Raw genomic sequence first — 115343 nt, forward strand, 5'->3', positions numbered from 1 at the left:
TAGATGCTGTGCTTTGAGATGCAGAGCGCGAGGTATTCGCCATATAAAATGTTATTCCTATACCAATAAATTTAAAAATCAGGCTTTAGCCAAGGCCAACAGATAAGCCTTCATCTCATCTAATTGTGTCGCTCTTAGGTCTGATTCCTCATCCCAATAAAGCCCTACACAGTTTGCCTGCATATCAATAGCATAAATCCCTTTTAATGCAATGGGAGAATCATTAAATTTCTCATCACCCTGAATTACTTTTAACTTGCCGTCTATAACACGAGCACGCATTAAAGATAAACGGGCATCAGGAATCAATACACTATAATAAGCAACCATGCTGGCACGTTTTTCAGTGGCCATTGGGACATGTGTCCATTCAGGTGCAACAATTACACGCGGATGTAACCCTATTTTACGGGCTTTATCTCGCATAATACCAAGTGCCTTTTCACGTGGGCTCACTCTTAAACCAAAAATGGAGCCTATTACGAAAAGAACAATGATAACGGTAACCCAAATTCCCATATTGTCCATAGCAAAACCTATTAATCTCTTTTATTAGAGTTGCATAAGCTGACCAGAAAACGCAAGTTACATCATAAAAATAATGCCCGATAAGATCACAAGACCCAAAATATCGGTATTTCACGGTGTAAATTGCCGTGAGATTATTTAAATATGTTTAAGGGTTTTGATCGCTCGCAACCAATGCCAATTTACCAAACCGATCAAGATGGGCATCTCCCCACAGTTTTAAAGCAAACAAGATTTGCTCTAGGCTTTGTCCTAAATCAGTTAGAGAGTACTCAACCTTAGGTGGGACTTGAGGATAAACTTCTCGATGAATAATCCCGTCTTGTTCTAACTCACGTAGCTGATTTGTCAGCATTCTTTGGGTAATGCTTGGAACACGCTTTCGGATTTCATTAAACCTTAAGGTGCCTTCATTAAACAAATGCCAAAGAATGACGCATTTCCACTTTCCGTCAATCAAACTAATAGCTGCCTCAACTGAACAACCTGGAGAGCAATCAAAACTTGAATGCCGTGCTTTTGCCATTTTACAGTATCCTTTTTGACACTATGAGCGTTATTTGTCAGTAGTCACTTATTTTAAGCTTACGTTATGATCAAACTCCCAACAAGAGGAATTATTATTATGAAAGCTGTGGCATATCAAAAAGCAGGTCCCATTACATCACCAGAGGCACTCGTTGACGTCGAACTAGATACACCTGTTACAGAGGGCCATGATCTACTTGTTCGTGTCCAAGCGGTCTCTGTGAACCCTGTAGACACAAAAATTCGTAAGAATGTAAGCGCAGATAATAATCAGTGGAAGACTCTTGGTTGGGATGCGGTAGGTGTCGTTGAAGCCATTGGAGACAAAGTCTCACAATTTAAAGTCGGAGATGTGGTTTGGTATGCGGGTGCACTCAATCGCCAAGGCAGTAATAGTGAATTACAGTTGGTTGATGAACGCATTGTGGGCCATAAACCAAAGACCTTAGAACCAAGAGAAGCAGCTGCCCTTCCTTTAACCGCTATCACGGCATGGGAAATGCTATTTGATCGGTTACAGGTCCCAAAAGTTGCCCCAGAAAATACATCCATATTAGTGATTGGTGGGGCTGGCGGTGTTGGTTCAATCACAATTCAACTACTCAAGCAACTGACTAACCTAACGATTATTACAACAGCCTCACGAGCAGAAACTAAAGAGTGGGTTAAGCAACTCGGTGCTGATTATGTACTAGATCATAGTCAACCTTTAACAACACAAATCAAGCAATTAGGTTTAAATGCACCTTTATATGTGTTCTCGACTACCCAAACAGATCAACATTTATCAGACATCGTAGAATTGATTGCACCACAAGGTCATTTTGGCTTAATTGATGATCCAGCACAGTTAGATATTAAACCTTTTAAATCTAAGTCTGTATCAGTGCACTGGGAATTTATGTTCACTCGTTCCATGTATCAAACCCAAGACATGGTTAAACAAAGTGAGTTACTCAATGAGGTTTCCGAACTTGTTGACGCAGGTAAAATCAAGACGACTCTTTCGCAAGTTTTAAGCCCAATTAATGCTCAAAACCTAAAACTGGCTCACCAACAAATTGAAAGTGGTACAACAAAAGGGAAAATCGTATTACATGGTTTTTAAGCAAAATTCATAAATATCCCCTAATAAAATGGCAAGTATTGAACTTGCCATTTTATTAATAGTGAGGAGGTTTATCGGTTAATGGGTCAAAAGCGGCAATACCTTCTGATAAATCCGATGATTCCATACGTTGATAAAGAAATTGCATTTGTTTTTTTAAATCAGCTATTTCTTGGGTCTGAATAGCGAGTTGTTGATTTAATTCTTCAACTAAATCATCCAAAAATGTAATTCGCACTTGCAAATCTTCAATGGGTGCGGACAATGACGCTTGATCATCATGATATGGTGGTTTAGTCATTTAAATCCTCATTTGAGATTCTGGAAAACATTATGGCCTATATTACCCTAAGGGATGTCCAACTTGCTTTTGGCGGACCTGCCTTGCTCGATGGCGCGAACTTTAATCTAGAGCGTGGCGAACGAGTCTGTTTAATTGGTCGTAATGGTGAAGGTAAGTCTACTTTACTTAAACTGATCGAGGGAAGCCTATTACCAGATTCTGGTGAAGTTTCCATTCAAAATGGTCTAACTGTTTCAATGTTAGCCCAAGACGTTCCAATGGACTCTGGCAAAGTAGCCGACATTGTGGCAGATGGTGCAGGAGAAGCAGCAGAAGTACTCAGAGCTTATCATGAAGCGACTGACGCTTGTATGCTAGGAGATATGGAAGCCTGTGACCGTATGGGTAACCTTCAGCATAAGCTAGACCAACTAGACGGCTGGGCACTCGAAAATAAAGTAAATGCTCTTTTAAGCAAAATGGGTCTCGATCCAAATGCCGACTTAGCAGACTTATCTGGTGGACGTAAACGCCGTGTTTTATTAGCTCGCGCTCTATTGACGCAACCAGATGTATTACTTCTAGACGAACCAACGAACCATTTAGACGTTGAAAGTATTGAATGGTTAGAAAAATTTTTACTAGATCAAAATAATTTAACGCTTCTGTTTATCTCGCATGACCGTTCTTTTGTGGATAGCATTGCAACTCGAATTGTAGAACTCGATCGAGGCGTTTTACGCACTTATGAAGGTAACTATTCACGTTATTTAGAGCTTAAAGCTCAGCAAATGGAAGCCGAAGAAAAACAGAATGCTTTATTTGATAAAAAGCTAGCTGAAGAAGAGGCTTGGATTCGCCAAGGTATTAAGGCACGTCGTACGCGTAATGAAGGCCGTGTTCGTGCCCTAAAAGCTTTACGAGAAGAATCTAAAGCACGCCGCTCACAACAAGGCAAAGTGAGTATGGCAACTCAAGATGCAAATCGTTCTGGTAAATTAGTATTCGATATCGAACATTTAAGCGTATCTTATGGTGACAATCTACTCATCAAAGATTTTTCTGCCCTTGTCATGCGCGGTGACCGTATTGGTTTAGTCGGCGATAACGGTGTTGGTAAAACAACCTTAATTAAAGCTATTTTAGGTACAATCGAACATGGCGGCTCAGTTAAAACAGGCACACAGTTAGAAGTTGCTTATTTTGACCAGTTGCGTAATGCCTTAGACCTCGAAAAAACAGTCATGGCCAACGTTTCAGAAGGCTCTGACTTCGTTGATGTGAATGGCAACCGTCGTCATATCTACAGCTACCTTCAAGACTTCTTATTTTCCCCTGAACGCGCACGTACTCCAGTAAAAGCACTTTCTGGTGGTGAACGAAATCGTATCTTACTGGCTAAATTACTACTCAAACCATCCAATCTAATTGTAATGGATGAGCCAACCAATGACTTGGATATGGTAACCCTTGAGCTACTTGAAGAAATGTTAGCTGAATACAAAGGCACTTTGCTTCTCATTAGCCATGACCGTGCGTTTATGGATAACGTAGTAACATCGACGTGGGTATTTGATGGTAAAGGTAACATTGCAGAGTACATCGGTGGATATCAAGACTATTTGCAACAGCGTCCAGATGATAAAGTTGTAGATCAGAAATCTGATGTAAAAAAAGCTCAGGCAAAAGCTGAAGCTGAAAAAGCCGCAGCTCAGAACAGTGCTAAAAAAGTCAAACTTAGTTATAAAGATCAGCGTGAACTTGAACAACTACCCGCTGAAATTGAAAACTTAGAAAAGGAGCAAGCAGAACTTTCTGAGAAACTTGCAGATGGTTCATGGTTTGTTAAAGATGCTGATGCAGCAACAAAAGCAAGCCAACGTCTTACAGAAATTGACGAGTTATTACTTGAAAAATTGGAACGTTGGGACGTGCTTGAACAAATGAGCAAAGGAAACTAATCAGCTTTACTTTGCTAAAAAGAACGTAAAAAAAGAGCCTCCTTAAATTAAGGGGGCTCTTTTTTATATTAAGAATATAAGCTTTTTTAAAATCAAAGCTTCTACATCACATTCCTATAATGGATTATATCTTCGCTATTTTTAGTATTTTAAAAATAGCCTTGTGCTTGAATATAAGACTTCTAAAAATAATTATGTTATACCTAACAACATAATAATATTGGAGTGTTTTCGCATGCTAGAGCTTTCTCAAATTTTGGCATTTGGACTAATTTGTTTGGCGATGGTACTCACTCCTGGTCCCAATATGATTTACCTTATTTCTCGTTCGATTTGCCAAGGGAAAACAGCAGGATTTATCTCTTTAGGTGGGGTAGCTGTAGGCTTTATCTTTTACATGCTTTGCGCATCTTTTGGTATTACGGCATTAATTGTCGCTGTTCCCTATGCCTATGACACTATTCGTATTGCGGGTGCAATTTATTTACTCTGGCTTGCATGGAAAGCATTACGCCCAAATGCCTCCCCTATTTTTAATGTAAAAGATTTATCAGTAGATTCTCCAGCTAAACTTTTTTTAATGGGTTTTGCTACAAATTTGCTTAATCCTAAAATTGCCATTATGTATTTATCTTTACTGCCACAGTTTATTCACCCACAACAAGGCAGTATTTTATGGCAATCAATCCAACTTGGTACGATTCAAATTTTTGTAAGCGTTTCAGTAAATGCTCTTATTGTACTTTCCGCAGGTAGCATTGCACTTTTTCTACAAGAAAAGCCTCTTTGGGCAAATATACAACGCTGGCTCATGGGAACTGTATTAGCTGGACTCGCTGTTAAAATTCTTTTAGAAAATCGCCGATAATCCAGCCTTCTTATTTCAAAATCTCTTAACACTCAATTGAACAGTGTATTACGACGATAAATTCAGTTCGTGATACACTTTTGCCAGTTTTAATTTTTTGAAATCTTTATATCGTTATGAGCCAAAAGCAGTCTTATACGCCCGGTGAATTTCAATGGTCCTTTTTATTGCCTAAATATTGGGGTGTTTGGATTGCTATTGTTTTTTTAATGCTTTTGGCTATTTTACCATGGGCCATACAATGGCGTCTGGCGCATAGCGTAGCTCATCTGGCTTGGAAATATCTAAAATCACGCCGTAAAACAACTATTCGTAATTTAGAAGTCTGCTTTCCAGAATGGTCTGCCGATAAAGTTCAGCAACAAGCTCAACAAGTTTTTGTCGATATGATGCTTGGCGTGTTTGAAACCTTAAATGCATGGTACAACCCACGCTGGTTTAAAAACCGAGTCACTATTGAGGGTTTAGAACACATTACCGATGCTCAAGCTCAAGGCAAAGGTGTTTTATTACTGGGGACTCATAGCACGCTTCTTGATGCAGGCGGCTATCTTTGTGCTCAATATTTTGAACCTGATGTTGTTTATCGTCCTCAAAATAATCCATTACTCGATATGCTTATTTATCGTTGCCGTGGCACCATCTATAAAGCACAAATCGATCATGATGATATGCGTGGTTTAATTCGTCATCTTAAAAATGGCGATGCAATTTGGTATAGCCCAGATCAAGACTTTGGACTCAAACAAGGTGTTATGGCACCTTTCTTTGGTGTACCGGCTGCCACAGTCACTGCACACCGCCGCTTATTAAAAATCTCAAAAGCAGTAGCTGTGCCTTTATATTTCTACCGTCATGGGGATATTAAGAACCCCAAATATCATGTTCTGATTGAACCCGCAGTCGACAATATGCCAAGTGATGACGAAGTTGATGATGCAACACGCGTCAATAAAATTATCGAAAATCAACTTCGAATCGCACCGACTCAATATATGTGGTTCCACCGTCGCTTTAAAACACGTCCTGAAGGATATGAAGAAATTTATTAAATAATCTTCCGTAATTACCGCATCATAGTTATAAACATCTAAATAATATCCAGTATGTACTATCGTGCGATAGGCGACAAGGATGTCGCCCGTTGGACTACGACATCATGGATGTGTCGTTAGTCCAACAAATGGTTTTGTTACTTTTGCCAAAACAAAAGTAAGGAGTAAACTCCAAATATTGAATGAATAAACTGCAAGACCTCGCTTTGCTACTACCTAAAGGCAAAAATAATGAAAGTGATGCAACTTCTCCCAGAACTCAACAGCGGTGGCGTAGAACGCGGCACACTTGAAATCGCACGTGCGCTTGTTGCACAAGGACATCAGTCATTAGTCGTATCCAACGGCGGGCGTTTAGTCTCACAGCTCGAAACTGAAGGTTCTACTCACTTAACACTACCGATTCATAAAAAGTCACTTTCAAGCTTGTGGCAGATTCGGCCTTTACGCCAGCTTATTGAACAGCATCAACCCGACATTGTTCATGTACGCTCTCGTGTACCTGCATGGTTAACTCATTTTGCTTTAAGAAAAATACCTAAAAATAAACGTCCTCACCTTATTAGCACGGTACATGGCTTCTACTCAGTCAATCGTTATAGCGCGATTATGACTCAGGCCGAGAAAGTCATTGCTGTTTCTGACAGCGTGGTTAAATACATTACTGACCATTATAAAAACTGCCCACCACAAGATATTGTTCGGATTTATCGAGGGATTGACCCAGCTGCTTTTCCGCATAACTATCACCCTCCAGCACAATGGTTTAATCAAGTTTTTAATGATTTTCCTGAGCTCGAAAATAAGTTTTTACTTTGCTTGCCTGGCCGTATTACGCGTTTAAAGGGCCATGAAAGTTTAATTCAACTGATGCAACAGCTTCAGTCGCAATATCCTCAACTACATGCGGTTGTTGTCGGCGGTGCTGATACAAAAAAACAGGCCTATTTAAGTGAGCTGAAAAGCACCATTCAAAGTAAAGGTCTCGCAGATAAAATTACCTTCGTAGGACATCGCTCAGATATACGTGAATGGCTCGCTTTTAGCGATATTGTGCTCTCTCTATCCAATCAGGCAGAAACATTTGGCAGAACAGCCTTAGAAGCGCTCTCTGTCGGTACACCTGTCATCGGATGGAACCGTGGAGGTGTTGCCGAGATTTTATCTAATGTGTATCCACAAGGTCTTGTTGAAGTGGGAAATGAAAAGGCTTTACTGGAAACAGTGGAAAAGCATATTGAACAGCCTCAAGTCGTTGCTCCAGTCACCATGTTTAGCTTGAAAGACATGTGTGATCAGACACTGGCACTATATGAATCTATACTGAAATAACCTCATAAAAAACCCGCGATCAACGCGGGTTTTTACTACAATAACAAGGCAGATTATTTATAAGTTGCCTCATAAGCTGCTGCTTTCTCGCTGTCGTATTGTTTTTCCCATTTACTAATCACAAGTACTGCAAGTGCATTACCTACAACGTTCAATGCGGTACGCGCCATATCCATGATACGGTCAACACCAGCAATAAATGCTAAGCCTTCAAGTGGAATACCAACTGTATGTAACGTAGCTAATAACACCACGAATGATACACCAGGAACACCAGCAATACCTTTAGAAGTAATCATTAAGGTTACAACTAAAAGAACTTGTTGACCAATTGACATGTCAATACCATAAAGCTGCGCAATAAAGATAGCTGCAATACTTTGGTAAAGTGTTGAACCGTCAAGGTTAAATGAATAACCCGTTGGAATTACAAAACTAGAAATTGCTTTTGGTGCACCGTAGTCTTCCATTTTTTGCATAATACGCGGTAGAACAGTTTCCGAGCTCGCTGTTGAGTAAGCTAAGATCAGTTCATCTTTCAATATTTTCATTAGAATAAGGATATTGATACCGAACATTTTTGCAGTGATTCCTAAAACCACAAAAGCAAAGAATAAGATAGCTACGTAAACTAATACCACTAATTTAGCTAATGGAATTAATGATGCGAAACCGAAGTTCGCAACAGTTACAGCGATCAAACCAAACACACCAAATGGTGCATATTTCATAATGATGTGTGTCACACGGAACATTGTTTCTGACACAGCATGAAATACGCTTAACAATGGATCTTTGGTCTTCTCTGGCAATGAAGATAAACCAATACCAAATAACACGGCGAAGAAAATCACTGGCAACATTTCGCCATGTGCCATCGAGTTAATAATATTGGTTGGAATCATTGACAAAACTGTCTGTACCAAACCATGCGATTGAGAACCAACTTCTTGAGCTGTACTCTTATATTGAGAAATATCGGTTTGAACCAGTTGAGACATATCAATGCCTGAACCAGGATGGAAGATATTTGCCGCAACCAAACCAACTAAAATGGCAATCGTGGTAATAATTTCAAAATAGAGAATGGTTTTAAAACCAAGACGCCCTAAACTTTTCGTACTGCCAACACCTGCAATACCTAAAATTAAGGTAGAGAAAACGATTGGAATAACAATCATTTTAATCAGGCTAATAAAGATCTTACCCATTGGCGTAAGAACATTATTCACAATACTATCTTTGATTTCAGGCTGGTTATGTAAAACAGCCCCTACAACTATCCCTAGGACTAAAGCAATTAAAATTTGCCAAGCAAGGCTAAATTTAAAATTCTTCATAAGACAATCCTTATGCACCGCAAAGTATCAAATATGAGAGGGAGAAGACCACTAACTAAGAGTGAAACCTCAATATGTACAGTAATTTCCAAACAGAAATTTAAATGCACAAACAAATCACAACTCGCCGATCCGGCGAAATAAACAACAATGCCTGTTGACGATCCAACATGTCAACGATCGGCACATTCTATTGAGATTTGCCAATTAAACAACCCCAATTTATATCTAAATAGATCAAAGCCTATATTTATTCATCAATAATCTATAAAAACAAAAACTTATCAAAAAAAAATTTTTATCTATTTTTCATTTAAAATTGCTCAGATATATAAAGAACTTATGAACTCTTACCTACAGTTAAATAGATTTTTAAATTAAGATTAACTTAACAATATTTCTTATATTCGCAATGAACTAAATAGGGTATATATAAAATATTAACCCGAGTTCTGCGTCCTGCAAAACTCGGGTAAATGAGGTTGTGCTTTCAGGTTAATCGTTATTTTTATCGTTTCCGTTCCAACATCTGATCCGTGATGCTATTCCATATCAGCTTAGTGTATCCTTACGTGGGATCGTCCATTCCCGTTTCCGTGTGCCGATGAATGTAGAATAAGGTTTTTGTAACCCTCTGCCTATTCGCCCTAGACTCAAATCTTTGTACGATATTGCTTACATTTAATCTTTATATACTTTTCTCTTTATAAGGCTGTACGATTTCATCAGTCACTATTTTTTCTTCTTTTTCAGCCTTTGCAATTCCTTCTTGTATAGCACTTTGGGCCTCTTCTTCATCGTTTTGAGTTTGTTCCAATTCTTCTTGAATTTGTTCAAATACCCGACCAGTCTGTAAAACAACATATACTGGAAAATGATCAGATCCAATATGAGGCAAACGTTGCATCTTCACCAGACCAAAATCGGTACTATGAAAAATATGATCTAAAGACCAACGTAGTAATGGATAATCTGCATGGAAGGTATTAATGAAATGTCGACCAACCCGGGGGTCAAGTAACCCGCTAATCCGCTGAAATAACCGAGTAGTACGTGACCATGCTACATCGTTTAAATCCCCCATCACAATACAGCTTTCATCTAAGTCCTTAATCTGATCTCCAACAATTAAAAGCTCTGCATCACGTAGCGTTGAATCTTTCGCCTCGGTTGGACTCGGTGGCTTAGGATGCAAACAATATAGCTGAACTGGCATGCCGGATCGTAAAGTCACAGTTGTATGAATTGAGGGAATTTCATCACTCAAAATAAATTTAACCTCTGTATTTGATAGAGGTAAGCGACTATATAAATGCATTCCATATAAGTTATCTAAAGGCACAGGAACACGATGAGGATAATCTTCTTCAATTTCTTTTAAAGCATTTTCCCATGTCTTGTCACTTTCCAAGGTAAGCAATAAATCAGGTTTTAATTGAGTGATCTGCTCAAGAAGTAAATGATATTTATCATTAGGGGTTAGAACATTCGATACAATCAATGAAATCTGCTTTTGAGGGTCTAATTGAGACCGCCTCACCTGCTTAACCTGTTTTTTCCAAAATAGGGTATAAGGTAAAACCATTTTAAGCTGATAGGCGATGGCAGCAATGAGCGCAGCAAGCAATATTTCACGCCATAGATTCCATTCGGTAGGCCAAAACAGCATACCCACAAAGGCCAATAAACCAATAAATAGAATCTGTAAACGTGGGAAGTCGGCTCCGCGAAACCACCACTCATCACGAGGAATAAGTGACCAGAAACTTAACCAAATCACCAGACTAGCTAGAACTTCGATATAAATCATTGAATTTTCTCTTTTAAGATGATTTGTTTTTTAAAGTTTTTGTCATCTTTATCAATTTTGTATGTAACATAAACAAGATATTCTACTCAATAAACATGGTGTTTTGTTTCTGTAACGCTTGCAGTTGTGGACACTTTTGATACACTCAACTCCCCCTAACAATTTTAACGCACCGAGGCAAAATGACATGAAAGTAGGTCTGGTCGGTTGGCGCGGGATGGTCGGTTCCGTCCTTATGCAACGTATGGTTGAAGAGAATGATTTTGCTCATATTGAGCCATTTTATTTCTCTACCAGTAATGCAGGTGGTGAAGCTCCTTCATTTGGTGGTAAGACTGCCCCAGCACTTATGGAAGCGACAGACATTAATAGTCTGAAGCAAATGGATGTCATTATTACCTGTCAAGGTGGTGACTATACGTCTGAAGTTTTCCCACAGTTAAAAGCAACTGGCTGGAATGGCTACTGGATTGATGCAGCCTCTACTTTACGTATGTCAGATGACGCAATCATCGTTCTTGACCCAGTAAACCTTAACGTTATCAAAGATGGTTTGGCTAACGGCACTAAAACTTTCGTAGGCGGTAACTGTACTGTATCGCTTATGTTGATGGGTTTAGGTTCACTTTTCCAAAACAATTTGGTGGAGTGGATGACTGCTATGACTTATCAAGCAGCATCAGGCGCTGGCGCACAAAACATGCGTGAGCTAATTACTGGTATGGGCTACTTATATAACAATACCAAAACGTTACTAGATGACCCTAAATCTGCAATTTTGGATATTGATCGTCAAGTTGCCGAGTTACAACGTGGCGAAGGTTTCCCATCTGCTAACTTTGGCGTGCCATTAGCTGGATCGTTGATTCCTTACATTGATAAGCAACTTGAAAGCGGTCAGTCAAAAGAAGAATGGAAAGGTCAGGTTGAAACCAACAAGATCTTGGGTAATTCACAAATTGTTCCTATCGATGGTCACTGTGTCCGTATTGGAGCGATGCGTTGTCATTCTCAAGCATTGACGATCAAGTTGAAAAAAGATGTCCCGCTTGATGAAATCGAAGATATGATTCGTACTTCAAACCAATGGGCGAAAGTTGTACCAAACACTCGTGAAGCGTCTATGACTGACCTTACACCTGTTGCTGTAACTGGTACCTTAACTGTACCTGTCGGCCGTTTGCGTAAACTTAACATGGGTAAAGAATATTTAGGTGCATTCACAGTAGGTGATCAGTTACTTTGGGGTGCTGCTGAACCTTTACGTCGTATGTTACGTATCTTAGTAGAATACAAAAGCTCATAATTTGGTCTGAATTATTCAGTCAAAACAAAAAGCCGATCACATTAGATCGGCTTTTTCGTAACTGGTTTGTGAAAAATTTACAATTTATTTACATTTCATTATTGTATAATTTTGAACGACTTTACGACTTATTAGGTCATGGATTGAGATGACTGTTTATAACAAATTAAAAATTGCCATTTTCACCATTATGTCTTCGCCATCTATTTATGCGATTACATTAGACCCTATACAAATTCAGTCCGCCCCCGGCGATTTGTTATATGCAGAAATGAACTTCCAGCAAGCTGATCCCAATTCCACTTTGCAAGTCAGTTTAGCAACCCCCGAAGATTTAAGTGCTTTGGGTGTGACTCATCAACCTCCGGTAAATCTTAATTTTTATACACGCCAAAATGGTCAAGGCTCTGGGGTTATTGTCATTACCTCATCCCGACCTGTTAATGATCCTGAACTTAATATTGTTGTGAAAATCAGTGAAGGTTCTGCAACGCGTTTACAGCATATTAAAACTGTAATTAAGCCTTCTGCTATGAAAAAGACCGAAAATAACGAAAGTACTTTATCGCCTCAGCTTATTGTGAATGAAAAAGATATTGCTTTAAATCTACCGGAAAGTACCCGATATACTTCATCTGCTCCTGCCCTAGCTACCACTAACTCGAATAGTGAACAAAACCTGAATATCAAGTCTGGGACTGTCCCAGCGATAAATACAAATTCATCTGCCCCACTTAGCGAAAACTCTTCGGCTGAACAAGTTGTAACAAGCACTATTCCTGATCAGGCAGCAACAAAAAATCAAATTACATCTGCTATTAATAAGTCAGATGCAAATAATTCGCCAAAAACACCAGTTAAAAAGTTAGCAGTACAAAAGAAATCTGTTCCATCCAAAAAGCTCAGTCAAAATGCTGCAAAGAAACAAACCCTAAGTCCGTCTAGAGGACCAGTAACTTCAGGTAAATATGTAGTACAACACAATGAGTCTCTATGGAGCATTGCTAATCGTATTGCAGCGAAAACCAAACAGCCAGTTGCGAAAGTCATGCACGATATCCAAAAACAAAACCAGCATGCTTTTATCCAAGGTGATGTAAACCGTTTACGTCAGGGAATCGCTCTAAAACTCGCCCATACTCCTGTCTCTAAAACTCAGCAAAATAAATCAAAAACAGAAATAACGCATACTGCAAAATCACCTTCTGGCAAAGCTAAATACCGTTTGCAACAAGCAGAAATGAGTATCGTGGCTGAAAACAGCCAAAATTCTACACATGGAAGTGCTAAAAAGAGCACACAACAAAGTCAAAACAATACTGAGTTAGCAGTAAAAGTTATGACAAAAAGAGAAAAAAACGTTACATTACAAAGGAATGTAACCAAATTAAATCAAACTTTAAGGTTAAAAGACCAACGTATTCAACTTTTGAATGCGCGTTTGGCAGAGTTACAACAGCAGTTACAAGCACAGCAAAACACTCACAAGCAAAAACATTAAGTTAAAACCAGAGTTAGCTCGCTTTATATTGCAAATATTTATTTTTTAAGGGGAAAGTAATGTTATATGTGATTCCATTCATCATATTGCTCGTGGTCGCTGTTATTTTTAAAAAACGCGAGAATAGCCAGAAGCAAGAGGCCACCTCCCCTAAAACGGTAAATAAAAAAACCAATAAAAAAGCAAACTCTAAATCGAGTAAAAACTCGCGTGAAAAAAGTAAAGTAAATGTGGTAGAAGAAACACTTCCACCTATTCCACAAAGCAGTCCTCTTCCAGAAGCTGTACGTCAAAAAATCAAACAGCTCATTCAAGAAAAGCAATATTCAGCCGCTGAAGCTCAAGTAAATCAGGCGCTAAAAAAAGATAATACTCAACATGAGCTTTATTTATTATTGCTTGAAGTTCATATTGCGCAGAAAGATGAATTTGCCATAACACAACTGATTAGTCATATTCGAAGTCTGGCATTACATGAAATAGTGACTCAAGCTGAAACTAGACAAAAAGAATATGAGTCATCAAGACAACCTGATGCTATCGATTTCCCTCAAGCTCAAACATACGAAGAGCCAAAAAATACACCAAACACAACAGCTCAGTTTGACCAGTTAACAACAAGTTCTTCTGAAGCTTCTTTTGATGACTTGCAGAAAGACTATACACCTGTAAAGCAAGAACCTGCTGTTGAAGTTGAGCCTCTGGAATTTAATTTCTCATTTGAGCAAAAAACAACAGAAGTCGATTCTGCTAAACCTGAAGATAAAATTAGCACTGAAACAGCCAGTGAAACAAATGACTTAAATACTTTAGAGTTTTCATTTGATTTAGAGTCTATCCCAAATAAAGCAGAAAAGTCTCTTGAGCCTAGCTCTGAATTGACTGTTGAAACAATCAAAGTTGATACAACCTCTACACCAGACATTGATCTTGATTTTAGTAATTTCTCAATAGACAAAGAGTCTGATTCACAAAGCAATAACTCTCAAGAAATCGTCCTAGAAGAAAATATTCAAACTCAGTCATTATCAGTTGAAACCCTTGAGTTTTCTTTAAATCCTATAGAGTCTGAAGATAATCAACCGAATTTAAATGAATCAGAACTTAGCCTTGAAAACAACGACCCACTTGTTCAGGCTTTTCCAGAATTAAAACAGTTAGATGAAAATGAACTTGACTTACAACTTGCAGAGCAATACATCAAGTTAGGTGCTTACCCAGCAGCGCACGCCTTGTTGGCAAGTAATGAGCAAAAATTCAACACAGAGCAACAACAACGCGCGAAAAATCTACTAAATCGCATAGCTTCTTAAGGCTGATCGTTTTACCATAAGCAGTCAAAGATGACTGCTTTTGTGCCTGAAAAAGATGAAAAAAATAGCCTTATTTTATATGGGTGGTACTTTTGGCTGTGTAGGTGAACCTTTAGCGCCTATGCCATATGACCAATTCTTACCTCAACTTGAAAAAGTTATACCACCTCACTTAACGGTCGACTGTTTTGCTGCCCCAAATATTGTAGATAGCAGTGCTTGTACAGCGCCCGACTGGCTGCGTCTTATTCAACGCATACAACAACTCCAACTTGAAGGCTATCAGCACTTCGTCGTTATTCATGGTACAGATACTCTCAGTTATGCTGCAGCGACTCTAGCTCGTTTTCTAGGCCAGAGTTGCCATGTGGTTATTACTGGCAGTCAATATCCTCTCCTGAATATTCAAGGAAATGATACCCGTGAGTTTACCGATGCAATTGATAATCTATATCTTGCATTAGAACAGGTGATTAGCTTACCTGTGGGTGCTTACCTTGCATTTCATCATCAAGTATTTCATGCTCAAACTGTGTTAAAGACACATACGACTGAACTTGACGCTTTTTCCGGTCTTAAAGCTGAGTCTGAATTTACACCTCAGCAAAACGGGTTAATTCTGCAAGATACGCAAATCGAACGTGCAGCATCTTTTCAAATCTTGAATTGGATGATGCAACCTATTGCAACCACTCAGCTCGTTCAACAATTACGAAATTTACTGCCAGCCCCACCTCAATTTTTAGTATTGCAAGGTTTTGGTACTGGAAACATAGCGGTTAATCAAGAGTTACTAGCAACATTAGATGAGCTCTATACACGTGGCTGTGTTCAGATTCTTACGACTCAGGTGACCTTTGGTGGCATTGATCAACGCTATGCAATTAGTGAGTGGACGAAAACTGCAAAAATTGTCATTAGTGATGCACATAGTCATGCAGATCTCTATGCAAAAGCACTTCAAATCTATTTAAAATACTCAACCCCAGAACAGTGGCTCAGCCATTGGAACGAAAATTTGCATTAAATAGAGGTAAAGCCATGCAACGTTATGCAGTCGGTATTGAATTTAGCGGAGTTCAATATCGAGGTTGGCAAACACAACAGCCAGGCGTTGCCAGCGTACAAGAAACTATTGAACGTGTGCTTAGCAAAGTCGCAAATGAGCCTATAGCACTTCATGGTGCTGGTCGTACTGATGCAGGAGTACATGCGACAAATATGGTGGCACATTTCGATACGCATGCCATTCGCCCAGAAACAGGGTGGTTAAGAGGGGCAAACAGCCAACTACCTAAAGATATTTCCATTCAGTGGATTAAACTGATGGATGAAAGTTTTCATGCCCGTTTTAAAGCGACTGCTCGACGTTACCGCTATATTATATATAACACGCCTCATCGCCCTGCACTATTGCATAAACAGGTTACTCACATTTACCAACAGTTAGATGTGAAAAAGATGATTGAAGCAGCTAGTAAATTTGAAGGTACTCATAACTTTGAAAGCTTCCGTGCGGCAGCGTGCCAATCAAATCAGCCTGTTCGACATGTAAAACATTGCCGTTTATTTGAACATGGACGCTATTTGGTTTTAGATATTCAGGCAGATGGTTTTTTACACCATATGGTGCGTAATATTGTTGGGTGTTTACTCGAAATTGGTCAAGGCATGTATGAAGTTGATCATATCGATGCAATGTTTGCTGCACAAGATCGCAAAGCAGCAGGAGTAACTGCCCCGCCAGATGGTCTTTATTTTATTCAGTGTAATTATCCTGAGCAGTTTGATTTGCCACAGCCACCACTTGGACCACATTGGCTAAACTTACCTGAGTAAGCTTAGCCAGCTCTACATATACTTATTTAGCGATGCTGTTTACGTTTCCGGTATTCAACAGGTGTCTCATTTGTCCAGCGTTTGAATGCGCGATAGAAAGTACTCGGTTCAGAGAAGCCTGTTAAATACACAATACGCTCAACACTCTCGTTGGTATTGGCCAAAAGTTTTTTAGCTAAACGGCAACGATAGTCAGAAAGTATTTGCTGAAAACTGGTATTCGCCTCACTTAGCTGAGTGCGTAAGCGGCGTGGGGTAATATTCAACTGAGCAGCAACCGTTTCCAAGGTTGTTTCTCCACTTTCCAGCGTTGAACCAATTGCTCTACGAACTTCACCCACTAGATCATAACGCGCTAATTCTTGTAGTTTTTCAATCGCAAGCTGCTCATGCAATTGCAATAACTCAGGCTCTGCTTGCCAAAGCTGAAAATCTAGAATAGCGGGATCAAAATATAAACGTGTTTCTTTTTGACCTAAACTAACTGGACAGCCGTATACGCGGAAATATTCATCCTCAGCTGCTCCTTCGCTGAAGTTAAAATCGATAAAGATCGGATGAAATTGCCCTTCGGTAATAAATTTAAAAAATCTAAGGATGCCCGAAATTGCACATTCAGAGAAATGCCGATTAACAAGATTATCAGCACCGATCTGCTCGCCATTGGTTAAATAACAGCGCCCTTCTTCAATCACTAGTTTTGCATCAAATGCGTCACTAATGAGGCGCTGATAAGCCAAAGCCCGCTTTAGGCCTTCACCAAAGGTATCACTACTAATAAATAGATGTTCAATGACCTGACCACGATATAAAGGCAAATGCTCGCCTAAATGCAGACCGATATCTGGATCTTTACTGACTTCCTGAGCGGCAGTCCAAAAGGCATACTGTGCACTTAACGGTGTACGTGCATTCGTATCAACCTGATTTAAAGCAACTCCCGCTTTGGTTAATATTTCTTCTGTTGGCAATCCCGCACGACGAATCGCTTGATAGCCAAAGCGTAATACAACTGATGCATCTGTTAGCTGACCCACGCAGTGCCCTTCCATGTAGATACTTCATTGATATTTAGGGCCGTTGACTTTTACGCAATTAACAGTCCCTAATAACTATGATTTTAGATTAGCGTTGATTGACCGAACTGACAACAGAATTAAACTTCTTTTGTGAAAAAAATTACATCTTTTTTTATTAGTCATACTTTAACCAGATGCTTGAGTAGAAGTATGTCTATCTTGTTTTTTTTAAATAAATTGACTATAATTTGCGCCTTTCCAATTTGATCATCAGGTAGGCTATGGCCAATAAAGAGGAACTCATTGAGTTCGAAGGCGTTGTCACCGAAACGCTTCCTAATACGATGTTCCGTGTACGTCTTGAAAACGGTCACGAAGTTATTGCACACATTTCTGGTAAAATGCGTAAACACTATATTCGTATTCTTACCGGCGACAGTGTAAAAGTCGAAATGACTCCATATGACCTCACTAAAGGTCGTATCACGTACCGTGCTCGCTAATTAGTGAATGCAAAAAAGCCACTTCATGATGTGGCTTTTTTATTGCGTTGTTTATTCACTTAAGCGACTGGTTTTACATCCCACCGTTTGGCATTCACGCAATCTTTCTTGCAGCCAATGGTTTCTTTCTTGCGTTGTCTGTAAACGACATTGCACGTCTACACTATTTCTATTTGAATCTGTACACTCAGCATCACGTTGACGTATCCATGCAAGCTGAGATTTCTTAAGAATATTTTTTTGCGCGGTATTTAACTTTACTCGCAATGCTTGATAATTCTTATTCAGATCTGCATCAGCACTCGCATAGATTTTATTTGTACAGTAAATATCATCATAAGTATTGCGGGCACTATCACAGTTATCTGCATAGACGACAGTCATTCCTAAACTGCATAAAAATGCAAAAGCAATTTTTCTCATCGTATTTTCCCTTCGTTTTCTACAAAATTATTATTAGAACGGTTTGAATGTAAGGATAAGTCTAAAGGTAAGTTCACCTTTCATTTATCATAATCTTCCTTTTTTACTTTACAAGTATTCAAATCCAACCTATTGTTCTTTAATAATAAATATAATTTTTTATTGAGATAAAAATGAATATAGATACCCGATGTAAAATTGGCCTATTTTGTTTGATCATAATGAATGTGAACGGTTGTACTAGCCATCCACGCCAATCTATAGATTTACAAGAGTATTTAAAGAGCTTTCTAGGTAAATCTTCTGCAACTATTCGACAGGACATCAATCTACGTAGTCTTGGTTTTCAAGTCGCTAATGCTCCACAGAAAACACCTAATCAACTCATTTATACGATTTTACGTCCATTAAACATCCCAATCCCGATGGTGACTAATGTCGATATGAGAGGTAATTCTGTCGCTATACAGTCAGGTAATCTGGGTGGCAATTCTTACGATGTGAATTTCAACTGCAAAGTTATTTTTCAGCTTAAAAATGATATTGCCGAATCTATTCAATATGTTCAATATGAAGGTAAAGCCTGCTAAAACATAGGCATAAAAAAACGCAGCGTTGAGCTGCGTTTTTTATAAGAAGCTTTTAAGCAAGAGCAGCTACAACTGCCTCACCCATCTCGGCTGTACCCACTTTTGTCATACCTTCAGACATAATATCTGCTGTACGTAAGCCTTGATCAAGTACTTGACCTACAGCATCTTCAATTGCTTTTGCAGCAACTTCTTCACGGAATGTATAACGAAGCATCATTGCAACAGAAAGAATTGTCGCTAATGGGTTCGCCACATTTTGGCCAGCAATGTCAGGTGCAGAACCATGACAAGGTTCATACATACCTTTGCCATTTTCATCTAAAGAAGCTGATGGCAACATGCCGATTGAGCCTGTAAGCATTGCAGCTTCATCAGATAAGATATCGCCAAACAAGTTACCTGTTACGATCACGTCAAACTGTTTTGGCGCACGTACAAGCTGCATTGCAGCATTATCTACATACATATGTGAAAGCTGAATGTTTGAATAACTCGCTTGCTGCAAATCAGTAACTGTTTGCTTCCAAAGTTCTGTTACTTCTAAAACGTTCGCTTTATCGACTGAACAGACTTTACCACCACGTAAACCTGCAAGTTCAAAAGCAACTTTTGCAATGCGCTTAATTTCACTTTCAGAATAAACGTCTGTGTTATAGCCTTGTTTTTCACCGTTTTCGAGTTCACGAATACCACGTGGCTGACCGAAATAGATACCGCCAGTAAGCTCACGAACAATCAGAATATCTAAACCAGCAACAATTTCAGGTTTTAAGCTAGAAGCATCTGCCAATTGCGGATATAAAATCGCTGGGCGTAAGTTAGCAAACAAGTTGAGTTCACTACGAATTTTTAAAAGACCGCGTTCAGGACGGATAGAACGCTCGATCGCATCCCATTTTGGTCCGCCTACTGCACCCAGTAAAATTGCATCAGCTTTTTTTGCCTGTTCGCTCGTTACAGCTGGATACGGTTCGCCATGTGCATCAATTGCCGCACCACCCAATAGGCCATGTTCCCAAGTCAACGATAAATTAAATTTTTCATTTACTGTATTTAATACTTTTTCTGCTGCCCCAACAATTTCAGGACCAATACCATCACCAGCTAAAATTAAAATCTGTTTAGACATGAACTTTTTCCATTTTCCAAAAAACAAGCAGTGTTATGACGACCGCGGTGTTAGTTTTTTCTGTTCAAGGAACTCGCCTAGCCCTGTTGTTACATCAAATGGTCGACAAAAACGGCGAATAACACGCTCATCTTGCTCTAAGTCGACACATAATGGATCTGGTACAGAAACATTCAGCAAACTACCCGAACGGTTAGTTTTGTCTCGGTACATTTTAAATGTATAGCGATGGTTGGCATTAAACTGGTGAATCACATGGATTGTTTCAGCCCGATCTGGAGAAATCGGATAAAAACGGATCACCACTTCATATTGTTTAGCAGGCACAGATAAATATAAACTGTTGGTTTGCCCGAGCACTGAACCGTGCAACCGTACAATTCCTTGATGAATTGCCTGATTACTAATTCGTCGTGTTTGCGCATCCACTACAGTAATATCATTTAGTCGTTCAAATTCACAACTCTTCGCACCCGAACAATATATTGCTGCATTCTGCCCCAAATTTTCTTGTTCAGCCTGCTTAATACGGACAGTATCCACTACATTGTACGTGCTCTGACAAGCACTGAGTGTTATTGCGCACAGGCTCAACAAAAAGCTATGAGTAACGTTCCTCTTCATTGTTCAAGCCCAATCCTCATCTAGTGCATAATTTTAAGGTGTTTTTATGCTTTAGCATGTTAGCAAGAGTTTGAACACTACGCCATGGCTATGTTTAAAATGTACCAAAAGGTTAATTTAACTCTTGGAATACCCAAGGACGAACCTGTTTAGTTTTTTCTTCATAAGCGCGAATTGCATCCGCATTTTGAAGCGTTAAACCAATATCATCCAAGCCATTTAACAAGCAATGCTTGCGAAATGGGTCAACTTCAAATTTAAAAGCTTCACCTGTTGGGGTACGCACTTCCTGAGCCGCTAAATCAATTGTTAATTGATACCCTTCATTAGCAGCGCATTCTTTAAATAACTGATCAACAATTTCCTCTGACAAAATGACAGGTAACATGCCATTTTTGAAACAGTTATTAAAGAAAATATCAGCAAAACTTGGCGCAATAACAGTACGGAAACCGTATTCATTCAATGCCCAAGGTGCATGCTCACGACTTGAACCACAACCGAAGTTAGTACGAGCAATTAAAACATTTGCGCCTTGATAACGTGGTTGATTCAAAACGAAATCCGGATTTTTTGGACGAACTGAATTATCTTGCCCCGGATAACCTTCATCTAAATAACGAAGTTCATCAAATAAGTTATCGCCAAAACCAGTACGTTTGATTGATTTCAAAAACTGTTTTGGAATAATTAAATCTGTATCAACATTGGCACGATCTAATGGTGCAACGATACCTTGTTCAACTGTATAAGCTTTCATGGTTTGCTCCAGACCGAATTAAAATGAACGAACATCAACAAAGTGACCTGCGATTGCAGCCGCTGCCGCCATTGCTGGGCTCACCAAGTGAGTGCGACCACCATTGCCTTGACGACCTTCAAAGTTACGGTTAGACGTCGATGCACAGTGTTCACCTGGTTGTAATTTATCTGCATTCATTGCTAAACACATTGAACAACCCGGTTCACGCCATTCAAAACCTGCTTCCAAGAAGATTTTATCCAAACCTTCTTTCTCTGCCTGTTGTTTAACTAAACCTGAACCCGGAACAATCATGGCTTGTTTAATGCTAGATGCCACTTTACGGCCTTTAACCACCTCAGCCGCGGCACGGATATCTTCAATACGAGAGTTAGTACAAGAACCAATAAAGACACGGTCAAGTTGAATATCAGCTAATGCCTGACCTGCATTTAAGCCCATATATTGATAAGCACGCGTCCAGTCATTACGTTGAACGTCATCTTTAGCTTGTTCTAAGGTTGGAACAGCTTCAGTTACCGGAATAACCATCTCAGGTGAAGTTCCCCAAGACACTTGTGGTTCAATCTCTGCGCCATTTAATTCAACTACAGCATCAAAGGCAGCATCTTCATCTGAATGCAAAGTGTCCCAGTAAGCAACTGCTTGTTCCCATTGCTCGCCTTTTGGTGCATAGCTACGGCCTTTCACGTATTCAACGGTTTTGTCATCAACAGCAACCATGCCGACACGAGCACCTGCTTCAATCGCCATGTTACATACCGTCATACGTCCTTCAATCGACATATCACGGAACACCTGACCACCAAATTCAATCGCGTAACCTGTACCACCTGCGGTACCAATTTTAGCAATAATTGCCAACACCACATCTTTTGGTGTCACACCTTTGCCTAATACGCCATCTACACGGATTAACATATTTTTAGATTTTTTCTGAATCAAACATTGTGTTGCTAACACATGTTCAACTTCTGATGTTCCAATACCATGTGCCAAACAACCAAAAGCACCGTGTGTTGCTGTATGTGAATCACCACACACTACGGTCATGCCGGGTAAAGTTAAGCCTTGTTCTGGGCCAACGACATGCACAATACCCTGACGGATATCATTAATATTAAATTCAACAATATTAAAGGCTTTACAATTGTCATCTAAGGTTTGAACCTGAATACGAGACGTATCATCTTCAATACCCGCGATGCCTTGCTCACGTTCCTTTTTAGATGTTGGAACGTTATGGTCTGGTGTAGCAACGTTTGCACTTAAACGCCATGGTTGACGACCCGCAAGTTGCAAACCTTCAAATGCTTGTGGACTAGTCACTTCATGCAATAAATGACGGTCAATATAAAGTAAACATGAGCCATCATCACGCTGTGAAACAACGTGGTCATCCCACAATTTGTCATATAAAGTTTTGCCTGCCATGTCGTCTTGCTCCATTGGACTGGGTAATTCTAATCTTTCTTCGATTATAGCCAGAGTTTCACATAAATCTAATTTATCATTTTTATAAATTAGAAAACTTTTTGGAATTAATCATAATCCCTTCTATACACATCAAATTTAATAAATCGTTTTTGTTAATGATTATCATTTGCATAATCAATTTTTAATCTTATACTCTCATCTCTATACTAAAAATATCTAAAGTGGCTAAAGAGAATGATCATGGCTAATATTCAAAAATTCGTTGTAAATAATCAACGTACCTTAAAGAAAACCTTCAGCTATTACATTATGCATATTAGCGTAGCGATGATAGTTGCATACTTTGTAACAGGTAATATCTGGATGGCTTTAACTTTAAGTATGCTTGAGCCAACCGTACAAGCATTTGCTTTTTTCTTTCATGAAAAAGTATGGGCAGCTAAAGACCGCCGCATTTCAGCCTTAGCTGAGAAAGAGACAACGGCTTAGGCTAAGATTAGTGCGGTAATTCATAACTTTCTAACTCGTTTTGCTGCAAGCATGATACGATTTTGGCTTGGCAACTTTAGCCCCTCGATTTTTCTATTCCAAGTTGAGTTGTATTATGAATCTTGCAGCCTTTGAAGCTTTTGTAAAAGTTATGGAAACAGGGTCTATCTCTGTGGCAGCAGATCAATTATTTATTACTCAACCTGCTGTAACCAAACGGATTCACAGCTTAGAAGAATATTTTGGTGTCAAACTATTTGAGTCCGCAGGCCGAGGCGTTCAAGCAACTCATGCTGCTCATTCATTATTACCCAAAGTTAAAAACTGGCTAAATGAGCTTGGAGACATCCATCACACCCTAAGCCATGAGCAAAATCAGGTACAAGGTCGTTTAAAAATTGGAACCAGTCACCACATTGGTTTGCATCATTTACCCGCGCCCCTTAAACACTTTGTTCAGCAATTTCCGCAAGTCACTTTAGATGTGCATTTTGTTGACTCAGAGCAAGCGCATGAAAAAGTGCTTGCTGGTGATTTAGAGTTAGCATTTTTAACACTTCCCCCTTCAGGTGATGAGCGCCTTAACTACATTACCATCTGGAATGATCCTTTAGTTTTTGTTGCTGCCCCTTTTCATCCACTCGCACAAAAAAAGAATCTGACCTTACAAGATTTAATTGAATATCCGAGCTTGTTACCCGCTGCACAAACTTACACTGCTCAAATCACTTTAGCCGAGTTTGAAAAACAAGGGCTTAAACCAAAAATCACCATGAGCAATAACCCGCTTGAGTCTATTCGTATGCTGGTGTCTATTGGTTTAGGTTGGTCAGTTTTACCAAAAACTCTGTTGAATCAGGATATGCAACAACTTGATTTAGATGTAAAAATGAATCGCCAATTAGGCATGGTATGGCATCCTGCGCGCACTCAATCCAGAGCTATGCAGGAACTGATTAAAATGATGCAAGAGTAGTTGAATTATTAGCGACTATATTTTTTAAAAAGGATATAAACCAGAACAGCAAAAGGTAATAGTAAAAATAATACGCCCCAACCAAAGAAAATAGCGGCAAAGATAATACCGAGTAAAGTACCTGAAAATAATAAAAAAATAATGTAAATGAAGAGCTCACCAATGAGTGTGATGAAACCGTCAATCAGTTGCCCACCAAATTCTTCAAGAAGATTACCTTTACGAGTCTTCTTTTCTTCGGTCTCATTCTGATTATCCATCATATCCTCCACACATCATCACGATCGCTTTAAATCGCCCTTACTCTCAATGCAGCAAAAGCGATTTAAATATAAAGCTCTTTTCAAGTTGATAAAAAAGCTCTCATTTGATGCGCATAATTTAATTTATCAAAGCTGCAATAGGCTTCGAATTTGTTGCACCATTTGGTTTTCATCAAGCATATGATGCGGAATGGTCATCGTTAAGAGTTGATCTGATCGAAAATGGCGGTCAACTTCAAGCATAACGTGCGTTTGATTAGGTTCAGCCACGAAAGAAACTTCAACCTCATTAAACCCACTAAACATATGTGAAGAGACAAATTCAAGTTCTTGGTAACAACCAATTGTTGATCTAAAATTTCGCGCAGTAAGTTGACCTTTTTCGACATCAACTGTTGATAAAATAAAGCTACATCGCTGCATGGCCTGTAAAAACATTTGCATAGCGGGAGTTGGCAGAACTTTTAAATAATCACGATCAGTTGCATCTAATCCCCAATCAACATCCATATGAGTTTGAATCCAAACACGTGTACCATTTCTTCGACAAGCGACTTCGGTAATCGGTGTCTCAAATGGTAATTGAATACTGAAAGGGAAAGAATGAGCTTGATGTGCTGGCAATAGAAAACGAGAATTTACCAACCACTCTTGTAAGACCAAAGGTTGATTAAATTCATGGTCACCAGATTCAACTTCTGCCATTGTCATCAACTTCAAATAAAGACCATTAATCTCTTTATCAGATGATCCCCCTTTGAAGCTAATTTCCCCATGCAGTGTCTCGCCTGCTTGCAAGTTTGGATTGTGTAAAACAGTTTCTACCGTTACGCCTTGAAGACCCAAACCAGACATAATTTTATTAAACATTTTTTCTCTAACCTTTCAAATTATTTCATGTCATCTGTAGCAGCATACTTATTCTTAAAGTGCATCATCTCCAGCGAGCGGAATCTTACCCTCTGCAACTTCATTCATAAATTGCTGATAGTCATTTAAATTGCGCTCTGCATACTCCTCTGCATACGCTTGCAATACTTCTACGATCGTACTGCCCTCTCCAAGATATCCCATAAGTACATCAGCATTTCCAGACTTAGCATGGGCATGAGCTAAAGCCAAACCACAACTTTCAGCATACTCATTGAAATACTCATCATCCATATCACTAAGATCAACCGAGATTTTCATATCACGTAACTGACGTACATGAAAATGCTGATTGGGGGTTGAAGAGAATCCAAGGAAGATGTCACTGGCAGCTTGCATAAGTTGCTGACCATGTACCACGCGCTCGCCTTCATGTTTTACTTTTTCTACAAATAACGGACTAAGAATCGATGGATTCGCTTCTTTCATTTGTAAAATTAACGGTTCCCGATCTGCATCTTGAAATAATGCAATCGCGGATCGTGTACCCACACTTCCGACACCAACCACTTTCAAAGCCACATCGGTCCGTTGATAACGATCAAAAAGTACTTGGCGATCATATTTCAAAGAATCACGATATTGCTGAAAGAATACATCAACATCTTTACTGAACGGTTCATCTGCCTTTGGATGCCATAATAACGGCGCATCATCCACAAAATGACGAAATCCTGTATCTTGATCTTGCTGTGTGAGCTTCGGTAAAACAGAATATGCATTTCTCTTCTGCGCTGAATCAAGATGCTTTGCGCGTTTCTTTCTCAGTTTCCGGCATTCAGTGTTTTCTAATAAGGTACTGGCATCAACTTTTTCATACCAAACTTGTAGAGGCGAAAGTTTCGTATTTTCTAATAAGTGCTGACGATAACTATTCAACATCGTTTTAATTGCTTTTAAACCCACTTTATCTGCAAGATCAATATCACGAGCAGCAATCACAAAACTGGTAGCTAAACGCTTTAAATCCCATTCAAATGGGGCAACCAAAGTCTCATCAAAATCATTGATTCCAAACAATAGATTACGCTCTGGACTAGCAAACCCACCAAAATTACTTAAATGACAATCGCCACAAATCTGTTGAAATAAACCTGAATTTACCTGCTCCCAAGCCTGATCAAATAGCATCAAAGAAGGCATACCACGATAAAATGTAAACGGTGAAACGCTCATTCGTTTTGCACGAATTGGTTTGAGCTGCTCTAAACGGCCTTGGTTACTCCAATCATAGATAGTTAAAGCAGTTATACCTTTTGGTCGCTCAGAAAGCTCTGACAGCTGTTCTCTTGGAACTTTTTTACGTTGAGCCTTACCTAATTTGAAGCCTTCGCTTTTATTAAGTAATTTCCCCTGATAGCTATGACGTGTTAAATCAATACTTTCATCATTCCAAAGTTGTTTTGGTAATTTAATTTGTGCTGTTTTTGGCATTATTCTCTCATTTTTAAATTAGAATTTTTTATCTTCTTAAACCTTTACCAAGATAAAATTTATTTTTTATTAGACATATTCATATCTACTTTTGGAACAAGATTTATAAAAAATATTCAAAAAATGATTTTTAAATATAATTAATTAAGAGTTGGAAGACCTCAAAGCTTTGCAAGCTACTCTTCCAACTCCACAATCTTAAATCGACCAGTCTTGAATTTCCCAGCGATTTTCTTGAGCCAGCTTTTCAAGGCGATCATCAGGATTTACAGCAATCGCATGAGTTGCATATTCAAGCAAAAAGCGATCGTTGATTGAGTCTGAATATGCCCAAGATTCAGATACGCTGCGTCCAGCCAACCAGTCGTCGAGACGCGCAAGTTTACCTTTTTGATAACACGCCAAGCCCGCAACTTTACCCGTATATTTTCCATCTGCAACTTCAGCATTGGTTGCCAAAATTTCGGTAATACCAAATTCACGGAAAATAGGCGCAGTAATAAAATCACTTGTTGCCGTAATACCCACAATTGTATGACCTAAATCTTGATGCTTTTTGATTGCATCAAAACCTTTTGGACGCATTTGTGGACGAATAACTTTTTGCATGAACAATTGGTGAAGCTCAGTTAAGTAGTTATTGTCGTGCTTTGTTAAAAATCCAAAGACAAATTCATTATAAGCATAGGGGTCAAGTTGCCCTGCTTTGTAATCTTCATAAAATTTATCATTCATCTGACGATGATGAACCGGATCAACCAAACCTTCATTGACTAAAAATTCACCCCACGAGTGGTCTGAATCGGTATTTAACAAGGTATGGTCTAAATCAAACAACGCCAGTTTCATGAAAATTCTCGTTTAAACTGAAATTTAAGAAAAAAAATGTAAATCTATCTCCGCTAGTCGATAGAAATTCGTTAAGATCGTAGCAATTTAAACATTTTACTTTGATCTTTTCGAGCTGGACATAAAAAAGTGTTTGTCCCCGCGATTAAAGTCAACGATATAGACAATATTTAGGTAGCCAAATGATCGATTCAGAAGGTTTCCGACCGAATGTCGGGATCATTTTGGCAAACGATGATGGACAGGTTTTATGGGCAAAGCGCATTGGTCACAATGCTTGGCAATTTCCACAAGGAGGCATTCAGTTTGGAGAAACCCCTGAACAGGCACTTTTTCGAGAACTGAGAGAAGAAATCGGCTTATTGCCCGAACATGTCCAGATTATTGCGCAAACCAAAGGATGGCTGCGTTATCGTTTGCCACATAGGTACATTCGGTCAGACTCTGACCCCGTATGTATCGGACAGAAACAAAAATGGTTTTTACTGAAATTGACTGCGCATGCAAGAAATATTCAGTTAGACCTCTCTGACCCACCCGAATTCGATGAATGGCAGTGGGTTAGCTATTGGTATCCTCTTGGACAAGTGGTGAACTTCAAGCGTGATGTTTATCGCAAAGCCATGGTGGAGTTGTGTACACAGTTGCCGATGCAACAATTACCCTAAAAATCATTTATCTAGCAAATGATTTTTATTGAAAGTGCTGTTATAAATACATTCATAGTCTAAAAAATACTGGAGTATACATCCATGTCAAACATGCAACTCGACACTCTACGGCGCATTGTCCAAGAAGTTAATGCGTCCGTCAGTTTGCATGAATCATTAGACACCATGGTCAATCAGGTTGCTGAGGCCATGAAAGTGGATGTTTGCTCTATTTATTTACTCGATGAACGCAATCAGCGCTATGTATTGATGGCCTCTAAAGGCTTAAATCCGGAATCTGTGGGCCATGTTTCACTGCAACTCGGTGAAGGCTTGGTCGGTCTGGTCGGGCAACGTGAAGAAATAGTTAACCTTGACAATGCACCAAAACATGAGCGTTTCATGTATTTACCTGAAACAGGTGAAGAAATTTACAACTCATTCCTCGGCGTACCTGTCATGTATCGCCGTAAGGTTATGGGTGTTTTGGTTGTACAAAACAAACTTCCACAAGATTTTAGCGAAGCAGCCGAGTCATTTTTAGTTACTTTGTGTGCCCAGCTTTCTGGTGTTATTGCCCATGCTCACGCGGTTGGAAATATTGACGTATTTCGGAAACCAAGTAATGGCCCTGCCTATAAAACCTTTCAAGGTGCTTCAGGTGCAGGCGGTGTTGCTTTAGGTCGCGCTATTATTTTATATCCACCTGCCGATTTGGGTTCAGTACCTGACCGTGAAGCAGAAGATATTAGTCATGAACTTCGACTTCTAGATCAAGCCATTTCATCAGTTCGTTCAGAGATTCGTTCTTTAGATGAAAAAATGCATGATTCATTAATGGCAGAAGAACGCGCTTTATTTAGTGTTTTCTTAAGAATGCTAGATGAAAATGCATTGCCGGCAGAAATTAAAGAACTCATTCGTGACGGGCATTGGGCACAAGGTGCTGTGCGCCGTGTCATTGAAAAGCACACTGCCCTATTTGCACAAATGGAAGATGACTATCTTCGTGAGCGAGTTTCTGATCTTAAAGATTTAGGCCGACGTATTTTAGCCTCGTTGCAAGAAGAAGATTCTAGCCACCGTGAGCTCAGTCCAGACAGTATTTTAATTGGTGAAGAAATTAGTACTGCGGCACTAGTCGAACTACCAGTTGATAATATTGCGGCGATCGTAACCTCCGAAGGTGCTGCCAACTCACACATGGTGATTGTAGCTCGAGCACTAGGAATTCCAACTGTGGTTGGCGTCACTGAGCTGCCAGTTAATACACTCGATGATGCAGAAATGATTGTGGACGCCTATCAAGGTCGTATTTTTGTAAATCCTCCACGTCGTTTACGCCAACGATATAAAGAAATTCAAAAAGAAGATGAGCAGATCGCAAAAGATCTCAAACAATACGAGACAAGAGAAGCGATTACTCCAGATGGTGTATCTGTTCCACTTTATGTAAACACAGGCCTTATGATTGATGTGGTTCGCGGTGTACAACGCGGAGCTCAAGGTGTGGGTCTATACCGAAGTGAAATTCCATTCATGTTAAGGGAACGTTTCCCGGGTGAAGAAGAACAGCGAGCAATCTATCGTCAACAATTGAGTCACTTTGCCAACAAACCTGTGGTGATGCGAACTCTGGATATTGGTGCCGATAAAGACTTGCCTTACTTCAGTATTGAAGAAGAAAACTCGGCATTAGGATGGCGTGGTATTCGTTTCACACTCGATCATCCCGAGATTTTTTCGTCACAAATTCGCGCAATGCTCAAAGCAAGTATTGGTTTAAATAATTTGCATATTTTATTGCCAATGGTGACTACAGTAAGTGAAGTCGAAGAAGTACTTTATTTACTTGAGCGTGACTGGATGGCGGTGCAAGAAGAAGAGCAAGTTAAAATTACCAAGCCAAAAATTGGAATTATGGTTGAGGTACCAAGCGTACTACTACAAATTGATGAGTTTGCTGAACTTGTCGATTTCTTCTCGGTCGGTTCAAATGACTTAACTCAGTATTTACTTGCAGTTGACCGTAATAATCCACATGTGGCAAACGTTTACTCGCACTTCCACCCATCCGTTCTACGTGCTTTAACTCGCTTAGTTAAAGAATGTCATGAATACAAAAAACCTATTAGTATTTGTGGTGAAATGGCAGGTGATCCATTATCGGCAATTCTGCTCATGGCGATGGGCTTTAACACCCTTTCAATGAGTTCGAGTAACATTTTGCGAGTACGAAAAGCAATTTGTCATGTACCTATGACAGATGCACAAAAACTACTTGATGATGTCATGAAAATGAATAATCCACTCATTGTGAAAAGCTGGCTTGAGTATTATTTTAAAACTCACGGTTTAGCAGATATGGTCAAATCAAATCGAATCGTAAATGTTTAATATATAAACAATAAAGGAGAGCAATGCTCTCCTTTATTTATTTTAGATAGCTTCTACGATTACTGAATATAAAAAGTTCTTTTCACTCTCAGTTCTACCCTACTTTTTTAATTAAACAAAAATACAATCGGTTTTTCAAATCAATACTGACAGTTTAATCCATTTGAAAAATAAGACTTCTACTTCTAGTATATTTAAAGAGCGTTATTAAAAGATCTTACGTTGTTCCAACAATTGAAGAGGTAATTTTATGCATCATTATTTACAGCCTTCAGCTTATTTTTCCTCTTGTTTTTTCACCTTCATACAGTAAATTGGAGGAATAACAATTAAAGGAATCTGATGCATTATTAAATAAAAAATAATGAGCTAACATCTCAGTGAAAAGAATTTTTAAACGGTTTCTCTCACCATTTGTTTACTCATTTCTTTATTTGATAAACATGAGTTTTTAACCCAGAAGTCCAGGAAAATGAGCCCTACTATTTTATCAAGAGCTCAATAATTATTACCCAGAGAGAATATAACCATGTCAGACGAATCAAAATGTCCTTTTTCAGGTCATAACTCAAAACCGGAAGCAACGGTCGGTGGTGGTACGCCTAGTTTACATTGGTGGCCAAAACAATTACGCGTTGACTTGCTCAACCAACATTCAGAACGTTCTAATCCACTTGGTAAGGATTTTGATTACCGCGAAGAATTTAAAAAAATTGACTACTACGCACTCAAAGCTGATATCAAAAATGTGTTAACCGATTCCCAAGATTGGTGGCCAGCCGATTGGGGAAATTATACAGGCTTATTTATTCGTTTAGCATGGCATGCTGCTGGTACATATCGTATGGGCGATGGCCGTGGTGGCGCTGGTCGCGGCCAACAACGTTTTGCACCATTAAATAGTTGGCCTGACAATGCGAGCTTAGATAAAGCACGCCGCTTGCTATGGCCAGTTAAACAAAAATATGGTCAAAAAATATCTTGGGCAGATTTATTTATTCTTGCAGGTAACATTGCGCTTGAATCTTCTGGCTTCCGCACCTTTGGTTTTGGTGCTGGTCGTGAAGATGTTTGGGAACCAGACAACGATGTAAACTGGGGCGATGAAAAAGAATGGTTAGCTCATCGAAACTCTGAAGCATTGGAAGGCAGCAATCTAGCTGCAACTGAAATGGGTCTAATTTATGTAAACCCTGAAGGTCCACAAGCCAGTGGTGACCCTAAATCGGCTGCACCATTTATTCGTGCGACTTTCGGCAACATGGCAATGGATGATGAAGAAATTGTTGCATTGATTGCTGGCGGTCATACCTTAGGTAAAACTCACGGTGCTGGCTCTGCTGACCATGTTCAGGCTGATCCTGAAGGAGCACCAATTGAACAAATGGGCTTTGGCTGGTCAAATAGCTTTGGCACAGGTGTTGGTAAAGATGCGATCACTTCTGGCTTAGAAGTTATTTGGTCACAAACTCCAACCCAATGGAGCAATTACTTCTTTGAAAACCTATTCAAATACGAGTGGGTACAAGAACGTTCACCTGCAGGCGCAATTCAATGGGTAGCAGCAGATGCTGAAGCGATCATTCCAGATCCATTCGACCCATCAATTAAACGTAAGCCAACAATGCTCACTACAGATTTGACCTTACGTTTTGATCCTGAGTTTGAAAAGATCTCTCGTCGCTTCCATAACGACCCACAAGCTTTCGCCAATGCTTTTGCCCGTGCATGGTTTAAATTAACTCACCGCGATATGGGTCCAAAAGCACGTTATTTAGGTCCAGAAATTCCTGCTGAGGATTTAATTTGGCAAGATCCATTACCGACTGCAAGCGCTATACCATCTTCTGCTAGCATTGCGGATGCTAAGGCAAAAATTGTTGCGCTGGGACTATCTGCTGGAGAGTTGGTTTCTCTTGGTTGGGCTTCAGCCTCAACTTTCCGTGGTGGAGACAAACGCGGTGGTGCAAACGGCGCCCGCATTGCTTTATCGCCACAACGTGATTGGGAAGTAAACCAAAAAGCGGTTGAGACTTTAACTAAAATTGAAGAAATCAAAGCATCAACTCAATTGTCATTAGCTGATTTAATTGTTCTCGCAGGTAACGTTGGTGTAGAGCAAGCTGCTCAAGCGGCAGGTTTCAATATTAGCATTCCATTTGCCCCTGGTCGTGTTGATGCTTTACAAAGTCAAACTGATGTCGAATCTTTCCAATTACTCCTCGGCCTTGCTGATGGTTTTAGAAATTGGAAAAAAGAGGGAGTTAATGCAGCAACTGAAGCATTATTAATTGATAAAGCACAGCAACTAACTTTGACTGCACCAGAGTTAACTGCATTGGTTGGTGGGTTACGCGTACTAGGTACCAACTGGGATGGTTCACAACACGGCGTATTCACTCAGCAAGTTGGTGTACTCAGCACAGACTTCTTCACGAACCTACTCGACATGTCTACGGTGTGGGCACCTGTTGACTCATCAAACGAAGTATTTGAAGGCAAAGACCGTAAAACAGGTGCAGTAAAATTTACTGCAACACGTAATGACTTAGTCTTTGGCTCAAACTCAATCTTGCGTGCCTTAGCAGAAGTTTATGCTCAGGCAGATGGTAAAGAAAAATTTGTTCAAGACTTTGTTGCGGCATGGACTAAAGTCATGAATCTTGACCGTTTTGACTTAGCTTAATTTAGGTCAAAATAATAAAAAGCCAGTTCAATTTGAACTGGCTTTTTAAATTTAAATATAAAATTATCTAGTAATTACACAGTTAATTTATGCCCTTCACGGATGCAATAAAAAGGATTCGCAAGCTTTGACGAAGCTTTAATTGCTTGTCCAAGAGCATGTTCTGGATCTTCCCGACCTTCATCAGTCAACTGGAAAGTCCGATAATGAATCGCAACAGAACGATGGGCCTGTAAATCAAAGTGTGCATGTAGTGCATCTTGTGGATTCATGTGGACATAGCTCATCAAGGCCCGTGGCTCATAAGCACCTATTGGAAGCAAAGCAACACGTGGCGCCCCATAACGTGCATGTATTTGTTTGAAATGCCCTGCATAACCAGTGTCCCCTGCAAAGAAACAATGACCTGTTTTAGCAACAACCGAAAAGCCTCCCCAGAGTGCTTTATTTTGGTCACGTAGACCACGGCCCGATCCATGCTGTGCAGGTGTATAGATTATTCTTAATTCGTGATAGGGAATTTCTTGCCACCAATCCATCTCAATCACATGAAATTCTTTTGGTAGATAAAAACCATTCCCCAATCCCGTGTAAATCGGCATTGCAAATTTTTTATGCAACCAATCGAGTGTAGCCAGATCCATATGGTCATAGTGATTATGGCTGAGTAAAACACCATGAATAGTCGGTAATTGCTCTAACGCAAAACCCGCAGGGCATACACGGCGTGGTCCACGACCATGTAAAGGGCTTGCATAATCACACCATACTGGGTCAGTAATAAAGTTATAAGGTCCGATCTGAATTAATACTGTAGCATGCCCAACAAACCAAACTTGCCAATCATCCAAATCTGCATGTGGTCGATTTTGAGGTAAAGCCACAGCTGTATTTATGCGGGTTTCATATTCACTTTGAATATCAACATTCCATGTATAAGACTCACGAGTAGCTAACCAACGTAACAGCTCTTTTGAGCCTCTAGCCGGTAATTTAGGTTGTTGGTTATAAAAACGTGTATCTGATTCATGCCCTGACTCGGGATGATAAAAAGGAGGTTTTATCCATGTATGCGTCCAACAGGACTGAGTCGGCAATTGATATGTTAATGTCGGCTTGTCTTTCATGGGCTTTTCTATGCTTTAGCATCGGCAGAATGGATGTGTTCAGGTTTCTATCTTAACAATTAAAACAAATTAAGCTATGGCACTTACACTTATTTATCATATAAATATCCCTTTTATTGTGGTCACAGCCAACATAAGTTGAATTAGCTTGCCATAAAAAATACATAGATGTGTTGGGTTTATGCGTCGATAATTACCATTCTTATTAAGAGCACTTGTATAACATAACAATCATAAGTCACGTGAAGTTGTCAGAGAATTGCCCTGTTTTGCCTTAGTAGGCCTTACTTTTCTAATTTAAAATGTTTTGACAACTTATAGAACAAAATATTTAGTAACACTTAAAGCTGATTCATTCTGACAGAATTCATATTTTATAATATTAATTTATTCCTCTTCATTTTTGCATAATATGAGAATTACTCATATTAATATTTAAAACATTTAAACATTTCTTTGATTAAGTAAAGATAATGCATTTAACATCTAACAATTAATATATTTTATGAATTATTAAAATCCAGCTTCCCATATTAAATACTTAATGAAAATTTAAATTCCATTTATTTTATAAATACCTAAAGTATCTTCACGCTATATCCCTTTATGCTTTATACTTCACATAAATCATAGTAAGACATTTTTTGGATTAGTCTTATGGAACTACGCCACCTCCGATATTTCATTACCGTTGCTGAAGAATTAAATTTTAGTAAAGCCGCTCTTAAACTTTTTACCGCACAACCCTCCCTTAGCCAACAGATTAAAGATTTAGAAGAAGATGTTGGTGTACGACTTTTAAATCGCACTAAACGTAAAGTTGAGTTAACCGAAGAAGGCGTAGTATTTTTAGAACATGCTCGCCTTACCCTTGCTCAAGCTGAAAAAGCAGTTGCTCTGGCAAGACAGGTTTCTAAAGCTAAACAGCAACTATTGCGTATCGGTTTTGTCCCCATTGCAGAAATGAAAATTTTCCCTTACGTTCTTCCTAATCTGCGACTACAACACCCCGATCTCATCATTGAATTATCTAACCTAAACAATACTGAACAAATTAAAGCCTTAAAAAAAGGCGAGTTGGACATTACCTTTACCCGAGAAAATACAGATAGTGATGATATCCAAAGCCAATTTGTTTTGACTGAACCCTTGATTTTTTTACTTCCTAAAAATCATCCACTTACTCAATATGACCGAATTCCTGTCCATGCCTTACAAGGCGTTGATTTTATTATTCCTGCTGCCGAGCAGTCACAAACATTACATAACACTATTCTAGACTTTGCCAAAACTCACAATATTGACCTCAATATTGTTCAAAAAGCAGATAGCATGTTGTTTAATATTAACTCTCTTGGTTCTGGATTAGGTTGTACAATTTTACCTGCTTACGTGGCACCTTTAGGAATCAAAAATACGGTAGTCCGCCCGCTTGATATCGAGTTACCAACACTGGATTTATTCGTAAATTACCGTAAAAACTCACAGTCTTTAGGCGTCCAAAAGTTCATTGATCAACTCACTAAAGTATTTCATCTGGATAAAAACTTAACTCACACTTAATCAGAAAAGCTATATTTTATTTTTAAGTAGATGATTAATAAGAACACCTTTATAAAAAGTATAAGTAAATATTATTTTTATTTATTTTATACTTTTTATAAACATTTTAGCCCATGGTTTTGTTCTATTTTACCTACTCAGCAAAAGTAGATACCTCTTAAATATAATTGAAAATCTTGGAATAAAATCTATATAAAACTGGATATTATTTTCACCATTTAATAAAAAATAATATATTTACCATGTGGTAAAAGGAGATTAGGGAAAATGGTTGCAGTATTTCAACATCTTGGACGTAGTGTACTAAACCGCCCTCACTTCTTTATTGCTTTATTTATGGGACTTATTACAGCAAGTATTCTGACATGGTTAACTTCATGGAAATGGTCAACTATTTTATTAGTCAGCTGGAATGCTTCTGTTAGCGTATATCTATTATATATTTTGCAACTTATGAAAAGTTGCGATCATTCAAAAATGCAACAGCAAGCAAAAAAACAAGATGAAAGCAAATGGGTCATTATGCTGATTGTTTTATTGGCCTTAGGCATGTGTTTAGTTGCTATTCTAATCCAACTCTCACAGCTTCCTTCTGAGAGTTCTGCAAAGCTAGGGCATGTAGCTTTAGCTTTACTAACAATTGTTTCTGCATGGCTGTTTATGCATAGCGTTTTTGCCCTACATTACGCACATGATTTCTATATGGCTTTGTCTAGAAATGAAGAAAATGGCGGTTTAGATTTCCCTGGAACAGAACATCCTACTTACCCTGATTTTTTATACTTTAGTTATATTATTGGCACTTCTGCCCAAACTGCCGATGTTTCAATTACCACAAAACATATGCGGCTTTTAAATTTATTTCACGCCGTGTTGTCATTTGGTTTTAACACCACAATTTTAGCGATTTGTATTAACGTTGCTGCTGGCTTTCTTACCAACTAAAACTTTTATTTCGAAAATAAAAAAGTCACCCAAATGGGTGACTCTTAATGGTATAGGTTTATACCAATGTACCCATACTGCTTTGCTTTAAGCCTTCGCGTTGTTTGATGGTCTCAACATAACGCGTAATGGCAGGATGGGATTCAATCGCCCCCATTTTTAATTGCCATAAGAGCATTGCTCCAACACTTACATCTGCCGCGGTAAATTGTTCACCACATACATACGGATTTGCTTCACTCAAGCCTTGCACTAAAGCTTGATAAGCATCGTTATAATCACCATAGCCAACAAACATTTTTTGCTCAGGCGATACCTCTATTCCGAGGGCTTTATCAACGCCTGCAGCTTCCCATGGACCTGCCATTACAAATAACCAGCGATAGTACAAACCACGTTTAGGATCATCTAATGCCGGAGCCAACCCCTTGTCGAAAAATTTATCAGCCAGATAAGCACAGATTGCGCCTAGCTCATAAATAACGACATCACCATCCACCAATGCTGGCACTTTTCCAAAAGGGTTAATTTTTAAATATTCTGGTGATTTCATTTCAGTCTTATATGCAACTTCAATGCGTTCACATTCAACACCTAATTCGACTAAAAGCCAGTCGATCACAACACCACGCGACTCTTTGTTAGTATAAAGTTTAAGGCTCATTTTTATGGCTCCTTGTTTATCGTGGGTCCTAGTCTACAAAATCTCTTTGTCAGTTTTTGTCAGTAGTCTGCGATTCTTGTGCCCACCACTGCTGAAATAGTTGTTGCTTAAATGATGGGTATAATTCTTGGCTTAAACTCAGCTGTTGAATACGATCGAGTCTAAAATGTCTAAAATCCTGCCTGAGTTCACACCATGCAGCCAACACAATTTTGTCATTAAAATATCCCAAGGCAAAAGGCCACAAGGTTCGAACACTACTTCGTTGCTGCTCATCATGATAATGCAGCGAAATTTTGACTTGCTGCCGAATAGCTAAACGCACCTGTTCGACTCGATTTTCATCTACAGGCAGCCACGTATTAAACGCTCTTAAAGTCGTTTGCTGTAATAAATATTGTCGATGCTCGGGCAAAACAGAATTCAATTTAGCTAATACTGATGTAGATGCCGATTGTAACGATTGATCTGGCACACTCTTCAACCAATACAATGCCAAAAAAATAGCTTCGACTTCATTTTCATTGAGCGTCATTGGTGGTAATACAATATCTTCTTTAAGCTGAAAACCGATACCTGCCGATGCCTCAATTTCTACGCCCTGCTCACGTAAGCTATCAATATCCCGATAGATACTTCGCACACTAATTCCCATACGCTCAGCGAGAACTTGTGCTGTGATTGGATAACGCGCTTCACGAAGTTGTTGTAAAAGGTTTAATAGGCGAATAGAACGGCTCATATCTCTCTTCTTATTGTTTTATTTAACTTTAGTTCAGGGGGAAATCAATTCCCCCTTTTTGTATTATTCTAAATTAAGCCACATCTATTGTAGGTAACTGAGCATAACCGTTTAGGAAGCGATGAAGCTCTTGAACATCCTTGGCAATCGTTAAAGGCTGGAATTGTTGCAGCACTTCAATCGAATGAACTCCATAACCAACACCAATTCGTGGCATGTCTAACCGCTGAGCCATCTCAAGGTCATAGCTACTATCACCAATCATTACCGCACGCTCAACACTCACCCCAGTGACTGTTAATATTTCTTGCAACATGAGCGGATCTGGCTTCGATCGAGTTTCATTGGCTGCTCGAGTCACATCAAAAAGATGAGTACTCTGTGTTTTTGCGATTACACGATCCAATCCACGACGGTTTTTACCCGTTGCGACTGCAAGTTTTAAACCTTGAGCTTTTAAGTCATGTAAGAGCTCAGCAACACCATCGAACCATGCATCATTTGTAGAATTCGCAATATAGTGATCGCCATACGCTTTTAAAATTGAATCATGCAACTCAGGTGCTTCTGGGAATAAGGTTTGCATGACTTCAGGCAAGCCTAAACCAATAATACTTTTTGCTGCTTCATCGGTTAAAGGTAATTCATGCTGCTCTGCGGCATGTTGCAAGCTCGCAACAATCTGTCCAACAGAGTTATATAAAGTCCCATCCCAGTCAAAAATAACTAATTCGGTTTTTAGACTCATTTTGCCACTCTCAAAGCCTTTAATAACTGGGTCATGTCTTCTGGTAACGGTGCTTCAATCGGTGGATAACCCGGAATATCTAAACGCATCGCATGTAAGCATAGACGACGTGCTTCAGGGCCAGTGTACACAGTAGTGTGCCCATATTTATCATCGCCAATCAGCGGGTGTCCAATACTTAAACCATGCACACGGATCTGATGAGTACGGCCTGACAAAGGTGATGCATGAATTAATGTTGCATTTTTAAAGCGCTCTGCTACAACCCATTCGGTTTTACTTGGTTTACCATCTTTAGTCACACGTACACGACGCTCACCATTTGCCAGTTCATATCGCAATAAAGGCGCATCAATCAGTTGTTTATCTAGGCTCACTTGACCTTTAACAATCGCAGCATAGGTCTTACGAATTTTGTGCTCACGCAACATATCTTGTAGTAGTTTTAAAGTGCTACGTTTTTTACTAATCATGACCAGACCTGAAGTATCACGGTCAATACGATGAATAAGTTCTAAATATTTTTTGCCGGTCGCTGCGCGTAATGCCTCAATCAAACCATATGCCATACCACTGCCACCATGGACAGCAATACCTGAAGGCTTATTAACAACTAATAGACCTTCATCTTCATAGACGATACGGCTTAACAAGCTTTGTGCTACATTGTCACTAACAGGAGCGGTTGTTTCATCTTTTTGTTCATAACGAATTGGAGCAACACGAATCTGATCACCAATCTCAAGTTTAGTCTCAGCTTTAACACGTTTTTTATTTACTCGAACCTGACTTTCACGAATCAAACGATAAATACGACTTTTAGGTACACCTTTTAAACGCGAGAACAGGAAATTATCAATTCGCTGTCCTGCTTGATGTTCATCCACCTCAAACCAAGTGACACTTTGCCATTGCTGTGTAGAATTCATACTAATATTTAAACCTGAAATTTTGCTAAATTTGATTAATAAATGACCGTTTAGCTTAGTTTTTTCACAAGAAATCTAAGCTTAGCCCATAGGCAGATGCTGCAAGGTTTGATATAGTCAGCGCACGGATACCGCCGTAAGTGAACATCTAATAGGGAATTTCCCTGATTGAAACCTCAATCAAAATGATGCTTTCACCATCAGCTCGGATAGGTCCTAAAGAATTATGCCGACGCCGAAGGCTTATTATATCGGCAAAATGACAAACTGTTGCGTTTAATTCAGTTTGTTCAAAAAAATATGTTACCAACTCTAGTTGGTTATGGAACGTAAACTGATACACATCAGACAAATCGCTCCTTAATGTTGCCTTCAGGCTAAAGCGTTGATGCATTGGAACTGCCGAAAGCACCGATACGATGAACATTCCGTATCAAACTTCTAAAAAGAAGTCACTTCGCGCACAATGACAGTGAAAGTCATTAACCAATGTACCGCTCACCCGCCAGTGAAGCACTAAGGAAGTCCGATTTAAAGGTTGAAGCAGTATTGCCTACATCACAGACGAGAATCGAAGTTCAGGCTAAATGTAGCCGGTAACAGATGACTCAGACCACAAATATTTTGAGATCTGGGAAATGATCCGTCATGTTCGATGTTCGTTCAGAACCTTTAAGTTTGTGCGATATGTTTGTGTGGGTCACTATTAGGTGTCACACCCATGAAACGTATGTTGATTAATGCAACTCACGCAGAAGAAGTCCGCGTTGCACTTATCACTGGTAATCGTCTTTACGATTTTGATTTAGAAAATCGTACCCGAGAACAGAAAAAATCCAATATCTATAAAGGCCATGTAACCCGCGTAGAACCTTCTTTAGAAGCTGTGTTTGTTGAATATGGCGCAGGTCGTCAAGGCTTCTTGTCTATGCGTGAAATTGCGAACAGCTATTTCCAAGCAGACCCGCGACAAACTTCAAACATTCGTGAACTCATCACTGAAGGTACTGAATTACTTGTTCAGGTTGAAAAAGAAGAACGTGGTAACAAAGGCGCAGCCCTCTCTACATTCATTTCACTTGCAGGACGTTATTTGGTTCTTATGCCAAACAACCCGAAAGGCGGTGGTATTAGCCGTCAAATTTCAGGTTCTGTACGTGAAGAATTAAAAGAAATTTTAGCTTCTTTAAATTTACCTCGCGGCATGAGTGTTATTGTGCGTACCGCAGGTATTGGCCGTACTCAAGAAGAATTACAGTTAGATTTACAGCATTTGCTTGACCTTTGGGCACAAATCCAAGGCACAGCAAGTTCTGGTCCGTCTCCAATGCTTGTTCACCAAGAAGCTGGTGTAGTAACTCGTGCTATCCGCGATTACTTACGTGATGACGTTGCAGAAATTTTAATTGATAGTGAACAAGCTTATAACGAAGCTTATAACTTTGTTAAAGCAGTAATGCCTCGTCAATTAGACAAACTTAAAACTTATACTTTAAACGAGCCATTGTTTGCTCATTTTGGTATTGAAAGCCAAATTCAAACTGCTTATGAGCGTGAAGTAAAACTTCCTTCTGGTGGTTCAATCGTAATTGACCAGACCGAAGCTTTAGTTTCAATCGACATTAACTCTGCGAAATCGACTCGTGGACATGATGTTGAAGAAACTGCGCTTAATACAAACCTAGAAGCAGCAGAAGAAATTGCTCGCCAACTTCGTCTTCGTGACATTGGCGGTTTAGTTGTGATCGACTTTATTGACATGACTAAAGAACGCAACCAACGCATGGTTGAAGCAAAACTTCGTGAAGCAACACAAAGCGACCGTGCACGTATCCAGTTTGGCCAATTATCTCGTTTTGGCTTAATGGAAATGAGCCGTCAACGCTTACGTCCATCACTTGAAGAAGCAACTGGATATGTTTGCCCACGCTGTCATGGCACAGGTATGGTCCGTGACCTACGCTCACTTTCGCTTTCAATTATGCGTAAAGTAGAAGAAATTGCACTTCGTGAACGTCACGGTGAAGTACAAGTAGAAGTTCCTGTTGAAATTGCAGCGTTCTTACTCAATGAAAAACGCCATAGCCTTGTTTATTTAGAACAAACTTCTAGTGTTCGTGTGACTATTTTACCTCACCCACACTTAGAAACACCTCATTATGAAATTCAGTACAATCCAGATGGATTTGCACCATCTAGCTATGAGCGTACTGAAGCAACTCGTTCAAGCGAGAAAGAGTTAGGTTATGAATCTTCTGAATGGCATTTAGAAGAAGCAGATCATGGCCATACTCATGCAGCTCCTGCTGCAAACAACACAGCCGGTCAAAAGAAAGTAAATCAACCAGCTCAACCTTCTGCTGCTCAACCAAGCACTCAAAAAGCAGCGAGCCCTTGTGCATGGTTAGAGAACCTTTTTGTTCAAAAACAAGCTAAAACTGTTGACCAATCTCGTTCGGCACAGAACGCTGCTGCGTCAATTGAACAAATGGTGAATACTGGCGCTGTAAGCCGTGGCCAGTTTGGACAAGTCGTAGTACCAGCAGTTGCTGAAGTTGTTTCGGCGCCATCTAACAATGCTTATATTTCGCAATCTCCTGCTAAACAGGAAGTTCGTGAGAATGTTGAAAAAGACGAGAAAGTACAACAACGTCCAAACAACAAAAAACGTAAGCACAAAGAGCAACGTGAACAACATCACCACACTCAAGAGCCACAACAACAGCAGCAACAACCACAACAGGTTCATGAAGAAGTTGTACAGTTATCACGTCAAGAACAACGTGAGTTAAAACGTCAACAAAAACGTCCGCACCCTGATCAGCCACATCCACAACATCAAAATGATGGACAACAAACTGAAAATGCCGTGCCGCGTCGTGACCGTAATAATCAACAACGTCCGAACCGTCCAAATCGCCACCGCGATCCAAGCGTATTAAATGAAAATCAAAATGCGCCGGCACCAGTAGTTGTTGATGAGAAACAAATTAAGGTTGATTTGATTGATGCTCCAAAGCATGAAGTCATGAATACAGCCTTAGTGATCAATGTTGATCAGGCACAAAGCGAAATTATCGCTTTAACTCCTGAGCAGCCTGTTAAACGTACTGAAACAGCACCTGTTGTTGAAGTCGTTCAAGAGCCAGCTCCAGCACCTGTTGCTGTTGTAGAAGAGGCAGTAACTGCTGAAGCAGAAGAAACTACTCCTCCTCCAGCACACAACAAAAATCAACCGCAAATTCAACGTGCGAGTAATGATCCTCGTATGCGTCGCCGTGAACAACGCAACGCAAAACGTGCCAAAGCTGCGGTACCGTCTATTGCCCCATCGCAAATTCCAACTTTGGCGCAATACACAATTGGTAGCTTGATTCGTCATGTTTATGGTGAAGACTGCACTGTATTGATTGAACAGTTTGGTTTAGTTCCAACGTTTAATCGTGCATTGCTAAAATTTGCAGAACAGTACGCAAGTACTCTAGTAACAGAAGTCGCGTCTGATGCTGAAGACAAGAAGCCTGTTACTCGTGATGCAGAGCTTCCAAGCAACAAACCATCACAAGAAGCAGAGCCTGCGCCTGTACTTGCATTGACGCCACAAAAAGAGTCGACACCACGTGTTGCTAATGATCCACGTGAACGTCGTCGTTTAGCAAAACTTGCTGCTGAACAAGCTTTTGAGCAAGTTAAACAACAACACTCTGCACCAGAAGAAGCTGCTCCTGTAGCTCCGGTTGTTGAAGAAACTGTTGTTGCTCCTGTTGCTGAAACGCAAGCACCTGTTGAGTCAAAACAACAACCGCTTGAGCTTGATCAGGTGACTGAAGTAGCGCAAAGCGAAACAAGTGCAGAAGAAGCACCAGCGACAACTGTGGTTGAAGCTCCGGCTGTGAAACAACCGAGAGCAAAAGCCAAAGCAGCCACTGAACAAGCTGTAGCACCAGTAGAAGCTAATGCAGAGGTTGAATCAGAAGATTCTAAGGCAGATCTGGACAAACCAAATCGCCCTCCTCGTCGTCCTCGTGGTCGTCCACCAAAGAAAGCAAATCCTGTAGCTGAGTAAATCATTTGCTCAATTGCAGCTAATTTAAACAAACCTAGTCATTTCGATGACTAGGTTTTTTTTGTTATTTTTAACCAATTAGGTTGATTGCACTAGAAGAAAAGTTTTAAAAGCATGGTGAACCATGAAAAATACTGTACTTTTGCCAACGCAACCTTTTTTGGATTGATCGAAAAATAAATAGGATTGATATGAGCCAGACAACACAGACCGATATCATTACGCTTGGTGATGTTGCAACAAGACTTCCTAGCTTCATCCCCAAAGTACCCCATATCCTGAATGGTCTTAAACAGGCTTACTTAAGAACAGCAAATACACCAACGGGATTAGGTGTAGCTTTTGAAAAAGCTGTTAAGCGAAATCCGCAAGGTATTGCATTATTATTTGAAGATCAAAGTTATTCTTATGAAGCTTTAAATGAATGGGCTAACCAGATTTCTCACTATTATCTATCTCTCGGGGCGCGTAAAGGTGACGTGATTGCCGTAATGGTTGAGAACCGTTCTGAGCTTATTGCCACGATTGTAGGTTTAGCTAAAATCGGAGTAACTATTGCGCTGGTTAACACTTCACAAGTCGGTAAAGTGCTCTCTCATAGCATTAACCTTGTAAAGCCAATTGCTTTAATTGCTGGGGAAGAAGTTCGAACTGCAATTGATGAAATCCGTAAGGACCTAAATGTTCCTAAAGATCGTTTCCATTGGTTTGCAGATCAAGCTACACGTCAAGATCAGGGAACAGCGCCTCAAGGTTATGCCAATCTTGCAAAAGAAATTGATCAGTTTCCAAAATTTAATCCATCAACCACAAATTCTGTTCATGGAAATGATGGTCTATTTTATATTTACACATCTGGCACAACAGGTTTACCAAAAGCTGTTGTTTTCAAACATAGTCGCTGGACGCTGGCATATGGCACCTATGGGCACATTTTGAACCTTGGTCCAGATGATGTGATGTATGTAACCTTACCGCTTTACCATGCAACAGGTGTGGTTGTGTGTTGGTGTGGGGTGATTGCAGGAAGTTCTACCCTTGCAATTCGACGAAAATATTCAACCAGTGCGTTCTGGAAAGATGTTCAGAAATTTAATGCCTCTGCAATTGGATATGTTGGAGAGCTTTGCCGCTATTTAATGGATGCCCCTACTACAGAAATTGACCGTGCTCACCGTGTAACCAAAATGATCGGCAATGGCATGCGTCCAAATATCTGGGATAAATTCAAACAACGCTTTGGTGTCCAAGAAGTTCTTGAGCTTTATGCATCAAGTGAGGGTAATGTCGGGTTTAGTAATATTTTTAACTTTGACAACACAGTCGGCTTCTCTCCTATGCCATACGCGGTCATTCAGTTTGATAAAGAAAAGAATGAGCCTGTACGCGATAAAAATGGCTGGTGTAAAAAAGTTAAAGCAGGTGAAGTTGGTTTGCTTGTAGGCAAAATTACCAGTCGCTTTCCTTTCGATGGCTATACCGATCCTGAAAAGAATAAATCTGTGATTATGCAAGATATCTTTAAAAAAGGTGATTCATATTTCAACACAGGTGACCTTGTTCGTAATATTGGTTTCCGTCATGCCCAGTTTGTTGACCGCTTAGGAGATACTTTCCGCTGGAAAGGCGAAAATGTATCTACGACTGAAGTTGAGAACATGGTTTGTGAATACGACAAGATCGCTGAAGCAGTGGTCTATGGTGTAGAAATTCCAAATACCAATGGTCGTGCTGGTATGGCAGCAATCACACTTGCTGATGGTGCTGAGTTAAATGAGTCTGATTTAACAGAAATGGTAACGATATTTAAAAAATGCCTACCGGCTTACGCAGTACCCGTGTTTTTACGTGTGCAAGCTAAAGTTGAAACAACAGGTACTTTTAAATATCAAAAGAATAAATTGAAGGAAGATTCGTTTAATCCAGGCAAAACTTCTGAACGTTTACTCGCTTTATTACCTGGTGCGAACAGTTATTGTGACATCACAACTGAAATTTTTGACAATATTCAGGCATATAAATACCGTTTTTAGTTCATTTTTTAGCTAAACAAGAGGAAATCGTGCTTTTTATAGGCAATCATGCAAATGTTTTTGAATTACCTCTTGTGTTAGTTGAATAACTTGCTAAAATACGCGACATCAAAACGATACGGGTCGTTAGCTCAGTTGGTAGAGCAGCGGACTTTTAATCCGTTGGTCCCGCGTTCGAGTCGCGGACGACCCACCACTTATCTGTTTTGACCTATTTGGGTCGTTAGCTCAGCTGGTAGAGCAGCGGACTTTTAATCCGTTGGTCCCGCGTTCGAATCGCGGACGACCCACCAAATTCTAAAAAGCCTCTCAGTTCGAGAGGCTTTTTTTATTGTTATCGTATTTTAGTTTCATGACTAAAAGATGACGATGCATTTCTTATATAAAACCTCTTTAACCCATTCCATAAAAATTTCTAACCGTTTAGGAATATAACTTCGGTTCGGATATAAAATATTAAGTGGCAATGACTGAGCAGTATAAGCACTTAGGACTTCAATCAGAGTTCCTTGCTCAATTTTATCCTGAACATCATAGTAAGGTAGTTGAATAATCCCTAAACCGGCACAAGCCGCAGCAATATAAGCTTCTGTATTATTCACACTCAAGGCACTGTCCATCATCACTGTTCCATCTTGATATAAAAATACACCCTGTTTTTCCCCTACCGCTCCTGCGTAGTTAATGAGTTTGTGTTGAGATAGATCTTCTAATTGTTCAGGAATACCATAATGTTCCAGATAATCGAGACTTGCACAGTTCACCATAATCAAGTTGCCAACGAACTTCGCGATCAAACTACTATTCTCTAGCTGCCCCACCCGAACAACACAATCAATCCCTTTCTCGATCAAGTCAGTGATGTCATCAGAGCTATTCAGTTGTAAATGGATATCTGGATAGCGGCTATAAAAATCGGGAAGTTCTGGAATAATGACTTGATGCACGATTCGGCTGGGCATTGAAATTTTTAGTGTGCCACGGTAATGCTGCTTTTGCGCCTGTATGAGTTGTTCTAATTGCTCATAATCAAATAATAGATTTTGACATTCGGGCAATATCCTTTGCCCATCTTGTGTAAGGCTTACTTTACGGGTGGTTCGATGAAATAACCGAACACCATAGTGAGTTTCAAGTTGTTGAATAGCACTGGTCACTGTCGAGCGGGGTAAATCGAGCTGATTTGCCACTTCACTAAAGCTTTGTCGTTTAGCAACTTCTGTAAAAATAAAAAACTGCTGCAACCGATCCATTTAATTGTTCGTATTTTCTGAATAGTAAAACCAAACTAGCATAATTGATCAAAAATTACCGCCAATCTAGACTAAAAAAACATTAGAACAAGTCATCATAGGAACAATCATCATGGCAACTCATACTCTTAAAGATAAAGTTGTACTGATTACAGGCGGTGCAAAAAACTTAGGTGGACTCATTAGCCGTAAATTTGCAGAACAAGGTGCAAAAATCGCAATTCACTACAATAGTTCGGAAACTCAAGCTGATGCAGAGCAGACGCTCGCAGATGTAACAGCTTTAGGCGTAGATGCCGTTTTAATTCAGGCAGACTTAACGCATATTGATAATATCGAAAAGCTCTTCTTAGACACCAAACAGCATTTTGGTGGAATTGATATTGCTATTAATACGGTTGGTAAGGTTTTGAAAAAATCCTTCTTGGAAACCACAGAACAAGAGTTTGATAGCATGAGCGATATCAACTCAAAAATTGCCTATTTCTTTATTCAATCCGCTGGTCGGCATTTAAATGACGGCGGAAAAATCTGCTCAATCGTTACTTCGCTTCTTGCAGCCTACACTGGGCTGTACTCAACCTATGAAGGCTTAAAAGCCCCTGTTGAGCATTACACCCGCGCTGCATCAAAAGAATTTGGAGACCGCCAAATTTCTGTGACTGCTGTTGCACCTGGACCTATGGATACACCGTTCTTTTATGGTCAGGAATCTGCCGAAGCAGTCGCTTACCATAAATCGGCTTCAGCTTTAGGTGGTCTTACCAAAATTGAAGATATTGAGCCATTAGTTCGCTTTTTGGTGACCGATGGTTGGTGGATTACGGGTCAAACTATTTTTGCAAATGGTGGTTATACCACTCGCTAAAATAAAAAAAGCCGCATCTGATGACGCGGCTTTTGCTTTGCTTAATTATAAAAATTCTTCAAGCACTGAGTTTAAGAAAATATGGCCTTGCTCAGTACAAGCTAAATGAGAAACATCATCTACCAGTAGTTTTCTAGCTCGTAGCGAAGTTAGCACATCATTTAGGCCATCCAAGCTTAAACCTGTACGCTGTTCATATAACTCAGCTTTGACACCATCATTTAAACGCAAAGCATTCATCATAAACTCAAATGGTAGCTCTTCTGCCTCAATCTTTTTCATTTGCAAATGTTCAGCTGGAACCTTGGCTAAATAGTCTTTTGGCAAACGAGTCTTTTGGAAACGGTACACACCATCTGGTCGTGTAACTTTGCCATGTGCACCTGCACCAATCGCAAGATAATCGCCAAATTCCCAATAATTTAAGTTGTGTGTTGAAGGCAACTCTTTACGCCATGCCGAAACTTCATAGTTTATAAAACCATTTGCCTTAAGGTATGCCTCACCCTGCTCTTGAATGTCTTCTAGCATTTCATCCTGCGGTAGAACAGGTTGGGTACGAAAGAAAACGGTATTCGGTTCAATGGTGAGTTGATACCAACTAATATGTGTTGCGCCACTTTCTACAGCTAACTGTAGATCGTAAAGCGCCTGTTCTAGCGTTTGTTCAGGTAAACCATGCATTAAGTCTACATTCACTCGCTTAAAGCCAGCCTGTTTTGCTTGTTGAATCGCTTCAATTGCATTATTTGCAGAATGAATACGTCCAAGCTTTTGCAAATGATTGGTATCAAAGCTCTGGACTCCAATAGACAAGCGGTTAATGCCTGCCTTTAAATATCCTGCAAACGGGTCATGCTCTACCGTTCCTGGATTTGCCTCTAAGGTAATTTCGCAGCCATCTTCAAACTTAAGCAATGACTTAAGCTCTGTAAATAACCATACATAACCTTGTGCCGAAATGAGTGAAGGTGTTCCACCGCCAATAAATACACTGTGAATCGAACGCCCCTGTGCCATCTCGAGTTGAGTTTCAAAGTCGGCTACCAACGCTTTTAAATAGGTTTGCTCGAGTTCTGAAGAAAGTGCACCGTCGGGTACGGCATGCGAGTTAAAATCACAATATGGGCATTTACGCACGCACCAAGGCATGTGGATATACAAAGATAGCGGAATAGAAGCAGGGTTTAAAACAGCCAAGGAACAGGTCCAATTTACACAATATTTCTATTTTAACATGACTGCATCAATGGGCTTATGAAAACATACCTTAATTGCTTTAGACTGTTTTTAAACATACTTAAATACTGATAAAAATGATGAAATTTTCTAGCCAATTTTTCCTATTTTTACCCTTAGCTCTGGGAATCGGCATTGCCATGGCTTTTCAAACTGCCATCAATACCCAACTCAGAGAACAGTTGCACACTCCCTTACAAGCAGCCCTCTTATCCTTTCTTGTAGGGACTATTGTTTTAGCAATTATGGTTTTCTTTCAAAGTGCCGAGAAGCCAACTTTAAGTGAAATATCAAATATTCCATGGATTCTATGGACTGGGGGATTCCTTGGGGTTTATGCAATTAGCATGAGCATTTATACTGCACCTAAACTTGGTTTTTTAACCTTTTCAGGTTTAGTCATTTTTGGGCAATTGCTCATTTCAATGTTGCTTGACCATTTTGGTTGGTTAGGTACAGAAAAGACACCTGTTACATGGCAACGGTTTCTTGGTGGAGTCATCATCTTCGTCGGTGTGCTACTCACTTTGCAGCGTTAGCTTCATTTTTATATTTATAAAGAGTACCTTTTGTGTCGAATGTCACATCTTTTCGGTCTGAACTAAAACAACTCTTCCACTTAATGCTACCGATTTTAATTACCCAATTTGCTCAAGCAGGCTTTGGATTAATTGACACTATTATGGCTGGGCATTTATCTGCAACCGATTTAGCAGCAATTGCTGTAGGGGTCGGTTTATGGGTTCCAATCATGCTCCTGTTCAGCGGCATTATGATTGCAACTACACCCTTGGTAGCCGAAGCAAAAGGCGCAAGAAATACAGAGCAGATCCCTGTCGTTGTTCGTCAGTCATTGTGGGTTGCCGTCATTTTAGGTGTACTGGCAATGCTCATTTTGCAGCTTATGCCGTTTTTCTTGCATGTGTTCGGTGTACCAGAGAGCTTACGACCTAAAGCAAGTCTATTCTTGCATGCAATTGGTTTGGGTATGCCAGCTGTAACCATGTACGCAGCGCTACGTGGCTATTCAGAAGCATTAGGCCATCCACGCCCTGTCACAGCTATTAGCATGTTAGCTTTAGTTGTATTGATCCCTCTTAACATGATTTTTATGCACGGATTAGGACCAATACCTGCATTAGGTAGCGCGGGCTGTGGTTTTGCAACATCCATTTTACAGTGGCTCATGTTGATTACATTAGCAGGCTATATTTATAAAGCTTCGGCTTATCAAAACACGTCTATTTTTGGCCGATTTGATAAAATTAATATGACTTTAGTTAAAAGAATTTTACAGCTTGGTCTACCAATCGGTTTAGCTGTGTTCTTTGAGATTAGTATTTTTAGTACAGGTGCATTGGTCCTTAGCCCACTTGGTGAAGTGTTTATTGCCGCACACCAAGTCGCAATTTCCGTTACCTCCGTGCTGTTTATGATTCCGCTTTCACTTGCGATTGCCTTAACCATCCGTGTCGGTACTTATTATGGTGAAAAGAACTGGGCTGCAATGTATCAGGTACAAAAGATTGGTCTGAGCACAGCAATATTTTTTGCCATATTAACCATGACTTTTATTGCTCTAGGCCGTGAACAAATTATCTCGATTTATACTCAAGACTTAAACGTAGCTCCTGTTGCGATGTATTTACTTTGGTTTGCAATGGCATATCAGTTGATGGATGCATTACAAGTAAGTGCCGCAGGCTGTTTAAGAGGTATGCAAGATACTCAAGCACCTATGTGGATTACGCTTATGGCATATTGGGTAATTGCTTTCCCTATAGGACTTTATTTGGCGCGTTATACCCATTGGGGCGTGGCTGGTGTGTGGCTGGGTTTGATTATTGGTTTAAGCATTGCTTGTGTTTTATTACTCTCACGGCTTTATTTAAATACCAAACGTTTAAGCCAAACCTAATAAAAAGAGCCGATAAAATATCGGCTCTTTTACACTATGCTGACTTTGCCCGTGGGCTTGCTCCAATTTGCCAGACAAAAGGCAAATCAGTACGGTTCACTTCCCAATCACCAATCACTTTTTCTTTATAGATAAGTGGATTATGTGAAGACACTGTTCGCGCATTACGCCAGAAACGGTCGAGTTGCTTGACCTGACTACTTGCTGAAGCGCCTAAAGCATTAAATAATTGGCTGGTTAAATCCAGTACCAAGTTAGAAATCACCACCTGCCCTTGTGCGGACTCAAGCTCAGCATCTACATTAAACTGATGTTCTTTCACCTCTAACTCACTAAAGTGACTTTCATAAGCCTTTTGTAATGCCTCCGCCGTTTTTAAGGTAATTGCCTGACTTGCGTAGGCTTGAGCAGAAGCTTTACCCACCACTTGTAAAACTTGTGGATCGTGACGAACCAGATCACCATTACCATGACTAAAAATACGTTTTCGCTCACGAATTTCTTGGCTAAAAGTTTCTACAGCTGCCTGCGCAATCCCGGTTAAGGTTGCAAGGTGTACGACCTGATAAAAAGCAGTCTGATATTTAAAACGCTGATCAAATGGAATGAGGTGCGAAGCTGGCAAATGAACCTGATGTACTTTTAAGGTGCCACTGCCCGTTGTCTTTTGACCAAAGCCATCCCAATCATCAATCACACTTACCCCTGTTTCATGGCGATAAATAGCAGCAATTACATGGCGGTCATTCACTTCATCATAAGCAAATAGGTCTATCCAGTCTGCAAAGATACTTCCAGTTGAATAATACTTTTCACCATTCACCACCAAGTTGCCCGAAGCATCTTTGGTTACTCGTGTAACGACGTCACCTATCTGTACATTTCCAACTTCGGTCCATGCGTTCCCGACCAAATCACCTTGTACAAAACGCTGAAACCAAACTTCCTGCGAATGCTCTTTATGGGCAACTAAACGGTCTTCAACAAAAGCGAAGTGTCCACGCAAAGCTTGCACAATATTCGAGTCTGCTTGTGCTAGCTCTGCTAAAAGCTGGAAAAGTTGCGGTAATGACACCCCATCTCCACCATACTTAACAGGTACACGTACCGCACCTAGTTTGAGTTCTTTTAACCACTGAATCGGTTCAAAAGGTAAGATTCGTTCTTTTTCTCGTTGAATTGCACCTTGAGCAATTTTTTCAAAAACTGGACGAAATCTGCTTGCTACCTTTTCATAATCAGCGCCTACGGACAGTTCTTCTAATTCAATTTGGGTAATTGTCATCTTTATTCTCCTAATCTTATTTTTTCTTCAATTTAACTCCATGCATGACGGGGCGGATGAACACCATTGAGGTAATAATTACCGACAATGTGATATTTCCAGCGCACCGGATCATGCAAGGTATGGGTACGTGCATTACGCCAATGGCGATCCAGATTAAGCTCAGATAAAGTGGAACGCGTTCCCGACAATTCAAAAAGCTTATTGGCAGCTAAAATTGCAACTTCTGTGGTGAGTACTTTTGCTTCGGCAACCAGTAAGGTGGCTTGGTTTACATGTTCTTCAGTCGTGTCGGCAATTGCCTGATCAATCGCATCTCCTGCCAAATCCAATACGGCTTCTGCTGCACGCAGTTTTATTTTTAAATCACCAATGTTCGCAATCGTATATGGATCATCACTGGCTTTTTCCAAACCTGAGTCGACCCATGCGCGGCTATGATTTTTGACATAGTGAATAGTTTCTTCAATTGCACCACGTGCAATACCTGCATCGACAGCAGCTTGAATAAACTGTGAAATTGCTCCCGCTGGTGTTGGTCGCTCGAAAGCTTGATAAATCGGAACTAAGTATTCTTCACGTACTGGAACCTGATTAAGTTCAACAGTGCCACTGGCTGTAGTTCGTTGCCCAAAACCAGACCAGTCATTAATAATATTCACCCCTGACGTTTCCCGAGGGACTAGTGCTGCATAAGGCTGCCCTTGTTCATTCACCGCGACAATCGGAATCCAATGTGCTAGTAAGGCACCAGTTGCAAAGAACTTCTTGCCATTAATTTCATAACCGTGCTCGGTCTTTCTCAATGTTGTAGTGAGATCTGCAACCGTTTTGCTATGTTTTTCCGAAAAGGCATTTCCAAAACGGATTCCTCTCAACACTAAATTAAAGAAGAACTGTTGTTGTTCTGGGCCTGCATCAAGACGTAAATGTTCAATAAAAGCCAAATGATTTTGAGGAAGCTGCGCAAGAGATGGGTCAACACTCGCAATTGTTTTGATGACCTCAGCCAAGGTTCGATATTTGACTTGTGCACCACCAAACTGCTTAGGAACTGTAATGGCCCATAAGCCACTTTGTGAGAACTGTTGAATTTCATCTAAGGGTAAACGGCGCTCTCTGTCTCGCTCTGATGCCTCTTGTGCAAACTCTTGGGCAAGTTGTTTTGCAACCTCAATTGCCTCTTCATCAGAACGAATAATATGCGCATCTTTCGACTGCTCAAATACAGATAAAGGAACCGCTTGAGATCGTCCATGGGCCGAATTTAAACTTGTCATCGCTTTTGTTATCTCTATATTTATTTAACCTGTCATTCACATTAGCACTAAAAAAATAGAGACCTTATAGATATTAAAGCTTTGTTTATGAAATGGATTTTCACAAGATTTTCATATTTTTTACTATAAAAATAACATTTTGTTTTTTGAAAATTTTCTTACATGAGATAAACAATTTCGTATAGGCTTTTTAAGCTTTGTCACCTATGATCAAAACTAGGCAATATTATGTTGTAGTCAATGAGGTATCGAAGATATGGCAAAGAATGCAAGTTCACCAGGCAAACGTTTTATGAAACTTGCAGGAATGACCGCGAGCATTGCAACGAAAACCGTTTCTAACTCGATTCGAAACTTGACAGCAGATGAAGAGCAAAAGCTGGCTTCAAAAACCAAATTATTTCAGGATATTGGTTTGCAAATTGCCGACACCTTAGGAGAAATGAAAGGTGCCGTCATGAAAGTCGGGCAAATTGCTTCGCAATATAAAGATATCTTCCCACCCGAAGTCGCTAAAGCAATTTCAAAGTTACAACGCCAAGCCCCAGCCATGCCTTTCGCCGCGATTCAACAGCAAATTGAACGAGAGCTTGGAAAACCGCTTAATGTGGCTTTTAAATCTTTTGATAGTGAACCTTTTGCTGCTGCATCGATTGGGCAAGTTCACAAAGCTACTCTGCCTAGTGGCGAACAAGTCGTGGTTAAAGTGCAATATCCGGGTGTTGATGAAGCCTGTGAAAGTGACTTAAAACAAGTACGTTTAGCCCTTCGCTTAATGGGTGTACTTAAAATTGATAAAAAGTTGCAGGATCAGCTTTTTGCAGAAATTCAGGATAGCCTTTCAGCAGAACTCAATTATGAAATTGAAGCTCAAAATCTTGAGGTCTTTAAAACATTCCATAGTCAGTTAGATGACAAAATTATCATTCCAACTGTTTATAAAGATTACTCTTCAAGACGTATTTTGACCCTAAGCCTCGAACAAGGTGACAGCATTGAAACTGCAAGTTCTTGGCCGCTCGAAATTCGAAATAAAATTGGAAACCGCCTAATACGTGCTTTAGGTCAGGAAATGTTCTTTTTAAAACGTTTTCACTGTGACCCTCACCCTGGAAATTTCGCTTTCCGCCAAGACGGTAGTGTAATTATTTATGACTATGGCAGTGTTAAAACACTTTCAAATAAAATCGTTCAGCACTTCAAGCGTTTAGTGAATGCAGCTCGCCATGAAAATATTGATCTGATTGAAACAGAGCTACTCGAACTACACTCCCTTGTTGAAAAAGGCAAGTTCCCAAGTGATCTGTATAAGCTATGGATTGAAGTGTTATTACGCCCGCTTAATACCACTTATGATTTTGCCGAGAACTCATCACATCATGATGGCATGTTGCTTGTGAAAAAATCTTTGAAGTATTGGGATGTCTTTAAACCTTCACCAGATACGCTGATGGTCAATAGAACCATTTCAGGACACTACTGGAACCTGATTCACTTAAAAGTACATGACAATCTCAGTGATTTATTTGAAGAACTGGTCCCGCCATCTAGCTAATTAAATTTTAAGTCAGTGTGACCTTTAGGGGTACATTGACTTTTTAATTGTTATGTTATAACATTTCTTTAATCAAAAATAATTTAGGACAATCTCTCATGCGTAAAGATATTCATCCTGCTTATCAACAAGTGTTATTTCATGATACCAATGCAGATGTGTACTTCTTAATTGGCAGTACTCTCCAGACGAAACAAACTAAAGAATATCAAGGTCAAGTCTATCCTTATGTCACCCTTGATATTTCAAGTGCATCACACCCTTTCTATACAGGTGAAGTACGTCAAGCAAGTAACGAAGGCCGTGTTGCAAGCTTTAATAAACGTTTCGCTCGCTTTAACCGTAAGAGTTAATCTTACGTTAAGGTTTGATCAATATACTTAAATCATTGGAAGCCTAAGACTATCTCCTCCACTTAGGCTTCTTTTTTTATGTCCGTTTTTTCGATCTTTTTATGTTGTGTATAAAAGAGAACTTATCCACAACTTATGTAAAAACTATTCTTATTTTTTTCCACAACTCATCAATTTTTTGTATTCGCCAAGCTTTCAAAGCTTCTATTCGATGCTATGCTTAAACTCTCTTTTGATAGGAAGTTTAAGATAATGGCACAAGAGTTACTTGCCCAATTACAAGCAGGCACAGCAAAATTTTCAGACGTTTTAGCTCATATTGAAGCACGCTACCAACATACTCCAACAGCTTTTCAAAATGGCGCACAGCATAACGCTGCTACTGAAAATCAAGGCAGTGCAAAAGTTTTCTCTTTTGCCAAATTACAAGATTTAGACCAAGCACAAACTTTAAGTTTATTTGCAGAACACTATGCATCTGTATTGGCTACACCAGAGGGAACTGACCACCAAAATATCCGTCAGTTTATGCAAAATGGTTGGGATGGTGTGAAGTTTGAAGGTCAGGCTTTAGCTGAAAAATAATAGATTAAAATAATAGAAGCGTCTTAATTTTTATTATTAGCACTGCCCTAGATGGAAGTGATATCCAAATAATGGATTGTATAGGCTAACCTTACTTTTCAAGGATGAAAAGTAACAAAAATCCTTTGTTACGCTGATGCTACATCCATGTAGCACAGCGAAACGACGGCATCCATGCCGTCTGTCACGATAGCAAATGGCTAATTATTAATTAAACTATTTGATTAATCTCTTATATTCGATACTCGACAACGTCATTCGCAGCCTGCGTGGTTTCAATAAAAGATAGTTTTTGCAAAGCATAAGATAAGTGCATACAGTGAACAGGTTCTGTGAATGACAGATGCCTTTGGTTACTTTGGGCGAAACCAAAGTAACATTATTAGCTACTTTCATTAGATAACTCAACGGTAGAACTCCGCCGCGAAAACCTAATAAATTATGACTATGGCTACATCCGAACAGTCAAAAATCAATGCCCTGCTACCCAATAATAAGTCGCTAACCCCAAACACGTAAAAATTAACGACCCAATTAAATGAATAGAAATCCCCAACATCGCCATTCCCAATTTACCACTTTGCAACAAAGTGACGATCTCAATCGAGAATGTTGAAAAGGTGGTTAAAGCACCACAAAAACCAGTAATCACAAAAAGTTTATAGTTTGGACTTAAATCACTATGAGCAAAGTAAGCAATCGCAAAACCAATAATAAACCCACCCACTAAATTAACGGTGACAGTACCCAATGGAATTTGCGGATAGATCGGATTGAGTTTTAAGCCTAAAAACCAACGTAACCACGCCCCTAGAACGGAGCCTAAAGCAATTGAAATTAGAGAGTAATACATAGGACCACCCCTTTAGATAGACGCTAAAAGAGTAAAAAAACATGAAGGTAAATGTGACATGGCGTACTCCAAAAATAAGCAAAGTACGCAATAACCTACGTACCCAGCGATATAAATACATGAGGGTAACGTAGGCATCATTAGCCAATACGGCGGTTTTTCAAGGGAAGAATGCCATCTCCCTATTTTGATTATATTAGTCCATCTAAAAGTTGATTGAAATATACTTTTTTAAATCATGGACGTTCAGCATACTGCGGCAAATCATCCAGAATACAATCCCACTCTGCTTTTGAAGCAGCAAAAAGATGTAATGTCGGTTTTTGATCTAATAGTGTATCAAGAGTACCAATTCTTAAACGATATAGTTCAGGCTGTCCATCACGCGAGCTAATCAAAGGTGAACCACATTCACTACAGAACCAACGATACACACCTTCCACAGCAAATTTTTTGACTAATTCTTCGCCTTGGGTAATTTTAAAATCTGCACTTTTAACAGGAGCATTCGTGGCAAATGCTGTTCCATTGGCTTTTCGGCATCGTTGGCAGTGGCACTGAATAATATCTCCGATATCGCCTTTAATTTCATAGCGAATACCTTGGCATAAACAACTTCCCTGATAGACTGGTGATGCTTGAGACATGTGATCGCAACTCCTATTATTATTGATCGCTCAAAAATAACACTTTTCACCTATCAAACATAGCGCCAAATGAAGCACTTATCGCTCCAAGAATGAACGCACACCGTCTCCCGCGGCTCGCCCTGTGGCAAAGCATGCTGTAAGCAAATAACCACCTGTAGGTGCATCCCAATCCAGCATTTCACCGCAGCAAAACACCCCTGATATTTCTTTGAGATTTAAACTTTCGGACAGTGCTTCTTGCTTAATGCCTCCTGCACAACTAATCGCTTCTTCGATAGGTCTAAAGCCCTCTAACTTAATTTGAAGCGCTTTGATTTGCTGAGCCATAGCGTCTGGTTGGTTCCATAGCGCTTTATCAACCACTTCTCTGATTAAGTTAATCTTGGCTGTGTCTAAGCCTGCTTTACGCCAGATATTAGTCAGAGATTGTTTCTTACCACCCTGTAATTTTTTAATTAACTGTGACAACTCTACATCAGGCAATAAATCTAAAAATAGATTTAAGCTTTGCCCTTGTTTTTGCTGTTCTCGTAAGGCACGCCCGAGTTTATAAATAACCCCACTTTCTAAACCATAGTGAGTAATTACAATATCGCCATGTGTAATTTGGCTAGGATCGACCCATGCATGGACGCGTTTTAAGGGCTCACCAAAACAACTTTCCATAAAAGTAGACCAAACATGCAACACCCCTGCATTGCTTGGCTGAAAAGGCTCAATACTAGATTGATGAATCCATTGCTGCCATGCACCATCACTACCTAACTGTGACCACGACACAGCCCCACATGCCAATACCACAGCATCATATTGCTGGGTAAAAGTTTCAGTGTTTTGATTATTCTGATTTTGCAAAGTCACTGTTGTACCTAGCAAATCAATACAACGGTGACGATAAAAGAATTTAACCTGCTGTTCTGCCAAGCGTTTTAGCCAAGCACGTAATAGAGGTGCAGCTTTCATTTCGACAGGAAAAATACGACCAGAGCTGCCCACATAAGACTCAACTCCAAGACTTTTCATCCAGTCTTGAATCCAGACGGCATCCCACTTTTCAATCCAAGGTTTTAGCCATTCTGAACGGTCGTAACGCTCAATAAACTGTGCTAATGGTTCAGCGTGTGAAATATTTAACCCAGTTTTACCCGCCATAAGAAACTTACGCGCAGCTGAAGGCTTTTGTTCATACACATCAATATCATAAGCATATTGGCTTAATACTTCAGCAGCCATAAGACCTGCTGGGCCTGCCCCAATAATGGCAACCCGCTTATTCGCCATGTGTTTGCCCTTGCAGCGGCGCAAAATCATCAAAACGTGTGCTGTAGCCTTCAGGCTTGGTCATAATGAGTTGCTGACAAAGCTCGCCACGCTCTAAATACTTAATTTCAAAATGAGTACGTGCAGAGGTTTGGGCAATTTTTTCTTTTTGATAAGGCAGCTTCCACACATCAATTAACTGCTGTTCTGCTTCTTCAATATATTCAGGGATATTACTTGCCAATGTAATGGTTCCACCTGTTTGCAAGCGTGAGATTAAGAACTCAAAAAATGGCATATTCAACCAGCGCTGTGCCGGATTATGTGGTTCTGGGTTTGGATAGAGTATAAAGAAATGTTCAACTTGAGCAGGGTGTAGAGCGTGTACAACCCAAGGTAAAGCATCTGCATGTACAGGTACCAAATTATCTCTTGGTTCCAAACTATGCTGTTTTTGCATTGCCAAGAATTTTTCTCGGGTTCGTTCAATTGCATATAACGTATGCTGTGGCTGTTGCCCGCTAAAGAGCAAAGCATGTTTACCCTTGCCAGCACCAATTTCAACACAAATCGGTGTATTTTCAATTGGGGTAAAATCACGAGGCGCTTGCATACGTTGTGCTTGAAATTGACGAATCGGCATAATCACATCAAACTAAATAAAAATCGGCATAAGTCTAACAACTCACCTGACTTTTGCCTAATCTATTTCTCTTCACTTTGAGGATATCGCTATATGCCACGTACATTTCCCTGCCCACGTTGTGGTGGACCAAGTGTTTGGGAAGGTAATGAGTTTCGTCCGTTTTGCTCAGAACGCTGTAAATTAATTGATTTAGGAGCTTGGGCAAACGATGAATATAAATTGCCTACCCAAGATGCTCCTCAGCAAAACAAGGGTAGTCAAAATGAAGATGATTATGAGGATTAACCTGCTTTACCAGCGACAAACGGGTTAAATTGTTTTTCATAGCCAATGGTACTCATCGGGCCATGTCCAGAAATAAACTGAGTATCATCTGGCAAACTAAAACATTCACGTTTAATCGATTCAATTAACTGATCATGATTGCCACGCGGGAAGTCTGTTCGCCCAATCGAACCTTTAAATAGAACATCGCCCGTCCAAAGTAAGCCATGATTTTTATTATAGAAAACAACATGTCCTGGTGTATGCCCCGGTGCAAAGCGCACCTCAAACTCATCTTCACCAAGTTTTAGCACTTCGCCACCTTCAAGCCATTGATCGACTTTAACAGGCTGCGGAATTGGGAAGCCATACCGTGCTGAAACTTCCTGAATCATGTCTAACCAGAATTGATCTTCTTTATGTGGACCAATAACTGGAACGCTCCATTCTTTAGCAAGCTCACCCACCGCTCCAGCATGATCTAAATGCCCATGAGTCAGCCACAGGGCCTTCACTTTTAAACCTAAAGCTTCAACTTCTTTTTTCAAAACAGCAGCGTCACCACCAGCATCAATCAAAACCGCTTCTTTCGTTTCACTATCCCAAACAAGGGAACAATTTTGGGCAAATGCAGTAACGGGAACAATTTTGACTTGCAGCATAAAAACCTCTGGCTAAAACACAATTAACGGTGGGCTAAGGTATGGGTAAGGGCATCAAGATTAGCCTGAACTAAACCGGCAAGCAAATCAATATGAGCCTGATCGCTATTTAAAGCCGGAATATAAGCATAGCTTCCACCGCCTGCCTGTTGAAATAGTTCAGCATTTTGAATCGCTAACTCTTCAAGCGTTTCTAGACAATCGGCAGAAAAAGCAGGACTTAACACCTGAATGGACTTAATACCTTGCTGCGCCCAATCTTGTAGCAGCTGATCGGTATAAGGTTTCACCCATTCTTGTTTTCCAAAACGTGACTGGAAGCTAATTGCCCATTCATCATCATTTAAATGCAAAGCTTCAGCGACTAGCTGTGCTGTGATGCGACAACGGTCTGCGTAAGGGTCACCTTTGTCTGCATATGGCTGTGGAATTCCATGAAATGACATCAATAGTTTTTCAGGTTTGCCATGCTGCTCTTGGTAGGCTAAAACACTCTCTGCCAATGCCTGAATAAACATGGGATGCTGATAATAGTCTTTAATAATCGTCAGCCCCGGCAAATTCCGCTGAGTTGGAATCCACTTGGCAAACGCGTCGTATAACGGTGCTGTAGACGTTGCGGAATACTGAGGAAACAAAGGCAATAAAATGACATGCTCTTGCGGATTAGTTGCTAGTTTTTCTAAAACTGCATCAATCCCCGGATTTCCATAAGTCATTGCAGGTAAAACAGTTAAATCAAACTGTTTATTTTCACGCTCTAAATAAGCCTGCACACGTTGAGTTTGCTCAAACACAATTTCACGCATTGGCGAATCTGCGGACCATACCGAAGCATAGGCATGCGCCACTCTTTTCGGGCGAAAAGGCAAAACAAACAGATTTAAAATTATCCACCAGATCAGTTTCGGTATTTCAATCACGCGTGAATCAGATAAAAACTGTTTTAAAAAACGGCGCACCGCAGGCACAGTCGCCTCATCTGGTGTGCCTAAATTCGCTAAAATGACAGTAACTTTCGGTTTTTGTTCAAACGACATGTGTAAATGCCTTTCAGTTCATCTTATGACACTAATGTAACAGTTTTCATTGTCATATATAAATTGAATCGCTCTAAGCTTTTAATCGAACGCCCCGATGATTCCATTTATAGCTCAGCAATATCTTTTGAGCTTTAGTGGTTAGTTTCCATAGGCCATATGATTGTTCAGTTTGAGTTGGAACAATCCAGCCTTGGGATTGCATTTGATTTTTAATTCGAAACAGTGCCTTGTGATTAATCTGTGCACAGGCCACCGCATGTGCTCGTGGTAATTCCTGACGAGCATCTTCTAAGCCAGCCTGATTTAAATATTCATTCAGACAAGCTGCAAAATTCTCTTCTGGCATCGCTGTTTCAAAGCGCTTTGCCAGCACGCTTAACAACTGAGACCACGTCATTTGCCGCTGTCGTTTAAGCTCCTTAAAGTTGCCATCCTGAAATGCTTGAATCTGATATTCAAATGCAAAAATATCTTGCGGTGCAACTTCGTTTAACTGTGTAGATGGCTCGGTTAGTCGCTGTTCTAACTGTAAAATTTTACTTCTTAATAGCTTAATTTCATCTTGTAACTGTTGAGCTTGATGTGCAGGAACCCAGCCTTGTCCCCCATATTGCTCAATCATTAAAGGGATATTTAAACGAACAGCCAATTCCAGTTCACGTGGAGTTTTAAAGTAAAAAATATGCTCTGCTTCGTGTAATAATTTTTTTCTAAATGCGAGAAATTTATCTTTAAGTTGTGGATGTGTTTCTTGTAAATCTATTTCACGATTTTCTGGCTGCTCATGCATGAACACAATAATAGGTTTCGCCTGACTTAACGCATATTCATATTCTAAAGACAGATAACTCACACCAGAAATCGCTTGTTCTCCATACTGGCTGCCTAAAAGTAGGATTACATAATCACATTCATCAATCTGTCGACGTGCAAGTGTAGTGGTTAAAGGTGTTCGATGCTCTAATCCCCAAGCAAAGAAACCCATCCCCACCAAAGTTTGAGACAAAACCATTCGCTCTGGCTGCATATCGCGGCCAGACGTTGAAATAAAAATCTGATAGCGTGTATCGAGCATAACAATACCCTTTCGCTCCATGACCTGTACTTGACTTAATATCAGCCAAGATCATGAACCGCCCCAAATAAAATAATAAATCTAAAAAACACTACTTTCTAAACGATGCCAAAAAACTAGTTCAGATTATGCAGTGTCCAAGTTAACTCTTGTGGAATCATATGTTGTAAAACAGGTTGCAGTGCCTCAGCATTATTTCCGCTGACATAACATTCAATACGTGCAACATTCTGACCTATTTGGTCACATAATAACGCATTTTTTATTAAAATACGGGCTGTTTGTCGGGCTACTGCTAATCCGGAATCAACCAGTGTGAATTGGTTATCAAAAAGATGATGAATTGCTTCATTTAAGAAAGGATAATGAGTACAACCGAGCACTAAATAATCTGCACCTTGCTCAGCGGCAGGCTGTAAAACCTCTTTTAATGCATTTAAACATACCTCCCCCATTTGCTGCCCTGCTTCCACACAAGGAACAAGTTCGAGATTGGTTAAAGTCATCACTTTAACACCTGCTGGAACAGCAAACTTTTCAACAACATCTTTAATGAGTTGTCCTCGAAAAGTAGCAGGTGTCGCCAATACAGCAACCACTTTAGAGCGTGTTTGCAATACGGCAGGTTTTAATGCTGGAACTAACCCAACAATTGGAAAGTGTTCACCATAATGCTCGCGTAAATGATCAAGACTAAATGCTGAAGCAGTATTGCATGCTACAACCGCAATTTTGCAACCCTGACGGTATAACCAATCGACAGCACGAGCAGTGAGTTCCCTAATTTCGTCATCGGAACGTGGGCCATAAGGAACATAGGCAGTATCGGCATAATACACAATACGTTCGTTTGGCAAATATCTGGCAATTTCTGCTGCAACTGACATTCCTCCAATTCCCGAATCAAAAATACCAATTGGAGCATCCGCAGATGCGTTAGGCATAGGTTCTAGATCGGTAAATAGAGGTTGTATGGCTGTCATGGCTGTACTGAAGTGTCGGAAATTTTCACTTCCTAAAGCTTAAACCTCAAGTGCCTAATTGCAAGAGCAAATTACCACTTTTTAACTCTAAAATGGTTTCACCATTATCATTTTCAATCAGTGTTCCATAGTTCACTAAATGATAAAAAGACTGGCGTTGAATAAGGGCATTAATTCCAAAACGCACATGCACATAAGGACGCAATTCTCCGTCATATTCACGCATAAAAATTGGATGTTCAGCATCGACCAAAATCACATCTTGATTCGTCGTAGTCAGTTGTAAAAACTGATCACCTGAAATTTCAACCTGATCTACCTGATTGACTAATAAAGGTTCATCTTCGACCTCAATTTCAATTTGTTCTACGGGGGTTTTCAGGTAGAATTTACCCTCTTCTTTCCATAGGACTTTGGTAAATAGATCTAATAGGGCTTGGCGCTTAATCAATTGACCTTCGTGCCACCATTCTCCATTGGCTTTAACCGTCAAATCCATTTTGCCGCAATGCTTTGGATGCCACTGCTCTAAAGGTGGAATTGACCTTTTGTGACTTTGCTGTACACCTTTTAAGTATTGTGCAATGTTCATTAAGTTTTTATCATCAGATAACGGTATTTTTCCCATATCCGATGGGGAATTATTTTGATTTACCATAGTTTATGCCTTGCTGACGAAAAAATATGACGACTCAGCCAATTGGCTAGATCATGGTTTAAAACTATACTAGCCAAAACGATAAAAGGCACAATAGCATATTTGCGCCTATGGATTAAAACACTCACGGCAGCACCGAATTTCTGAATATGACGGTTGCCACCTTTAAGTATTGAGGAGTCCTACATGGAACACATCGAACGTGAATCGATGGAGTTTGACGTTGTCATCGTAGGTGCAGGACCTGCAGGTCTATCTGCTGCGATTAAGATCCGTCAATTAGCGATTGAAAATAACTTACCCGATCTTTCTGTTTGTGTAGTTGAAAAAGGCTCTGAAGTAGGTGCGCATATCTTGTCTGGTGCTGTGCTTGAGCCACGTGCCATCAACGAACTTTTCCCGAACTGGAAGGAAGAAGGTGCGCCTTTAAACGTACCTGTAACTGAAGACAAGACTTTCTTCTTGTTATCAGACACCACATCTAAAGAAGTGCCTCACTGGATGGTTCCTAAAACCATGCATAACGATGGCAACTATGTTATCTCTTTAGGTAACGTGGTTCGCTGGTTAGGCCAAAAAGCTGAAGAATTAGAAGTATCTATCTTCCCTGGCTTTGCTGCATCTGAAGTGCTTTACCACGAAGACGGTACTGTAAAAGGTATTCAAACTGGTGACATGGGTATTGGTAAAGATGGTGAACCAACGCATAACTTTACACCAGGCTATGAACTTCACGCTAAATACACCCTCTTTGCTGAAGGTTGCCGTGGTCACTTAGGTAAGCGCCTGATTGCTAAATATAACCTCGATAAAAATGTTGATCCTCAGCACTACGGTATCGGGATTAAAGAGCTTTGGGAAATCGACCCTGCAAAACATAAACCGGGCTTAGTCATGCACGGTGCAGGCTGGCCATTGGCTGAAACAGCTTCTTCAGGTGGCTGGTGGTTATATCATGCTGAAAATAACCAAGTAACTTTGGGTATGATCGTAGACCTGTCTTATGAAAATCCACACATGTATCCATTTATGGAAATGCAGCGCTGGAAAACTCACCCACTGATTAAACAGTTTTTAGAAGGTGGGAAGCGTATTTCTTACGGCGCACGTGCTGTAGTGAAAGGCGGTTTCAACTCATTGCCTAAATTGACTTTCCCAGGCGGTTGCTTGATTGGTGATGATGCAGGTTTCTTAAACTTTGCAAAAATCAAAGGTTCACACACTGCCATGAAATCAGGCATGTTATGTGGTGAAGCTGTTTTTGAAGCCATTGCTGCCGGTGTAGAAAAAGGCGGTGACCTTGCCATTGCACGTGTTACCGAAGGCGAAGATTTATTCACTAAAGAATTAACGTCATACACTGACAAATTTAACAACAGCTGGTTAAAAGAAGAGCTTTACAACTCTCGTAACTTTGGTCCAGCAATGCATAAATTCGGTCAGTGGATTGGTGGTGCATTTAACTTTATCGACCAGAATGTCTTTAAAGTTCCATTTACTTTGCATGATTTGAAGCAAGACTTCGCTGCATTGAAAACGGCTGATGCAACCAGCTTCAAGCCAAACTATCCAAAACCAGATGGCAAGTTGACTTTTGACCGCTTATCTTCTGTGTTTATTTCAAACACGGTTCATGAAGAAAACCAGCCAGCTCACTTGAAGCTGACTGATGCTTCAATTCCAGTGAATGTGAACTTACCGAAATGGGATGAGCCTGCACAGCGCTACTGCCCAGCTGGTGTTTACGAAATCATGGAAGATAATGATGGCTCTAAACGCTTCCAGATTAACGCAGCGAACTGTGTTCACTGTAAGACCTGTGATATTAAAGACCCATCTCAAAACATCACATGGGTAACACCTGAAGGTGGTGGTGGTCCGAATTACCCTAATATGTAATTCCTTGCGACACGGCAAAGCGTTGCTTTGCTAGCCGTGTCTCATACCCGAACATGTAATACAAAAAGCCCCGATTATTCGGGGCTTTTTATTGGAATTCACTTATTGAAAAGGCGGTATTTTTGCTACGTTTAAATTAAGATTCTTTTTATAAAAAATAAATGTGCCTAATAAAAATAGGCCAAGAAAACCAAAGTTTCGAGCTAAATCGAAGTACCAAACCGATTTACCAAGTAATAAATCAAGAATTAACATGAACCCCATAAATCTTGTATGCAAAATCAGACTCATCTTTATTTTTGGTTCGGGAGCAAAATATGTATTTCTATAACCCAACAGAATTGAGCCAAAAATAATAATAGTAACTAAAATAATGGTGGCAAGAGTTTCAGATAACCAAGAAGTCTCTATATGTAATAAACCAGCAATAGAGAAAAACCAAAGACAAATAAATAAGCTTCGTTTCACAAAATAATCATTCATTTTTATACGTCATTTATATACATCATTTTATAAATTATATAACGATTCTTATTTGTGAAAAATTATCATTTCAAATTAAATTTGAATTATTAATGGCTTCTAACAGTCGTTATTAGAAGCCTTATTATTCTATTACCCTTTCTTCACTAAGTAATGAAATTCTTTATGACCATTTTCATCTAAGCGCTCTTCTTGCAAAAGCAACTCATGGCCTAAATGCATACAAAATTTAGGAATATCCCACGAGGTCGAGTTGTCTGTTGCGAAGACTTCAACCACATCACCAGATTTAGATTTGCGGATGGCTTGATGCAACATCATGACAGGTTCAGGACAACGTAAACCACGTGTATTAATTTGGACAGTAGGTGAAATGGATTGTTCCGACATAACAAACTCGAACAAATAGAATTTTCACATTTTAGCATAAACAAATTACTGACCTGTTAACTGTAACTGGCTTTTACATAACAATATACGTTTTGTCTTTTAGCTGGTTTTATAGATGCATATGCATCTTTTCTTCGGTATGATTCAAAGTATTCATTTGATAGATTGAGTCTTTAGGAAAGATCATGCAAGAGGAACCAAGTCCATCGTGGGGAATGCGAGGCTTACGTAAATGGTTAGGTACAGCACCAGAAACCCGTGATGAATTATTAAAATTAGTCCAAAATTCACGCCGCTTTTTAGAACCAGATACTGTTGCCATGCTTGAAGGTGTTCTTGACCTTCCTGCTACAAAAATTCGTGAAGTCATGACACCACGTACAGCAATGATCAGTTTGCAAGAAGATGATCAGTTACTTGATATTCTTGATGTACTGGTCGAGTCTGCTCACTCACGCTTTCCAGTCTTCTCTTCTGATCAGCCTGATAATGTTGTCGGGATTTTGCTCGCAAAAGATTTGTTGCCATTTCTAACTGAACCGAATACCAAAGTCGATATTCGAGTCCTTATGCGTCAACCTTTATTTGTTCCAGAAAGTGCGCGTTCCGATCAGGTACTACGCATGCTGAAACATACTCAGACTCACATTGCGATTGTGATTGATGAATATGGTTCAACGGCTGGTCTTGTTACGCTTGAAGATATTCTTGAAGAAATCGTTGGCGAAATCGAAGATGAACATGACACTGCTGATGAAGATGCTCAGTACATTGTTCCTGACAATGACCATACGGTAGCAAATGCATGGATGGTGCAAGCACTTACACCAATTGAACATTTCAATACTGTTTTAGATGCTGATTTTTCTGACGATGAAGTAGAAACTGTCGGCGGTTTATTGCTTCAAGAGATTGGTCTGGTAAGTGATTTACAAGGTCAAACTGTTGAGCTTGGAAATTGGTTATTTACAATTGTTGAAGCAGATGCCCGCACTATTCATCTGATTCGAGCTGTACGTCAATGAGAGCATACTTTGAAAAGCTGTTAGATTCTTCGCAACAACAAAAACAGCTTCCTTTAATTTTTCCTTTACTCATTGCTTTATTTTCAGGTGCCGTATTCAGTTTTTCACTGGCACCTTATTATTGGTGGTGGTTGGCAATATTATCTCCAGCCCTACTCTATGCATCATTACATAAACGCTCAGCCAAACAAGCTTTTGCTATTGGCTGGAGTTATGGCTTTGGTTTATGGTTTGTGGGAGCTTTCTGGCTCTACACATCCATCCATGTATATGGCGATACCAATGCGTTTCTAAGCGTTTGTATGATTGCCATTATGGCCCTTGTGATGGGTCTGTTTACCGCATTTCAGACTTGGGTTTACCGACGTTTCTTCCCTGAAACACCACTGACTTTCGCACCACTCTGGATTGTTTTTGAGTGGGCAAAAACTTGGGTATTTACAGGTTTTCCATGGCTGTTTGTAGGTTACGCGTTTACCGAACGTTTACTCGATGGGTATGCGCCTCTATTCGGTATTTATGCAATTTCCTTTGTCGTCATTGTATTAGCCTGTGCTTTAGTTGAAGTTCTACGTAAGCGTATTTTTTGGATTATCCCTTCTGCCCTGTTAGTTTTAGGCGCGTGGGGAGCATCATATATACAGTTTGTAAAACCTAAAGCTGCCAAGCCGCTTAGTGTTTCACTCATTCAAGGTAACATTCCACAAGATTTAAAATGGCTAACCGAATATCAAGTTAGAACATTAGAAATTTATGCAGGTTTGACTCAATCTGAATGGGGCCGTGACTTAATTGTATGGCCTGAATCTTCAATTCCACTCTTCCAAACCGATATCGAACCGTTTTTGGATGCAATGGATGCACAAGCTAAAAAGAACCACACTGCATGGGTAACCGGAATTCCTTACTGGGATGTTACCAAATCACATGAAGTTGGTAGTCCACTGTATTACAACAGTATTATGGCTTCTGGAAGCGATGCCAGTGGTCTATATAAAAAGCAACGTCTTGTGCCTTTTGGTGAATATATTCCACTCTCAGGTTTACTGTCTTGGGTACTACCAGCCATGCAAAATGATATTAGCATGAGCGGTTTTACACGCGGTGAGAGGAACCAAAAACCACTTATGATTAAAGGGCACGCGCTTGCTGCTGCGATTTGTTATGAAGTGGCTTATCCGAACCTTACCCGACGTAATGCGGAAAACAGCGACTTCTTAGTGACTGTATCTAATGACGCTTGGTTTACTGGCACTGCTGGACCATTGCAACATTTACAAATGGTACAAATGCGAGCTAAAGAAAATGGCCGCTGGTTTATCCGTGCAACCAATACGGGTGTAACTGCCTTTATTGATCAAAATGGTCATATCACTGAACAAGCACCGATCGACAAAGAGTTTGTCTTGAGAGGCGATTTACCAGCCATGCAAGGTCAAACCCTTTATAACCGTTTAGGTGATTATCCAATTTTAGGATTTGCAGTATTACTGCTGGTGTTAGGTTGGGTTTATCGTCCACGTAAAGTTGACGTTTCTTTTAAATCCCGCCGCTAACTTACAATAACTTTGTACCCAGAGGCACTTCAAACTCTGGGATACAAAGTGCTACATCACCGTCTGCATTGTGAAATCCTGTTACCAAACATTCGGACTGAATAGGTCCGATTTGTTTTTTAGGGAAATTCACTACAGCAACCACCAACTTACCAACTAAATCTTGTGGCTGATAGAGTTTAGTAATCTGAGCACTCGATTTACGTACACCTAACTCTTCACCAAAATCTACATGCAAAATATAAGCAGGTTTACGTGCCTTTTCGAAAACTTCAGCTTCAATAATTTTACCCACGCGAAGCTCTACTTTAAAAAAATCATTCCACTCGATTTGTTCCATTTACTTTTTCTCATGTTCTTAAACATCTGATTTAAAGCATATAATATGTACAAATAAAGAAACACCCTCTTTTTATTTCCAGTTTTCAAAATTCGTGCTAAATTAAATCTGCTCATCAAAAAGCCGTAAACGTTTACGTCAATCAACGTGCCAACATACCTCCAACAATGCTTGGAGCTATTTGTTCAAAATATTTTTATATTTTTGAATGGCACTGGCGTTTGTTGGTTTACGGAGTCAAAAATGCAAAACTCAAAATCTTTGTTTAGTTTTAAAAAGCTTCCAAATCGCTATACATCTATCGTTTTACCCTTTCTTCTATCGATCATTATGACGTTTGTGGTTTCAATGATTAGTACATTACGAAGTTTGGGATTAGAAGAATTTTCCATTTATGTATGGATGTCTGCATGGGCTATTTCTTGGTTAATTGCTTTCCCAACGCTACTTTTCATCCTGCCTATCGTTCGTAAAATTACAGCAATGCTAGTGCAACAGCCTGCTTAAATTAAAAAAATAAAACGTAGATATTCAGTCTACGTTTTATCTAAAAATTTGGTTTTAAAATATTATTAAAAAGCGATCGATAATTGCAGAGATAAATATGCAACTAGACTCGATAAAAAGACCATCGGCACATAACGATAGGCTTTAAAAAGCAATTGCTCATATTTAGTGGATATTTGTTTAGCTTGCCAGACACTCGCTTTTAATGCAGTAAAGAAGCTCACCATTAACCATGCACTCACAATACTTAATGCAAAGAAACCAATCATGATTTGGCTACTTCCCTCGGTATTAAGCCATAGCTTTAAAAAAACTTCGGCAATCGGCAATAAACCCAAAATCAACAGGACAGACTTCAGCATTACCCAATGAAACTGAGTCAGTTCATCTACGATGAGAAATGCTTTCATTTAATCTCTCCTTTTAATGTAATAAAGTGCTTTTTATTTATTATGCAAAGCTTTTATTTAAATATATAGCTTATTTTCCTCTACATTTTAACTTTCTTGTAACTATTAAATATGGGAATAATTCTTATTATAAGTCTCAAATATAACTATTAACTTTATTTTATATTTTTCAAAAACTTACTATATTTTTGTGATTAAGAAAGATTATCAATTCGTATTTACCAGTTTATCTTTTTAACCGAATTGATAATCTACATTATATTTTCAATTAAGGTTGGTAATAAATATCTGCATCATTACCTTCACCGCCCTCTTTGCCGTCTGCACCAAACGAGTACAAATCAAAAGCTCGGCTATCTGCACCTGGAATTACATATTGAACATCATTTTTCCAACTATCTTTAGGATAACCACCTTTAACATATCCACCCGGCATCCAGTTTTTTGCTGTAGCAGGCTGATTCACTAAAGCATCTAGTCCACCTTCTTGCATTGTTGGGAAATGACCGTTATCGAGCTTGTACTGATCTAAAGCACCAGCTACACCTTTTAATGTAATTTGGGTTGTATCAATTTTAGCTTTTTCACTACGCCCCATGACATTTGGTACGATGAGCGCTGCTAACACGCCTAAAATTACAATCACAACCATAACTTCAATGAGGGTAAAGCCTGAGTGAGGATTAGCAAAGCGAAGCTTTGCCCGAACGCAAGATGGAGAGCTATGCTCGGAATGGCACGATTGTGCAATTTTTAAAGCTACACTTGAGGTATGTTTATCAGAACACTGCTCAAACTGATTTGAAACTGCAGATTCACTGTGTTGTTCCATCGCTGTTTCGCTTTGAATATTTTTTACTTTCATCATTATCTCTAATATCAAAGTTATTAAATCATATTGTTCATATTTACGATTGGCAGCATAACCGCGATTACAATAACCAGTACAATGCTTGCCATTAAAACCAGCATAAGCGGTTCAAGTAATGCCAGTAAGGTTGAAATAAATGTTGTAACCTCACGGTCTTGCATGGTCGATGCTCGTTCTAACATGCGGTCGAGCTCACCTGATGCCTCACCACTTCGAATCATTTGTACCATCATTGGTGGGAAATAACCACTGCGCTCAAGCTGCGTACCCAAGTTACCACCTTCTGTAACACGCTCAGCCGCATGAGCAATTGAATCGCGGATGACCCAGTTATTGGTCACTGCTGCACCAATTTTTAATGCGTCAACCAACGGCACGCCTGAACGGGTCAAAATAGATAAGGTACTAGCAAATCGGGCAGAATTAATACCACGTGACAGTTTACCGAATAATGGCAATTTGAGTGTTAATCGATCAAAAGCATAATGCCCAGCCGTTGTTTTTAAAAACCGTACAAATGCAACAATTCCCACAACTGCAAAAATAATAATAAACACCCACGCATGACGAATAAAATCGCTCGCTTTCATTAAAGCGACCGTAATCCACGGCAGTGCATCTTTGTTCTGATCAAATGTTTTAACAATTTCTGGCACAACAAAAGTCATTAAGCCCATGACAATAGCAAATGACATCAGCATTAAAATGATCGGGTAAATCATGGCGCCCTGAACTTTCTTTTGCATGGCAAAACGGTTTTCGGTGTAATCCGAGAGCTGATCTAAAATCAGATCTAAATGTCCAGAACGCTCACCTGCAGCAACTGTTGCAATATAGAGGTCCGGAAAACGTCCAGATTGCTGCATACCTTGAGCCAATGAGTGTCCTTCCATGACTCGCGAACGAACAGACGATAAAAGATTTTGCACATGCGCTTTTTCACTTTGCTTGCTCACCGCACGTAAAGCTTCTTCTAAAGGAATTGCGGCTGCAACCAAAACAGAAAGTTGTCTGGTCATGAGTGCCAAATCATAGGCACTGAACTTTTTTTGAAATAATCCCTGACTCTGATGTTTATCTTTTTGTTCAACAGGGTCAACGCTAATTGGTGTCCATGCTTTATCGCGTAATTGTTGGCGAATCTGGCGTGCTGAGTCTCCCTCAAGCACTCCTTTTTGCTGCTTCCCTGAAGCATCAATGGCAGTAAATTGATATGCAGGCATGGTAATGTTCTAATTTTCCAAAAATAATAGTCGCTGCTGTTGCATCTATGCTACGCAATCATTCATATTCATTCTATAGCCTGTGTAGAATACCCAAGTCCTCTTCACGACGCTATGCCGTTTTTTAAAATTGACGAAATGAGCCTCTATGACCATAACGCCAAAGCCTGATTCAGTTGTTTATCGTGTGCGTGTTGCCGTACCTGTGCATCTGTACGACACTTTTGACTATACACTCACCGAAGCACAATATGAACGGGCTCAAGTAGGCTCACGCGTCGCTATTTCATTTGGGCGACAAAACCTAATTGGTATCATCACTGAAAAAGTGAATCCACATGAACCATTTACAGGCAACTTTCAGCTTAAAGCCATTTCTGAACTTTTAGATGAACAACCTATTTTAGATGAACAAGTTTTAAGTTTATTGACATGGTCCGCACAATATTACCAATTTCCAGTTGGCGAGGTCATGCAAACCGCCCTTCCGGCTATACTACGTCAGGGCAAACCGATGGACGTTTTGTTCCATCTCTGGAAAATTACTCCATGCGACAATGTTGAAGCACTGCTTAAACGCTCAGTGAAGCAACAAGATGCTTATCAGATTTTAAAGTTACATCCTGCGGGAACAACAGAGAACATTCTCAATTTAAGTGGTGTAGAAACTGCAACACTTAAAGCACTAGAAAAGAAAGGTTTGGTTGAATGTACGCTTGAACCACACGACTTTAGCCCTACACCTGTTCAATTGGCACAAATGCCGCTCACGCTAAATGAAGACCAAAAGCAAGCAACCCAACAGGTTATTAAAGCACAGCATCAATACCAAGCATTTTTGCTAGATGGCTTAACAGGTAGTGGCAAAACCGAAGTTTATCTACACATCATGCACGAGGTGCTAAAGCAAGGTAAACAAGTACTGGTTTTGGTACCTGAAATTGGTTTAACTCCTCAAACCATTTCTCGTTTTAAGTCTCGTTTTAATTGTGATATTGCTTTATTGCATTCTGGCCTCAACGACTCCAAACGCTTACAAGCATGGCAACAGGCACAGACCGGAAAAGCATCTATTATTTTAGGGACACGCTCAGCGATCTATACACCGCTGCCACGTTTGGGCTTAATCATTTTAGATGAAGAGCACGACCTGTCTTATAAACAGCAAGAAGGCTTCCGTTACCATGCGCGTGATGTCGCACTGTACCGAGGGCACTTACAAAGCTGCCCTGTGATTTTAGGTTCGGCAACACCAAGTATTGATAGTTATTATTTGGTTGAAACTGGCAAGTTAACTTCACTGCAACTCAACAAACGTGCTGGACATGCACTTTTGCCAAAAATGCATTTAATTGACCTTAAAATTGTCAAAAAACAGCATGGAATTAGCCAACCTCTTATTGAACAAATCAAACATACATTAGCTAGAAAAGAACAGGTTTTAATCTTTTTAAACCGTCGTGGCTATGCACCTGTACTGGTCTGTGAAAGCTGTGGATGGCAAGCCAATTGTCCACATTGTGATGCACATTTTACTTTGCATACCCAACCTTATTCTTATTTACATTGCCACCACTGTGGAACCATTCATCGCTTACCGGATCATTGCCCTGAATGTCAGCAAAAAAGCTTAAAAACTTTAGGTGCAGGAACAGCTAAGGTCGAAGAACACTTACAAGAATTATTTCCAGAGCATGACGTGATTCGGGTTGATCGTGATAGTACGAGTCGTGTCGGAAGCTGGCAAAAAATCTATGATCGTATTCATCAAAACAAGCCAACAATTTTGCTCGGTACGCAAATGTTGGCAAAAGGTCACCATTTTCCACATGTGACTTTGGTTGCCATTTTAGATATTGATGCAGGGTTACTCAGCGTAGACATCCGTGCACCAGAACGTACTGCGCAATTGATTGTTCAAGTGGCTGGCCGTGCAGGCCGTGGTGAGCATAAAGGCCATGTTTATTTGCAAACATTAAGACCCGATCACCCACTCCTAACCACACTCATCGAAAAAGACTATCGCGCGGTTGCCAAACAAACATTGGCTGAACGTAAAGTTGCTTTGCTACCGCCTTATCGCTATGCCGTACTCATACGTGCAGAATCCAAAGATCGTGACTATACCTTACAATTTTTAAATGAAGCTGCCGAGCAACTTCGTCAAGTCGCTGGTGAAATTGTTGATATTTGGGGACCTATTCCAGCCCCTATGGAACGTAAAGCGGGACGCTATCGTGCACACATGGTGATTTTATCTGCCGACCGCGCTCGTCTACATTTTTACTTAAGACAATGGTGGTCTCAATTGGTTCATGCACCAAGACAGCATCAACTCAGGCTATCAATTGATGTTGATCCGCAAGAATTTAATTAGATGATTTGAATATCATGGTGTGAAGACGTCTTTTTCGTTTTACACTTAAAAGAGACTAATACATTCGAGGCAATGGATGTCATTCCTACTGCAAGCAACTATCTTTCTTGGAGCTTCTCTGATTTTAGTCCCTCTTGGCAAACGCCTAGGGATTGCAACAGTTTTAGGTTATTTATTTACAGGAATACTTCTGGGTCCTAGTGTTTTAAATATTGCTCATGACCCTGAAGCAATTATGGAACTTGCCGAATTCGGTGTCATTTTATTGATGTTCCTGATTGGCTTAGAATTAAGGCCACAGCGTTTGTGGGAAATGCGTGACTCTATTTTTGTAATGGGAAGTCTGCAAGTTCTTATTAGCGGTGGCGTTCTTATGCTGATCGTACTCTTCCTATTTCAACAGCAACTTGCTATCAGCTTTGTGATTGGTTTTGCGCTGGCACTGTCTTCTACAGCCTTTGTATTACAGCTTCTGACTGAAAAACAGCAACTCAACACGACCTATGGTCAGCAGTCTTTCTCAATTTTATTATTTCAAGATATAGCTGCGATTCCACTACTTGCAATTATTCCATTACTCGCAGGAACAGAGTCAACCCATCATGGGATCGCTTATTTTGCGGCTATCATCGCAACATTCACTGGTCTATTTCTATTTAGTCGTTATGTGATGCGTCCATTTTTCCGTTTTGTTGCCAAAAGTGGAGCAACTGAACTCATTACGGCGGTAGGATTATTTATTATTCTTGCTGTCGTTTTGCTGATGGATACGTTAGGTATTAGCACGACATTAGGTGCTTTCCTCACAGGCGTATTATTAGCAGATTCCGAATTTCGTCACGAAGTTGAAGCCAGTATTGCGCCGTTTAAAGGCCTACTACTTGGCTTATTCTTTATGACCGTGGGTATGACTACACAACTGTCACTATTGATTGAAATGCCGTGGCTTATTATTGGTGGAGCAATCGGCTTACTGGTCATTAAAACACTGATATTGACCGCCATTGCACGCTATAAAAAATACAGTTGGAATAACAGCCTACTATTAGGAACTTGTTTAGCTCAAGGCGGTGAGTTTGCTTTCGTTATTTTAAGCTTAGCTAAAAGTGAAAAGATTTTAACTCAAGCTTTATTAGAGCCTGTGACTCTTATTGTGACTTTGTCGATGGTACTCACACCAGTGATTTACTGGTTGATGGCATACAAGGTCATTCCGCTTTTTAATAAAGAACGCCCGCCTGAGTACGATGAAATTCCTCAGCAAGAAAACCCGATTATCATTGCTGGTTTTGGTCGGTTTGGACAAATTATTGCGCGTATTGCCCGCCTGCAACATCTAGGGTTTACCGCAATTGATAACAATCTTCATCAAGTCGACTTTGTCAGACGATATGGTGGATCACTTTATTATGGTGATGTGACCCAACCAGATTTACTACGCTCTGCGGGCATTGAAAAAGCCAAAGTATTTATTCTAGCGATTGATGATGTCGAAGATTCTATGAATGTGGCACGACATCTCAGATTAAATTATCCAAACTTAAAGTTATTGGCTCGTGCTCGTGACCGCCACCATGTACATCTTTTAAGAGATTTAGGAGTTGAATACATTTGGCGTGAGACGTATTTATCTTCATTAGGTATGGCTTATCGTGCCTTGCGAGAACTCGGTATCTCTGATGAACAGGCCTATAACAATATCGAAATCTTTCGGGATTATGATGAGAAATTGCTCATACAACAGCAAAGTATTTATACTGATGAACAGAAGATCTTTGAAACACATCGTAATGCTTTAGCCGAACTTGAACATCTATTTGAAAGTGATGCTCAACAGCAAGCCACGTCGAAACACGATGTGAATTTAAAGCGTCATTTACAGCCAAATCGCATCGACATTACACGAGATCATCTAGAATAACTTGAGATTTCGAAGAATGGCTATATTAAGGACTTATTCACATTGCCTAAATAATTGGACAATGGACACCAAGCTGTCCTTTGTCCTACTTGCGGCTTCGCTGCATTCCCTAAGCTTGATTAAAAAGAAATTGTTATAATCTGCTTAGGGCCCTGGAGAATATTATGTCTGATTTACGCCAACGCTTTTATATAGAGAACTTTCCAGTCCGTGGGGAAGTCGTTCATATAGAAGAAGCACTACAAACTATCTTAGCTCAACGTGACTATATGCCTGCCGTTAAAATTCTGCTAGGTGAAATGTTGAGTGCGACTGCATTACTTGCAAGTACATTAAAAATCAAAGGCCGTATCAGCTTGCAAATCCAGGCTAGCGGCACCTTTAAATGGGCAATGGCTGAATGTAATCATTTAGGTGAAGTTCGTGCTTTAGCCGATTATGAAACCGATCCACGCTTCATTGAAGCAACAGACAGCAGCACAGTTCTCGGCGCTTTAGTTAATCCCGTTTTATTTATCAATATTGAACCGGAATTTGGCGAGCGTTACCAAGGCATTGTACCTCTTGATCAGGCAAATTTAGCGGGTTGCCTCATGCAGTATTACGACTTATCTGCACAAATTCCAACTCGAATTGTGCTAGCGAGTACTGCTAAGCGCTCTGGTGGTTTACTCATTCAGCTTTTACCACGTCATGATGACGAAGAGCAAAAGTTGGTTGATGAAGATTTATGGCCACGCTTGACCATGTTAACCGAAACATTAAAAGCTGAAGAGCTCACCAATTTAGATGCAACCGAGATCTTATATCGTTTATATAACGAAGAAGAGGTCCGTTTACCAGAAATTGAAGCACTCAAATTCGGCTGTACATGTTCAAAAGATCGCTGTGCTAATGCGCTGATTCAAATTGGTGTAGATGCTGTTCATGAAACATTAGAAGACCAGAACCCTATTCGTATGGATTGTCAGTTCTGTAACACGCAATATACCTTTACCGCTGAAGAAGCTTTAGCACTATTCGGTGAACACTTGAGTTAGTAGTTAAACTTTCTAAAAAGGCGGTTATTCCGCCTTTTTATTTATCCTTATTTTTTTTGATGATCGTTTTCAATATCTTATTTTAAATAAGATAATATAAGATTACTTTATAGCCCAATAAGTAAGATTCTTATATTCCATGAATTATTTTGATTATTTTCTATTTATTTTTAGCGTCATTATTATGATTGCTACCCCCGGCCCTGTCATGATTTTAGTTGCCAGCGCTGGACTTAAAGGTGGATATAGAAAAGCACTTGAAACGATTTTTGGGACAAATTTAGCCTCACTTATTTTAATTTTTATTTCAGTACTCGTTTTAAAGGGAGTACTGAGTGTTAACGATAGTTATCTCAATATTATCCGTATCTTAGGCTGTCTATATATTGGATATTTAGGTTTCACTATTCTTAAAGAAGTCATTCAGGCACCTCACCCTGAAGCGATACAAACAGTTTCGGCACAAAATGGTGGCTTCAAAAAGGGCTTTTTTGTCGGAATCTCCAATCCTAAAGATATTATTTTTTTCTCGGCTTTCTTTCCGCAATTTGTTTCTATTACACCACAGCTCAACCTAAGTTTAACCATACTCACCCTGACATGGATTGTTTTAGACTTCTTAACTTTATCTCTGGTTTATGTATTTTTCCGCCGTCTTTCTAATAGCCATTTATATCCAAAAATATTAGGGCTTTGCGGCCTATTACTTCTATTGATTGCTATTTACGGCTTGTACCAAACTTTTATCTAAGTACTTTTATCTAAATAATGAAAGGTATAGTCCTACTCCATCTATACCTCTTTCTCTCAATTTTATTTTGTAATAGAACAACTCTTATACAATCTAGCTTATTGAAAACTCTAAAAATCGTTTCATAATGAAATAAACCACACCATCCTGATAAAACATTATGGCTAAAAATTATTATGAAGAATTAGGGGTTACACGCAAAGCCTCTGCTGATGAAATTAAGAAAGCTTATCGAAAATTAGCTCGTAAATATCATCCTGACATCAGCAAAGAAAAAGATGCCGAAGAAAAGATGCAGGCAATTAATGTTGCCTACGACACGTTAAGCAATGCAGAAAAAAAAGCTGAATATGACCAGTTATTAGATCATCCACAAGGTTTTAATAACTTTGGCCAGGGTGCTGCGCAAGGTGGTTTTGATGGAGCACAGTTTTATCGCCAAGGCTTTACAGGTGGTGAGCAAGCAGACTTTAGCGGTTTTGAAGATTTATTTGGTCGCTTTGGTGCAGGATTTGGTGGTGGTCAACAGCAACATCAGAGACAACAGCGTAGTTATCGCGGTGAAGATCAACATGCCAGCATAGAGGTCGATCTTGATATTGCCTATCATGGATCAACGCAACAAATTACCCTGCAAATTCCGACCGTGAATGCGTATGGCGAACCTGAAGTTCAACGTAAAACCCTTCAAGTCAAAATACCAAAAGGTATGAAAGAAGGTCAGCAAATCCGATTAAGTGGACAAGGACAAAGTGGTATCAATGGCGGTGCTAACGGCGATCTCTATATTGAAATCCAGTATAAAGATACAGACCGCGTTCATGTCGAAGGCAGTGATGTATATTTGACTGTAGATGTCGCTCCGTGGGAAGCAGCGTTAGGTCAAGGTATTGAAGTAAAAACACCAGCTGGATCTTTGCATGTCAATTTACCTCACAATGCAAAACAAGGACAACAGCTACGTTTAAAAGACAAAGGGATACCTAATAAAACACCAGGGCATTTATACTTAATCTTAAATATTGTATTTCCACCTGCACATTCTGAAAAAGAAAAACAAGCCTATCAGCAACTGGCTGAAGCCTTTGCTTCATTCGAACCTCGTTCATCTCATTAGGGAGCAAGATTATGACAACCATTCATTATCGAGAAATTGTATATGACGGCCATACCTTTAGTGCTGAGGTCGTTGATGAACAATCCACATTTGATCTACAACAATTCGCTCAAGCTTGTGGTCAAAGTCCAGACTGGATTATTCAGTTAATTGAATATGATATTTTATCGGTCAATACCGCACCTGAAACCCATCAGTTTATGGGCGAAGATGTCTCTCGTGCTCGTAAAGCTTATCGTCTACAACGTGACTTTGACGCAAGTTTGGCGGCAGTTGCAGTGATGTTAGATTTGATTGATGAAGTACAACAACTTAGAAAACAGTTGAAGCATTTTCATTAAGATTTTTTCTTCTAAATAATCTTTCACACAGGTATGAGCTAACGTGATGGGCGGCATGGATGCCGCCTTTTGGACTGCGGTAACATGGATGTACCGTCAGTCCAAGGAAGGGGTTTTGTTACTTTTGCCCAGTCAAAAGTAAGGATATGCCTAGACAATAAGTATCAAATTAATCCCTAAATTTGAGGCAGTACTAACAAATCAACTTTACTGATCTTTGAAAATCCCTATTACTTCAACCGAGTAATCTTCTCCACTTCCTTCAAAGTCTGCTTAATCGGTTCATATTCCAAAAACCAAAATAAATTCATCCGATCTTGACGATGCTGTTGGGCCAATAAATCAATGACACTTCGTTCACCACGTCCAACTAAATGCTGTCGATAAAAATAGTACAACAGAAAAATCGTACTAAGCAGCATGACCCCGAGCATAATCCAGAAACCAACTGGCGATTTAAGACCTGGAATAAACTCAAAATTCATTCCATAAATACCAGTTAAAAGGGTAAGAGGTGCAAAAACGGCGGTGATAATTGCAAGAATCCGCATGTTTTCATTGGTCTGGTTCGCAATGGCTGAAAAATGCAGATCAATTGCAGACTGAATGGCGCTGCGCAACCGTAATGTATGTTTTTGAATACGTTCAACATGACTCATTAAATCATTTAAACGTACCAGTAAAATATCTTGTGAATTGTGGATATGCTTGCCAATCACGTGGTGGTAATTTTCTACGATTTCATCTCTAAACTCTTGCAAGCTTTCAATTTGCTCCTCGCATAGATTTTCCACTTGCTGAAATGCCATATTCTCATGAAATAGTTGATGCCATTGCTTAAAACGACGATTACCCTGAAGCAATTGCTGTTGCCAATGCTCGACTCTTCTCGTCAATGGCGAGCGGATATCAAGATAGCCATCAATCATACTGTTTAACAACCGTAATGATAAATCGATCGGTGAATTTGGCAATTTACGGGTTTTATTTTGCTCTTCTAAAGTTCTACATAAAATGTTATCAAGACGTTGAATATAATTTTCAATCGACTTGTTTCCCGGCTCACGCACACTAATCAGCACATCTGGTGTCAAAATAAAGCTAATTGGTGTAGTCGCCAAACCAAAAACACTGTCTTGGGATTCAGCAGGTTTAATTTCATCATCAGGCGTAACCAGCTTTTTAAAAATCAGTAAGTCATATTCTTCAAGCGTGTCAAAGGCGCAAGGATGTTCAATATTCGAGATATCCCGCATATGAAACTCATTAATAACTACGCCTGAAAGCTTTTGAATCTCTTGTTGCCATTCTTCATTATGATTGACCACATCCGTTCTGAGACTATCAATCCAGAAAAACTCTAGAACATGTTCACTATGCTGTTCACGGCTTAAAAAGACATAGCCGTCACTTTGATGGCGATAAAAGTAATAAACCTGCATACCACAACGATCTGTTTTTGTATTACTTGCATCATGCCATAAAAAAAGTCCGCATCAAGCGGACTTTTTCATGTCACTAGAGCAATTATGCTTGTTCAATGTCTTTCATAGTCAATTTAATACGACCACGATTATCAACATCAGCAACTTGTACTTTCACTTCCTGACCTTCTTTAAGAACATCAGTTACGTTCGCAATACGTTCATTTGAAATTTGCGAAATGTGAAGAAGACCATCAGTACCCGGCATGATGTTTACAAACGCACCGAATTCTACAATACGGATTACTTTACCGTCATAGATCTTACCTGGTTCAACTTCAGCAGTAAGTGCTTGAATTTTTGCAATCGCAGCACGAGCAGCAGCTTTAGTTTCACCAAATACACGAACTGTACCATTGTCTTCAATATCAATTGCAGCTTTAGTTTCTTCAGTAATGGCACGAATCGTTGCACCGCCTTTACCAATAACATCACGGATCTTGTCTGGATTGATGTTAATGACTTCAAATGTCGGTGCATGAGCGCTGATTTCAGGACGAGCACGTGAAATGACTTTATTCATTTCGTTAAGGATGTGCATACGACCAGCAAATGCTTGGTTTAATGCAACTTCCATAATTTCTTCAGTAATACCTTCAATCTTGATGTCCATTTGAAGTGCAGTAATACCGTTTGCAGAACCTGCTACTTTAAAGTCCATATCACCTAAGTGATCTTCGTCACCCAAGATGTCAGAAAGTACTGCAAAACGCTCACCTTCTTTCACTAAGCCCATTGCGATACCAGCAACTGGTGCTTTAAGTGGAACACCCGCATCCATAAGTGATAATGATGCACCACATACAGAAGCCATTGAAGATGAACCGTTAGATTCAGTAATGTCAGATACAATACGAATCACATACGGGAAGCGGTCAGCAGCAGGAAGAACTGCTTGAACACCACGACGTGCTAAACGGCCATGACCAATTTCACGACGTTTAGGACCAGATTCACGACCTGTTTCACCTACAGAATATGCAGGGAAGTTGTAGTGCAACATGAAGTTGTCAGTTTTCGTACCTGACAATGTATCAACCATTAATGCATCACGAGTATTACCCAAAGTTGTTGTTACCAACGCCTGAGTTTCACCACGTGTAAACAATGCAGAACCGTGAGCGCGATCTAATACGCCAACTTGAACGTCGATACCACGAACAGTTTTAGTATCACGACCATCAATACGTGGCTTACCTGACAAGATGTTGTCACGTACTGTACGGTATTTAAGGTCTTCAAATAATTCATTTACTTCGTCAGCAATACCAGTTTCGTCATTTTCAGGAACGAACTGTGCTACAGCTTCTGCATAAAGTGCATCAAGTGCTGCATAACGATCTTGCTTAACTGCAATCGTATATGCTTCAGAAATTTTAGCTTCGAAAGCTGCTTTTAATTGCTCAAGAAGTGCTTCATTTTTGCTTGGAGCAACCCAAGTTGATTCAACTGCACCAGCAGCAGCAGCAAATTCTTTAATTGCTTGAATAGCGATTTGCATTTCGTCATGACCGAAAAGCACAGCACCAAGCATTTGGTCTTCTGAAAGCTCTTTAGCTTCAGATTCAACCATCAACACAGCAGATTCTGTACCAGCAACCACAAGGTCAAGATCACTTTCTTTCAACTGTTCAAAGTTCGGGTTAAGAACATATTCACCGTTGATCAAACCAACACGTGCGCCACCGATTGGACCACGGAAAGGAGTACCAGCAATAGACAATGCTGCTGATGTACCAAGCATTGCTGCAATATCAGCATCCATAGTTTTGTCAGAAGAAACAACTGTTGCTGTTACTTGGATTTCGTTGAAGTAACCTTCTGGGAACAATGGACGAATTGGACGGTCAATAAGACGTGAAATTAAAGTTTCAGCTTCAGAAGCACGGCCTTCACGCTTACCGTAACCACCAGGGATACGACCAGCTGCATATTGTTTTTCTTGATAGTTAACTGTTAACGGGAAGAAGTCCTGACCCGCTTTTGCTTTAGGTTGAGCAACTACTGCAACTAAAACAGTTACGCCACCCATTGTAACTAAAACTGTATTTGCTTGACGTGCAACGCGGCCCGTTTCTAAAACGACTTGATGTTGACCGAATTGGAATTCTTTACGAACAATATTAAACATTGACATGTATTGTATTTTCCTAATTTTATTCTAGTGAGACCCCTAAGGTTTGGCATTCAGACTACACCGATTGGTAGATAAATGACAAAGCTTAGAAGCCATCACACTAGACCAAAAATTTTAAATAATGTTAAAAGTTAAACGCAAAGAAGGAGCGCACAAGCGCCCCTTCTAAAAATCACTTAATCTAAAATTAAGTGAAACTCTCTTTTCAGCGATCAAGCATTGCGACATGCGAAATAGCGAAAACAAAGTGAAAATCGAATTAACGACGTAAACCTAAAGCACCGATCAAAGCAGTGTAACGACCGTGGTCTTTACCATTTAAATAGTCAAGCAATTTACGACGTTGGTTAACCATACGAATCAAACCACGACGGCTATGATGGTCGTGTTTGTGAGCTTTAAAGTGACCTTGTAAATCATTGATTTGAGCAGTCAATAAAGCTACTTGTACTTCTGGTGAACCAGTGTCATTTTCAGCGCGAGCAAATTTAGCAATGATCTCTGCGCGGTCTGCATTAGTTAAAGCCATTCGATTTCTCCGAGATGCTTAAAAAAGTAAACGATATGAATCAGTTGAGGCAACTGACTGCCGTGCATCACTACAGCAAGTCGCCTATTTTAAGGTATCTATGGGTGGATTGCAAAATAGTTTTCAGTAACTTGTCATTTTAGACACTGACATGAGCATATTAACCCTGCACACTACCCTTGAATAAAAAGAAAGAAGCGCGAGGGACGTGTGAAAATTTTTTCAACCAACACTTGTCCAGTACCGGACAATATTGAGCAAGTTATTCGTCGTAAAGATGAAGTTGCTGCTGAACAGGGTGGAATGACTGAGCGCCAGATTCAAAAAATCTGGAACAGTGTAGAAGCATTATATAAAACCGGAAATTATCCACTCATTACTTTTTGTCTACGTCGACAAGGTAAAATTTTGCTGAACCGGAGCATTGGATATGCTCAGGGGAACTCTCCAGCAGGACTACAAGAGAATGCCTTGATTGCGACTCCAGATACACCTGTTTGCCTGTTTTCAGCATCAAAGATGATCACCGCCATGTTAATTCATCTATTAGATGAAAAAGGTGAAATCAATTTGCTTGATCCTGTGAGCTACTATATTCCGGAATATGGCGTAAATGGTAAACGCCGTGCGACTATCTTTCATTTATTAGCACATCGTGGTGGCATTCCCTATATAGACGGCGATGTCACACCAGAATTACTCTTCGATAAAGATCAAATTTTAAAACGTTTATATGCTGCCAAACCTGTGTCTCCTGCTGGTAACCACCTTGCCTATCATGCTGTTACAGCGGGTTATATTTTAGGAGAAGTAATTGAGCGGGTGACTGGGCAAGATTTACGTGAATTTGTGCATCAAACTATCGAAAAACCGATGGGAATGCCTTATTTCAACTATGGTTTAAAACCAGAGTACCGCTCAGAGGTTGCTTTAAATTGTGCAACGGGCCTACACCCTCGCCTTGGTACAGACCACTACCTGAACCATGTGTTAGGTGGAGGGTTGCAACTTGCAGTTGATGTCACTAACGACAACCGTTTTATGGACACAATTTGCCCAGCCGGAAATATCTACACCAGCGCAGAACAAGCTGGACGTTTCTTTGAAATGCTTTTAAGTGGAGGAAGCTATGGCGGTCAGCAAATCTTCAGTGAGAAAACGATTTTTAGGGCCACACTGCCGACCACAGGCGTTAACATTGATCGTACTTTATTAATTCCAATGCGCTATGCCTTAGGACCAATGTTAGGTAGTAACCCTGTAGGTCTTTTTGGTCCAATGACAGGACAAGCTTTTGGTCATTTAGGGTTCTCTAATATTTTATGTTGGGCCGACCCTGAAAGAGATATTAGTGTGTCTCTGTTAACAACGGGCAAATCTGTAGTGGGAACACACCTTCCTGCTTTAGCCAACGTGCTTTATCAGATTTCAACGCAATGTCCCCGCATCCCTAGAGATCAACGCCGATCTTTGTTTGGTAGTGATTCACACGAAACTAACTTAGTGTAAAAGCAAATAAAAAACCCAAGCATTTCTGCTTGGGTTTTTTGCGCTGTAGTTTTTGTTTATCGTGTTATTTCTGTTTTTATTATCGTTGGTGAGATGCTAGTCACATCCTTCTTGTTGTTTTAACTCACTTCCAGTGTCTTTGTTTCTATTTCCTTATGTGATGTATTGTGACACATCCAATTATGAAGAAAAGTAGTATTTTTCTTATCATCATGTAAGTAAAAACGTACAGGTCTGTATAATATTTAGTAAATAACCATTTTTAACATTTAACGTACAGTTCTGTATAACATATAACTTAACAATTCACAGGAAAAATGGCTGTTTAAAAATCATATTACAGATAAATATATTGATATTATTGATATAAATTTTCAAAAGAAAACATACTAAATAGAGGTCTAAAAACAGATCTTTTTGATAATTTTTTAGAAGTAAATTAAAACGAGAATATAAAAAAGCCCTGTAGTCTCTCCCAAAACTACAAGGCTTAGCGGCTGTAAGTTTCCTCTTTATACACCTACGTCATTGTAAGTTCGCAGTCTCTCGACTTAAGCTATTATTATTGTGCGATTTTGCCCGACATTCCTTGCCAAGCTCGTTGTGTGTTTATAATCTCAAAAACGTGGAGTGTACTCTAGCAGCAAATATCTCGAATCTATGTAAGCTTTTTCTTACAAGGGTAAAAATATTAAGTTTGTCTTAACGAACTAACCGATTAACTTTCTGAACTAAACCACTTTTTCGTATAGTACGAACTGTAAATGCCTGAACTAAAGCTTCTGGATGAACCAAAAGACTCACTACTTTCTTGGCTCGTGTAATCGCAGTGTAAATAAGCTCCTGGCTTAATAAATTCTTTGCGGCTTGATCAAGAACCACAGCAGTATGTGTAAATTCAGACCCTTGCGACTTATGAATTGTTAAAGCGAATGCACTTTGGATACTTTTAGGTAATCGGTTTGCCGCCACCCATTTATTTAAACTTGGAAAATATACTTCAAATTGCTGTGGCTGGGTTCTATGCTCAAAACACAGGCCAATATCTCCATTTGAAATACCGAGCTGATAATCGTTATAAGTCATCATCACCGGACGGCCTACATACCATCCACCCACTGTAACTATTGATAACTGTTGTTGTAGCCAGCGCTGCGCATACTGGTTTAACTGTTGTAAGCCAAATGGGCCATGACGGACCGCCGTTAAAATACGGTAGTCATCGAATGCTCTTACTACGTTTTGAACCTGTTCAATCGAGCGTTCTTCTTTTAAATAATTTTTTAGGCTCTTTACATAGCCTTGGAAACCTAACATGAGTTTCTGATAATAAATTTCGACTTCTGTGTGATTCCCTTCCGGTAAATACTCAAGCTGAACCACATCTGGCATGTCATTTTGTAAAACTATAGGCTTTAATTCAGAAACCTCAACAATATCAATCTCAAATTGCTGCAAAACCACTTCATGATTTTGTTGATAGGTTTGTGCCTGAATAAATTTAGCAACTTGCCCAATCAACGCCCCTTCAGCAAAACGACGACTTGTTTGTAATTGTACTCTGTTGTCGGCTAGTGCCTGTATTTGTTGCAAGTCAGCAAGTACTGCACCTACATCAACGGAAGCGAGCTGATTTGCATCTCCTAATAAAATAATTCGACAAGACTCTGGCACAGCCTCAAATAGAAGAGTAGCCAGATTTAAATCCAGCATGGAGGCCTCATCCACCACAATCACATCGTAAGGAAGCGGTTGTTTTTGATTAAACCGTGGTGTTTGGCTATGCCCCATCCCTAATAATCGATGAATCGTTTGTGTTCCCTGATTTCTGAGCTCTTCACTCATTAATCCAGACTCAAGCAATTTAGGGTCATTAAACGAGTGCTGTAAGGCCTCTTGCATGCGCTGTGCTGCTTTACCTGTTGGAGCAGCCATCGCCACACGAATATGTGGAATTGCTTGGCTAAGCACAGCAATAATACGTGCAAGTGTATAGGTCTTACCTGTACCCGGCCCACCCGTAATAATACTCAGGCTCTGCCGAGCAACCATTTGTAAAGCTGCTTGCTGATGAGGGTCTGTGAGTAAGCTGATATAGTCATCACAAGATACAGGCTGAATTAATTGTTGCTTTAATCGACAAATTTGTTCTGCAAGGCGTTGCTCTAGGCGCCAATATCGGTATAATGCCAACCCCTGCTCATCGTAGACGCATGGTGCAACTTTTGAAGTCGCTTGATCGGCTGATATAGCCAGTTGACCAAGTGCTGCAATTTGCTCTGGACTGACATCGATACAGCTATCACCTTGCAAGCTAGCTTCAATAAGCTGCTGTAAATAAGAAGCGGTATCTGGCACTTGTGATTGCTCAGTAAATGGAGCCTGATTTAAGAAGTTACTCCACGTTGTTAACCAGCTTAAATCGGCTTGTTCAGGGCTATTTAGATTGTCCACACACTTATCCACCTAGTTTTCCACACGCTTGTCCACATGGTTATAGACAGGCTTATCCACATGTCAAGTATTTGTTAATCTTAAAATTACCTAACTTATCAGCATTTTTCATGCGATTTTATCCTCAGCAAAATACCCCAAAATGGCATCAAGACGCAGAATAAACTCAATACTAGGTTGCCAGTAATAATACCCCTGCTCTGCTTCACCATTCATGCCACGCAAATAAAGATAAGTCGCCCCACCTAAATGTTGCTCAATTTGGTAATCCTGCATTTTGACTTGCAAATAGCGATGTAATGCCACCAAGTATAGACCTGCCTGTAGCCAGTAACTTGCCAAAGACATGCTTTGCGCAATGTTATCGCTACGATAATCTACAAGATCTTCTCCTAAATAATTACTTTTATAATCGGCAATGTGATAGCGCTGCCCATCAAAATAAACCAAGTCAATAGAACCATTGAGATAACGGGCCGAACGTGCTTCAAGTAACTCCGGCATATTCAGGCCATATTCAGCAAAGAGTTGCTGAACACGAGTCATGGCTAAAACCCGATCTGACAATGCCAAATAAAAAGGAAACTCCGACAAATGCTGCTCTGGTTGAAGTTGGTTCAATCGGAAGCCCTGATAAAGTGGCGTTCGTAAAACATCTTGCAACCACTGTGCAACTGACTGATAAAGCAGATTCTCGGCGTCTTCTTCCTCTGGAAAGCTCTCGTTATATTTATTAAGTAAATCTTGCCAAAGGCCACTATAGTCATTTTTAAAACGACGACGTATTTCTATGATCCAGTCATCTGAACATTGAAAATCGATATGCTCAAAAATTTCATGCAGGAAGTTACCAGCAAGCGTTCCTCGCGGAAAATTATTCTTTATCCAGTCAATCGGCTGAGCACTGATTGTTTCAACAGTGTTGACCAAGTCCAGCTCATCTTCTGCTAATACAGCATCATTGCTCTGACTCGCCAATAAATCTGTGCCAACCTTATGTTTTAAATGCTGCGCCAAGTAACTGAAACTGGTTTTACCACGAGAATAAAAACGTTGTTCAGGAAACCGTTGTGCTTGTAGTTCAATAATACTGGTTTGTTTAGCTAAATGAATTGCTTGAGGCATCTGTTCCAAAACCATTTCATCTGTACAGCAATGGTGCTGAAAGGGCTCACTCCTATTTTTCCAGAAAGCTAAGCCTGAAACTGATTTACCATCAGCATCTTGTAAAAGTGCATAGACGCGATGGCTTGCTCGCGTTAGAGCCACATACCAAAGGCGATTCTGTTCAGCGAGCGCTCTTTCTTCGTGCTGCTTAAGTTCAACTTCATTCAAATAAGTCTTATCAGCAATCGCAACTACACGTTGAGTTAACGTCTGGCTTGAGTCTGGCTGGACTACATCTTGGGTCGAAAAATTCAGAGTTTTATTATTTTCTCGAAACGGCTTGTCTGCACCTAATAAGAAAACAATCTTAAATTCCAGTCCTTTTGACTGGTGAATTGTCATGAGCTGAACACCAGCTTCACTCGACAATTTACGTTCTAGCTCCCAATCACGGTCAAGAGGAGAACGCAACTGTTTGAGATACCAATGATAGAGGTTTTGCGCGCCTGAGTATTTCTCACTGTGCTGACTCAAAATTTCAGTTAAATGACGCAAGTTCACCACAACCCGTTCATTATCTTTACTTTGAGCAGCCACCAAATTTTGCCAGATATCAAACTGGCTTAAACATTGTTGCCATGCAACTAAAAAACCCTGACTAGACCACAGCTCTCTAATACCATCAAAACCAGTCATGAACTGGCTTAAGCCTTCTGCTGTCTGCTCAAGTTGCAACAGTTGCTTCAAGTCCATGGCAAACAAACGGCTAATTAAAGCCCGCTTCACTTTTGCCTCATCGTAAGGATGAAGTATGGCTGTCAATAAAGCACCGACGTCTTGAGCAATTGTGCAATCAAAAACACTTCGTTTCGATGGACGATTAACCCGAATTCCTAAACGCTCTAGCTCAAATTGAACTTTATCAAGCCCATCATGATTACGAGACAATACCGCAATATCATCTTCGTTTAAGGCTTGAGTCTGAGAGTCTTTTTGAAAATATAAATGACCCTCATGAGAACGATTGAGTAGATCCCGAATCTTCCATGCAACTTGCTGAGCCTCTGTTTCTTTATCTTTAAGCATCAGCCAGCGCAAAGGATGAGAATTATGATTGTTGTGCTCAATCAGTACAGGATGAGGTCGAGTACCTGCCCGAATTGGGTCATATTGAACCTGTTCACCAAAATCGATTTGCCGTTGAAATAACGCATCAACAACTTCAACCAGATCGGCTACCGAACGGTGGTTATGAATTAACTTATATTCGCGCCCATGTTTGGCTTGAATATCTTTATAGGCATTTAGGAAGGTGAGCATATCCCCACCACGGAAACCGTAAATTGCCTGTTTTCGGTCACCCACCATAATCATGCAGCCTTTCTGGTAACGCTGCGGATGACGCCAAATACTAGCCAGCATATCGTCTTGATCTTGGTTAGTGTCCTGAAATTCATCGACCAAAATTAAGGGATAACGCGCCTGAACAAATACTGCAAAACGTTGCCCCTGCTCACCCTTTAAAGCATCAGACAGTGTGCGAATTTGCTGAGAAAAAGTCGTTTCGCCTTTATTTTGTAAAACCTGCGGTAGTCGTTTTTTAACTTCGACACACAAATAGGCCTTCAAATAAATATGAAGCTGGTCGAACTGCTCAGCATAGTTTTTCAGTACACCAAAGAGTTGCTGTATTTGCTGAACTGTAGGGTGTTGATAGAATCCATCTGAAATTTCGGCCGGACATTTTTTAAAAACTTTCTGATCGGCAAGTTGACCTAAAAACTTAAAAACAAGCTCACGCTGTGCTGATAGCGACCCATCAAAAACTAAAATACTGTCGCTTTGCGTTAAAACTTGCAGTAGCTGCGGTAAACATTCACTAAATAATTTATTAAAAGCGCCGTTTCGAAATACCGTACCGCTCACATGCTTATAATGTTCGCCATCGAGCTGGTAATAGTGCTCTAAAAGGCTTAAGTCAATTTCTATAGCTAACTGTTTGAGCTGTGCAAGTTGTTCAAATTGAATAGTGGGTTTTGCGGGAAGTTTAAAATGTGCAGAACTAAAATTAAGCGAGTCTTCTACTAATTTGACAAAACTATCTACACTCTTGAGCTCACCTGCCAGATATAAGGCATCAATTACAGTTTGAGGTTGAGACTGTATCCATTCACGTAGTACATCATGAATAAGTTGTCGGCTATAAGTTTTAGCATCATCGGTAATTTGAGCGCGTTCAATTTTGCCACTCTCAAAAGCAAACTCACGCAAGAGTTTTTGGCTAAAGCTATCGAGTGTCCCGACAAATAACTCGTCTAACTGATCGATGACCAATTTTAAACGTTCACACGCATAGGCAATACGCGTCGCAAAGCCTTTTAAAATGTGTTGGAGTAATAAGTCAGGCTCTTGCTCGGCCTGCGTAAGTAATTCATGTTCTGTAAAACTGCGCTTGGTCTCTAAATAACGATACGTTTCAATCAAGCGGGCACGAATACGACTTTTTAATTCGGCAGCAGCAGCACGGGTAAACGTGGTCGCAATGACTTGTCGAGGCAAGTACTTTTCAAGAAAAATACGGACCATCAGGCTCGATAAAGTATAAGTTTTCCCTGTACCTGCCGAAGCTTCGATTAAGTGCAATCCATTAAATTCAATATCAATAATAGGTTGATAAGACACCTGTACTCTTGAGTTCATGTCTTACTCCGAATGTTGAAATTGAAAAACTGGATGGTACAGATCATACGCAAATTCATCACAAGCATGTTGAAGCAAAGCTTGTGCATCTTGTTCTTGTAAAATAAAGCTCCAGTCTTTATGCAGCTTGCAAGCTTCATTTTGAGTCATATCCATCGTGGTAAATGACCCTGTTTCATTCCAGTATTTTAACAGCTCAGCATAGCTCTTCTCATCCAGTTTTGCTTTTCCTGCCTGATCTGCTGTTTCCCACTGATATGCTTTGGCTTTTTCTAGTGGCTTTAATAATAAGGCAGCTGGTAGAACCAATGGTTGTTGTTGTGCATAACGCCAGATTTTAAACCATGGCTGTAAATATTGCCGAGCCTGTTCAGAACTCACTCCACTACAAATCACGGTTTGATCGCTAAAAACCACAATACGGCGTTTTTCAGCTCCGGCACTTCCCTCATTCAAATAAGCTAACCAAAGTAAGTGTTCCAACCAGACTTTCGCGCGTCTTTTTGCCCGAGCGCTTGAAGGTTCCATACTGACCCAATCCTGAGTTTCAGACTTTGGAACAGTAATATTCATATGAAGCTGTTTGGCAATTCGCCAAACTCGCTGAGTCGTTTGTGTGACTGCTGGCGCGTATTGATGGAGGCGTTCAAGCAGGCACTCTTGTTCAAAAACACCTTGCTGCCACGCGCTATATTTGACTTTGCCTACAGGTAATTGATCAAGTAATACCTCAGGTTGTGCTTGTTGATCAGATTGCTGTAAAAAATGTCGAATTGCATAACGCCCTAAACCATCTAGTAACAAGGGTTCATTTTGGTCGAGCAGTCCGACACTTCCTAAGTTTTCCACCCCTAAGGTTTTCAAATATAATCGTGCAGGGAATGTCACATCCTGTATCCACTGCTGGCTATCTAAAACCAGCATATCAGGGGCTTGCAGCGGATAGGTCGTATTCGCCCAAGGTTGACGGTTTCCTGAGACTTGCTGAATTTGTGAAGCAACCTTAAACCAATGATCTTGGTAACGAACACCACTTTTTTCTACAGTAAAACCTTTCGGATCAAAGGGCTGTAAATGATGGAGGTGATACAGTTGTTTTAACTGGGATGGAATCTCAATCCCTTCAACAACAACATTTTCAGGTACATCGTCTTCGGCTTTTACAATCAAGGCAAGGTGTTCACGGAACTCTTGAAGAATACTAGAAGGTTCTCTCACCTCGCCATCATTCACATCAAACCCGTTATAAAACAACCATAAATTTTCTTGGGCTAATAATAATGCATCTAAAAAAGCGCCCTGATCATCTTCAAGACGAGAGCGGTCTCCTAACTGTTGGCGTAATGCATCCATTAAATCAAATGGAACGTGTGTATCACGGTTTGGGAATTGCCCTGCATCAAGATTTAACATCACTATTAAGCGATAAGGGAGCGGCCGAATATGTCCAATTTGGGCAAAGGTAATCTGCCCAGTCGGTTCCGCTTGTGCACTTTGGCTTTCTAAGGTCCGTTGAATTTCTTCAATAATATAAGGTAGAGGCAACGTAATTTTGCGCAAAGTTCCTGTTTCTGTCTCTGCGTAATAACTTGCGAGCGTCAACATTCGCTCTTGTTTTTTGACAATTTCCCGAACAGCTTTTAAAGCAGCAACACCCACCTGCTCAAATTCGACAATATCTTTACCCAGTACTTGGAGCCAATATTCAACCGTATAGACTTGCCCCTGTTCATGTAGGGTTAACCAATCACGGCGCTCATTCAAATCTTGATAAATCTGAATGAGTGTACCAATCAACTCAAAATCACCTGGTTGAACTTTGGCATAACTCAGCACCTGATTAAATGTTTCATGTACAGGCACAGCAATGCCTAGAGCCAATCGCTCTAAAGCAAATTTAAAACTATATCGATAATCGTCATCACCCTCACACAAACTGCGCTTGAGATGCGCTGCATCCAATCCTCGTTTAAACCCTGCATCGGCAAGTAAATTTAAAATTCGCTCAACCTGAACATATTCAAGTTCGTATCGTTGCTGAGTCGCATGCAAGCTTAACCAGTCAGCAAAATCATCAAAGCTAAAACGCCCTTGCATCAGCTGAATACGCCCAATCACGGCACGCCAAGCATTTAATGCATCGAGTGAGGCAACTCCTGCAATTTTCACTGGTAAATGCACACCCTGCTCAGTGGCAGTTGCAGGAAATACACTCCGAATTAAAGGCTCTATGTCTGTCAAATTAGGAACTAAAACCAAAATATCATTTGGACGACGCGGCTGCTCATGTGTTTGGGACAACCAACCAATCAATTGCTCTTTTAGTACTTCAAGCTGACGTAAAGTAGAATGGCAAACATGGATCTGAATAGAGTCATCGTCTGGAGCAAGCTCATATTGCTTAGCTTGGGGTTCCACCAAATGCAAAATATCGGACTGAACTTTACCGAGTAAACTTTCAGGGAAATCATCCACAAAAGCATCAACCCATTTACCCTCTTCACCCGTAGATAAATTTGATAATAGTGAAAAGTGGTCGCGGGCTTGTTTACCCAATCTTGTTAAAAGTGGATGTCTGGACTCACGTGCTTCAGCATTAAAGTTGAGTGTAAATTTATTAAAGAAATCGCTAATTTCAGCATCCGTTGCCTTAGGGTTTTTCGCAATAAAGCGCTCTTTCACCCCTAAGTCATAACGCTGTTTCCACAGTGGATCGACGCTATCTGCCCAATATTCTTGCGAAGGGTTATAGTGCAAAATTAGCACATCAATATATTGCCCTAAACGGCGCAAGAACTGTAACTGACTTGGCGGTAGATCCAATAATGTAAAGATCACCACCTGATGAGGTAATCTTGAAATAGCCCATTTACTGCGATCTGGATGTTCGATCTCTTGCCAAAACAACGCATCAATTTGCTGCATCTGCAAAAAGTCATCATGAAAATGTTGCTGCCACAACCAGCGCTGCCAACGTTCTAACTCTTGAGTTTGATGCAATGCAAAAGCAGTAACCTCTTCGTCTTTTTGCACAATATATTTTTCAATATCGAGCGCTCGCCCTTGCCCCCAAGCAGCCAACCAGTTCTCTGGACACGTACAGCTATTTTCACAACCACGCTGACACTGTCCACGATAAATCATGTAGTTACTAAATAGATCGGCAACCTGCTCAGCGACCCAGTACAGCATTTTTTGTTTTTTTAGTTGTTTATCTATGCCTTGCTCAAGCCGGTCTGCGCTGTCATAAATGCGCTGAACAATAGAATGGAGAGGATGTGAGGTATCTATGCTAACTGCATCAGGTTGTATAAATTCATACAAAGCCTGATGAACCCGCCATTTAAAAATTAAACGTGGAATGTTCGCTTTACGGACCTGTTCTTTATGGGCAGTTAAAACTTGCTGGTAGGCATACCACTGGAAACCTCGTACCCGTTGATGAAACTGGTAATTGGCACTCATGCCTTGCTGTTCTGCAAGTTTCTGTATTAGCCACTGCTCAACCGCAGGACTTGGAACAACAAAATGCTGTGTTTTCAAAACCTGTAAAGGATGCGTTGAAGTTTGCGATGTAGACGCTAATACACCTTGCAACAACACATCAATACGTTGGCTTTGAATAACATGAATCCCCATTTATTTCATATCCTGCTTGCATAATTTATGCACAAAATCATAAACATTCATTACTATACAACTGAATCTGACTATGTCACGTTGGTTTAAACACAGCATAATTTAACTTTAGGTGTCACTTACACTTGGTTTGAATGACGCCATCAAGAAACTTACACAGGTAGACATTATGAAAATTGATAACATTCCTGACTATATTGATCCTAGCCTAAATCTGGAACAAATTCGCGATGAGTGTCGTGACCTCATCAAAAAAAGAGCTTACGTCTCAGCAGGAGCGGCAATTGTACCGATTCCGTTTTTAGACGTGGTGATAGATTTGGGAATTTTGTCGCACCTTATTCCAGATATCAATTCCCGTTTTGGCTTAGCACCTGAGCACGTGAGTGTTTACGACCCAAAAACTAAAACAATTCATTGGGATGAATTACGTAAACGCGGTTTTGAATTTTCAGGTTTTGTAGTGGCGCGTACTACTGTTAAAAAAACATTTAATGGTTTTTTGGGCAAAATCGTAACGAAACAGGTGACTAAATTTATACCGCTAGGCGGACAAATTGTAGCAGCAAGTTTAGGCTATTTCATGATGAAAAAAATAGCAGAAACTCACCTGAATGACAGTTACAATCTTGCAAAACGTATTCAGCAAAAAAGCCGTACCACTATTGTAAATGAGTAGATACCTTATGGCTGAGAGCTTAATCTGCTCTCAGCTGTTTTAAAACTGCCTTTAATACTTCTAGACGTGCAGTATATTTATCATCAGTTGCAACAATATACCAAGGTGCGTATTCAGTACTGGTTCGCTCAAACATATCTGTTGCCGCTTTTAAATAATCGTCCCACTTATCACGATTACGCCAATCTTCTGCGGTAATTTTAAAGCGTTTATGCGGTGTCTCTTCTCTGGCTTTAAAACGTTGCTCTTGTTCATCTTTACTAATTGCCAGCCAAATTTTTACTACAATCGTTTGACTATCAAATAAATCTTTTTCAAAACGATTAATTTCGTCATAAGCACGCTGCCACTCTAAAGGCGAAGCAAAACCTTCGACACGTTCAACGAGTACTCGCCCATACCACGTCCGATCAAAGATCGTGATTTTCTCAGCCTCATTAATACGGTTCCAGAAACGCCATAAATAAGGATGTCGTGCCTCGTACCGTTCAGGTGCTCCAATACAATGAATATCATATTCACGCGGATCTAGGTTTTTAACAATTCGCTTAATTGCACCACCTTTACCAGCGGCATCCATCCCCTCAAAAGCAATCACGACATTGCGTTTATCGAAACGCATTGCATCAGCAATTTTTTTGCTGAGTTTATCGAGCTCTTTTTTATATTCAGCTTTTTCAAGTGGCTCATTAGAAGGTTTTAATAAACTCTCTGGAATTTTAGCTTGTTGCCATTTTCCTTTAACTTCAGTTTCATGGTCAGGAAGTTGACGCATGTGCTGCAAAAGGTATTGAGCAAAAAACTGATCGCGTTGTGTTTCATCTTCGCCATCAATAATGTACCAATCGTCGGTAAAACGGCGGCGTAACTTTTGCAAAGTGTCATATTGTTTTTTATTACGCCAGTCTAGGCCGTGGAGCTTATGCCAGTGTTGCTCTGACGGGTCAATTTTGTCTAAACGTTTTTGCAGCGATTTCCATGAAAGGTCGAACCAGACTTTGACCACATCCACATAATTATTTTTCAAATCTTGTTCGAATGCCCGCATACTTTCAACGTAAGCATCAAATCGCGCCTCATCTAAAGGTTCAGACACATGCGTTGCCGTAACAAGCAAATCGCTATACCAATTGCCAAACATCACCACAATTTGACCTTCGGTAGGAATAAACTCCGAATAAGATTGCCAAAATGCTTCTGTATCTGTCAGCACACGCGGCGCATCTGCTTTTACTCGTAAATATCTTGGGTCTAACCACTCGCGAAGCTGCTTAACCGCTTCCCCTTTTCCAGCCAGTTCAATACCACTCATTAAAATGAGTGTACTTTTAGCATTCGGCTTCCCTCGACTTTCTTTTAGAGCATATTGTGCTTCAATCAAATCGACTGAAAGTTGTTCTTCATCTCGAATTTCAAATTTTGGTTGTTGTTCACTCATAGTCCACGGCTCTAATCATTTATTGTTTAATTTCGTTGATATTTAACTTATGCGGTTAAATGATGAATTGCTATACAAATTATGTCATTGCGACCAAATTCCATCTAAAAATTGACGCATGAATCATTTTTTTTACATCTTCTCGCCATAGTACAAGGTTACAATGCCTCTTATGATTTTTTGTAAATAGCCCAATATTAGAGTCTTACATGTCTAAACTCGCTGCTTTTGATGAACTTTTACAACAATATAAAACATTTAATTATCACGATAATCCAGTGCTTGCCCAACGTTTGCAAGATGTACAAACATGGCTAAAAGAGCGGATGAAAGATACACATCATGAATTTTTCAACTTGCCTGAACATAAACTCATGGCACAGTATTTTTTAAATCGTTTATATGGTGGTCCAGAGTTTGATGCCCTTGCAGCACAAATTGAACGTCTATTGAAATATGCACATAAAGCCGAAAAAGTATTGCCTGAGAATGCGATTAAAACTGGAACTAAATCGGTAAGTTTGGCTGTGCTTGCCACTCAGCTTGATGAACAAGTGGCGATACAGCTTCTTGAGGATTATCCAGCTGATACGGTATTAACCGATGAAATCATGCGCTTAACCCTAACCAAACTTGATCAGTCAGAAGCTCGTTATCAGCAACTTGCTCTTCTTGATGATTTAGGTACAGCACTCGATAAATATATGCGCTCATTTATGATGTTTACGGCTTTTAAAATGTGTAAAGGCATTGCCCAAAAATATCACTTCGAGTTGATGTATGATTTTATCCAAGATGGTTTTACTGCGATGAAACCATTAAAATCAGCCGAGACGTTTATCAAGACTTTTACTGAAAAAGAACGCCAGATTATTGAAAATGTACATTCAGGGCATCCGAATCCGTTTAGAGTGTGATAAGGTCGGCACAGAGAAAAAATCAACCTTACGAAGTTGAGATTTTATTCATTATATTTGCATGATGATGCCTGTAAAAATAGACAAAATCTGTCATCATGCAGAACTTATTCCGTTTCACTTGAGTTTGAGTCTAGGAGAGACAATATGTCTAACGAAAACCAAAAGCCAACATCTCCAACTGAGCAGGCACAAAGTTCAGACAAAGTTAGCCCATTCCTAAGCTCACCTTTACCGCAAGGTACCCCTCAAGGGCAACAACAAACTTTACAACAAACCTTAACTGATACACCGGTTAACGGTTCTGTACCAAAATACAATTTACCGCGTGGTGCTGGCAATACTGGCAACGTGGGAGAAACCACACACTTTGGTTTCTCGACTGTTAAAACTGAAGATAAAGCTCAAAAAGTTGCAGAAGTTTTCCATTCGGTTGCAAGCAAATATGACTTGATGAATGACTTGATGTCATTTGGTATTCACCGCCTTTGGAAACGCTTTGCAATTAACATGTCAGGTGTACGCCGTGGTCAACATGTGTTGGACATTGCTGGTGGTACAGGCGATTTAGCGAAAGTATTCAGCCGCGAAGTTGGTCCTCAAGGCCATGTCGTTCTTTCAGACATTAACGAATCTATGCTCAATGTAGGCCGTGACCGTTTAATTGATGCAGGCTGTACCAATGTTGACTTCGTACTTGCCAATGCAGAAACTTTAGAGCCTTTTGCAGATAACAGCTTTGATCTACTCACCATTAGTTTTGGCTTACGTAACGTGACTGATAAAGATGCAGCACTTGCTTCTATGTTCCGTGTATTGAAGCCAGGCGGTCGTTTGCTTATTCTTGAATTTTCTAAGCCTGTATTTGAGCCATTCTCAAAACTTTATGACCTCTACTCATTCACTGCTTTACCAATTATGGGTAAATTAGTTGCCAATGATTCAGAAAGTTATAAGTATTTGGCTGAATCAATTCGTATGCATCCAGACCAACGCACCTTAAAAGGTATGATGGAAAATGCTGGCTTCCAGAACTGTGACTATCACAACCTTACTGCTGGTATCGTTGCCGTTCACCGTGGCTTCAAACTGTAAGGGTTAACGATATGTGGTCGATTCTGGCACTCGGTGCAGTCGAACGTATCATTCATCATCTGATCGATCTGGATGCGGTTACACGCATTCAGCTTAATCAGTTACAGGGCAAAATGTTGCGTGTCGTAATCGACAGTCCGCAACTTTCTGTCGATGTCTTCTTTGACCAAGAAAAAGTACGTCTTGAACCTACTGCAACAGGGCATAGTGAAAAGCCTTCTATTTTTGAACAACGCCCTTTTGATGAGCAGTTCAAAATTTCTGAAGCTACAGCAACTTTGCATGTTAAAGATGTCATTGAGTTGATCAAACTATTGGTCAGCGATCCAGATCAGATTGGCAATATCCCATTGCAAGGTGATTATCACCTGTTACAGGATATTCAAAAAATCATGCAACAAGCTGAACCAGATTTAGCTGTGCACTTATCAAGATGGGTTGGTCCTCAACTTGCCCACGAAATTGGCAAGATTCAACTTGCACCAAAACATTTAAAACGCTCTCTCCAAAGCCATCTGTTTTTTGCTGAAGATGCATTAAAAGAAGATAGCGGTCTATTTGCCCCTCGCTGGGAAATGGATGATTTAACTCAAGTAACTCGCAAGCTTAATCAAGACATTGACCGTCTAGAAGCAAGATTGCAGCAACTCAACGCACAACTACAACCCTCTCAAGACTAGGTAAGACTGTATATGATTCCGCACGTTTCACGTTTACTCGAACTTTGGCGTATTGCAGCGCACTATAGACTCGATACGTTGTTCCCTGCGGATGAATTACCAGTTAAAGCTCAACGTGCATTAAGTGTTATTAAAATGCACCCAGCCGCATGGTCTAGTCGTGAACGTAAAAATCCTTTAAAGCTCAAAGAAGCTTTGGAAGAGATGGGGCCGCTTGCAATTAAGCTTGGGCAATTACTGTCAACCCGACGTGATTTGATTCCACCTGAAATACTCGCTCAATTGGTCTTACTTCAAGATCAGGTAAAACCTTTTGATAGCAATGTTGCCAAGCAACGTATTCAGGACTCATTAAAGGCAGATGTAAATACCTTGTTTGCTCGCTTTGATGACCAGCCATTAGCTGCTGCGTCAATTGCGCAAGTTCATACTGCTGCTTTGCACGATGGTCGTGAAGTCGTTATTAAAGTGACTCGCCCTGACATTCGCAACCAAATTTTGCAAGACTTTGAAATTTTGGCGTGGTTAGGCAATACGCTAGAAAGCCGCCTTGAAGCTGCTCGTGCGTTACATTTAAGCGAAATTATTCAAGACTACCGCCAGATCATTTTAAATGAATTAGACTTGAGTATTGAGGCGGATAATACCCGTCGTATGCGCCATTATTTTACTGGCTCAACCATGATGTATGTGCCTGAAGTCTACATGGACACCAAAGATGTCATGGTGGCAGAGCGGATTACAGGTGTACCTATTTCAGATACGGCGACTTTTGACCGTCTAGGCATGGACCGTGCACAACTTGCAGAAAAAGGATTAACCATTTTCTTCACGCAAGTATTCCGTGATAACTTTTTCCATGCCGATATGCACCCCGGCAATGTCTTTGTAGAAACAATTAACCCAAGCAATCCACGCTTTATTGCATTGGACTGTGCGATTATGGGTGAGTTATCTAAGCATGACCAGATGACGATTGCCCGCATGTTGCTTGCTGTAATGAACAGCAACTTTATGCAGCTCATTCAAATTGTGCACCAAGCTGGCTGGATTCCACCGGGTACAGACCAAGATGCGTTATCACGTGAAATGCGTCGTACCGTTGGACCAATGGTGTCTAAACCAATGGATCAACTTGATTTTGCTGGCATCTTAATTCAAGTGATGGATATTGCCCGTCGCTTCCATTTAGAGATTCCACCGCAACTCATGTTGTTGCTAAAGACTTTAGTGCATGTCGAAGGCCTAGGGACCGATCTTTATCCGCAGCTCGACATCTGGAAATTGGCAAAACCAATTTTGACTGAATGGGTCAAAGCGAACATGAACCCAGTCAAAAATATAAAAGAGTTAGGACAACAACTACCTGACCTGCTTTTAGGTGCTCAAGATTTCCCAAGCTTAATTGTTGATAGTTTAAATGGTTTAAAAAATCAGTCTGCTTGGCAAGACCGTCAGTTACGTGAAATGCAGCAACTTCGTTTGCAAATGGAACATCAACAACGCCGCAGCTGGATGTTCGGCAGTACTATGCTGATTTTACTAACCATCGCGATTATTAGCCCGTGGTTTGTTTCGGTTATTTTGATTGTGCTGAGTAGCTTATTAGCGCTTTGGCGTATATTGAAATAAATTCTAAATCCCTTGCAATCGCAAGGGATTTTTCTATGACAATAATTTAATTTTAAAAAAATTTTCTAGATCACTGATAAGTTCATTGTTAAATTGAACCTATAAACACTTCAAAAGAATAAACAATGAAAACACCTCATTTTGCCATTATCGGTGCTGGTACAGCAGGTTTAGCAACTGCGATTTTGCTCGCCCGCGAAGGCAATAATGTGACTATTTTTGAACAAGTTGATGAATTATCTCCGGTAGGTGCAGGTCTTTTACTACAGCCTGCTGGGTTAGCCGTATTTGAGCATCTTGGTGTACTTGATGAAGCCTTAACACTAGGTGCAAAAGTCACAGGTCTAGAAGGGCAACTTCCTGATAAACGCCTTTTAGTAAATAGTCACTATCATGAAGCTTCAACAAATCTTTATGGTTTAGGTATTCACCGTTCTACTTTATGTCACGTTCTTACTCAAAAACTTTCTCAATATTCAAGTCACATTACTTGGCGTATGAGCCACACAATTGAAAGACTTGAAGAACACCCTAATGAAATTCGGGTCTTTGGCTTTAATCACAACCAAAAGTTTGATGATTGCTTTGATGCGGTCTTAATTGCTAATGGCGCTCGTAGTCAATTGCGACCAAAAGCATGGGTAAAGGTCGATCAAGCTTATCCATGGGGTGCTGCTTGGAGTATCGTGCCTGAATGTTTAGCACTGAATCCCCAAATTCTGCATCAATTTTATGATCGCTCCAAAATCATGATGGGGATTTTACCTACAGGGGCAATCCCTTCTGCACCCGAGCAACGACTTGCGAGTGTATTTTGGAGCCTACCTACTGCACAATTACCTACATTTTTGAAAGATGAGCAGTCAAAACAGACTTGGTTAAACCAAGTTTCAGAGCGCTGGCCTGATGTAGCAGAATGGTTAAAACAGATTTTGTACAACAATCAAATTCAACCTAAATGGCTATCTGCCCAATACCGTGATGTGGTGATGACTCAATTTGGGCAAGGCCGAATTGGTGTTATTGGTGATGCTGCTCATGCTATGAGCCCTCAACTGGGACAAGGTGCAAATATGGCTTTACTGGATGCTTGGGCTTTTTCTCAATCATTGCAACTTGCCCAAAAGAACCAAAATATTGATTGGTCACTCCTCTGGCAGCACTATCATCAACATCGCCGCTCTTCCACCCAGTTTTATCAATTCCTCAGTCGCTTATTAACACCACTTTATCAATCTGACCATTGGTGGGCGGGAGGTTTAAGAGATCTCGTTTTCCCTTGGATGTATCAGATCCCTTATTTGCGAAAAGAAATGGCAATCACAGTTTCTGGCTTAAAAACAGCTCCATTTCAACAACTTGATTATCAGAAAATTGCTCAATATTGCGAAAAAGAAAATGCACTTAATTCAAAAAGTGAATCTCTTCCCGACTATTAACCTCACAGAAGAATAGCGAGTTATATATGAAAATCAGCCACCTTGATCATCTCGTTTTAACCGTTGCAGATATTGAAAACACCTGTAATTTCTATCAAACAGTATTAGGGTTTGAAGTCATTACGTTTAAAGGTGATAGAAAAGCCTTAAAGTTTGGGCATCAAAAAATTAATTTGCATCAACTAGGCAAAGAATTTGAACCTAAGGCATTACAACCGACTCCTGGATCTGCCGATCTGTGTTTTATTTCAGATACTCCCATTTCAGAAGTAGTTGGACACCTTAATCAGTTAAATATTCAAATTGAAGAAGGCCCCGTTGAACGTACTGGTGCAATGCACCCTATTCTCTCAGTTTATATACGTGATCCAGATCAAAATTTGATTGAGATTTCCAATATTCTCACTTCAGAAATATCTAAATAACGTACTGACAAGTAATGAATATAAGCTGTTTGTTAGTCTTGCACAGAGAAAAAGCGTAAAGAATTTTTCCGCAAAGTGACGTTCATGCCGTACACTATACAAGCTATTTTTTAGCATCTGACTTAAATCAATTTATAGTTCATATTTCTTTGGTGATTCCTCATGAATAACACGCAATGGCTCGATGAAGTAAAATTTAACGAACAAGGTCTTATCCCTGCCATTGCTCAACATCATCAAACCGGACGCATTTTGATGGTGGCTTGGATGAACCGTGAAGCACTCGCGCTAACAGCGGAAAAAAATCAGGCCGTTTACTTCTCTCGCTCTCGCCAAAAACTCTGGCACAAGGGTGAAGAATCAGGCCATTTCCAAACAGTTTATGAAATTCGTCTGGACTGCGATGCCGATGTCATTGTGTTACAAATTGAACAGCACGGCGGTATTGCATGTCATACAGGTCGTGAGTCTTGTTTCTACCGTAAACTTACCCCACAAGGTTGGGAAATTGTCGATGCACAGTTAAAAGACCCTACTGCAATTTACGGTGAAAATGCTAAAACAGAAGCTCACGATCACACCCACACCACTGAACAAGTTGATGTACTTGCTCATTTAGGTCAATTGATGCAAGAGCGTAAGCAAGCTGAAGCAGATACCTCTTATGTTGCCAGCCTCTATAAAAAAGGCATCAATAAAATTTTAGAAAAAGTCGGCGAAGAAAGTGTAGAAACCATTATTGCCGCTAAAGATTTTGCAGTTCAAGATTCAGAAGCTCACTTAAACGATCTCGTTTATGAAACAGCTGATTTGTGGTTCCATACTATTGTCATGTTGGGTTATTTCGATCTTAATCCACAACTTATTATTGACGAATTAGCTCGTCGTCAGGGTTTATCTGGTTTAGTTGAAAAAGCTAACCGCAACAAGGTATAAAATCACTCAGTGTCGAATATTGAAAAACCTAAAGCTACCTATGAGCAAGCAATTGCCATAGACAACGCACGTCTTGGGCAATCATTTAAAGTGATTGCCTATGCGGGTACAGGTAAAACCACTACTTTACAAATGATTAGCGATGCCATGCCTGAGCGGCGCGGTATGTATTTGGCCTTTAACAAAGCGATTGCTGGTGAAGCCCAAAACAAATTTCATCGCAATGTCGACTGCCGTACTTTTCACTCACTTGCCTTTCGTAGTGTGCCCCGTGGTGTAACTGACAAATTACGTCTACCGCGCTTAAGTCCAAGTTTTATTGCTAAAGAATATCGACTAGAACCGATTACTTTACGACGCATGATGGGTGGGCGTTACGAGAAATATGTCTTAATGCCAAGCCGACTAGCAAGTCTTGTCGCAAATGCGGTGGGTTACTTCTGTTCAACGAGTTCTCAATACCCTGCACCTCGCCATATTCAAGCACCGAATTGGTTACATCCAGATGATATTATCGAATTACAAAAGCATCTTTATCCTGCTGTGGAACGTCGTTGGCTAGAGTCGATTGACCCGAATCATCAAGCCGGAATTGGCCATGATATTTACCTTAAACTTTGGGCATTATCTGAACCGAACATTCCTAGTGATTATGTGTTATTTGATGAAGCACAAGATGCCGACCCTTTAATGCTGGGTATTTTGCTTCGACAAAAAAATACGCAGGTCATTTATGTGGGCGATGCTCATCAGCAAATTTATGCATGGCGTGGCGCAATTAATGCTATGCAGCAATTACCATTACCTGAATCTCGTCTAACCACGTCTTTTCGTTTTGGTGAAACGATTGCTGACGTTGCCAATGCGTTGCTGGGCGGCTTAAATGAGACTGTTCCTCTACTTGGCAATCCGAACCAGAAATCAAGTGTAGTTAATAAACCTCACACTAAAATGCGTGACGCAATTTTATGCCGCACTAATGCCCGTGCAATGGAACTTTTGTTGGCAGGTTTAGTTCATGGCGATAAGGTGAGTTTGCAAGCAGACCATCAAAAACTAAACCGTTTTGTAGATGCTGCAAGCCTCTTGAAACAAGGCAAACGTGTCACCGATGTTCCTGAGTTAGCATGGTTCAATTCATGGCATGATGTTCATGAATACTGTGAAACCAATGAAGGTAGTGACATTAAACCTTTGGTTAAATTGGTTGATGATCACGGGACTGACCCATTAAAGAAAGCACTTGCAAAGATTACACCCATTGAGCAAGCTGATTATGTCATCTCTACAGCCCACAAAGCGAAAGGGTTAGAATGGAACCGTGTTCATATTGAAGATGACTATCAATTTAAAATTAATGGCTTAGAACACAAGATTACAGATGAAGAGTTAAGATTACTTTACGTTGCCTGTACTCGTGCTAAAGTAAGTCTAAATATCCATCATCTTTATGATCTGATACAACAATTAAAACTAAGGGCGCCTTTAAGTCTTCGTCAATCGGTTGGTTGAAGCGCTCATACTTAGGTGAGCCTATGAAACTTGAATCGATCCAATTTAAACATATTGCTTTATTTCACGATCTTAAAATACAGTTTCAATATGAAAAACAGCCTATTACCTTAATTTTAGGTGAACAAGCAACTGGTAAAAGTATGTTACTCAAACATACTTACCATGCTTTAACTTGGTTCCCTGCCCGTCTTAAAGATTTACGTAGCCCTGGTATTGTCATGCCTGATCAAGACATTACTCAGTCGCGCCTACAATCAAGAATCGAAGTGACCATTCAAGTTCCACCAGAAATTGGCCATTTACCTGAAAGTACCTCTGCCCAACAGGTGGATTCTTCACTATGTAGCTGGAAACTTTTTAAAACTCTAAATTCAAGTGGCATTGGGATAAGCCAAGTTGAAACGCAGCAACTTGATCAAACTATGGCCCTTTACCAGCAAGTCACAAAAAAAGATCCACTACAAGGACTGCCCTTAGTCGCTTACTACCCAGCCGAGCGATTTGTAAATGATATTAATCTGCTGAATAAAAATTTACCCGGCATTACCCAATCCATTTCAGCCTATGACATTAGCCCGCTACCATTTACAACGTTTACCCGTTTTTTTGAATGGCTACGCGAAATTAGTGATATCGAAAATGCCCAAGCTGCACATCTCGTACAACGTATTATTTCTAGACAATCAGAACAGCAAGACCAGACAGAACTATTAAATGAGCTTCAAAAAGAGTTATCAGGGCAACCTAAACAGCTCACCTCCCCGAATCTTTATGCACTGAAAAATGCATTAAATATTGTTCTACCTGAACTTAAAGACCTATATTTGCAATATCAACCTCGGCTCCAGCTCATGGTTGACTATGAAGGTCAAACCCTACCGTTTCAGCAGCTTTCCAACACCACAAAAACTTGGATTGCGTTAGTAGGCGATGTAGCCCGTAGACTCTGTTTACTTAATCCCTTAAGTTTAAATCCTTGCCTCGAAGGTGACGGGGTTTTATTAATAGATCAAATTGATGCACAGCTCGACTCCACACATTGCACAGAAATCTTGAATCGGCTTCATCAGGCATTCCCACGCTTACAAATTATTGCAACAGGAAGTCGTGAGGAATTACTTGAACATGCTTCCAACTATCAATGTTTAAAATTAGAAAATGGTAAAATTAGCCACCTTGATTTAAATACAACTAAGCAACAGCTTGAAAACATCTATACATTGCTGCAAAGAAGCGAACCATTAATGCAGTCTATAGAGGCACAACCTCTTAGCTTAATTGATCCAACACCATCTCCAGCACAAATTGGTGTTTTATTTCAGCAAATCCAAAATCTAAATGAGCAACAAAAAAATGAATTGCTCCGCATGATTCATGCTGGAGACACACCAGAAGAAAGCCCTTCTGCTTAAATTTTATGACCCATTTACTCTATTTTTATAGTGAAATTCGGCCTCACACAATATAGAGTTTAAGCAGGATTTTTAAGCTCTAAAATCACTAGATGTTGTTACTACATGTAATAACTTCAGATTTTTACTGCTTTTTTAGTGTACAATAAATTTCATTTTGCGTTTTTATTCCTCAGGTTGCGCAATACAACTTGTTTCTCGCTTTATTTTTCTAATTTGGTTGGGCTTTTCAGAATACAAGCCTTGGAAATCTCTTTGAATTCCTATCTGTTCTGAAATTAAAATTTCACTTTTAGGTCTCGGCCTAAATCACATATGGATACGAGTGTGCTACCGATAATTATCTTATTACCGTTAATATTAGGCACCACCCTTGTTTCATTGCTTCAACGGTTCTCGCGTGGAGTAACGGCTTTAGGGGCAATCGGAGTCAGTTTAACCAGTTTTGGTTTATTACTGGCTCAAGCAAAAACTGTGCTTGGTGGTGCAAGCATTCAACAGAGCTGGGATTGGTTACCTCAATTAGGAATTAATCTAAGCTTCAGACTCGATGCTCTTGGTTTACTATTTTCTCTACTTATTACCGGTATCGGTACACTCATTTATATATACGCCTACTACTATCTTGGCCCTAAAAATTCTTTAAGCAAACTATATGCTTTACTCATGCTGTTTATGGCAGCAATGCTGGGTATTTCGCTCTCTAATAATCTTATTATTTTATTAGTCTTTTGGGAGCTCACCAGTATTTCATCTTTTTTATTAGTGGGTTACTGGAGTCATTATGAAGCTGCTCAACGCGGCTCTCGAATGGCACTCACCATTACAGGGATGGGCGGTTTGGCGTTATTGGGTGGATTTGTTCTATTAGGACAAATCACTGGAACCTATGAAATTAATGACATCATGGGCATGAAAGATGCCATTCAAGCCCATTCCCTATTTATTCCAATGTTATTGCTTATTTTGCTTGGTGCATTTACGAAGAGTGCTCAGTTTCCATTTCATTTTTGGTTACCCAACGCAATGGCTGCGCCCACTCCGGTGTCTGCCTACCTGCACTCTGCAACCATGGTAAAAGCTGGGATCTTTCTGCTTGCCCGCTTACTGCCAATTTTTGTAGGCGCTGCGATCTATCACAATATCGTGACGTTTGTCGGCCTATTTACACTTTGTATGGCCGCATGTTTTGCCATTTTCAAAGAAGACTTAAAAGGTTTGCTCGCCTATTCAACAATTAGCCATTTAGGTCTTATTGTCTGTTTACTAGGTATCGGTTCGCCTTTAGCAGTTGCTGCTGCCATTTTTCATATTATTAACCATGCGACATTTAAAGCAGCCCTGTTTATGCTTGCAGGGATTATTGACCATGAAACTGGTACACGTGATCTTCGAAAACTCAGTGGTATTTGGCAATTACTTCCTTTCACGGCCACATTAACCATGATCACCGCTGCTTCTATGGCAGGGGTACCACTCACCAATGGCTTTATTTCTAAAGAGATGTTCTTTACCGAGCTATTGGCGAATCTTTCAGGTTCAACGGTTATCTTTGCCAGCATTATTGCAACTCTGGCTGGTATCTTTGCAGTAAGTTATTCAATTCGCTTAGTGCATGGCGTGTTTTTTGACGGTCCAATTGGTAAACAAGTTCCAAATAAAGATGCACATGAACCACCTATCGGTATGCGTGCGCCTGCCATTCTTCTTGCTGTGCTATGTATCTTGGTTGGAATTCTACCTTCTTTATTGGTAGAACCACTGGTCAATAGCGTAACGAGAGCAAGCTTGATGCAACCAGAATTTGCAGGAACTCATCTTGCAATCTGGCACGGATTCAATGCTCCTCTCATTATGAGTATTATTGCTTTAGTGGGCGGCTCACTCTTCTATTTTGCTTTGGCAAAAGATGGCATGATTCGTAAAATTGACCTTGACCCACGTCTTGGTAGATTACAAGGCCGTATTTTATTTGATTTATTTTTAAAACATCTGTTACTCACCAGCCGAAAAATCAAACAAAAAACTGAAAATGGCTCATTGCAAAGTTACTTGTTCTTGATCATTGCTTTTAGCATCATCATGGTAACCATGCCGCTACTTAATCAAGGGCTCACCACAGGCACACGTGAACTCACTCATGCCCCATGGATTGCCGTCGTTCTCTGGCTAACCTTATTCTCGGGTTGCTGGATGATGCTATGGTTCCACCATGAACGTATTAAAGCAGTCCTCATTAGTGGGGCAATTGGTCTGGTTGTAACGATGGTATTTGTCACCATGTCAGCTCCAGATTTGGCATTGACTCAAATTACTGTGGATGTTGTAACCACTGTTCTTTTATTAATGAGTTTATCTTTACTTCCACAACTAACGCCTTATGAATCTCTGCGCTCAAGACGTTTAAGAGATGCCGCTTTAGCCATTGTTGGAGGCTTAGGGATAGGCTGGATTACGTGGCTGATTTTAACCCGTGATCATAATTCGATTTCATGGTTCTTTGCCCAACAATCTTTACCACTCGGTGGTGGTTCAAATATTGTAAATGTCATTTTAGTTGACTTCCGTGGTTTCGATACCTTTGGTGAAATTACGGTACTAGGAATTGCGGCTATTGGTTCACTTTGCCTCATGGATGGCATGCGTGTACATGGTACAACCATGACCCAAGGTCTCACCTACCGTTTTAATCCATCTCCGCTCATGTTCCGTATTACAGCCTCTTGGGTATTGCCATTAGCGCTTGTCGTGAGTGTTTATATCTTCATGCGCGGCCATAACTATCCAGGCGGTGGCTTCATTGCAGGTCTAATCACCTCAATGGCGTTAATCATCCAATATATTGCGCTAGGTCAAGACCAAACTGAACAATTACTCAAAGCAAAATCAGGGCGTCTTTACGAAGTCTGGATTGGTTCAGGTTTAACAATTGCTGGGCTTACTGGTGTAGCTGCATGGTTCTGGTTACGCCCATTCCTCACCAGCGCGCACGTGTATGTTGAATTACCAATTTTAGGAAAACTACATTTGGCTTCAGCTGCAAGTTTTGACTTAGGCGTTTATATCACCGTTGTTGGTGCAACGATGTTGCTCATCTCTGTATTGGGAGACTCTCGCCACTCAAGTATGTCTGGTCCTGTAGTACCACATCGGGAGGAATCATCATGATCAGTTTAGAATTCTTATTGGCTTCTGCTATTGGTTTACTTGTTGCCACAGGTATTTATCTGATTTTACGTGCTCGTACTTTCCCTGTCGTGCTTGGATTAGCGGTAATTGGCTATGCTGTAAACCTATTTTTATTTGCTATGGGCCGATTACAAATCAGCTCACCAGCAATTTTAACTGAGACAACAAAAATAACCGATCCACTTCCTCAAGCGCTGGTGTTAACAGCCATTGTGATCGGTTTTGCAACCACCGCTTTTATTGTACAACTGGCGCTGCGTAGCCGTTATGAGTCAGGTAGTGATCATGTTGATGCTAAAGAAGACATCTCTCCAACATACGACCCACGCGAGGATGAGCCGTAATGTTTGATTTTTTATCTTTCTGGCAAGAACATGCGCCTATTTTTAGCATTCTCATCCCGGCATTTACTGCTTTTATATTATTACTGCTCGGCAACCCTGGAGCCGGTGCTTTAAAAGACGACTGGCGACAACCATGGCGTCGCGGCATTAGTCTTATTTCCGCAATTGCTGGATTAATTACCGCAATTGTATATTTGAGCTTTGCAAGCACGGGGCAGATTACCATTTACCAACTGAGTGAATGGTCAGCACCATTTGGCATTGTACTCGTATTAGATCGTCTTTCTGCTTTTATGCTGGTACTGACCTATGCATTAGTCGTCCCAGTGTTATGGTATGCAAGCGACAATTGGGATACCCGTGGTCGCTACTTTCATGCCATGGTTCATTTCTTATTAATGGGATTATGTGGTGCATTTCTAACAGGCGACTTATTCAACCTTTTCGTCTTTTTTGAAATCTTGTTGATGGCTTCGTATGTTTTGCTTTTACATGGACAAGGTAAGCCACGTTTTCAGCTGGGTGTTCACTACGTCATTATCAATCTTTTAGCCTCTGCCCTATTCTTAATTGGCCTTGGTATGATTTATGGTAGTGTGGGTAGCCTCAACATGGCGGATGTTTCACGTCTTATTCCGACACTCGAAGCAGATCAACATAAATTAGCCGTAGCAGGTGCCTTACTTTTATTTGTCGTGTTTGGCATTAAAGCAGCTATGCTTCCTGTAGGTTTTTGGCTACCAAAAACTTATGCTGTTGCAAGTACACCTGTGGCTGCAATTTTCACCATTATGACCAAGGTCGGTATATATTCGATTTTGCGTGTGAATGGAACAGTATTTGATGATGCGCTTAGTCAAGAAATCTTGAAAAGCTGGTTGCTTCCTATTGGTTTGATTACTTCACTCTATGGAGTGATTGCAGCAATTGGAGCAGATCGGTTACGTCGCTTTGTCGGGTTTATGGTGCTTTCTTCAATTGGCACCTTGCTCATAGCTATTGCAATGTCGAATACACAAGCATGGTCTGGCGCATTATATTACTTAGTGCACAGTACGCTGATTGGAGCAGCTTTTTATCTATTTTGTGGATGGATAACCTCACAACGTGGAGATTTTAAAGATCATTTAAAAGTTGCCCCAAGAATCAAACAAGAAAAAGCTGCTGCATTTACTTATTTCATCATTGCGATGGTGATGGCTGGCTTACCACCTTTTAGTGGTTTTCTCGGAAAAGTATTCATTTTACAAGCGACAGTTGAAACCAGCTATCAAGCATGGATCATTGGGGTGGTACTTGTTGTAAGCCTATTAAGTATTATTGCTCTCACACGTGTTGGTTTTATCTTGTTCTGGCGAGCAACACCTCCTGAACAAGATCCAATTCATCCCGCTTATATTCTTTATCAGGCTTTACCAGAACGAGCACCACCACGTAATGATAAAGTCATCTATGTGTTACTTGCTGGTTTAATGGCTTATGTGGTATTTGCTGCACCTATTCAACATTACACATTAAGTACTGCCCAGCAAATTCAAGACCATACGCTTTACCAACGCACGATTCTTAAAGTGGATCAAAATGGTGAATTTATCAGCGTGCAACCCTTTGATCCCGCTTACCTACCAGAAACTAAATATGGTGGTGAAGTTGAAGATCATAATGCCTACCTCATTCCTGATATTATTTCGAAAGATACCTTTAATGGTGAACATATTTCTGAATATAAACATCGACAAATTCAACAACAGGACAAACTACAAACGCCTACCATTGTTGATGAAAGTCAATTGAAACCTATGGAGCCATAACAATGCAGTTATCTCATTTGCTTGAACGCTGGTTTCCACATCCATTTGTTTCAGTTCTTATTGTTTTGTTTTGGCTCATGCTGGCACATAGTCTTGATGCCAGTGACCTTCTGACAGCTGCACTTCTGGGTTTGATTATTCCTCGTTTAGTCAAACCATTTATTGCCCGAACGCCACATATTCACTGGAAACCCGCAGTTAAACTATGCTTTGTAGTTCTTTGGGATATTATTATTTCTAACTTTAGAATAGCAAAGCTTGTTTTAGGGCCTACAAAAAAATTGCACCCTAAATGGTATCGTGTGCCACTAGAAACTGAACATGAGCAAGTCAATACATTACTGGCGATGATCATTACGACAACGCCTGGTACTGTTTCTGCTGGTATTGATCAGGAACGTGGAGATATTTTGGTTCACGCCTTGAGCACGGATGATACCGAATCTGACATTCAAGACATCAAACAACGCTATGAAATTCCACTTATGGAAATTTTTGATGTAAAAAGCGAAACGGAGACAAGTGTATGACAATCCTACCCTATGCTCTAGGTATTAGCTTAATTGCCATTACAATCTCTATGCTACTTTGCCTTTTCCGAATGGTAATCGGTCCATCAATTGTAGACCGTCTTTTAGCACTCGATACTCTCTTCTTAAATGCGATTTGCCTCATTGTTGTTTTAGGCATTTACTGGATGACAACTTCTTTATTTGAAGGAGCTTTACTGGTTGCTATGCTAGGCTTTGTGTCTACAGCAGCTTTAGCTCGTTACTTCACAACCGGTCATGTTGTCGATTAAGGAGAGATCAAAATGCAGTTTGTAATGGAAATTAT

At 40.1% G+C, this 115343-nt stretch carries 102 protein-coding genes, 2 tRNA genes, 1 pseudogene and 1 riboswitch (2 of these 106 cut by a window edge); of the genes and pseudogenes, 57 read left to right on the top strand and 48 right to left on the bottom strand.

Going from position 1 to position 115343, the window contains the following annotated elements:
* The 3 genes from topA to MKL38_RS08870 form a co-directional block, all read right to left on the bottom strand.
* A protein-coding gene (topA, locus tag MKL38_RS08860; RefSeq protein WP_270903078.1) for a type I DNA topoisomerase crosses the window boundary here: on the bottom strand, positions 1-43 show its beginning. 2594 nt of this gene lie to the left of the window's left edge; only the first 43 of its 2637 coding nucleotides appear in the window; it begins with the start codon at positions 41-43; its stop codon lies off the left edge, out of view.
* A 35-nt stretch (positions 44-78) separates the two neighbouring features.
* On the bottom strand, positions 79-528 hold the full coding sequence (locus MKL38_RS08865; RefSeq protein ID WP_017391320.1) for a hypothetical protein: 450 nt from the start codon (positions 526-528) through the stop codon (positions 79-81).
* A gap of 148 nt (positions 529-676) precedes the next feature.
* Positions 677-1054 (bottom strand): winged helix-turn-helix transcriptional regulator, encoded by a 378-nt coding sequence (locus tag MKL38_RS08870; RefSeq protein WP_017391321.1) that lies wholly within the window; start codon positions 1052-1054, stop codon positions 677-679.
* 99 nt (positions 1055-1153) lie between these two features.
* Between MKL38_RS08870 and MKL38_RS08875 the strand changes: the two genes are divergently transcribed.
* Complete coding sequence (locus tag MKL38_RS08875; RefSeq protein WP_270903079.1) at positions 1154-2164, top strand: zinc-binding alcohol dehydrogenase family protein; 1011 nt, start codon at positions 1154-1156, stop codon at positions 2162-2164.
* Between the two features lie 55 nt (positions 2165-2219).
* Here the strand turns inward: MKL38_RS08875 and MKL38_RS08880 are convergent, their stop codons facing one another.
* A complete protein-coding gene (locus tag MKL38_RS08880) occupies positions 2220-2465 on the bottom strand; it encodes a SlyX family protein (RefSeq protein ID WP_151743523.1) in 246 nt (81 codons plus the stop codon).
* Positions 2466-2497: 32 nt separating this feature from the next.
* Here MKL38_RS08880 and MKL38_RS08885 point away from each other — a divergent pair, with 32 nt between their 5' ends.
* The 4 genes from MKL38_RS08885 (at position 2498) to MKL38_RS08900 (ending at position 7663) form a co-directional block, all read left to right on the top strand.
* Complete coding sequence (locus MKL38_RS08885; protein ID WP_005037014.1) at positions 2498-4408, top strand: ATP-binding cassette domain-containing protein; 1911 nt, start codon at positions 2498-2500, stop codon at positions 4406-4408.
* Positions 4409-4643: 235 nt separating this feature from the next.
* Complete coding sequence (locus tag MKL38_RS08890; protein ID WP_017388434.1) at positions 4644-5276, top strand: LysE family translocator; 633 nt, start codon at positions 4644-4646, stop codon at positions 5274-5276.
* 116 nt (positions 5277-5392) lie between these two features.
* Positions 5393-6328 (top strand): LpxL/LpxP family Kdo(2)-lipid IV(A) lauroyl/palmitoleoyl acyltransferase, encoded by a 936-nt coding sequence (gene lpxL / locus MKL38_RS08895; protein WP_270903080.1) that lies wholly within the window; start codon positions 5393-5395, stop codon positions 6326-6328.
* Positions 6329-6562: 234 nt separating this feature from the next.
* A complete protein-coding gene (locus tag MKL38_RS08900) occupies positions 6563-7663 on the top strand; it encodes a glycosyltransferase family 4 protein (RefSeq protein WP_270903081.1) in 1101 nt (366 codons plus the stop codon).
* Between the two features lie 53 nt (positions 7664-7716).
* Here the strand turns inward: MKL38_RS08900 and gltP are convergent, their stop codons facing one another.
* Positions 7717-9003 (bottom strand): glutamate/aspartate:proton symporter GltP, encoded by a 1287-nt coding sequence (gene gltP, locus MKL38_RS08905; protein WP_003654734.1) that lies wholly within the window; start codon positions 9001-9003, stop codon positions 7717-7719.
* A gap of 688 nt (positions 9004-9691) precedes the next feature.
* Entirely contained in the window at positions 9692-10813 is a 1122-nt protein-coding gene (locus tag MKL38_RS08910) for an endonuclease/exonuclease/phosphatase family protein (RefSeq protein WP_270903082.1), read from the bottom strand.
* Between the two features lie 187 nt (positions 10814-11000).
* Between MKL38_RS08910 and asd the strand changes: the two genes are divergently transcribed.
* The 5 genes from asd to truA all read left to right on the top strand — a co-directional run bounded on the left by asd (position 11001) and on the right by truA (position 16772).
* Positions 11001-12119 (top strand): aspartate-semialdehyde dehydrogenase, encoded by a 1119-nt coding sequence (asd, locus tag MKL38_RS08915; protein ID WP_003654731.1) that lies wholly within the window; start codon positions 11001-11003, stop codon positions 12117-12119.
* A 148-nt stretch (positions 12120-12267) separates the two neighbouring features.
* The gene (locus MKL38_RS08920) at positions 12268-13620 is read left to right on the top strand and encodes a type IV pilus assembly protein FimV (protein WP_270903083.1); all 1353 of its coding nucleotides are present in this window, start codon (positions 12268-12270) and stop codon (positions 13618-13620) included.
* A gap of 59 nt (positions 13621-13679) precedes the next feature.
* Complete coding sequence (locus tag MKL38_RS08925) at positions 13680-14933, top strand: hypothetical protein (RefSeq protein WP_270903084.1); 1254 nt, start codon at positions 13680-13682, stop codon at positions 14931-14933.
* A 55-nt stretch (positions 14934-14988) separates the two neighbouring features.
* Entirely contained in the window at positions 14989-15960 is a 972-nt protein-coding gene (locus tag MKL38_RS08930) for an asparaginase (RefSeq protein ID WP_270903085.1), read from the top strand.
* Positions 15961-15974: 14 nt separating this feature from the next.
* A complete protein-coding gene (gene truA / locus MKL38_RS08935; protein ID WP_004640993.1) occupies positions 15975-16772 on the top strand; it encodes a tRNA pseudouridine(38-40) synthase TruA in 798 nt (265 codons plus the stop codon).
* Positions 16773-16798: 26 nt separating this feature from the next.
* Here truA and MKL38_RS08940 read toward each other — a convergent pair whose 3' ends face one another.
* Complete coding sequence (locus tag MKL38_RS08940; RefSeq protein ID WP_005037036.1) at positions 16799-17809, bottom strand: AraC family transcriptional regulator; 1011 nt, start codon at positions 17807-17809, stop codon at positions 16799-16801.
* Positions 17810-18072: 263 nt separating this feature from the next.
* On the opposite strand from MKL38_RS08940, the gene infA reads away from it, so the two are divergent.
* Positions 18073-18294 carry a translation initiation factor IF-1 gene (gene infA, locus MKL38_RS08945; RefSeq protein WP_001284370.1) on the top strand — a complete coding sequence of 74 codons (222 nt, stop codon included), beginning with the start codon at positions 18073-18075 and terminating at the stop codon, positions 18292-18294.
* Positions 18295-18345: 51 nt separating this feature from the next.
* Here infA and MKL38_RS08950 read toward each other — a convergent pair whose 3' ends face one another.
* Entirely contained in the window at positions 18346-18717 is a 372-nt protein-coding gene (locus MKL38_RS08950; protein ID WP_004640989.1) for a lysozyme inhibitor LprI family protein, read from the bottom strand.
* Between the two features lie 173 nt (positions 18718-18890).
* Here MKL38_RS08950 and MKL38_RS08955 point away from each other — a divergent pair, with 173 nt between their 5' ends.
* A complete protein-coding gene (locus tag MKL38_RS08955) occupies positions 18891-19307 on the top strand; it encodes a hypothetical protein (RefSeq protein WP_270903086.1) in 417 nt (138 codons plus the stop codon).
* A 52-nt stretch (positions 19308-19359) separates the two neighbouring features.
* On the opposite strand, the gene leuB is transcribed toward MKL38_RS08955, so the two are convergent.
* The 4 genes from leuB to leuC all read right to left on the bottom strand — a co-directional run bounded on the left by leuB (position 19360) and on the right by leuC (position 23260).
* Positions 19360-20439 carry a 3-isopropylmalate dehydrogenase gene (gene leuB / locus MKL38_RS08960; protein WP_270903087.1) on the bottom strand — a complete coding sequence of 360 codons (1080 nt, stop codon included), beginning with the start codon at positions 20437-20439 and terminating at the stop codon, positions 19360-19362.
* A 33-nt stretch (positions 20440-20472) separates the two neighbouring features.
* Positions 20473-21063, bottom strand: a complete 591-nt coding sequence (locus MKL38_RS08965) for a hypothetical protein (RefSeq protein ID WP_003654712.1) — start codon at positions 21061-21063, stop codon at positions 20473-20475.
* A 112-nt stretch (positions 21064-21175) separates the two neighbouring features.
* Entirely contained in the window at positions 21176-21823 is a 648-nt protein-coding gene (gene leuD / locus MKL38_RS08970; RefSeq protein WP_003654711.1) for a 3-isopropylmalate dehydratase small subunit, read from the bottom strand.
* Positions 21824-21841: 18 nt separating this feature from the next.
* Complete coding sequence (gene leuC, locus MKL38_RS08975) at positions 21842-23260, bottom strand: 3-isopropylmalate dehydratase large subunit (RefSeq protein WP_004640982.1); 1419 nt, start codon at positions 23258-23260, stop codon at positions 21842-21844.
* A gap of 237 nt (positions 23261-23497) precedes the next feature.
* Here leuC and MKL38_RS08980 point away from each other — a divergent pair, with 237 nt between their 5' ends.
* Both MKL38_RS08980 and MKL38_RS08985 read left to right on the top strand, forming a co-directional pair.
* On the top strand, positions 23498-23752 hold the full coding sequence (locus MKL38_RS08980) for a DUF2061 domain-containing protein (protein ID WP_003654707.1): 255 nt from the start codon (positions 23498-23500) through the stop codon (positions 23750-23752).
* A gap of 115 nt (positions 23753-23867) precedes the next feature.
* Positions 23868-24728: a LysR family transcriptional regulator gene (locus tag MKL38_RS08985; protein WP_004640979.1), complete on the top strand. Its 861-nt coding sequence runs from the start codon at positions 23868-23870 to the stop codon at positions 24726-24728.
* Between the two features lie 8 nt (positions 24729-24736).
* On the opposite strand, the gene MKL38_RS08990 is transcribed toward MKL38_RS08985, so the two are convergent.
* From MKL38_RS08990 to MKL38_RS09005, 4 genes are all read right to left on the bottom strand, one after another.
* The gene (locus MKL38_RS08990; protein WP_005037049.1) at positions 24737-24988 is read right to left on the bottom strand and encodes a hypothetical protein; all 252 of its coding nucleotides are present in this window, start codon (positions 24986-24988) and stop codon (positions 24737-24739) included.
* A 129-nt stretch (positions 24989-25117) separates the two neighbouring features.
* On the bottom strand, positions 25118-25861 hold the full coding sequence (locus MKL38_RS08995) for a sporulation protein (protein WP_005037051.1): 744 nt from the start codon (positions 25859-25861) through the stop codon (positions 25118-25120).
* Positions 25862-25915: 54 nt separating this feature from the next.
* On the bottom strand, positions 25916-27355 hold the full coding sequence (locus MKL38_RS09000) for a DUF2252 domain-containing protein (RefSeq protein WP_270903088.1): 1440 nt from the start codon (positions 27353-27355) through the stop codon (positions 25916-25918).
* 198 nt (positions 27356-27553) lie between these two features.
* Entirely contained in the window at positions 27554-28204 is a 651-nt protein-coding gene (locus MKL38_RS09005; protein WP_017391334.1) for an HAD family hydrolase, read from the bottom strand.
* Positions 28205-28386: 182 nt separating this feature from the next.
* Here MKL38_RS09005 and MKL38_RS09010 point away from each other — a divergent pair, with 182 nt between their 5' ends.
* From MKL38_RS09010 to katG, 3 genes are all read left to right on the top strand, one after another.
* A complete protein-coding gene (locus tag MKL38_RS09010) occupies positions 28387-28872 on the top strand; it encodes an RNA pyrophosphohydrolase (RefSeq protein WP_003654696.1) in 486 nt (161 codons plus the stop codon).
* Positions 28873-28956: 84 nt separating this feature from the next.
* A complete protein-coding gene (ptsP, locus tag MKL38_RS09015) occupies positions 28957-31251 on the top strand; it encodes a phosphoenolpyruvate--protein phosphotransferase (RefSeq protein ID WP_004640970.1) in 2295 nt (764 codons plus the stop codon).
* A gap of 529 nt (positions 31252-31780) precedes the next feature.
* Positions 31781-33937, top strand: coding sequence for a catalase/peroxidase HPI (gene katG / locus MKL38_RS09020; protein ID WP_270903089.1), 2157 nt, complete (start codon positions 31781-31783; stop codon positions 33935-33937).
* A 74-nt stretch (positions 33938-34011) separates the two neighbouring features.
* Here the strand turns inward: katG and MKL38_RS09025 are convergent, their stop codons facing one another.
* Positions 34012-35064, bottom strand: coding sequence for an MBL fold metallo-hydrolase (locus MKL38_RS09025; protein WP_045126235.1), 1053 nt, complete (start codon positions 35062-35064; stop codon positions 34012-34014).
* 657 nt (positions 35065-35721) lie between these two features.
* Between MKL38_RS09025 and hcaR the strand changes: the two genes are divergently transcribed.
* Positions 35722-36627 carry a DNA-binding transcriptional regulator HcaR gene (hcaR, locus tag MKL38_RS09030; RefSeq protein ID WP_151743539.1) on the top strand — a complete coding sequence of 302 codons (906 nt, stop codon included), beginning with the start codon at positions 35722-35724 and terminating at the stop codon, positions 36625-36627.
* Positions 36628-36894: 267 nt separating this feature from the next.
* Complete coding sequence (locus MKL38_RS09035; RefSeq protein ID WP_151743540.1) at positions 36895-37572, top strand: DUF1345 domain-containing protein; 678 nt, start codon at positions 36895-36897, stop codon at positions 37570-37572.
* 58 nt (positions 37573-37630) lie between these two features.
* Here MKL38_RS09035 and MKL38_RS09040 read toward each other — a convergent pair whose 3' ends face one another.
* The 4 genes from MKL38_RS09040 to MKL38_RS09055 all read right to left on the bottom strand — a co-directional run bounded on the left by MKL38_RS09040 (position 37631) and on the right by MKL38_RS09055 (position 40655).
* Positions 37631-38236 (bottom strand): glutathione S-transferase family protein, encoded by a 606-nt coding sequence (locus tag MKL38_RS09040; protein WP_270903090.1) that lies wholly within the window; start codon positions 38234-38236, stop codon positions 37631-37633.
* 49 nt (positions 38237-38285) lie between these two features.
* Positions 38286-38978: a helix-turn-helix transcriptional regulator gene (locus tag MKL38_RS09045; protein ID WP_270903091.1), complete on the bottom strand. Its 693-nt coding sequence runs from the start codon at positions 38976-38978 to the stop codon at positions 38286-38288.
* Between the two features lie 73 nt (positions 38979-39051).
* On the bottom strand, positions 39052-39726 hold the full coding sequence (locus tag MKL38_RS09050; RefSeq protein ID WP_270903092.1) for an HAD-IA family hydrolase: 675 nt from the start codon (positions 39724-39726) through the stop codon (positions 39052-39054).
* Positions 39723-40655, bottom strand: a complete 933-nt coding sequence (locus tag MKL38_RS09055) for an RluA family pseudouridine synthase (RefSeq protein WP_270903093.1) — start codon at positions 40653-40655, stop codon at positions 39723-39725. The genes MKL38_RS09050 and MKL38_RS09055 overlap by 4 nt, the downstream gene beginning before the upstream one ends.
* A gap of 721 nt (positions 40656-41376) precedes the next feature.
* Between MKL38_RS09055 and MKL38_RS09060 the strand changes: the two genes are divergently transcribed.
* From MKL38_RS09060 to MKL38_RS09075, 4 genes are all read left to right on the top strand, one after another.
* Positions 41377-44721, top strand: coding sequence for an Rne/Rng family ribonuclease (locus MKL38_RS09060; protein ID WP_270903094.1), 3345 nt, complete (start codon positions 41377-41379; stop codon positions 44719-44721).
* A gap of 191 nt (positions 44722-44912) precedes the next feature.
* A complete protein-coding gene (locus tag MKL38_RS09065; protein WP_270903095.1) occupies positions 44913-46754 on the top strand; it encodes a long-chain-acyl-CoA synthetase in 1842 nt (613 codons plus the stop codon).
* 120 nt (positions 46755-46874) lie between these two features.
* Positions 46875-46950, top strand: a tRNA-Lys gene (locus tag MKL38_RS09070).
* Positions 46951-46971: 21 nt separating this feature from the next.
* Positions 46972-47047: transfer RNA gene (locus MKL38_RS09075), tRNA-Lys, on the top strand.
* 63 nt (positions 47048-47110) lie between these two features.
* Here MKL38_RS09075 and MKL38_RS09080 read toward each other — a convergent pair.
* The gene (locus tag MKL38_RS09080; protein ID WP_270903096.1) at positions 47111-48007 is read right to left on the bottom strand and encodes a LysR family transcriptional regulator; all 897 of its coding nucleotides are present in this window, start codon (positions 48005-48007) and stop codon (positions 47111-47113) included.
* 112 nt (positions 48008-48119) lie between these two features.
* Between MKL38_RS09080 and MKL38_RS09085 the strand changes: the two genes are divergently transcribed.
* On the top strand, positions 48120-48875 hold the full coding sequence (locus tag MKL38_RS09085) for an SDR family oxidoreductase (RefSeq protein WP_003654681.1): 756 nt from the start codon (positions 48120-48122) through the stop codon (positions 48873-48875).
* A 45-nt stretch (positions 48876-48920) separates the two neighbouring features.
* Here MKL38_RS09085 and hemW read toward each other — a convergent pair whose 3' ends face one another.
* Positions 48921-50075: a radical SAM family heme chaperone HemW gene (hemW, locus tag MKL38_RS09090; RefSeq protein WP_270903097.1), complete on the bottom strand. Its 1155-nt coding sequence runs from the start codon at positions 50073-50075 to the stop codon at positions 48921-48923.
* 116 nt (positions 50076-50191) lie between these two features.
* Between hemW and MKL38_RS09095 the strand changes: the two genes are divergently transcribed.
* The gene (locus tag MKL38_RS09095; RefSeq protein WP_005037083.1) at positions 50192-50653 is read left to right on the top strand and encodes a DMT family transporter; all 462 of its coding nucleotides are present in this window, start codon (positions 50192-50194) and stop codon (positions 50651-50653) included.
* A 32-nt stretch (positions 50654-50685) separates the two neighbouring features.
* Positions 50686-52032 (top strand): multidrug efflux MATE transporter AbeM, encoded by a 1347-nt coding sequence (gene abeM / locus MKL38_RS09100; RefSeq protein WP_270903098.1) that lies wholly within the window; start codon positions 50686-50688, stop codon positions 52030-52032.
* Between the two features lie 34 nt (positions 52033-52066).
* Here abeM and MKL38_RS09105 read toward each other — a convergent pair whose 3' ends face one another.
* Together MKL38_RS09105 and MKL38_RS09110 are read right to left on the bottom strand one after the other, a co-directional pair.
* A complete protein-coding gene (locus MKL38_RS09105; RefSeq protein ID WP_003654675.1) occupies positions 52067-53317 on the bottom strand; it encodes an acyl-CoA dehydrogenase family protein in 1251 nt (416 codons plus the stop codon).
* A gap of 32 nt (positions 53318-53349) precedes the next feature.
* Positions 53350-54597, bottom strand: coding sequence for an SfnB family sulfur acquisition oxidoreductase (locus MKL38_RS09110; protein ID WP_151743549.1), 1248 nt, complete (start codon positions 54595-54597; stop codon positions 53350-53352).
* Between the two features lie 256 nt (positions 54598-54853).
* Here MKL38_RS09110 and MKL38_RS09115 point away from each other — a divergent pair, with 256 nt between their 5' ends.
* From MKL38_RS09115 to MKL38_RS09125, 3 genes are all read left to right on the top strand, one after another.
* Entirely contained in the window at positions 54854-56152 is a 1299-nt protein-coding gene (locus MKL38_RS09115) for an ABC1 kinase family protein (protein ID WP_270903099.1), read from the top strand.
* Between the two features lie 98 nt (positions 56153-56250).
* The gene (locus tag MKL38_RS09120) at positions 56251-56505 is read left to right on the top strand and encodes a type B 50S ribosomal protein L31 (RefSeq protein ID WP_003654672.1); all 255 of its coding nucleotides are present in this window, start codon (positions 56251-56253) and stop codon (positions 56503-56505) included.
* Positions 56506-56757: 252 nt separating this feature from the next.
* Positions 56758-57090 carry a HopJ type III effector protein gene (locus tag MKL38_RS09125; protein WP_004640939.1) on the top strand — a complete coding sequence of 111 codons (333 nt, stop codon included), beginning with the start codon at positions 56758-56760 and terminating at the stop codon, positions 57088-57090.
* 472 nt (positions 57091-57562) lie between these two features.
* On the opposite strand, the gene crcB is transcribed toward MKL38_RS09125, so the two are convergent.
* The 4 genes from crcB to MKL38_RS09145 all read right to left on the bottom strand — a co-directional run bounded on the left by crcB (position 57563) and on the right by MKL38_RS09145 (position 60502).
* Positions 57563-57943: a fluoride efflux transporter CrcB gene (crcB, locus tag MKL38_RS09130; RefSeq protein ID WP_270903100.1), complete on the bottom strand. Its 381-nt coding sequence runs from the start codon at positions 57941-57943 to the stop codon at positions 57563-57565.
* A gap of 124 nt (positions 57944-58067) precedes the next feature.
* A riboswitch (Fluoride riboswitch) is annotated at positions 58068-58134 on the bottom strand.
* 45 nt (positions 58135-58179) lie between these two features.
* Positions 58180-58590, bottom strand: a complete 411-nt coding sequence (locus MKL38_RS09135; RefSeq protein ID WP_004640936.1) for a GFA family protein — start codon at positions 58588-58590, stop codon at positions 58180-58182.
* Positions 58591-58668: 78 nt separating this feature from the next.
* Positions 58669-59874, bottom strand: a complete 1206-nt coding sequence (locus MKL38_RS09140) for a TIGR03862 family flavoprotein (protein ID WP_270903101.1) — start codon at positions 59872-59874, stop codon at positions 58669-58671.
* Complete coding sequence (locus tag MKL38_RS09145) at positions 59864-60502, bottom strand: SAM-dependent methyltransferase (protein WP_270903102.1); 639 nt, start codon at positions 60500-60502, stop codon at positions 59864-59866. The genes MKL38_RS09140 and MKL38_RS09145 overlap by 11 nt, the downstream gene beginning before the upstream one ends.
* Positions 60503-60589: 87 nt before the next feature.
* Between MKL38_RS09145 and MKL38_RS09150 the strand changes: the two genes are divergently transcribed.
* Positions 60590-60784, top strand: a complete 195-nt coding sequence (locus tag MKL38_RS09150) for a DNA gyrase inhibitor YacG (RefSeq protein WP_003654666.1) — start codon at positions 60590-60592, stop codon at positions 60782-60784.
* Here MKL38_RS09150 and MKL38_RS09155 read toward each other — a convergent pair.
* The 5 genes from MKL38_RS09155 to MKL38_RS09175 all read right to left on the bottom strand — a co-directional run bounded on the left by MKL38_RS09155 (position 60781) and on the right by MKL38_RS09175 (position 65184).
* On the bottom strand, positions 60781-61425 hold the full coding sequence (locus MKL38_RS09155; RefSeq protein WP_005045031.1) for an MBL fold metallo-hydrolase: 645 nt from the start codon (positions 61423-61425) through the stop codon (positions 60781-60783). The two genes, MKL38_RS09150 and MKL38_RS09155, sit on opposite strands and share 4 nt — an antisense overlap.
* 23 nt (positions 61426-61448) lie before the next feature.
* Entirely contained in the window at positions 61449-62465 is a 1017-nt protein-coding gene (hemH, locus tag MKL38_RS09160; protein WP_270903103.1) for a ferrochelatase, read from the bottom strand.
* Positions 62466-62538: 73 nt separating this feature from the next.
* Positions 62539-63543: a DUF4062 domain-containing protein gene (locus tag MKL38_RS09165; RefSeq protein ID WP_270903104.1), complete on the bottom strand. Its 1005-nt coding sequence runs from the start codon at positions 63541-63543 to the stop codon at positions 62539-62541.
* A gap of 116 nt (positions 63544-63659) precedes the next feature.
* The gene (gene murI, locus MKL38_RS09170; protein ID WP_270903105.1) at positions 63660-64526 is read right to left on the bottom strand and encodes a glutamate racemase; all 867 of its coding nucleotides are present in this window, start codon (positions 64524-64526) and stop codon (positions 63660-63662) included.
* Between the two features lie 46 nt (positions 64527-64572).
* Positions 64573-65184 carry a DUF1285 domain-containing protein gene (locus MKL38_RS09175; protein WP_132070979.1) on the bottom strand — a complete coding sequence of 204 codons (612 nt, stop codon included), beginning with the start codon at positions 65182-65184 and terminating at the stop codon, positions 64573-64575.
* 186 nt (positions 65185-65370) lie between these two features.
* Here MKL38_RS09175 and MKL38_RS09180 point away from each other — a divergent pair, with 186 nt between their 5' ends.
* Positions 65371-67083: an electron transfer flavoprotein-ubiquinone oxidoreductase gene (locus MKL38_RS09180; protein WP_270903106.1), complete on the top strand. Its 1713-nt coding sequence runs from the start codon at positions 65371-65373 to the stop codon at positions 67081-67083.
* Positions 67084-67185: 102 nt separating this feature from the next.
* On the opposite strand, the gene MKL38_RS09185 is transcribed toward MKL38_RS09180, so the two are convergent.
* Positions 67186-67566, bottom strand: coding sequence for a hypothetical protein (locus tag MKL38_RS09185; RefSeq protein ID WP_270903107.1), 381 nt, complete (start codon positions 67564-67566; stop codon positions 67186-67188).
* A 132-nt stretch (positions 67567-67698) separates the two neighbouring features.
* Positions 67699-67956, bottom strand: a complete 258-nt coding sequence (gene tusA / locus MKL38_RS09190) for a sulfurtransferase TusA (protein ID WP_005037115.1) — start codon at positions 67954-67956, stop codon at positions 67699-67701.
* A 185-nt stretch (positions 67957-68141) separates the two neighbouring features.
* Between tusA and MKL38_RS09195 the strand changes: the two genes are divergently transcribed.
* Positions 68142-68981 carry an HlyC/CorC family transporter gene (locus MKL38_RS09195; RefSeq protein WP_004794939.1) on the top strand — a complete coding sequence of 280 codons (840 nt, stop codon included), beginning with the start codon at positions 68142-68144 and terminating at the stop codon, positions 68979-68981.
* Positions 68978-70537, top strand: coding sequence for an apolipoprotein N-acyltransferase (lnt, locus tag MKL38_RS09200; protein ID WP_270903108.1), 1560 nt, complete (start codon positions 68978-68980; stop codon positions 70535-70537). The genes MKL38_RS09195 and lnt overlap by 4 nt, the downstream gene beginning before the upstream one ends.
* Before the next feature lies 1 nt (position 70538).
* On the opposite strand, the gene MKL38_RS09205 is transcribed toward lnt, so the two are convergent.
* On the bottom strand, positions 70539-70877 hold the full coding sequence (locus MKL38_RS09205) for a tRNA-binding protein (protein WP_270903109.1): 339 nt from the start codon (positions 70875-70877) through the stop codon (positions 70539-70541).
* 243 nt (positions 70878-71120) lie between these two features.
* Here MKL38_RS09205 and MKL38_RS09210 point away from each other — a divergent pair, with 243 nt between their 5' ends.
* The gene (locus MKL38_RS09210; protein WP_003654645.1) at positions 71121-71384 is read left to right on the top strand and encodes a DUF2798 domain-containing protein; all 264 of its coding nucleotides are present in this window, start codon (positions 71121-71123) and stop codon (positions 71382-71384) included.
* Positions 71385-71449: 65 nt separating this feature from the next.
* Here MKL38_RS09210 and MKL38_RS09215 read toward each other — a convergent pair whose 3' ends face one another.
* The 4 genes and pseudogenes from MKL38_RS09215 to gspF form a co-directional block, all read right to left on the bottom strand.
* Positions 71450-71794: a hypothetical protein gene (locus tag MKL38_RS09215; protein ID WP_003654643.1), complete on the bottom strand. Its 345-nt coding sequence runs from the start codon at positions 71792-71794 to the stop codon at positions 71450-71452.
* A gap of 268 nt (positions 71795-72062) precedes the next feature.
* Positions 72063-72545, bottom strand: coding sequence for a type II secretion system major pseudopilin GspG (gene gspG, locus MKL38_RS09220; protein ID WP_406565099.1), 483 nt, complete (start codon positions 72543-72545; stop codon positions 72063-72065).
* 35 nt (positions 72546-72580) lie between these two features.
* Positions 72581-72659: pseudogene (locus MKL38_RS19280) on the bottom strand (type II secretion system major pseudopilin GspG); the annotation flags it as partial.
* A 23-nt stretch (positions 72660-72682) separates the two neighbouring features.
* Complete coding sequence (gene gspF, locus MKL38_RS09225) at positions 72683-73888, bottom strand: type II secretion system inner membrane protein GspF (protein WP_005045048.1); 1206 nt, start codon at positions 73886-73888, stop codon at positions 72683-72685.
* Positions 73889-74036: 148 nt separating this feature from the next.
* On the opposite strand from gspF, the gene MKL38_RS09230 reads away from it, so the two are divergent.
* From MKL38_RS09230 to MKL38_RS09255, 6 genes are all read left to right on the top strand, one after another.
* Positions 74037-76265 (top strand): primosomal protein N', encoded by a 2229-nt coding sequence (locus tag MKL38_RS09230; RefSeq protein WP_270903110.1) that lies wholly within the window; start codon positions 74037-74039, stop codon positions 76263-76265.
* A 76-nt stretch (positions 76266-76341) separates the two neighbouring features.
* Positions 76342-78186, top strand: coding sequence for a monovalent cation:proton antiporter-2 (CPA2) family protein (locus MKL38_RS09235; RefSeq protein ID WP_270903111.1), 1845 nt, complete (start codon positions 76342-76344; stop codon positions 78184-78186).
* Between the two features lie 164 nt (positions 78187-78350).
* On the top strand, positions 78351-79226 hold the full coding sequence (gene hslO, locus MKL38_RS09240; protein ID WP_270903112.1) for an Hsp33 family molecular chaperone HslO: 876 nt from the start codon (positions 78351-78353) through the stop codon (positions 79224-79226).
* 139 nt (positions 79227-79365) lie between these two features.
* Entirely contained in the window at positions 79366-79977 is a 612-nt protein-coding gene (locus MKL38_RS09245) for a LysE family translocator (protein ID WP_045436893.1), read from the top strand.
* Between the two features lie 160 nt (positions 79978-80137).
* Positions 80138-81094: a DnaJ C-terminal domain-containing protein gene (locus MKL38_RS09250; protein WP_080026218.1), complete on the top strand. Its 957-nt coding sequence runs from the start codon at positions 80138-80140 to the stop codon at positions 81092-81094.
* A gap of 11 nt (positions 81095-81105) precedes the next feature.
* Complete coding sequence (locus tag MKL38_RS09255; protein ID WP_045436891.1) at positions 81106-81435, top strand: chaperone modulator CbpM; 330 nt, start codon at positions 81106-81108, stop codon at positions 81433-81435.
* A gap of 230 nt (positions 81436-81665) precedes the next feature.
* Here MKL38_RS09255 and MKL38_RS09260 read toward each other — a convergent pair whose 3' ends face one another.
* The 3 genes from MKL38_RS09260 to rpsO form a co-directional block, all read right to left on the bottom strand.
* Complete coding sequence (locus MKL38_RS09260) at positions 81666-82877, bottom strand: magnesium transporter CorA family protein (protein ID WP_270903113.1); 1212 nt, start codon at positions 82875-82877, stop codon at positions 81666-81668.
* A gap of 85 nt (positions 82878-82962) precedes the next feature.
* On the bottom strand, positions 82963-85050 hold the full coding sequence (gene pnp / locus MKL38_RS09265) for a polyribonucleotide nucleotidyltransferase (RefSeq protein ID WP_231763418.1): 2088 nt from the start codon (positions 85048-85050) through the stop codon (positions 82963-82965).
* A gap of 265 nt (positions 85051-85315) precedes the next feature.
* Positions 85316-85585 (bottom strand): 30S ribosomal protein S15, encoded by a 270-nt coding sequence (rpsO, locus tag MKL38_RS09270; RefSeq protein WP_002114951.1) that lies wholly within the window; start codon positions 85583-85585, stop codon positions 85316-85318.
* A 210-nt stretch (positions 85586-85795) separates the two neighbouring features.
* Between rpsO and MKL38_RS09275 the strand changes: the two genes are divergently transcribed.
* Positions 85796-87094: a serine hydrolase domain-containing protein gene (locus MKL38_RS09275; RefSeq protein ID WP_209831471.1), complete on the top strand. Its 1299-nt coding sequence runs from the start codon at positions 85796-85798 to the stop codon at positions 87092-87094.
* A 702-nt stretch (positions 87095-87796) separates the two neighbouring features.
* Here MKL38_RS09275 and recD read toward each other — a convergent pair.
* The 3 genes from recD to MKL38_RS09290 form a co-directional block, all read right to left on the bottom strand.
* Positions 87797-89548 (bottom strand): exodeoxyribonuclease V subunit alpha, encoded by a 1752-nt coding sequence (gene recD, locus MKL38_RS09280; RefSeq protein WP_270903114.1) that lies wholly within the window; start codon positions 89546-89548, stop codon positions 87797-87799.
* A gap of 108 nt (positions 89549-89656) precedes the next feature.
* Positions 89657-93355, bottom strand: a complete 3699-nt coding sequence (locus tag MKL38_RS09285; protein WP_270903115.1) for a UvrD-helicase domain-containing protein — start codon at positions 93353-93355, stop codon at positions 89657-89659.
* A gap of 3 nt (positions 93356-93358) precedes the next feature.
* Entirely contained in the window at positions 93359-96994 is a 3636-nt protein-coding gene (locus MKL38_RS09290) for an exodeoxyribonuclease V subunit gamma (RefSeq protein WP_270903116.1), read from the bottom strand.
* A 169-nt stretch (positions 96995-97163) separates the two neighbouring features.
* Here MKL38_RS09290 and MKL38_RS09295 point away from each other — a divergent pair, with 169 nt between their 5' ends.
* A complete protein-coding gene (locus MKL38_RS09295; RefSeq protein WP_270903117.1) occupies positions 97164-97673 on the top strand; it encodes a hypothetical protein in 510 nt (169 codons plus the stop codon).
* A gap of 19 nt (positions 97674-97692) precedes the next feature.
* On the opposite strand, the gene pap is transcribed toward MKL38_RS09295, so the two are convergent.
* Positions 97693-99111, bottom strand: a complete 1419-nt coding sequence (pap, locus tag MKL38_RS09300) for a polyphosphate:AMP phosphotransferase (RefSeq protein ID WP_270903118.1) — start codon at positions 99109-99111, stop codon at positions 97693-97695.
* Between the two features lie 209 nt (positions 99112-99320).
* Here pap and MKL38_RS09305 point away from each other — a divergent pair, with 209 nt between their 5' ends.
* The 15 genes from MKL38_RS09305 to MKL38_RS09375 all read left to right on the top strand — a co-directional run.
* Positions 99321-100028 carry an FFLEELY motif protein gene (locus tag MKL38_RS09305; RefSeq protein ID WP_209831466.1) on the top strand — a complete coding sequence of 236 codons (708 nt, stop codon included), beginning with the start codon at positions 99321-99323 and terminating at the stop codon, positions 100026-100028.
* A gap of 147 nt (positions 100029-100175) precedes the next feature.
* Positions 100176-101123 (top strand): bifunctional demethylmenaquinone methyltransferase/2-methoxy-6-polyprenyl-1,4-benzoquinol methylase UbiE, encoded by a 948-nt coding sequence (gene ubiE, locus MKL38_RS09310; RefSeq protein WP_004640878.1) that lies wholly within the window; start codon positions 100176-100178, stop codon positions 101121-101123.
* An 11-nt stretch (positions 101124-101134) separates the two neighbouring features.
* Positions 101135-101803 (top strand): ubiquinone biosynthesis accessory factor UbiJ, encoded by a 669-nt coding sequence (locus MKL38_RS09315; RefSeq protein WP_270903119.1) that lies wholly within the window; start codon positions 101135-101137, stop codon positions 101801-101803.
* 12 nt (positions 101804-101815) lie between these two features.
* Positions 101816-103435 (top strand): ABC1 kinase family protein, encoded by a 1620-nt coding sequence (locus tag MKL38_RS09320; protein WP_151743568.1) that lies wholly within the window; start codon positions 101816-101818, stop codon positions 103433-103435.
* Positions 103436-103560: 125 nt separating this feature from the next.
* A complete protein-coding gene (locus tag MKL38_RS09325) occupies positions 103561-104874 on the top strand; it encodes an FAD-dependent oxidoreductase (protein ID WP_270903120.1) in 1314 nt (437 codons plus the stop codon).
* A 26-nt stretch (positions 104875-104900) separates the two neighbouring features.
* Positions 104901-105299 carry a VOC family protein gene (locus MKL38_RS09330; protein WP_005037163.1) on the top strand — a complete coding sequence of 133 codons (399 nt, stop codon included), beginning with the start codon at positions 104901-104903 and terminating at the stop codon, positions 105297-105299.
* Between the two features lie 162 nt (positions 105300-105461).
* The gene (gene hisIE, locus MKL38_RS09335; RefSeq protein ID WP_270903121.1) at positions 105462-106235 is read left to right on the top strand and encodes a bifunctional phosphoribosyl-AMP cyclohydrolase/phosphoribosyl-ATP diphosphatase HisIE; all 774 of its coding nucleotides are present in this window, start codon (positions 105462-105464) and stop codon (positions 106233-106235) included.
* A 9-nt stretch (positions 106236-106244) separates the two neighbouring features.
* Positions 106245-107747, top strand: coding sequence for a UvrD-helicase domain-containing protein (locus MKL38_RS09340; protein WP_004640865.1), 1503 nt, complete (start codon positions 106245-106247; stop codon positions 107745-107747).
* Positions 107748-107770: 23 nt separating this feature from the next.
* Positions 107771-109162, top strand: a complete 1392-nt coding sequence (locus MKL38_RS09345) for an AAA family ATPase (protein WP_270903122.1) — start codon at positions 107771-107773, stop codon at positions 109160-109162.
* A 315-nt stretch (positions 109163-109477) separates the two neighbouring features.
* Complete coding sequence (locus MKL38_RS09350; RefSeq protein ID WP_132071010.1) at positions 109478-112330, top strand: monovalent cation/H+ antiporter subunit A; 2853 nt, start codon at positions 109478-109480, stop codon at positions 112328-112330.
* Complete coding sequence (locus tag MKL38_RS09355) at positions 112327-112695, top strand: Na+/H+ antiporter subunit C (RefSeq protein WP_003654595.1); 369 nt, start codon at positions 112327-112329, stop codon at positions 112693-112695. The genes MKL38_RS09350 and MKL38_RS09355 overlap by 4 nt, the downstream gene beginning before the upstream one ends.
* Complete coding sequence (locus MKL38_RS09360; RefSeq protein WP_270903123.1) at positions 112695-114506, top strand: monovalent cation/H+ antiporter subunit D; 1812 nt, start codon at positions 112695-112697, stop codon at positions 114504-114506. The genes MKL38_RS09355 and MKL38_RS09360 overlap by 1 nt, the downstream gene beginning before the upstream one ends.
* Before the next feature lie 2 nt (positions 114507-114508).
* On the top strand, positions 114509-115036 hold the full coding sequence (locus tag MKL38_RS09365) for a Na+/H+ antiporter subunit E (protein WP_270903124.1): 528 nt from the start codon (positions 114509-114511) through the stop codon (positions 115034-115036).
* Positions 115033-115308 carry a monovalent cation/H+ antiporter subunit F gene (locus MKL38_RS09370; RefSeq protein WP_003654591.1) on the top strand — a complete coding sequence of 92 codons (276 nt, stop codon included), beginning with the start codon at positions 115033-115035 and terminating at the stop codon, positions 115306-115308. The genes MKL38_RS09365 and MKL38_RS09370 overlap by 4 nt, the downstream gene beginning before the upstream one ends.
* A gap of 12 nt (positions 115309-115320) precedes the next feature.
* On the top strand, positions 115321-115343 hold the start of the coding sequence (locus tag MKL38_RS09375; protein WP_005037179.1) for a Na+/H+ antiporter subunit G. It continues 382 nt past the right edge of the window; 23 of the gene's 405 nt are visible here — the first part of the coding sequence; the start codon lies at positions 115321-115323; its stop codon lies beyond the right edge, outside the window.

It is taken from the genome of Acinetobacter sp. AOR14_HL (genome assembly GCF_027855175.1).
GTDB lineage: Bacteria > Pseudomonadota > Gammaproteobacteria > Pseudomonadales > Moraxellaceae > Acinetobacter > Acinetobacter calcoaceticus.

Bases quoted from the DNA above. Each gene is read 5' to 3' on its own strand.
- MKL38_RS08865 (WP_017391320.1), bottom strand. From the start codon at position 528: ATGGACAATATGGGAATTTGGGTTACCGTTATCATTGTTCTTTTCGTA.
- MKL38_RS08870 (WP_017391321.1), bottom strand. From the start codon at position 1,054: ATGGCAAAAGCACGGCATTCAAGTTTTGATTGCTCTCCAGGTTGTTCA.
- MKL38_RS08875 (WP_270903079.1), top strand. From the start codon at position 1,154: ATGAAAGCTGTGGCATATCAAAAAGCAGGTCCCATTACATCACCAGAG.
- MKL38_RS08880 (WP_151743523.1), bottom strand. From the start codon at position 2,465: ATGACTAAACCACCATATCATGATGATCAAGCGTCATTGTCCGCACCC.
- MKL38_RS08885 (WP_005037014.1), top strand. From the start codon at position 2,498: ATGGCCTATATTACCCTAAGGGATGTCCAACTTGCTTTTGGCGGACCT.
- MKL38_RS08890 (WP_017388434.1), top strand. From the start codon at position 4,644: ATGCTAGAGCTTTCTCAAATTTTGGCATTTGGACTAATTTGTTTGGCG.
- lpxL (WP_270903080.1), top strand. From the start codon at position 5,393: ATGAGCCAAAAGCAGTCTTATACGCCCGGTGAATTTCAATGGTCCTTT.
- MKL38_RS08900 (WP_270903081.1), top strand. From the start codon at position 6,563: ATGAAAGTGATGCAACTTCTCCCAGAACTCAACAGCGGTGGCGTAGAA.
- gltP (WP_003654734.1), bottom strand. From the start codon at position 9,003: ATGAAGAATTTTAAATTTAGCCTTGCTTGGCAAATTTTAATTGCTTTA.
- MKL38_RS08910 (WP_270903082.1), bottom strand. From the start codon at position 10,813: ATGATTTATATCGAAGTTCTAGCTAGTCTGGTGATTTGGTTAAGTTTC.
- asd (WP_003654731.1), top strand. From the start codon at position 11,001: ATGAAAGTAGGTCTGGTCGGTTGGCGCGGGATGGTCGGTTCCGTCCTT.
- MKL38_RS08920 (WP_270903083.1), top strand. From the start codon at position 12,268: ATGACTGTTTATAACAAATTAAAAATTGCCATTTTCACCATTATGTCT.
- MKL38_RS08925 (WP_270903084.1), top strand. From the start codon at position 13,680: ATGTTATATGTGATTCCATTCATCATATTGCTCGTGGTCGCTGTTATT.
- MKL38_RS08930 (WP_270903085.1), top strand. From the start codon at position 14,989: ATGAAAAAAATAGCCTTATTTTATATGGGTGGTACTTTTGGCTGTGTA.
- truA (WP_004640993.1), top strand. From the start codon at position 15,975: ATGCAACGTTATGCAGTCGGTATTGAATTTAGCGGAGTTCAATATCGA.
- infA (WP_001284370.1), top strand. From the start codon at position 18,073: ATGGCCAATAAAGAGGAACTCATTGAGTTCGAAGGCGTTGTCACCGAA.
- MKL38_RS08950 (WP_004640989.1), bottom strand. From the start codon at position 18,717: ATGAGAAAAATTGCTTTTGCATTTTTATGCAGTTTAGGAATGACTGTC.
- MKL38_RS08955 (WP_270903086.1), top strand. From the start codon at position 18,891: ATGAATATAGATACCCGATGTAAAATTGGCCTATTTTGTTTGATCATA.
- leuB (WP_270903087.1), bottom strand. From the start codon at position 20,439: ATGTCTAAACAGATTTTAATTTTAGCTGGTGATGGTATTGGTCCTGAA.
- MKL38_RS08965 (WP_003654712.1), bottom strand. From the start codon at position 21,063: ATGAAGAGGAACGTTACTCATAGCTTTTTGTTGAGCCTGTGCGCAATA.
- leuD (WP_003654711.1), bottom strand. From the start codon at position 21,823: ATGAAAGCTTATACAGTTGAACAAGGTATCGTTGCACCATTAGATCGT.
- leuC (WP_004640982.1), bottom strand. From the start codon at position 23,260: ATGGCAGGCAAAACTTTATATGACAAATTGTGGGATGACCACGTTGTT.
- MKL38_RS08980 (WP_003654707.1), top strand. From the start codon at position 23,498: ATGATCATGGCTAATATTCAAAAATTCGTTGTAAATAATCAACGTACC.
- MKL38_RS08985 (WP_004640979.1), top strand. From the start codon at position 23,868: ATGAATCTTGCAGCCTTTGAAGCTTTTGTAAAAGTTATGGAAACAGGG.
- MKL38_RS08990 (WP_005037049.1), bottom strand. From the start codon at position 24,988: ATGGATAATCAGAATGAGACCGAAGAAAAGAAGACTCGTAAAGGTAAT.
- MKL38_RS08995 (WP_005037051.1), bottom strand. From the start codon at position 25,861: ATGTTTAATAAAATTATGTCTGGTTTGGGTCTTCAAGGCGTAACGGTA.
- MKL38_RS09000 (WP_270903088.1), bottom strand. From the start codon at position 27,355: ATGCCAAAAACAGCACAAATTAAATTACCAAAACAACTTTGGAATGAT.
- MKL38_RS09005 (WP_017391334.1), bottom strand. From the start codon at position 28,204: ATGAAACTGGCGTTGTTTGATTTAGACCATACCTTGTTAAATACCGAT.
- MKL38_RS09010 (WP_003654696.1), top strand. From the start codon at position 28,387: ATGATCGATTCAGAAGGTTTCCGACCGAATGTCGGGATCATTTTGGCA.
- ptsP (WP_004640970.1), top strand. From the start codon at position 28,957: ATGTCAAACATGCAACTCGACACTCTACGGCGCATTGTCCAAGAAGTT.
- katG (WP_270903089.1), top strand. From the start codon at position 31,781: ATGTCAGACGAATCAAAATGTCCTTTTTCAGGTCATAACTCAAAACCG.
- MKL38_RS09025 (WP_045126235.1), bottom strand. From the start codon at position 35,064: ATGAAAGACAAGCCGACATTAACATATCAATTGCCGACTCAGTCCTGT.
- hcaR (WP_151743539.1), top strand. From the start codon at position 35,722: ATGGAACTACGCCACCTCCGATATTTCATTACCGTTGCTGAAGAATTA.
- MKL38_RS09035 (WP_151743540.1), top strand. From the start codon at position 36,895: ATGGTTGCAGTATTTCAACATCTTGGACGTAGTGTACTAAACCGCCCT.
- MKL38_RS09040 (WP_270903090.1), bottom strand. From the start codon at position 38,236: ATGAGCCTTAAACTTTATACTAACAAAGAGTCGCGTGGTGTTGTGATC.
- MKL38_RS09045 (WP_270903091.1), bottom strand. From the start codon at position 38,978: ATGAGCCGTTCTATTCGCCTATTAAACCTTTTACAACAACTTCGTGAA.
- MKL38_RS09050 (WP_270903092.1), bottom strand. From the start codon at position 39,726: ATGAGTCTAAAAACCGAATTAGTTATTTTTGACTGGGATGGGACTTTA.
- MKL38_RS09055 (WP_270903093.1), bottom strand. From the start codon at position 40,655: ATGAATTCTACACAGCAATGGCAAAGTGTCACTTGGTTTGAGGTGGAT.
- MKL38_RS09060 (WP_270903094.1), top strand. From the start codon at position 41,377: ATGAAACGTATGTTGATTAATGCAACTCACGCAGAAGAAGTCCGCGTT.
- MKL38_RS09065 (WP_270903095.1), top strand. From the start codon at position 44,913: ATGAGCCAGACAACACAGACCGATATCATTACGCTTGGTGATGTTGCA.
- MKL38_RS09080 (WP_270903096.1), bottom strand. From the start codon at position 48,007: ATGGATCGGTTGCAGCAGTTTTTTATTTTTACAGAAGTTGCTAAACGA.
- MKL38_RS09085 (WP_003654681.1), top strand. From the start codon at position 48,120: ATGGCAACTCATACTCTTAAAGATAAAGTTGTACTGATTACAGGCGGT.
- MKL38_RS09095 (WP_005037083.1), top strand. From the start codon at position 50,192: ATGATGAAATTTTCTAGCCAATTTTTCCTATTTTTACCCTTAGCTCTG.
- MKL38_RS09105 (WP_003654675.1), bottom strand. From the start codon at position 53,317: ATGACAATTACCCAAATTGAATTAGAAGAACTGTCCGTAGGCGCTGAT.
- MKL38_RS09110 (WP_151743549.1), bottom strand. From the start codon at position 54,597: ATGACAAGTTTAAATTCGGCCCATGGACGATCTCAAGCGGTTCCTTTA.
- MKL38_RS09115 (WP_270903099.1), top strand. From the start codon at position 54,854: ATGGCAAAGAATGCAAGTTCACCAGGCAAACGTTTTATGAAACTTGCA.
- MKL38_RS09120 (WP_003654672.1), top strand. From the start codon at position 56,251: ATGCGTAAAGATATTCATCCTGCTTATCAACAAGTGTTATTTCATGAT.
- MKL38_RS09125 (WP_004640939.1), top strand. From the start codon at position 56,758: ATGGCACAAGAGTTACTTGCCCAATTACAAGCAGGCACAGCAAAATTT.
- crcB (WP_270903100.1), bottom strand. From the start codon at position 57,943: ATGTATTACTCTCTAATTTCAATTGCTTTAGGCTCCGTTCTAGGGGCG.
- MKL38_RS09135 (WP_004640936.1), bottom strand. From the start codon at position 58,590: ATGTCTCAAGCATCACCAGTCTATCAGGGAAGTTGTTTATGCCAAGGT.
- MKL38_RS09140 (WP_270903101.1), bottom strand. From the start codon at position 59,874: ATGGCGAATAAGCGGGTTGCCATTATTGGGGCAGGCCCAGCAGGTCTT.
- MKL38_RS09150 (WP_003654666.1), top strand. From the start codon at position 60,590: ATGCCACGTACATTTCCCTGCCCACGTTGTGGTGGACCAAGTGTTTGG.
- MKL38_RS09155 (WP_005045031.1), bottom strand. From the start codon at position 61,425: ATGCTGCAAGTCAAAATTGTTCCCGTTACTGCATTTGCCCAAAATTGT.
- hemH (WP_270903103.1), bottom strand. From the start codon at position 62,465: ATGTCGTTTGAACAAAAACCGAAAGTTACTGTCATTTTAGCGAATTTA.
- MKL38_RS09165 (WP_270903104.1), bottom strand. From the start codon at position 63,543: ATGCTCGATACACGCTATCAGATTTTTATTTCAACGTCTGGCCGCGAT.
- murI (WP_270903105.1), bottom strand. From the start codon at position 64,526: ATGACAGCCATACAACCTCTATTTACCGATCTAGAACCTATGCCTAAC.
- MKL38_RS09175 (WP_132070979.1), bottom strand. From the start codon at position 65,184: ATGGTAAATCAAAATAATTCCCCATCGGATATGGGAAAAATACCGTTA.
- MKL38_RS09180 (WP_270903106.1), top strand. From the start codon at position 65,371: ATGGAACACATCGAACGTGAATCGATGGAGTTTGACGTTGTCATCGTA.
- MKL38_RS09185 (WP_270903107.1), bottom strand. From the start codon at position 67,566: ATGAATGATTATTTTGTGAAACGAAGCTTATTTATTTGTCTTTGGTTT.
- tusA (WP_005037115.1), bottom strand. From the start codon at position 67,956: ATGTCGGAACAATCCATTTCACCTACTGTCCAAATTAATACACGTGGT.
- MKL38_RS09195 (WP_004794939.1), top strand. From the start codon at position 68,142: ATGCAAGAGGAACCAAGTCCATCGTGGGGAATGCGAGGCTTACGTAAA.
- lnt (WP_270903108.1), top strand. From the start codon at position 68,978: ATGAGAGCATACTTTGAAAAGCTGTTAGATTCTTCGCAACAACAAAAA.
- MKL38_RS09205 (WP_270903109.1), bottom strand. From the start codon at position 70,877: ATGGAACAAATCGAGTGGAATGATTTTTTTAAAGTAGAGCTTCGCGTG.
- MKL38_RS09210 (WP_003654645.1), top strand. From the start codon at position 71,121: ATGCAAAACTCAAAATCTTTGTTTAGTTTTAAAAAGCTTCCAAATCGC.
- MKL38_RS09215 (WP_003654643.1), bottom strand. From the start codon at position 71,794: ATGAAAGCATTTCTCATCGTAGATGAACTGACTCAGTTTCATTGGGTA.
- gspF (WP_005045048.1), bottom strand. From the start codon at position 73,888: ATGCCTGCATATCAATTTACTGCCATTGATGCTTCAGGGAAGCAGCAA.
- MKL38_RS09230 (WP_270903110.1), top strand. From the start codon at position 74,037: ATGACCATAACGCCAAAGCCTGATTCAGTTGTTTATCGTGTGCGTGTT.
- MKL38_RS09235 (WP_270903111.1), top strand. From the start codon at position 76,342: ATGTCATTCCTACTGCAAGCAACTATCTTTCTTGGAGCTTCTCTGATT.
- hslO (WP_270903112.1), top strand. From the start codon at position 78,351: ATGTCTGATTTACGCCAACGCTTTTATATAGAGAACTTTCCAGTCCGT.
- MKL38_RS09245 (WP_045436893.1), top strand. From the start codon at position 79,366: ATGAATTATTTTGATTATTTTCTATTTATTTTTAGCGTCATTATTATG.
- MKL38_RS09250 (WP_080026218.1), top strand. From the start codon at position 80,138: ATGGCTAAAAATTATTATGAAGAATTAGGGGTTACACGCAAAGCCTCT.
- MKL38_RS09255 (WP_045436891.1), top strand. From the start codon at position 81,106: ATGACAACCATTCATTATCGAGAAATTGTATATGACGGCCATACCTTT.
- MKL38_RS09260 (WP_270903113.1), bottom strand. From the start codon at position 82,877: ATGCAGGTTTATTACTTTTATCGCCATCAAAGTGACGGCTATGTCTTT.
- pnp (WP_231763418.1), bottom strand. From the start codon at position 85,050: ATGTTTAATATTGTTCGTAAAGAATTCCAATTCGGTCAACATCAAGTC.
- rpsO (WP_002114951.1), bottom strand. From the start codon at position 85,585: ATGGCTTTAACTAATGCAGACCGCGCAGAGATCATTGCTAAATTTGCT.
- MKL38_RS09285 (WP_270903115.1), bottom strand. From the start codon at position 93,355: ATGAACTCAAGAGTACAGGTGTCTTATCAACCTATTATTGATATTGAA.
- MKL38_RS09290 (WP_270903116.1), bottom strand. From the start codon at position 96,994: ATGGGGATTCATGTTATTCAAAGCCAACGTATTGATGTGTTGTTGCAA.
- MKL38_RS09295 (WP_270903117.1), top strand. From the start codon at position 97,164: ATGAAAATTGATAACATTCCTGACTATATTGATCCTAGCCTAAATCTG.
- pap (WP_270903118.1), bottom strand. From the start codon at position 99,111: ATGAGTGAACAACAACCAAAATTTGAAATTCGAGATGAAGAACAACTT.
- MKL38_RS09305 (WP_209831466.1), top strand. From the start codon at position 99,321: ATGTCTAAACTCGCTGCTTTTGATGAACTTTTACAACAATATAAAACA.
- ubiE (WP_004640878.1), top strand. From the start codon at position 100,176: ATGTCTAACGAAAACCAAAAGCCAACATCTCCAACTGAGCAGGCACAA.
- MKL38_RS09315 (WP_270903119.1), top strand. From the start codon at position 101,135: ATGTGGTCGATTCTGGCACTCGGTGCAGTCGAACGTATCATTCATCAT.
- MKL38_RS09320 (WP_151743568.1), top strand. From the start codon at position 101,816: ATGATTCCGCACGTTTCACGTTTACTCGAACTTTGGCGTATTGCAGCG.
- MKL38_RS09325 (WP_270903120.1), top strand. From the start codon at position 103,561: ATGAAAACACCTCATTTTGCCATTATCGGTGCTGGTACAGCAGGTTTA.
- MKL38_RS09330 (WP_005037163.1), top strand. From the start codon at position 104,901: ATGAAAATCAGCCACCTTGATCATCTCGTTTTAACCGTTGCAGATATT.
- hisIE (WP_270903121.1), top strand. From the start codon at position 105,462: ATGAATAACACGCAATGGCTCGATGAAGTAAAATTTAACGAACAAGGT.
- MKL38_RS09345 (WP_270903122.1), top strand. From the start codon at position 107,771: ATGAAACTTGAATCGATCCAATTTAAACATATTGCTTTATTTCACGAT.
- MKL38_RS09350 (WP_132071010.1), top strand. From the start codon at position 109,478: ATGGATACGAGTGTGCTACCGATAATTATCTTATTACCGTTAATATTA.
- MKL38_RS09355 (WP_003654595.1), top strand. From the start codon at position 112,327: ATGATCAGTTTAGAATTCTTATTGGCTTCTGCTATTGGTTTACTTGTT.
- MKL38_RS09360 (WP_270903123.1), top strand. From the start codon at position 112,695: ATGTTTGATTTTTTATCTTTCTGGCAAGAACATGCGCCTATTTTTAGC.
- MKL38_RS09365 (WP_270903124.1), top strand. From the start codon at position 114,509: ATGCAGTTATCTCATTTGCTTGAACGCTGGTTTCCACATCCATTTGTT.
- MKL38_RS09370 (WP_003654591.1), top strand. From the start codon at position 115,033: ATGACAATCCTACCCTATGCTCTAGGTATTAGCTTAATTGCCATTACA.